Source organism: Stenotrophomonas sp. 116085_Sma (assembly GCF_056479585.1).
Window position 1 is genome coordinate 567,823 of record NZ_CM151057.1, and the last position, 112,408, is coordinate 680,230.

General features: G+C 66.4%; 99 protein-coding genes and 1 riboswitch (2 of these 100 running past the window's edge). Of the genes, 59 read left to right on the forward strand and 40 right to left on the reverse strand.

All coding sequences use genetic code 11. From position 1 onward, the window contains the following. Together ACZK0Z_RS02575 and ACZK0Z_RS02580 are read right to left on the reverse strand one after the other, a co-directional pair. Nucleotides 1–462 carry the 5' portion of an ATP-binding cassette domain-containing protein gene (locus tag ACZK0Z_RS02575; protein ID WP_197633166.1) on the reverse strand. The gene continues 1,146 nt to the left of window position 1, outside the view, so only the first 462 of its 1,608 coding nucleotides appear in the window; it begins with the start codon at nt 460–462; its stop codon lies beyond the left edge, outside the window. Nucleotides 463–725: 263 nt separating this feature from the next. Next, complete coding sequence (locus ACZK0Z_RS02580; RefSeq protein WP_197633165.1) at nt 726–1,625, reverse strand: LysR substrate-binding domain-containing protein; 900 nt, start codon at nt 1,623–1,625, stop codon at nt 726–728. A 228-nt stretch (nt 1,626–1,853) separates the two neighbouring features. Between ACZK0Z_RS02580 and ACZK0Z_RS02585 the strand changes: the two genes are divergently transcribed. Together ACZK0Z_RS02585 and ACZK0Z_RS02590 are read left to right on the forward strand one after the other, a co-directional pair. Continuing rightward, the gene (locus tag ACZK0Z_RS02585) at nt 1,854–3,032 is read left to right on the forward strand and encodes a serine hydrolase (protein ID WP_197633164.1); all 1,179 of its coding nucleotides are present in this window, start codon (nt 1,854–1,856) and stop codon (nt 3,030–3,032) included. Continuing rightward, on the forward strand, nt 3,029–4,213 hold the full coding sequence (locus tag ACZK0Z_RS02590) for an MFS transporter (protein ID WP_197633163.1): 1,185 nt from the start codon (nt 3,029–3,031) through the stop codon (nt 4,211–4,213). Before ACZK0Z_RS02585 ends, ACZK0Z_RS02590 begins: the two co-directional genes overlap by 4 nt. A gap of 332 nt (nt 4,214–4,545) precedes the next feature. Here the strand turns inward: ACZK0Z_RS02590 and ACZK0Z_RS02595 are convergent, their stop codons facing one another. Beyond that, the gene (locus ACZK0Z_RS02595; protein WP_197632995.1) at nt 4,546–6,162 is read right to left on the reverse strand and encodes an EAL domain-containing protein; all 1,617 of its coding nucleotides are present in this window, start codon (nt 6,160–6,162) and stop codon (nt 4,546–4,548) included. Between the two features lie 228 nt (nt 6,163–6,390). Here ACZK0Z_RS02595 and cycA point away from each other — a divergent pair, with 228 nt between their 5' ends. Beyond that, entirely contained in the window at nt 6,391–7,764 is a 1,374-nt protein-coding gene (cycA, locus tag ACZK0Z_RS02600) for a D-serine/D-alanine/glycine transporter (protein ID WP_197632997.1), read from the forward strand. 303 nt (nt 7,765–8,067) lie between these two features. Beyond that, nucleotides 8,068–8,844: a transglycosylase SLT domain-containing protein gene (locus ACZK0Z_RS02605; protein ID WP_197632999.1), complete on the forward strand. Its 777-nt coding sequence runs from the start codon at nt 8,068–8,070 to the stop codon at nt 8,842–8,844. 93 nt (nt 8,845–8,937) lie between these two features. On the opposite strand, the gene ACZK0Z_RS02610 is transcribed toward ACZK0Z_RS02605, so the two are convergent. Beyond that, nucleotides 8,938–10,458, reverse strand: a complete 1,521-nt coding sequence (locus ACZK0Z_RS02610) for a tetratricopeptide repeat protein (RefSeq protein ID WP_197633001.1) — start codon at nt 10,456–10,458, stop codon at nt 8,938–8,940. Nucleotides 10,459–10,622: 164 nt separating this feature from the next. On the opposite strand from ACZK0Z_RS02610, the gene ACZK0Z_RS02615 reads away from it, so the two are divergent. Then, nucleotides 10,623–12,704 carry an NHL repeat-containing protein gene (locus ACZK0Z_RS02615; RefSeq protein ID WP_197633003.1) on the forward strand — a complete coding sequence of 694 codons (2,082 nt, stop codon included), beginning with the start codon at nt 10,623–10,625 and terminating at the stop codon, nt 12,702–12,704. Here the strand turns inward: ACZK0Z_RS02615 and ACZK0Z_RS02620 are convergent. Next, the gene (locus ACZK0Z_RS02620) at nt 12,682–13,089 is read right to left on the reverse strand and encodes a YciI family protein (protein ID WP_004153945.1); all 408 of its coding nucleotides are present in this window, start codon (nt 13,087–13,089) and stop codon (nt 12,682–12,684) included. The two genes, ACZK0Z_RS02615 and ACZK0Z_RS02620, sit on opposite strands and share 23 nt — an antisense overlap. An 807-nt stretch (nt 13,090–13,896) precedes the next feature. Here ACZK0Z_RS02620 and ACZK0Z_RS02625 point away from each other — a divergent pair. From ACZK0Z_RS02625 to ACZK0Z_RS02680, 12 genes are all read left to right on the forward strand, one after another. Next, nucleotides 13,897–14,310, forward strand: coding sequence for a YciI family protein (locus ACZK0Z_RS02625; RefSeq protein ID WP_111111701.1), 414 nt, complete (start codon nt 13,897–13,899; stop codon nt 14,308–14,310). Between the two features lie 67 nt (nt 14,311–14,377). Beyond that, entirely contained in the window at nt 14,378–14,800 is a 423-nt protein-coding gene (locus ACZK0Z_RS02630; RefSeq protein WP_197633005.1) for a VOC family protein, read from the forward strand. Between the two features lie 34 nt (nt 14,801–14,834). After that, complete coding sequence (locus ACZK0Z_RS02635) at nt 14,835–15,245, forward strand: VOC family protein (RefSeq protein ID WP_197633006.1); 411 nt, start codon at nt 14,835–14,837, stop codon at nt 15,243–15,245. A gap of 23 nt (nt 15,246–15,268) precedes the next feature. After that, nucleotides 15,269–15,625 (forward strand): DUF1428 domain-containing protein, encoded by a 357-nt coding sequence (locus ACZK0Z_RS02640; protein WP_110710915.1) that lies wholly within the window; start codon nt 15,269–15,271, stop codon nt 15,623–15,625. Between the two features lie 45 nt (nt 15,626–15,670). After that, nucleotides 15,671–16,933, forward strand: a complete 1,263-nt coding sequence (locus ACZK0Z_RS02645; protein WP_197633007.1) for a sigma-70 family RNA polymerase sigma factor — start codon at nt 15,671–15,673, stop codon at nt 16,931–16,933. A 107-nt stretch (nt 16,934–17,040) separates the two neighbouring features. Continuing rightward, nucleotides 17,041–18,237 carry a hypothetical protein gene (locus ACZK0Z_RS02650; RefSeq protein WP_197633008.1) on the forward strand — a complete coding sequence of 399 codons (1,197 nt, stop codon included), beginning with the start codon at nt 17,041–17,043 and terminating at the stop codon, nt 18,235–18,237. Then, entirely contained in the window at nt 18,228–19,328 is a 1,101-nt protein-coding gene (locus ACZK0Z_RS02655; RefSeq protein ID WP_005407892.1) for a hypothetical protein, read from the forward strand. The genes ACZK0Z_RS02650 and ACZK0Z_RS02655 overlap by 10 nt, the downstream gene beginning before the upstream one ends. A gap of 135 nt (nt 19,329–19,463) precedes the next feature. Continuing rightward, nucleotides 19,464–20,141, forward strand: a complete 678-nt coding sequence (locus ACZK0Z_RS02660; protein ID WP_197633009.1) for a hypothetical protein — start codon at nt 19,464–19,466, stop codon at nt 20,139–20,141. Between the two features lie 16 nt (nt 20,142–20,157). Then, nucleotides 20,158–21,807 (forward strand): CsgG/HfaB family protein, encoded by a 1,650-nt coding sequence (locus ACZK0Z_RS02665; protein WP_197633010.1) that lies wholly within the window; start codon nt 20,158–20,160, stop codon nt 21,805–21,807. 347 nt (nt 21,808–22,154) lie between these two features. Next, complete coding sequence (locus ACZK0Z_RS02670) at nt 22,155–23,804, forward strand: M28 family peptidase (RefSeq protein ID WP_197633011.1); 1,650 nt, start codon at nt 22,155–22,157, stop codon at nt 23,802–23,804. Nucleotides 23,805–23,969: 165 nt separating this feature from the next. Continuing rightward, nucleotides 23,970–25,229 (forward strand): sensor histidine kinase, encoded by a 1,260-nt coding sequence (locus tag ACZK0Z_RS02675; protein ID WP_005407896.1) that lies wholly within the window; start codon nt 23,970–23,972, stop codon nt 25,227–25,229. Further along, entirely contained in the window at nt 25,219–25,989 is a 771-nt protein-coding gene (locus tag ACZK0Z_RS02680; protein ID WP_049432371.1) for a LytR/AlgR family response regulator transcription factor, read from the forward strand. The genes ACZK0Z_RS02675 and ACZK0Z_RS02680 overlap by 11 nt, the downstream gene beginning before the upstream one ends. Nucleotides 25,990–26,068: 79 nt before the next feature. Here the strand turns inward: ACZK0Z_RS02680 and ACZK0Z_RS02685 are convergent, their stop codons facing one another. Then, entirely contained in the window at nt 26,069–26,683 is a 615-nt protein-coding gene (locus ACZK0Z_RS02685) for a hypothetical protein (protein ID WP_049432369.1), read from the reverse strand. A gap of 309 nt (nt 26,684–26,992) precedes the next feature. Between ACZK0Z_RS02685 and ACZK0Z_RS02690 the strand changes: the two genes are divergently transcribed. Further along, a complete protein-coding gene (locus ACZK0Z_RS02690; RefSeq protein WP_197633012.1) occupies nt 26,993–27,913 on the forward strand; it encodes an oxygenase MpaB family protein in 921 nt (306 codons plus the stop codon). A gap of 240 nt (nt 27,914–28,153) precedes the next feature. Here ACZK0Z_RS02690 and ACZK0Z_RS02695 read toward each other — a convergent pair whose 3' ends face one another. Next, nucleotides 28,154–30,265, reverse strand: a complete 2,112-nt coding sequence (locus ACZK0Z_RS02695; protein WP_197620147.1) for a M13 family metallopeptidase — start codon at nt 30,263–30,265, stop codon at nt 28,154–28,156. A gap of 176 nt (nt 30,266–30,441) precedes the next feature. Here ACZK0Z_RS02695 and ACZK0Z_RS02700 point away from each other — a divergent pair, with 176 nt between their 5' ends. Then, a complete protein-coding gene (locus tag ACZK0Z_RS02700) occupies nt 30,442–33,504 on the forward strand; it encodes a bifunctional diguanylate cyclase/phosphodiesterase (RefSeq protein ID WP_459004484.1) in 3,063 nt (1,020 codons plus the stop codon). A 211-nt stretch (nt 33,505–33,715) separates the two neighbouring features. Here the strand turns inward: ACZK0Z_RS02700 and ACZK0Z_RS02705 are convergent, their stop codons facing one another. Further along, nucleotides 33,716–34,597 (reverse strand): LysR family transcriptional regulator, encoded by an 882-nt coding sequence (locus tag ACZK0Z_RS02705; RefSeq protein WP_049432352.1) that lies wholly within the window; start codon nt 34,595–34,597, stop codon nt 33,716–33,718. A gap of 96 nt (nt 34,598–34,693) precedes the next feature. Here ACZK0Z_RS02705 and ACZK0Z_RS02710 point away from each other — a divergent pair, with 96 nt between their 5' ends. The 3 genes from ACZK0Z_RS02710 (at nt 34,694) to ACZK0Z_RS02720 (ending at nt 37,694) form a co-directional block, all read left to right on the forward strand. After that, entirely contained in the window at nt 34,694–35,104 is a 411-nt protein-coding gene (locus ACZK0Z_RS02710; protein WP_049432350.1) for a DoxX family protein, read from the forward strand. Between the two features lie 31 nt (nt 35,105–35,135). Further along, entirely contained in the window at nt 35,136–35,927 is a 792-nt protein-coding gene (locus ACZK0Z_RS02715) for a dioxygenase family protein (protein ID WP_049432347.1), read from the forward strand. Nucleotides 35,928–36,044: 117 nt separating this feature from the next. Beyond that, nucleotides 36,045–37,694, forward strand: a complete 1,650-nt coding sequence (locus ACZK0Z_RS02720) for a Na+/H+ antiporter (RefSeq protein WP_049432345.1) — start codon at nt 36,045–36,047, stop codon at nt 37,692–37,694. A 147-nt stretch (nt 37,695–37,841) separates the two neighbouring features. Here the strand turns inward: ACZK0Z_RS02720 and ACZK0Z_RS02725 are convergent, their stop codons facing one another. Next, a complete protein-coding gene (locus ACZK0Z_RS02725; RefSeq protein ID WP_049432340.1) occupies nt 37,842–38,090 on the reverse strand; it encodes a DUF3297 family protein in 249 nt (82 codons plus the stop codon). A 90-nt stretch (nt 38,091–38,180) separates the two neighbouring features. Here ACZK0Z_RS02725 and ACZK0Z_RS02730 point away from each other — a divergent pair, with 90 nt between their 5' ends. Next, the gene (locus ACZK0Z_RS02730) at nt 38,181–38,723 is read left to right on the forward strand and encodes a DUF6630 family protein (protein WP_012479021.1); all 543 of its coding nucleotides are present in this window, start codon (nt 38,181–38,183) and stop codon (nt 38,721–38,723) included. Nucleotides 38,724–38,869: 146 nt separating this feature from the next. Here ACZK0Z_RS02730 and ACZK0Z_RS02735 read toward each other — a convergent pair whose 3' ends face one another. From ACZK0Z_RS02735 to msrB (ACZK0Z_RS02755), 5 genes are all read right to left on the reverse strand, one after another. Beyond that, nucleotides 38,870–39,145: a DUF4031 domain-containing protein gene (locus ACZK0Z_RS02735; protein WP_049432338.1), complete on the reverse strand. Its 276-nt coding sequence runs from the start codon at nt 39,143–39,145 to the stop codon at nt 38,870–38,872. Nucleotides 39,146–39,158: 13 nt separating this feature from the next. Continuing rightward, nucleotides 39,159–39,659, reverse strand: a complete 501-nt coding sequence (locus ACZK0Z_RS02740; RefSeq protein WP_197633013.1) for a hypothetical protein — start codon at nt 39,657–39,659, stop codon at nt 39,159–39,161. 127 nt (nt 39,660–39,786) lie between these two features. Continuing rightward, entirely contained in the window at nt 39,787–40,725 is a 939-nt protein-coding gene (gene motB, locus ACZK0Z_RS02745) for a flagellar motor protein MotB (protein WP_197633014.1), read from the reverse strand. Nucleotides 40,726–40,728: 3 nt separating this feature from the next. After that, entirely contained in the window at nt 40,729–41,583 is an 855-nt protein-coding gene (gene motA / locus ACZK0Z_RS02750) for a flagellar motor stator protein MotA (protein WP_005407915.1), read from the reverse strand. Between the two features lie 91 nt (nt 41,584–41,674). After that, complete coding sequence (gene msrB / locus ACZK0Z_RS02755) at nt 41,675–42,142, reverse strand: peptide-methionine (R)-S-oxide reductase MsrB (protein WP_049432331.1); 468 nt, start codon at nt 42,140–42,142, stop codon at nt 41,675–41,677. A gap of 141 nt (nt 42,143–42,283) precedes the next feature. Here msrB (ACZK0Z_RS02755) and ACZK0Z_RS02760 point away from each other — a divergent pair, with 141 nt between their 5' ends. Together ACZK0Z_RS02760 and ACZK0Z_RS02765 are read left to right on the forward strand one after the other, a co-directional pair. Beyond that, on the forward strand, nt 42,284–42,655 hold the full coding sequence (locus ACZK0Z_RS02760; RefSeq protein WP_049432324.1) for a hypothetical protein: 372 nt from the start codon (nt 42,284–42,286) through the stop codon (nt 42,653–42,655). A 124-nt stretch (nt 42,656–42,779) separates the two neighbouring features. Continuing rightward, nucleotides 42,780–42,959 carry a lana protein gene (locus ACZK0Z_RS02765; RefSeq protein ID WP_197620151.1) on the forward strand — a complete coding sequence of 60 codons (180 nt, stop codon included), beginning with the start codon at nt 42,780–42,782 and terminating at the stop codon, nt 42,957–42,959. 100 nt (nt 42,960–43,059) lie between these two features. Here the strand turns inward: ACZK0Z_RS02765 and ACZK0Z_RS02770 are convergent, their stop codons facing one another. Continuing rightward, entirely contained in the window at nt 43,060–43,539 is a 480-nt protein-coding gene (locus ACZK0Z_RS02770) for a winged helix-turn-helix transcriptional regulator (protein WP_005407919.1), read from the reverse strand. A gap of 149 nt (nt 43,540–43,688) precedes the next feature. Here ACZK0Z_RS02770 and ACZK0Z_RS02775 point away from each other — a divergent pair, with 149 nt between their 5' ends. Both ACZK0Z_RS02775 and alr read left to right on the forward strand, forming a co-directional pair. Further along, nucleotides 43,689–44,993: a D-amino acid dehydrogenase gene (locus ACZK0Z_RS02775; protein ID WP_197633015.1), complete on the forward strand. Its 1,305-nt coding sequence runs from the start codon at nt 43,689–43,691 to the stop codon at nt 44,991–44,993. Beyond that, nucleotides 44,972–46,039, forward strand: a complete 1,068-nt coding sequence (gene alr, locus ACZK0Z_RS02780) for an alanine racemase (protein ID WP_049432321.1) — start codon at nt 44,972–44,974, stop codon at nt 46,037–46,039. The genes ACZK0Z_RS02775 and alr overlap by 22 nt, the downstream gene beginning before the upstream one ends. Before the next feature lie 111 nt (nt 46,040–46,150). Here the strand turns inward: alr and ACZK0Z_RS02785 are convergent, their stop codons facing one another. Continuing rightward, complete coding sequence (locus ACZK0Z_RS02785) at nt 46,151–46,717, reverse strand: DUF3016 domain-containing protein (RefSeq protein ID WP_049432316.1); 567 nt, start codon at nt 46,715–46,717, stop codon at nt 46,151–46,153. A gap of 243 nt (nt 46,718–46,960) precedes the next feature. Between ACZK0Z_RS02785 and ACZK0Z_RS02790 the strand changes: the two genes are divergently transcribed. After that, complete coding sequence (locus ACZK0Z_RS02790; protein ID WP_197633016.1) at nt 46,961–48,949, forward strand: ATP-binding protein; 1,989 nt, start codon at nt 46,961–46,963, stop codon at nt 48,947–48,949. 43 nt (nt 48,950–48,992) lie between these two features. Continuing rightward, entirely contained in the window at nt 48,993–49,286 is a 294-nt protein-coding gene (locus ACZK0Z_RS02795; protein WP_049432308.1) for a DUF3247 family protein, read from the forward strand. A gap of 72 nt (nt 49,287–49,358) precedes the next feature. Here the strand turns inward: ACZK0Z_RS02795 and ACZK0Z_RS02800 are convergent, their stop codons facing one another. After that, complete coding sequence (locus ACZK0Z_RS02800; RefSeq protein ID WP_005407925.1) at nt 49,359–49,622, reverse strand: hypothetical protein; 264 nt, start codon at nt 49,620–49,622, stop codon at nt 49,359–49,361. 157 nt (nt 49,623–49,779) lie between these two features. Between ACZK0Z_RS02800 and ACZK0Z_RS02805 the strand changes: the two genes are divergently transcribed. Genes ACZK0Z_RS02805 through ACZK0Z_RS02815 form a run of 3 tightly spaced genes read left to right on the forward strand, consistent with a single transcriptional unit; the run spans nt 49,780 to nt 52,222 of the window. After that, complete coding sequence (locus ACZK0Z_RS02805) at nt 49,780–50,844, forward strand: class I SAM-dependent methyltransferase (protein ID WP_049432305.1); 1,065 nt, start codon at nt 49,780–49,782, stop codon at nt 50,842–50,844. Further along, entirely contained in the window at nt 50,841–51,542 is a 702-nt protein-coding gene (locus ACZK0Z_RS02810; protein WP_197633017.1) for a pseudouridine synthase, read from the forward strand. The genes ACZK0Z_RS02805 and ACZK0Z_RS02810 overlap by 4 nt, the downstream gene beginning before the upstream one ends. After that, a complete protein-coding gene (locus ACZK0Z_RS02815) occupies nt 51,539–52,222 on the forward strand; it encodes an HAD family hydrolase (RefSeq protein ID WP_049432300.1) in 684 nt (227 codons plus the stop codon). Before ACZK0Z_RS02810 ends, ACZK0Z_RS02815 begins: the two co-directional genes overlap by 4 nt. A 61-nt stretch (nt 52,223–52,283) precedes the next feature. On the opposite strand, the gene fabB is transcribed toward ACZK0Z_RS02815, so the two are convergent. Continuing rightward, nucleotides 52,284–53,492 (reverse strand): beta-ketoacyl-ACP synthase I, encoded by a 1,209-nt coding sequence (gene fabB / locus ACZK0Z_RS02820; protein WP_049432297.1) that lies wholly within the window; start codon nt 53,490–53,492, stop codon nt 52,284–52,286. Beyond that, complete coding sequence (gene fabA, locus ACZK0Z_RS02825) at nt 53,492–54,007, reverse strand: 3-hydroxyacyl-[acyl-carrier-protein] dehydratase FabA (protein WP_049432293.1); 516 nt, start codon at nt 54,005–54,007, stop codon at nt 53,492–53,494. The genes fabB and fabA overlap by 1 nt, the downstream gene beginning before the upstream one ends. A gap of 190 nt (nt 54,008–54,197) precedes the next feature. Here fabA and dinB point away from each other — a divergent pair, with 190 nt between their 5' ends. Then, nucleotides 54,198–55,286: a DNA polymerase IV gene (dinB, locus tag ACZK0Z_RS02830; RefSeq protein ID WP_111172507.1), complete on the forward strand. Its 1,089-nt coding sequence runs from the start codon at nt 54,198–54,200 to the stop codon at nt 55,284–55,286. A 320-nt stretch (nt 55,287–55,606) separates the two neighbouring features. Here dinB and ACZK0Z_RS02835 read toward each other — a convergent pair whose 3' ends face one another. Together ACZK0Z_RS02835 and ACZK0Z_RS02840 are read right to left on the reverse strand one after the other, a co-directional pair. Then, nucleotides 55,607–56,518: an MBL fold metallo-hydrolase gene (locus tag ACZK0Z_RS02835; protein ID WP_197633788.1), complete on the reverse strand. Its 912-nt coding sequence runs from the start codon at nt 56,516–56,518 to the stop codon at nt 55,607–55,609. Between the two features lie 161 nt (nt 56,519–56,679). Then, on the reverse strand, nt 56,680–57,318 hold the full coding sequence (locus ACZK0Z_RS02840; protein ID WP_197633789.1) for an NAD(P)H-binding protein: 639 nt from the start codon (nt 57,316–57,318) through the stop codon (nt 56,680–56,682). A 107-nt stretch (nt 57,319–57,425) separates the two neighbouring features. Between ACZK0Z_RS02840 and ACZK0Z_RS02845 the strand changes: the two genes are divergently transcribed. The 3 genes from ACZK0Z_RS02845 (at nt 57,426) to gph (ending at nt 59,875) form a co-directional block, all read left to right on the forward strand. Then, nucleotides 57,426–58,355, forward strand: a complete 930-nt coding sequence (locus tag ACZK0Z_RS02845; RefSeq protein ID WP_197633790.1) for a LysR family transcriptional regulator — start codon at nt 57,426–57,428, stop codon at nt 58,353–58,355. After that, on the forward strand, nt 58,352–59,143 hold the full coding sequence (locus ACZK0Z_RS02850) for a class I SAM-dependent methyltransferase (protein WP_197633791.1): 792 nt from the start codon (nt 58,352–58,354) through the stop codon (nt 59,141–59,143). Before ACZK0Z_RS02845 ends, ACZK0Z_RS02850 begins: the two co-directional genes overlap by 4 nt. Before the next feature lie 63 nt (nt 59,144–59,206). Then, nucleotides 59,207–59,875: a phosphoglycolate phosphatase gene (gene gph / locus ACZK0Z_RS02855; RefSeq protein WP_197633792.1), complete on the forward strand. Its 669-nt coding sequence runs from the start codon at nt 59,207–59,209 to the stop codon at nt 59,873–59,875. 90 nt (nt 59,876–59,965) lie between these two features. Here gph and btuB read toward each other — a convergent pair whose 3' ends face one another. Further along, nucleotides 59,966–61,810, reverse strand: coding sequence for a TonB-dependent vitamin B12 receptor (gene btuB, locus ACZK0Z_RS02860; RefSeq protein WP_197632517.1), 1,845 nt, complete (start codon nt 61,808–61,810; stop codon nt 59,966–59,968). Between the two features lie 115 nt (nt 61,811–61,925). Continuing rightward, a riboswitch (cobalamin riboswitch) is annotated at nt 61,926–62,148 on the reverse strand. A gap of 143 nt (nt 62,149–62,291) precedes the next feature. Here btuB and ACZK0Z_RS02865 point away from each other — a divergent pair. Continuing rightward, nucleotides 62,292–62,870, forward strand: a complete 579-nt coding sequence (locus ACZK0Z_RS02865; RefSeq protein ID WP_049432279.1) for a histidine phosphatase family protein — start codon at nt 62,292–62,294, stop codon at nt 62,868–62,870. Between the two features lie 89 nt (nt 62,871–62,959). Here the strand turns inward: ACZK0Z_RS02865 and ACZK0Z_RS02870 are convergent, their stop codons facing one another. Together ACZK0Z_RS02870 and ACZK0Z_RS02875 are read right to left on the reverse strand one after the other, a co-directional pair. Next, nucleotides 62,960–63,322: a TfoX/Sxy family protein gene (locus ACZK0Z_RS02870; RefSeq protein ID WP_049432277.1), complete on the reverse strand. Its 363-nt coding sequence runs from the start codon at nt 63,320–63,322 to the stop codon at nt 62,960–62,962. After that, on the reverse strand, nt 63,319–63,801 hold the full coding sequence (locus ACZK0Z_RS02875) for a GAF domain-containing protein (RefSeq protein WP_099552586.1): 483 nt from the start codon (nt 63,799–63,801) through the stop codon (nt 63,319–63,321). Before ACZK0Z_RS02875 ends, ACZK0Z_RS02870 begins: the two co-directional genes overlap by 4 nt. Before the next feature lie 68 nt (nt 63,802–63,869). Here ACZK0Z_RS02875 and bioD point away from each other — a divergent pair, with 68 nt between their 5' ends. After that, nucleotides 63,870–64,553, forward strand: coding sequence for a dethiobiotin synthase (gene bioD, locus ACZK0Z_RS02880; protein ID WP_197632516.1), 684 nt, complete (start codon nt 63,870–63,872; stop codon nt 64,551–64,553). A 78-nt stretch (nt 64,554–64,631) separates the two neighbouring features. Here bioD and ACZK0Z_RS02885 read toward each other — a convergent pair whose 3' ends face one another. The 4 genes from ACZK0Z_RS02885 to msrB (ACZK0Z_RS02900) all read right to left on the reverse strand — a co-directional run bounded on the left by ACZK0Z_RS02885 (nt 64,632) and on the right by msrB (ACZK0Z_RS02900) (nt 69,420). Beyond that, the gene (locus ACZK0Z_RS02885) at nt 64,632–66,083 is read right to left on the reverse strand and encodes an aminotransferase class I/II-fold pyridoxal phosphate-dependent enzyme (protein WP_197632515.1); all 1,452 of its coding nucleotides are present in this window, start codon (nt 66,081–66,083) and stop codon (nt 64,632–64,634) included. 240 nt (nt 66,084–66,323) lie between these two features. Continuing rightward, entirely contained in the window at nt 66,324–67,061 is a 738-nt protein-coding gene (gene msrA, locus ACZK0Z_RS02890; RefSeq protein ID WP_111202407.1) for a peptide-methionine (S)-S-oxide reductase MsrA, read from the reverse strand. Nucleotides 67,062–67,075: 14 nt separating this feature from the next. Then, the gene (locus ACZK0Z_RS02895; protein WP_197632514.1) at nt 67,076–68,845 is read right to left on the reverse strand and encodes a redoxin family protein; all 1,770 of its coding nucleotides are present in this window, start codon (nt 68,843–68,845) and stop codon (nt 67,076–67,078) included. A 2-nt stretch (nt 68,846–68,847) separates the two neighbouring features. Beyond that, nucleotides 68,848–69,420 carry a peptide-methionine (R)-S-oxide reductase MsrB gene (msrB, locus tag ACZK0Z_RS02900; RefSeq protein WP_049432259.1) on the reverse strand — a complete coding sequence of 191 codons (573 nt, stop codon included), beginning with the start codon at nt 69,418–69,420 and terminating at the stop codon, nt 68,848–68,850. Nucleotides 69,421–69,564: 144 nt separating this feature from the next. On the opposite strand from msrB (ACZK0Z_RS02900), the gene ACZK0Z_RS02905 reads away from it, so the two are divergent. Both ACZK0Z_RS02905 and ACZK0Z_RS02910 read left to right on the forward strand, forming a co-directional pair. Then, nucleotides 69,565–70,284: a response regulator transcription factor gene (locus ACZK0Z_RS02905; protein WP_005407947.1), complete on the forward strand. Its 720-nt coding sequence runs from the start codon at nt 69,565–69,567 to the stop codon at nt 70,282–70,284. After that, complete coding sequence (locus ACZK0Z_RS02910) at nt 70,281–71,750, forward strand: sensor histidine kinase (protein ID WP_049432256.1); 1,470 nt, start codon at nt 70,281–70,283, stop codon at nt 71,748–71,750. Before ACZK0Z_RS02905 ends, ACZK0Z_RS02910 begins: the two co-directional genes overlap by 4 nt. Here ACZK0Z_RS02910 and ACZK0Z_RS02915 read toward each other — a convergent pair. After that, the gene (locus ACZK0Z_RS02915) at nt 71,747–73,093 is read right to left on the reverse strand and encodes an ATP-binding protein (protein WP_197620157.1); all 1,347 of its coding nucleotides are present in this window, start codon (nt 73,091–73,093) and stop codon (nt 71,747–71,749) included. The two genes, ACZK0Z_RS02910 and ACZK0Z_RS02915, sit on opposite strands and share 4 nt — an antisense overlap. Beyond that, on the reverse strand, nt 73,090–73,779 hold the full coding sequence (locus ACZK0Z_RS02920; protein WP_459004477.1) for a winged helix-turn-helix domain-containing protein: 690 nt from the start codon (nt 73,777–73,779) through the stop codon (nt 73,090–73,092). The genes ACZK0Z_RS02915 and ACZK0Z_RS02920 overlap by 4 nt, the downstream gene beginning before the upstream one ends. A gap of 350 nt (nt 73,780–74,129) precedes the next feature. On the opposite strand from ACZK0Z_RS02920, the gene asnB reads away from it, so the two are divergent. Continuing rightward, nucleotides 74,130–76,031, forward strand: a complete 1,902-nt coding sequence (gene asnB / locus ACZK0Z_RS02925) for an asparagine synthase (glutamine-hydrolyzing) (protein WP_197620158.1) — start codon at nt 74,130–74,132, stop codon at nt 76,029–76,031. Between the two features lie 361 nt (nt 76,032–76,392). Here the strand turns inward: asnB and ACZK0Z_RS02930 are convergent, their stop codons facing one another. Together ACZK0Z_RS02930 and queD are read right to left on the reverse strand one after the other, a co-directional pair. Next, nucleotides 76,393–76,740, reverse strand: coding sequence for a phasin family protein (locus tag ACZK0Z_RS02930; protein ID WP_049432249.1), 348 nt, complete (start codon nt 76,738–76,740; stop codon nt 76,393–76,395). A 116-nt stretch (nt 76,741–76,856) separates the two neighbouring features. Then, entirely contained in the window at nt 76,857–77,219 is a 363-nt protein-coding gene (queD, locus tag ACZK0Z_RS02935) for a 6-carboxytetrahydropterin synthase QueD (protein ID WP_049432246.1), read from the reverse strand. 192 nt (nt 77,220–77,411) lie between these two features. On the opposite strand from queD, the gene ACZK0Z_RS02940 reads away from it, so the two are divergent. Both ACZK0Z_RS02940 and ACZK0Z_RS02945 read left to right on the forward strand, forming a co-directional pair. Beyond that, nucleotides 77,412–80,051 carry a TonB-dependent receptor plug domain-containing protein gene (locus ACZK0Z_RS02940; protein WP_459004475.1) on the forward strand — a complete coding sequence of 880 codons (2,640 nt, stop codon included), beginning with the start codon at nt 77,412–77,414 and terminating at the stop codon, nt 80,049–80,051. Between the two features lie 74 nt (nt 80,052–80,125). Next, nucleotides 80,126–82,720 (forward strand): M14 family zinc carboxypeptidase, encoded by a 2,595-nt coding sequence (locus tag ACZK0Z_RS02945; RefSeq protein WP_197632512.1) that lies wholly within the window; start codon nt 80,126–80,128, stop codon nt 82,718–82,720. Nucleotides 82,721–83,265: 545 nt separating this feature from the next. On the opposite strand, the gene ACZK0Z_RS02950 is transcribed toward ACZK0Z_RS02945, so the two are convergent. Next, nucleotides 83,266–84,687: a DEAD/DEAH box helicase gene (locus tag ACZK0Z_RS02950; protein WP_049432238.1), complete on the reverse strand. Its 1,422-nt coding sequence runs from the start codon at nt 84,685–84,687 to the stop codon at nt 83,266–83,268. Nucleotides 84,688–85,577: 890 nt separating this feature from the next. Between ACZK0Z_RS02950 and ACZK0Z_RS02955 the strand changes: the two genes are divergently transcribed. Then, nucleotides 85,578–86,567: a fumarylacetoacetate hydrolase family protein gene (locus ACZK0Z_RS02955; RefSeq protein ID WP_197632511.1), complete on the forward strand. Its 990-nt coding sequence runs from the start codon at nt 85,578–85,580 to the stop codon at nt 86,565–86,567. 14 nt (nt 86,568–86,581) lie between these two features. Further along, nucleotides 86,582–87,265, forward strand: coding sequence for a maleylacetoacetate isomerase (gene maiA, locus ACZK0Z_RS02960; RefSeq protein WP_197632510.1), 684 nt, complete (start codon nt 86,582–86,584; stop codon nt 87,263–87,265). Nucleotides 87,266–87,298: 33 nt separating this feature from the next. On the opposite strand, the gene ACZK0Z_RS02965 is transcribed toward maiA, so the two are convergent. From ACZK0Z_RS02965 to ACZK0Z_RS02975, 3 genes are all read right to left on the reverse strand, one after another. Continuing rightward, a complete protein-coding gene (locus tag ACZK0Z_RS02965) occupies nt 87,299–88,795 on the reverse strand; it encodes a UdgX family uracil-DNA binding protein (protein ID WP_049427971.1) in 1,497 nt (498 codons plus the stop codon). Then, nucleotides 88,776–90,059, reverse strand: a complete 1,284-nt coding sequence (locus tag ACZK0Z_RS02970) for a putative DNA modification/repair radical SAM protein (RefSeq protein ID WP_049427967.1) — start codon at nt 90,057–90,059, stop codon at nt 88,776–88,778. Before ACZK0Z_RS02970 ends, ACZK0Z_RS02965 begins: the two co-directional genes overlap by 20 nt. A 108-nt stretch (nt 90,060–90,167) precedes the next feature. Next, a complete protein-coding gene (locus ACZK0Z_RS02975) occupies nt 90,168–91,295 on the reverse strand; it encodes a PilT/PilU family type 4a pilus ATPase (RefSeq protein ID WP_004141526.1) in 1,128 nt (375 codons plus the stop codon). A 121-nt stretch (nt 91,296–91,416) separates the two neighbouring features. On the opposite strand from ACZK0Z_RS02975, the gene ACZK0Z_RS02980 reads away from it, so the two are divergent. The 14 genes from ACZK0Z_RS02980 to ACZK0Z_RS03045 all read left to right on the forward strand — a co-directional run bounded on the left by ACZK0Z_RS02980 (nt 91,417) and on the right by ACZK0Z_RS03045 (nt 108,023). Beyond that, entirely contained in the window at nt 91,417–91,782 is a 366-nt protein-coding gene (locus ACZK0Z_RS02980) for a DUF4398 domain-containing protein (protein ID WP_005407961.1), read from the forward strand. Beyond that, nucleotides 91,779–92,663: an OmpA family protein gene (locus ACZK0Z_RS02985; protein ID WP_005407962.1), complete on the forward strand. Its 885-nt coding sequence runs from the start codon at nt 91,779–91,781 to the stop codon at nt 92,661–92,663. The genes ACZK0Z_RS02980 and ACZK0Z_RS02985 overlap by 4 nt, the downstream gene beginning before the upstream one ends. A gap of 324 nt (nt 92,664–92,987) precedes the next feature. After that, complete coding sequence (locus tag ACZK0Z_RS02990) at nt 92,988–93,224, forward strand: HP1242/YdcH family protein (RefSeq protein WP_005407964.1); 237 nt, start codon at nt 92,988–92,990, stop codon at nt 93,222–93,224. Nucleotides 93,225–93,524: 300 nt separating this feature from the next. Beyond that, nucleotides 93,525–94,895: a pyridoxal-phosphate dependent enzyme gene (locus ACZK0Z_RS02995; protein WP_197632509.1), complete on the forward strand. Its 1,371-nt coding sequence runs from the start codon at nt 93,525–93,527 to the stop codon at nt 94,893–94,895. Nucleotides 94,896–95,018: 123 nt separating this feature from the next. Continuing rightward, entirely contained in the window at nt 95,019–96,203 is a 1,185-nt protein-coding gene (locus ACZK0Z_RS03000) for a cystathionine gamma-synthase (RefSeq protein WP_197632508.1), read from the forward strand. Further along, nucleotides 96,200–96,982, forward strand: a complete 783-nt coding sequence (locus ACZK0Z_RS03005) for an ABC transporter permease (RefSeq protein ID WP_080354981.1) — start codon at nt 96,200–96,202, stop codon at nt 96,980–96,982. The genes ACZK0Z_RS03000 and ACZK0Z_RS03005 overlap by 4 nt, the downstream gene beginning before the upstream one ends. Further along, nucleotides 96,972–98,408, forward strand: a complete 1,437-nt coding sequence (locus ACZK0Z_RS03010) for an ABC transporter ATP-binding protein (RefSeq protein ID WP_049427961.1) — start codon at nt 96,972–96,974, stop codon at nt 98,406–98,408. The genes ACZK0Z_RS03005 and ACZK0Z_RS03010 overlap by 11 nt, the downstream gene beginning before the upstream one ends. Next, complete coding sequence (locus ACZK0Z_RS03015) at nt 98,408–100,207, forward strand: methyltransferase domain-containing protein (RefSeq protein WP_197620092.1); 1,800 nt, start codon at nt 98,408–98,410, stop codon at nt 100,205–100,207. The genes ACZK0Z_RS03010 and ACZK0Z_RS03015 overlap by 1 nt, the downstream gene beginning before the upstream one ends. Nucleotides 100,208–100,236: 29 nt before the next feature. After that, nucleotides 100,237–102,789: a coiled-coil domain-containing protein gene (locus ACZK0Z_RS03020; protein WP_197632507.1), complete on the forward strand. Its 2,553-nt coding sequence runs from the start codon at nt 100,237–100,239 to the stop codon at nt 102,787–102,789. Further along, nucleotides 102,786–103,517, forward strand: a complete 732-nt coding sequence (locus ACZK0Z_RS03025; protein WP_049427958.1) for a glycosyltransferase family 2 protein — start codon at nt 102,786–102,788, stop codon at nt 103,515–103,517. The genes ACZK0Z_RS03020 and ACZK0Z_RS03025 overlap by 4 nt, the downstream gene beginning before the upstream one ends. Further along, nucleotides 103,517–104,959: a glycosyltransferase gene (locus ACZK0Z_RS03030; protein WP_197632506.1), complete on the forward strand. Its 1,443-nt coding sequence runs from the start codon at nt 103,517–103,519 to the stop codon at nt 104,957–104,959. The genes ACZK0Z_RS03025 and ACZK0Z_RS03030 overlap by 1 nt, the downstream gene beginning before the upstream one ends. Then, a complete protein-coding gene (locus ACZK0Z_RS03035; RefSeq protein WP_049427955.1) occupies nt 104,956–105,663 on the forward strand; it encodes an NAD-dependent epimerase/dehydratase family protein in 708 nt (235 codons plus the stop codon). Before ACZK0Z_RS03030 ends, ACZK0Z_RS03035 begins: the two co-directional genes overlap by 4 nt. Nucleotides 105,664–105,805: 142 nt before the next feature. Beyond that, complete coding sequence (locus ACZK0Z_RS03040) at nt 105,806–106,561, forward strand: glycosyltransferase family 2 protein (protein ID WP_197620095.1); 756 nt, start codon at nt 105,806–105,808, stop codon at nt 106,559–106,561. After that, on the forward strand, nt 106,554–108,023 hold the full coding sequence (locus ACZK0Z_RS03045; protein ID WP_152906553.1) for a glycosyltransferase: 1,470 nt from the start codon (nt 106,554–106,556) through the stop codon (nt 108,021–108,023). The genes ACZK0Z_RS03040 and ACZK0Z_RS03045 overlap by 8 nt, the downstream gene beginning before the upstream one ends. Nucleotides 108,024–108,845: 822 nt before the next feature. On the opposite strand, the gene ACZK0Z_RS03050 is transcribed toward ACZK0Z_RS03045, so the two are convergent. The 4 genes in view from ACZK0Z_RS03050 to ACZK0Z_RS03065 are tightly spaced (at most 7 nt apart) and all read right to left on the reverse strand, a layout consistent with a single transcriptional unit that may run on beyond the window. Next, entirely contained in the window at nt 108,846–110,495 is a 1,650-nt protein-coding gene (locus ACZK0Z_RS03050) for a hypothetical protein (RefSeq protein WP_100451143.1), read from the reverse strand. A 7-nt stretch (nt 110,496–110,502) separates the two neighbouring features. Further along, a complete protein-coding gene (locus ACZK0Z_RS03055; protein ID WP_049427949.1) occupies nt 110,503–111,225 on the reverse strand; it encodes a glycosyltransferase family 2 protein in 723 nt (240 codons plus the stop codon). 3 nt (nt 111,226–111,228) lie between these two features. After that, nucleotides 111,229–111,642: an HAD family hydrolase gene (locus ACZK0Z_RS03060; protein ID WP_049427947.1), complete on the reverse strand. Its 414-nt coding sequence runs from the start codon at nt 111,640–111,642 to the stop codon at nt 111,229–111,231. Further along, a protein-coding gene (locus ACZK0Z_RS03065) for a hypothetical protein (RefSeq protein WP_049427946.1) crosses the window boundary here: on the reverse strand, nt 111,596–112,408 show its 3' portion. It continues 648 nt past the right edge of the window; 813 of the gene's 1,461 nt are visible here — the last part of the coding sequence; the start codon falls outside the window, past its right edge; it ends in the stop codon at nt 111,596–111,598. Before ACZK0Z_RS03065 ends, ACZK0Z_RS03060 begins: the two co-directional genes overlap by 47 nt.

The window sequence follows — 112,408 nt, forward strand, 5'->3', positions numbered from 1 at the left end:
GGACAGCGCCACCTGCATCGCCTGGCCACCGCTGAGGCGTGCGGCGGGCTGGGCGGGATCGAGATCGTCCGGCAGCCGCAATGCCTGCCATTGCTGCTGCAGGCGTTCGCGCAGATCCCAGCGGTCGCCGACGCGGGCGAAGTCGGCTTCGTCCACGCTGCCCGCTTCGATGCGCGCCAGTGCAGCCAGTTCCTCGCCGACGCCGGCGAGCTCCCCCACGGTGCCGGACGGTGGATAGCCGGGCGTGGGCAACAGGAATACGCGGCCGCTGCCGCGTACCTGGCCTCTGTCGGGCAACAGCCGGCCGGCCAGCAGGCGTGCCAGCACGCTCTTGCCGGCACCATTGGCACCGACCAGGCCGGTGGCAACCGGATCGAAGGAAAACGACAGATCGGAAAACAGCGGGCGGCCGTCGGCCAGCCGATACGACACGCGATCGAGCGTGAGGGAATGCGGGGTCATGCGACCTCCATGGATGCCGGGTTCTCCCCTGCGCGCAGGGGCGGGAAGAGTCAGGCCGTCTGTTGGGAAGACGGCGGCATCAATGGCGCATTGGTCGCGAGCCTCTGGGAGGAATGAGCGGCCAGTATAGCGGCAGTGGCTGAATGGTCAGGTGCGCGGCCGCCGGGCATGGCCCGGCGCTACCGACGGTCGGGTGGTTCTGTAGAGCCGAGCCGATGCTCGGCTGCCTTTCGCCGCGAGACGCATCCACGCATGGCGTGGATCTACGGCACGGTTTCCAGGCGTTCGCTGACGAAATCGATGAACACCCGCAGCTTCGGCAGCACGTGGCGGCCGGAGGGCCACAACAGGTGGAAGATGCCGCAGGAATGCACATGCTCGTCCAGCACGGTGACCAGGCGACCGTCGGCCAGCGCATCGCGCACCGAGTGCACCGGCACGAAGGCCAGGCCGATATCGCGCAGCGCCAGTGCCACCCGCGCTTCGATGGTGTTGGCCACCATGTGCACCGGCAGTTCCTGTGGCGTCTGATCATCGGGCCATTGGATCGGCCACGGTTCCAGCTTGCCGGTGCTGGGGAAGCGGTAATGCAGCAGTGTGTGCTGCATCAGTTCCGCGGGCGTGCGCGGAATGCCGCGGCGCTGCAGGTAGGCGGGCGAGGCGACGATGCGGCGCGGGAACACGCCCAGCCGCCGTGCGTTCATGCGCGAGTCGCTGGGCTCACCGACGCGCAGCACGGCATCGAAACCTTCCTCGATGACATCGACCAGCCGATCGCTGAAATCCAGGTCGAGGCGGATGTCCGGATAGGCCGCCATGAATTCGGCCATCAACGGCAGGGTGAGGTCGCCGACCAGGGGCAGGCTGATGCGCAGCGTGCCCTTGGGTGAGGCGTGTGGCTGCGCCAGTTCGGTGCGGGCAGCGTCGCGCTCGTCGAGAATGCGCCGGCAGCGCGCCAGGAACAGCTGGCCCTCGGCGGTGAGGGTGATGCTGCGCGTGCTGCGATGGAACAGGCGCACGCCCAGGGCGTGCTCCAGCCGTGCCACGCACTTGCCCGCTGCCGAGGCGGATATGCCCTGCAGGCGCCCGGTCTCGACGAAGCTGCGGGTGTCGGCGGCGTGCACGAAGGTCTGCAGGTTGGCGAGGTTGTCCAGGACTGACATGGGCGTGCGGGCGGTGAAAACAGCAGGGTAGGTGGGCGGGACCGCGGCGGGCGGTCCCGGCTTTGCAACACTGTGATGCGGGCAGGCGCGCGAACCGTTGTGGCCCTGCAGTTCCGGCCATCATGCCGATTGCGGACTGCGCGGTCCATGATGCCCGGAGCGGCAACCGGCTTTTTGCGCGGACGCCCGCTGCCTAACGTGGCGGCCTCTCCTCCACGGATCACCGCGATGAATGCCGCTCCTTCCTTCGAACCTGTGCCGACACTGCCTTCGGTGCAGCGGCTGTTGCAGCAGGTCCACCCGCAGCGCCTGGTCGGTGCGGTGGTGCTGGTGCGCGAGCACGGCGTGCTGCGCCATGCCAGCGCCACGGGCCTGGCGGATCGCGAGTCGGCTATACCGATGCAGCGCGATCAGCTGTTCCGGCTGGCCTCGGTGAGCAAGCCGCTGTTGACCACGGTAATCCTGCGCCTGGTGGCGGAGGGCGTGCTCGACCTGGATGCACCGGTGCAGCGCTGGCTGCCGGACTTCCGCCCGGCGCTGGCCGATGGCAGCACGCCGCCCATCAGCCTGCGCCAGCTGCTCAGCCACAGCAGTGGGCTGGGCTACCGCTTCCTCGAAGCCGATGCGGATGGCCCCTATGCGCGCGCGGGTGTCAGCGACGGCATGGATGCCAACCCGTTGACCCTGGCCGAGAACGTGCGCCGCATCGCGCAGGCGCCGCTGCTGTTCGCACCGGGCAGCCAGTGGCTGTATTCGCTGGGCGTGGACGTGGCCGGTGCGGTGGCCGAGGCGGCGACCGGCGAGACCTTGCAGGCCTTGTTCGCCCGCTTGCTGGCTGCGCCCTTGGGCCTGCGCGATACCGCCTTCGCCACCCACGATGCGGCACGGCTGGCCACGCCCTATGTCACCGACACACCGCAGCCGCACCGCCTGCGCGAAGGCGAGGTGGTCGCCCCGTTCGAGGGCACGGTGGGCATCGAGTACAGCCTCGCCCGCGCGACCGATGCCAGCCGGTTCCCTTGGGCCGGCGCGGGCCTGGTGGGTACCGCCGATGAGGTGATGCGGGTACTGGAGGCATTGCGCGACGGGCAGCGTTCCGGCCTGCTGCCGCCCCGGCTGGTGGCGGAGATGGCGACCCCGCAGGTGGGCGAGCAGGGGCCGCCGGAACCGCACGGCTGGGGCTTTGGTCTTGGCTTTGCGGTGCTGCGCGATGCGGCCGCCAGCGGTATGCCGCAGAACGCAGGTACATGGCGGTGGGGCGGTGCCTACGGCCACAGCTGGTTCGTCGACCCTGCGCGCGGCCTGAGCGTGGCAGCGCTGACCAACACGCTGTACGAAGGCATGGACGGCGCCTTTGTCGATGAACTGCGTGATGCGGTGTATGCCGACCTGGGGACTGCACGATGAGCGGCCATGCCATCGATGCGGCCAGCCCGGCCGGTGAAGCCACGCGTCTGCCATGGGCCGGCCTGCTGGCACTGGCCGGCGGCGGCTTCATCACCCTGCTGACCGAGACGTTGCCGGCCGGTGTATTGCGGCCGATGGGCGACAGCCTGGGCGTGAGTGATGCGGCGGTGGGGCAGCTGGTGAGCGTGTATGCGCTGGGCTCGGTGATGGCCGCATTGCCGATGACCGCGCTGACCCAGCGCCTGCCACGACGCCCGCTGTTGCTGGCGGCGATTGCCGGCTTCGTGGTGGTCAATACGCTGACCGCGCTGAGCAGCAGCTATCCCCTGATCCTGGCCGCGCGTTTCCTGGCGGGCGTGAGTGGCGGGCTGCTGTGGTCACTGGTGGCTGGCTACGCCGCACGCATGGTGGTGCCCTCGCTGCAGGGCCGGGCGATTGCGGTGGCAATGGTCGGATCGCCGTTGGCGCTGTCGCTCGGCGTTCCGGCGGGCACGTTGCTGGGCCAGCAGATCGGCTGGCGCTGGGCGTTCGCATTGATGAGCGTGCTGGGCGTGGGGCTGCTGGCCTACGCGCGCTGGGCGCTGCCAGCCTTGCCCGTCGCCGGTGCCGGCCAGCGCACATCGCTGGGCGCAGTCTGGCGCATGCCCGGCGTGCGCAGTGCACTGTTGGTGATGGTGCTGTACGTGCTCGCGCACAACGTGCTCTACACCTACATCGAACCGCTGGCAGTGGAGGCCGGAGCGGGCCCGTGGCTGGACCGCCTGCTGCTGGCCTTCGGCCTGGCGGCGATTGCCGGTATCGGTATTGCCGGCTGGGGCGTGGACCGCCACCTGCGCACGCTGGTGTGGGCGGCGGTGATCGGTTTCATCCTGCCGGTGCTGGCGCTGCTGCTGTGGCCGGGCGACGCGACCGCGCTGCTGCTGGCAACGATCCTGTGGGGCATGGCCTTCGGCGCGGTGCCGACCCTGTTCCAGACCGCACTCGCCCGCCGCGCCGGTGCCGCAGCGGATCTGGCGCAGTCGATGCTGGTGACCGGCTGGAACCTGGCCATCGCTGCGGGAGGTGTGGCGGGTGGTGTGCTGCTGCAGGCCGGTGGGCCCACCCGGTTGGGATGGTTGCCGTTGCTGCTGCTGGCGGTGACCGCTGCATGGTTGCTGGCGCGGCCGAAGGCCTGGGTGTAGGCCGCGATCATCGGTGATGTGGTGCCGGCCAACGGCCGGCACTACCGTGGTTCACGCCATCCACGCATGGCGTGGATCCACCGAGCGCAGCGACCCGCGTTTGCCTTTGCTTTTGCTTTTGCTTTTGCCTTCTTCCGTTGATTCCGGGGTGGGACGCTGCAGGAACCTGTCAGAGGCCGGGGCGGTCGGGTTCGCGGGGGTGTCCGCGGCATGGATGCCGCGGCCAAGCCCCCATGGACGGGTTTACGGCGTCCCCCGCGAACCCGACCGTCCCGGCCAACCCTGGGATAGCAGTACGCGACCCCCCACGAGGGGCTCCGCCGTTCGCCGTCCTACTCCACTCCCTCACGCTCGATCGGCACGCTGCGCGGATTCTGCATGTCCTCCCGCGCCGCGCCGTAGCGCTGCTGCCGCTTGTGGTGGAACGCCACGAACTCATCCCGGGGCAGCGGTCGCGAGAACAGCCAGCCCTGTCCGAATTCCACCTTGCGGCTGTGCAGGTAGGCCAGCTGTGCTTCGGTCTCCACGCCCTCGGCCACCACCCACAGCCCCAGTTCCTTGGCCATGTCGATGATGTGCGGGGTCACCGGGCTGGTCGCGCTCTCGGTGCCGATCGCATCGATGAACGACTTGTCGATCTTCAGCGCATCCAGCGGCAGCTGCTCCAGGTACTGCAGGCTGGAGAAGCCCACGCCGAAATCATCGATGGCCACGCTGTGGCCAGCGCGCCGCGCCTGCGCCAGCATCGTGCGGGCGCGGTCCAGGTCGAGGAAGCCGCGCTCGGTGGCCTCCATCCAGATCTGTTGCGGCAGGATGCCGCTGCCGGCCATGTGCTTGGAGATCATCTTCAACGCACGACCGCTGCTGATGTCCTCGGCGGCGAGATTGATCGCGATGTGCGCGCTGCGATCGGCAACCAGCAACTCGCGCATGTCGCGCACCACGTTCTCGATTACCAGGTCGGTGACGTCGGCGATCATGCCGGCCTCTTCGGCCAGCGGAATGAACAGATCCGGACGCACCTGGGTGCCATCCGGGCGCTGCCAGCGGATCAATGCCTCAGCGCCGACGCAGATGCCGGTATCCAGCTCGATGATCGGCTGGTAGTGCAGGTACAGTTCGCGGCGGCGGATGGCGGTGGCCAGTTCACCGCGCAGCGACAGGCGGCGCCGCGACAGCCAGATCACCAGGCCGGCACCGGCGGCAGCCAGCAGGACGCCCAGCGGCACGAACAACCACGCCTGCTGCCGGAACGTGGCAGCCAGCGCGGTACGTGGCGTGGTTGCGATCGCCAGCCATTCCTCGTTGCGTGCGGTCGCGTACAGCGTGTTCTGGTCCAGGCCCTCGCCAGGATTGCGCAGCATGGCTTCCAGCAACGCCGTGTCCATGCCTTTCTGCTTGGCCAACAGGCGCCCATCCGGGCTGGCCAGGGCCAGGCGCACGTGCGGATCGACGATGACGTCGACGAAGCGGCGCGGATCCATCAGCACGTCGTAGCTGCCATACAGGATCGCCAGCATCTGCCGCCGGCCGCTGGCCTCCGGGCGCACGTCCACCGCGATTCCCGCGCCATCACTGGTGACGTGGTCGGGTTTGGGCTGGTTCACGTCCGAATGGAAAGTCCCCCACGAGGTGCAGCGCAGCTTGCCGTCTTCGAAATAGCCCATCTGGTCGGCCGCCGGCGTGGTCATCACCAGCGTCTGCATACGCCGGATATGCTCGGGCGTGCACGGTTGTGCCACGCTGGCCTGCGCCGACCGCAGGGCGTGCAGTGCCTCGTGGTAGGACAGGTCCGATCGCCGAAGGGTGCGCACGGCGATGTCGCGCAGGCGTTCCTGTTCCACGCTGACGGCACGGTCCCAGGTGGCGTAGGCCATGACGGCGATCGGTACCGCGGCGGCCAGCAGGGCCAGCGCGGTACCGCCGATGATGACGCGCAGGCGGCTCATGGCCGGGGCTCCAGCAGTGCAGGCAGGGCAGGGCGCATGGTCGGGCCGGTCCGTGGGCAGGTGCGGCTATCTGAGCATGGCGCCGGGCCGGGCGGAATGGGCATGACCCGGCAATTCGTCACATTGTGATGAAAGCGGCCAGGTTTGACGGAATCAGCCCATCCGGCGCTGGCGCTTCGGCGCACGGAGGACTACCGTCGAACGCTTCACCCGCCCCTTCCCGCGCCCATGACCGAGCCCGCCACGCCCCCCGAGCACCTGCGCCGCAGCCTGTCCAACCGCCACCTGCAACTGATCGCCATCGGCGGTGCCATCGGCACCGGGCTGTTCATGGGCTCGGGCAAGACCATCAGCCTGGCGGGCCCGTCCATCGTCTTCGTCTACCTGATCATCGGCGCGATGCTGTTCTTCGTGATGCGCGCGATGGGCGAGCTGCTGCTGTCCAACCTGAACTACAAGTCCTTCATCGATTTCTCCACCGATCTGCTCGGCCCATGGGCCGGATTCTTCTGTGGATGGACGTACTGGTTCTGCTGGATCGTCACCGCCATCGCCGACGTGATCGCGATTGCCGCCTACGCGCAGTTCTGGTTCCCCGGGCTTGAAGCCTGGAAGCCGGCGCTGGCGTGCGTGATGCTGCTGCTGTCGTTGAACCTGGTGACGGTGAAGCTGTTCGGTGAAATGGAATTCTGGTTTGCGCTGATCAAGATCGTGGCGATCTGCGCGCTGATCATCACCGGTGCCGGATTGGTGGCGTGGGGCTTCACCTCGCCCAGCGGTCACACCGCGGCGCTGTCCAACCTGTGGAATGACGGCGGCATGTTCCCGATGGGGCTGGTTGGCTTCTTCGCCGGCTTCCAGATTGCGGTGTTCGCCTTCGTCGGCATCGAGCTGGTGGGTACCACCGCTGCCGAAACCGCCGACCCCGAGCGCAACCTGCCCAAAGCGATCAATTCGATTCCGGTGCGCATCATCATCTTCTACGTGCTGGCGCTGATCGCGATCATGGCGGTCACGCCGTGGCGCCAGGTGGTGCCGGACAAAAGCCCGTTCGTGCAGCTGTTCGTGCTGGCCGGTATTCCGGCCGCGGCCAGCCTGATCAACTTCGTGGTACTGACCTCGGCCACGTCGTCGGCCAACAGCGGCATCTTCTCCACCAGCCGCATGCTGTACGGCCTGGCCGAAGAGGGCCACGCACCGCGGGGGCTGTCGCGGTTGTCACGCGCGGCGGTGCCGGCCCGCGGCCTGCTGTTCTCCTGCCTGTGCCTGCTGGGCGGCACGTTGCTGATCTACCTGATCCCGAACCTGGTGACGGCGTTCACCCTGGTGACCACACTGGCCACCGTGCTCTTCATCTTCGTCTGGTCGCTGATCCTGGTGGCCTACATGGCTTATCGCCGTCGCTACCCGGAGCGCCACGCTGCTTCGATCTTCAAGATGCCCGGCGGCGTCGCCATGTGCTGGGCCTGCCTGGTGTTCTTCGCCGGCGTACTGGTGCTGCTGAGCCTGCAGGGTGACACCCGCCAGGCGCTGGTGGCCAGCCCGGTGTGGTTCGTGCTGCTGGGTGTGGGGTACTGGGTGCGATGCAGAACGGCGAAATGACCGGGGATGCGGAGGGGGCGGCAATGCCGGAAATCGCGAACGTTGGAGATCGGAACGTCGGAAACCGGAACGTCGGAAACCGGAACGTCGGAACGTCGGAAATCGGTAGAGTCGACTGTTGGTCGACTGCTCTCCCATGGGCCACCGCAAATCCCCGCGCTGCGCGCGATAGTCGACTAACAGTCGACTCTACCGGTGCAGCTACCGGTGCCGGTTCCAGTTCCAGTTCCGTTGCGGGTCCCGGTACCCGCCCCATCCCCATTCACCCAACATTAGCGGGCGTGGCCGGATCATCCGGCCGCCATGTCCCGTCGCCCCTTCCTGCTTGCGCTGTTGTTGCTGCCCAGCCTGTGGCCCGGGCTGGCCGCCGCACGCACCGTCTACCGCTGCGTGCAGGGCAACACCGTCAGCCTGGCCACCGCCCCGGAACCCGGCTCGCGCTGTACCCCCAGGGAAATCGACGACAACGCCATCCAGACACCGAACCTGTGGGGCAACATGGGTGTGTTCAGCGGTGTGCTGTACGAGCGCGAGCAGGATGGCGTGCTGGTCTATTCCACCCGCAACCTGCCTGGTTCGCGGGTGTTCCTGAAGTTCACCGTGGCCACGCCGCCGGGTGAGCCCGCCCACGAGGGCCTTGGCAAGGTCGGCAAGCCGCAGCTGGCGCAGCATGCCAAGCAGTTCAAGGCCGCCGCCAAGGCTACCGGCGTGGATGACGCCTGGTTGCGCGCGATTGCCCATGCCGAAAGCAACTTCGATGCGCTGGCGGTCTCGAGCAAAGGTGCGCAGGGCGTGATGCAGCTGATGCCCGAGACCGCGCAGGAATTCGGCGTGCGCGATCCGTTCTCGCCGCAGCAGTCGATCGATGGTGGCGCGCGCTACATGCGCGCGCTGCTGCGCCGCTACAACGGTGACCGGCCGCTGGCGGCGGCGGCCTACAACGCCGGTATCGGTGCGGTCACCCGCTACAAGGGCGTGCCGCCGTATGCCGAAACCCTGGCCTATGTGGACAAGGTGATGGCGCTGTACGCACGCTACCGCGAAGCGATGGGCATCCGCACCGAGGTGCCCGCGCGCTAGGCCAGTGGCGCTGTACGCGTGGTGTAGAGCCGAGCCCATGCTCGGCTGCAATTGGCGCAGCCGAGCATGGGCTCGGCTCTACACAAAAGCCGCTCAGCGCGAGGTCGAGGTACTGACCAGTTCGTAGCGCTCGATCCGGCCGACGCGTGCAACTTCGGCCTGCACGTCGGCGCGTTGCTTGAGCGCACGCCAGGCCGCATCGATCTTCACGTCGCCCGGCAATGACGGATAGGTGCGCATGTCCTGCAGGCTGGCCAGCGTCTCGCCACGGTCGGTGGGGGAGCGCAGCTGTTCGATCAGCACCGCGGCTGCGCCGTCCAGGTTGTCTTCGTCCAGCAGCATCTCGCGATGGAACAGGCGCGCGTCGTCGCGCTGGGCGAGGATCACCGAGCGTGCGGCTTCCACCGCCTGGGCATCGCCGCGCTCGCGGGCGGCAGCGAACTGCACCAGGGCTTGTGCGGCTTTGCCGTAGGCGCCGAGACCGGGGAGGTCCTTCACGGCCTGCGCGGCATCCTGCATACGTCCCAGCGAAGTGAACACGAAGCCGACATTCAGCCGGTGCTCGATGTCGTCCGGGCCGAGTGCGCCGATGCGGGCCGCCTGTTGCGCCACCGCCAGGGCATCGTCGGTGCGGCCCAGCCGGCGCAACGCGGTGAACCGGCTGTTGAGCAGCCACGCCACCCACTCGGCTTCCTCCGCCGACGGCGATTCACCTTCGGCGGCCGCACGGGCCATGCCGTCGGTCAGTGCCAGCACTTCTTCATTGCGGTCCAGCATCAGCAGTGTGACGCTGAACTGGGCCATGCGCGCGTCCAGCTTGCGATCAAGCAGGCCGGACACCCGCAGGTCGTCCAGGTGCTTCTGCGCGACCTGTACCGGGTCGAAGCGCGGATCGGCACGGTCGACATAGCGGTCGAAGCGCTTGTCGCTGCGCAGCTGGATGATCTCGGCCGGGCTGTCGATGCGGGCCAGCGTGGCCGGGATCGCATCGCCGCGGCCGTTCTCGGCCTGCAGCGTGGCCAGCGCCAGCCACAGTCCGGCCGGCTCCAAGCCACCGCTCTTCCAGCCGTTGTCGAACAGCGCCTGCAGCAGGTCCATGCGCTGTCGTGGCTGATCGTGCAGGCGATACTGCAGGTAGCCGATCGTCTGGTGATCGAGTGGCACGGGCCCGTCGGCATGTTTCAGCGCCTGCACCAGATAGCGGGTGGCCGCCGCAGGCTGGTTCTCGGACAGCTCCACCGACATCACGGTGAGCAGGATCTGCGTATCGTCGGGCAACGCTTCCATCGCCCGCTGCAGATAACGGCGGGCCTGGGCCGGCTTCTTCTGCACCAGTGCGGTCCAGCCGGCCACCTGCGAGGCGCGGCCCCGTCGCTCGGCGTCGAAGTCGTCCAGCAGCGGATCCTCCATCAGCTGTTCCATGGCAATCAGCGCGCCCAGCGTGTTGCCGCCGCGCGACTGCTGGATCGCCTCATCCCATCGCGTGGCATACGCCATGTGTACTGCGTCGCTGGTGACTGACGGCTTCTGTGGTGCCACCGTGATCGAGGCGGACACGGGCGTGCTGGCCAGCGTGGCGATCAGCAGGGCGGCGAGGGGGAGCGTGCGGGGCATGGAGGATCTCCATCCGTGGGAACCGCATTGAACCTGCTGTGGCCGGCGAGAACAAGCGCGATGGATGGAACTCTGGCGTTTGACCGCACGATTGGCCATGGCGATTCGTGCGTTCAGCGTCTATTGTCGGTGCCTCTTCAGACAGCAGCAGGCAGCGCAGCACGATGGCACGGTGGCAATGGATGGCGGCAGGCGTAGCGTTGGCGACGGTAGTGGCATTGGCCGCAACCTGGTGGGAGACACCGCTGCATACGCTGGCTGAACCGGCGAGTCCGGTTCCAACGCCGTTGGCGTGGACCGCGCAGATCGAACCGCTGGCCGGCGATGGCCACCCGGGCGACCGCGATGGCGCGTCCGCGCAGGCACGCTTTGCCGATCCGTACGCGTTGCTGCGCAGTGCCGATGGCAGCATCTACTTCACCGATGCCGGTGACAACAACCGGATCCGCCGTCGCCTGCCCGATGGCCGCGTCGAAACCGTAGCGGGGCAGGGCGAGGGACGCGTTGATGGCCCGGCGTTGCAGGCCAGCTTCAATACGCCTTCGGGCATCGCGACCGATGCGCAGGGCAACCTGTACGTGGCCGACACCGGCAACCATGCGATCCGCCGCATCGGCACCGATGGCCAGGTCAGCACGCTGGCCGGTGGTGAACAGGGCTATGCGGATGGAGCGGCCGCGCAGGCGCGCTTCGATGCACCGATGGGCATCGCGGTGGACGCGCAGGGCCAGGTCTACGTGGCCGATACCTACAACGACCGTATCCGGGTGATCGGTACCGACGGCACGGTGCGCACCCTGGCCGGTGGCGAGCGCCCGGGAATGGCCGATGGCACCGGCGCCGCTGCGCGCTTCGATACGCCGGTGGCGTTGGCCTTCGATGCGCAGGGCGCGCTGCTGGTGGCCGACCTGTTCAACAACGCGGTGCGCCGCGTAGGCGCCGACGGCACGGTCAGCACCGTGGTCGCCGCCGGTGGCGTGATCAATGGGCCGCTGTCGCTGGCCACCACGCACGACGGTGTGCTGTACGTGGGCGATCTTGATGGCCGCATCGTGCAGGTGACGCCGCAGGGCCACCAGATCGCGCTGGTTGGCAATGGTCGCCTGCCGCGCCTGGCCCGCCCCAGCGGGCTGGCGATGGATGCCGATGGCAGCGTGCTGGTGGCCGACGCCGCCAGTTACCGTCTGCATCGCCTGCGCCCGCTGCCGGTGGGCGAACTACCGGCACCGGCACTGGTCGGCCCGGCTGCCGATGCGGCGTTGCCGGAGACGGGCGGCCGCTGGCCGCTGGCACCGCAGGACGGTTGGCATGAAGTGGTCGGTACGTTGGGTGAGGTGCGCGGCAACTTCACCGGCGAGAGCCGCCACCACCTGCATGGCGGTTTCGACGTGCGCGGTGATGTGGGCCAGACCGTACTGGCGATTGCCGAGGGCAAGATCAGCAGCCCGGTGGCCGCCTGGAACCTGGGCGAGCAGGCAGAGGGCCTGGCGGTGGACCGCCTCAAGTACATCCACATGCGGGTGGGCCGCACCCCGCGCGATGAACCCTACGATGCGCGCTGGCAGGCGTTGTATGACGAGCAGGGCAAGCTGGAGCGGATGCGCGTGCGTCGTGGCATGCGCATCCACGTGGGTGACCGCCTGGGCAGCATCAACAACCAGGCGCACGTGCACCTGGCGGTGGGTACCGGCGGCTTCGAGACCAATGCGGTGGCGCTGGGCTTCCACAACTACGCCGACCACTTCGCACCACGCATCACCGATGTGGCGCTGCTGGACGACAACGACCAGCCAATGGCCGCAGGCAGCGATGGCGTGGTGATGGTGGCGCGCCAGGGCCGCGGCGTGCAGATCGTGATCGAGGCCTGGGACCAGGTCGACAACAATCTGCCACGACGCCGCCTGGGCATGTACCAGGTGGGCTACCAGATCCTGGATGCCAGTGGCCGGGCGCTGCAGGGCTACGAACAGCCACGCTGGAACATCGTGTTCAACCGCATGCCGCCGCAGAAGGAAGCGGTGCGGGTGGCCTATGCCCCCGACAGCGGCATCACCGTGCACGGCAGTGCGGTGACCCGTTTCCGTTACCTGGCCACCAACACCGTGCGTGACGGCCTGATGGAAACCGGGCGCTGGCAGCCGGCGGCGCTGCCGCCGGGCGAGTACATCGTGCGCGCCAGCGTGCGCGACTACAGCGGCAACGAAGGCGTAGGCCCGCGCGAGATCAGGGTACGGCTGCTGCCATAGCGGCAGCCGGGGCGCCGCAGCGTTCGCGCTCGGCGTCCATGTCTTCCAGCGGCCGCACTTCGATGCTGCCGAAGCGTGCCCACGGGAAATCGCGGGCGATGCGCATGGCTTCGTCGCGGTCGCGGGCGACGATCAGGTTGAAGCCTGCCAGCAGCTCGCGGGTTTCGGCGAAGGGGCCATCCAGTACGCGGCTGTGGCCATCGCGCACGCGCAGGGTCTGTGCGGTGTCGACCGGCTGCAGCTTCTGCGCGGCCAGAAGCGTGCCCTCGGCCTGCAGTTTGTCGGCGTGCGCCAGGCAGTCGCGCATCAGCGCATTGAATTCTTCGGTGGGCAGGGCCTGCAGCAGGGCAGGCTCGATATAGATCAGAAGCAGGTACTGCTGCATGGCACGGTCCTGGCGGGGGCGGGTGCCCATGATGGCGCAGGTCTGCGCGTGGGCATGTTGCAGCGCGGGAGGCGGCGCCTTCGGCGGGGATCGGCGAACGGCGGAGCCCCTCCGTGGTGGGTTGGGTTGGTCGCTGAAAGCTGGGTTTCTGGCGATTGGCCGGGTGGGTAGGCGGGTCGGGGGACGCCGTAAACCCGTCCTTGGGGGCTTGGCGGCGGCTTGCTCGTGTGCGCTGTCCTGCGCACACGGCAAGACCGGGGTTGGGCATCGTGCCCAACCCGCCCGAGGCATGCCTCGGGCCCATGCCGGGGACACCCCCGCCCCGCCTACCCACCCGGCCTTGGACAGATCTCTGCGGCTGACCCACCACGGGAAATCACAAGCAAGAGCAAAAAGCGGGTCGCTTCGCTCACAAAGCCGAGGCCGCCAGCCATCCGCCGTTGCTGTTGCTTTTGCCTCTGCCTTTTTTCTTGATCTTCCCGTGGTGCGTGCCGGAGGCAGGAAACTGTCCAAGGTCGGGTGGGGAGGCAGGGCAGGGGCGTGAGCCGCATGGATGCGGCGACCGAGCTTACATGGACGTACTTGCAGCGCCCCCTGCCCTGCCTCCCCACCCGGCCAAACCCATGAACCCGGGCTTTCAGCGACCAACCCACCCCCACCACGGAGGGGCTCCGCCGTTCGCCGACCTCCGCCGAAGGCGCGCTTTCCACGGAAGAAATAATTTTTAGAGGACGTGTCGATTTCCAGCCCCCTGGTTCGTTGTACCCAGTGAAGGGCACGCACCACGCGTCCCCACGGGAGACTGCAATGAAAGTAATGGTGATCGTGAAGGCCAACGCCGACTCCGAAGCCGGCCGCATGCCCAGCGAACAGGAACTGTCCGAAATGGGCGCCTTCAACGAACAACTCGTGGCCGCCGGCATCATGCTGGCCGGGGAAGGCCTGCACGCCACCCAGCGCGGTCGCCGCATTCATTTCGGCAACGGCGCACCCAGGGTCGAGGCTGGCCCGTTCGGCCCCGCCAGCGAGCAGATCGCCGGATTCTGGCTGTGGGACGTGCGCTCGCTGGAGGAGGCCGTCGAGTGGGCCAGCCGCGCGCCGTTCGGTAGCGGGGGCACGCTGGAACTGCGCCCCCTGATCACCGCCGAAGACTTCGGTGAAGCCTTCACCCCCGACTTACAGCAGCAGGAACAGCGTCTGCGTGCACAGCTGGAAGGTTGATCCGATCCATTTCCCCGCCGGGCATGGCCCGCCGATGCCGCCCTGAAACCCTCAACGGAGTAGTGCCATGAAACTGATTCCCTTCCTCGGCTTCAGCGGCCAGGCCCACGATGCGATGGCGTTCTACGCCAAGGCACTCGGTGGCCAGGTCACGTCGGAAATGAAGTACCGCGACATGCCGCCCTCCGATGGCTCGCCGGGCTGCAACGAGATGCCGCCGGAAACCCTCGACCACGTCGCGCACAGCCAGCTGGAGATCGGCAACGCCATCCTGATGGCCGCCGATGGCCCCGGCGGTGGCGAGGGGGGCTCGACCACCATCAATGTCGATGTCGACAGCATCGAGGAAGCCGAGCGCGTGTTCGCCGCGCTGGCCGAAGGCGGCCAGGTGCAGATGCCGATCGCCGAAACGTTCTGGGCGAACCGCTGGGGCATGTTGATCGATCGCTACGGCAAGCCGTGGATGGTCAACTGCATGAAACAGCCCTGATCCCTCTTTTCTTCATCCACAAGGAGCTTCACCGATGAGTACACCGCAACCGCAGATGATCTTCGTCAACCTGCCAGTGCAGGACCTGGAGAAGTCGAAGGCGTTCTTCACCGCGTTGGGATACAGCTTCAATCCCATCTACACCAATGACGATGCGGCTGGCATGGTCATCAGCGAGAGCATCTACGTGATGCTGCTGACCCAGCCTTTTTTCCAGCAGTTCACCAACAAGCCGATTGCCGATGCGCAAACCCACACGGAAGTGATCAATGCGCTCTCGGCACCCAGTCGCAGGGCCGTTGACGAGTTGGTGGACAAGGCACTGGCCGCCGGTGCCAGCGAACCGCAGCCGGCGCGTGACTATGGCTTCATGTACCAGCGCGGCTTCCAGGATCTGGACGGCCATCTCTGGGAAATCGCACACATGGACGGCGAGCCGGGCTGACGGTCGCCGCAGGGAGAACCCTCATGGCTTACGTGGATGCTTACGTGCTGCCGTGCCCGCAGGACAAGGTGGCGGCTTACCGCCGCCTTGCCCGCAAGGCTGGCGCGGTGTGGAAGGACCATGGCGCGCTGCAGTACATGGAATGCGTGGCTGACGATGTGGAACCGGGCAAGAGCACCTCGTTCCCGCGCGCGGTCAAGGCAAAGCCCGGTGAAACAGTGATCGTCGCCTTCGTGGTGTTCCGCTCGCGTGCGGCACGCGATCGCATCAACGCGAAGGTGATGGCCGACCCACGGTTGGCGTCGCTGGGCCCGAAGGACATGCCGTTCGATACCAGGCGCATGTTCTGGGGTGGCTTCAGGCCGATTGTGGAAGCGTGAGTTGCGGCGCTTGTGCGGGCCGGGCGTGCGTGCTGTGATCGGCGCATGCCCGATCCCGCACTGACGCAGCGTCTGGAAACCCTCTGGCGGATGGAGTCGCCGGTGTTGATCGCGCGCCTGGCGCGGCTGCTCGGGGGCGATGTCGGCCGTGCCGAGGAGCTGGCCCAGGACACCTGGCTGGCCGCGCTGGAGCGCTGGCCGGAGCAGGGCATCCCGGACAATCCCGGAGCCTGGCTGATGACCACTGCGCGCAACCGTGCCATCGATGTGCTGCGCCAGCACCGGCGCGTGGCGCAGCAGCATGCGCAATGGGGTGAGGAGCTGCATCCGGCCCCCTTGCCGGCGCCGGATGACAGCCAGGCGCTGGAAGATGACCTGGGGGACGACCTGCTGCGCCTGATGTTCGTGGCCTGCCACCCGGTGCTGCCTGCCGATGCGCGGGTGGCACTGACCCTGCGCCTGCTCGGTGGCCTGACCACGACCGAGATCGCCCGCGCCTTCCTGCAGCCCGAGCCGACCATCGCCCAACGTATCGTGCGCGCCAAACGCACCCTGTCGCAGAAGCAGGTGCCCTATGAAGTGCCGCGCGCGGAAGCGATGCCCGAGCGGCTGGCTTCAGTGCTGGAGGCGATCTACCTGGTCTTCAATGAAGGCTATGCGGCCAGCGCCGGCGATGACTGGATGCGACCGGCGTTGTGCGAGGAAGCGCTGCGGCTGGCGCGCATCCTGGCCCATCGGCTGCCGGTACCGCCGGTTCTGGGCCTGCTGGCGCTGATGGAACTGCAGGCATCGCGCGCTGCGGCACGGACCGACGCGCAGGGCGCGCCGGTGCTGCTGGACCAGCAGAACCGAGCCCGTTGGGACTGGTTGCAGATCGAGCGCGGGCAGCAGGTGCTGGCGCGCGCGCTGGCGGCCGGTGGCGACGACGATCCCTACGTGCTGCAAGCGCGCATTGCCGCCTGCCATGCGGCTGCGCGTCGGGCTGACGCCACCGACTGGCCACGTATCGCTTCGCTCTATACCCAGTTGCTGCAGGTGATGCCTTCGCCGGTTGTCGCCTTGAACCGGGTCGTGGCGGTGCTGCGCAGCGAGGGCGCGTTCGCTGCGTGGGCACAACTGCAGCCGTTGCTGGTTGATGCACGCCTGCGCGACTACGCCCCTTTGCAGGTAGTCCGCGGGGAGGTACTACAGGCGCTGGGGCGTGACCTCGACGCACGTCACGCTTTTGCCGAGGCCGCCAGGCTCAGCCAGAACCAGGCGGAGCGGAGCCTGCTGCGGCAACGGGCCGGACTGCCGCCCCAGGAGTGACTGCGACGAACGCAGCACTTGTCGGCAGACGCGTGAGCGGCTATGTTTCGCGCCCAGTGGGCGCATGAGCGTCCACGTTCCGTGCGTATTGACCGAGGAGCGGTTGGATGTATTCAAGGACGAAGAGCGCATCGCGCGCTTTTGCGCGCCTGCTTGCCTGTGCCCTGTGCCTGGCCGTATGGCCGATCGCCGCGCAGGCTGCAGACAAATCGCAGCAGGCCTACTGGGCCGGTTTTGCCTATACCGCTGATGCCGCTGCCGTGCAGGCGACCACGCCGCATGCGCATGCTGTGCTGGAAAAGCGCGGCCTGATTCCGCTGAACCAGACCCTGGCGCAGGCGCTCAAGCGCCGGCCGCCGGCGAACCTGGAACTGATCGACCAGCCGGTGGCGATGCTCGACGGCACCACCAGCGCGACTGTGCTGGCCGCCGCGCTGGACCGCGAGCTGGTTTCGGTCGAGCCGATCGGCAACCAGTACAAGGTCCTGGTGGAAGTGGCCCTGCAGGCGCTGTTCTTCGATTTCCGCGAGCGCCAGGTGATCGCGTCCTATCCGCTGACCCTGCAGCGCATCGACGTGCAGGATTACCGTCCGGACAACGACGATATCGACGCGATCGTCGCCGATCTGCTGTACGGCAATGCTGGCACCAGCCTGTCCCAGGTCCTGGCCACCAGCCTCACCCAGGCCCGCCTGCCCGACGCGGCGGTGCGCCGCCTGCAGGTAGGCGGCGTGACGCTGTCCGATGCGGCACGCGGCAAGCTGCCGGACCCGGAGTGGGAAGGCCCGCTGCGTGCAACGCTGGCCCATGAACTGTCCAAGACGCTGTCGTCCAATACCGGCGTCGGCCTGCTGCCGCCGGCCTCGGGCCAGGCGATCGGTGGTGCGATGGCCGCGCGCTTTGCCGACGGCAAGGTCTACCAGCTGAAGATTCCCGAGCCGGACTACGTCATCAGCGTGCAGGTCGATGCGCTGAAGAACGGCGTGATTGAAGAAACCCCGGCGATGAAGACGATGCTGTTCGGCGCCTTCTTCACCGCGAAGGTGACCGAGCCGTTCTCCGGCAAGGTCTACTTCGAACAGCCGCTGCGCAAGGGGGCCACCAAGGTGGTACCGGTCACGCAGTGGCAGGTCGACCAGTGGTCGGCCAGCTACGAAACCCTGCTGGCCGGCTTCGACGCCTTCGCCGGCGCCGCCGCCAAGCGCGCAGATTCGCGTGCATGGCTGGACGAACAGAAGCCGGGCGGCCGCCCGTTGCAGCAGCAGACCCAAGCCCTCCAGGAGTTGATCAAGTCATGTCGTTGATGCGTACCATCCTGCTCATCCTCATCGCCCTGGTGGTGGCCTCGCCGGTCGCCGCACAGACCGCCAGTTCGCGTGGTACCGGTTCGGCCAGCTATGGCCTGCGCCTGAGCGCCGATACCCGCGCCCAGGCCCTGAACAAGGCCAAGGTCAATGCACTGGAGGCGTACATCGCTGAAACCGGTGCAGCCAAGCTGCGCCTGTTCGAAGCCCGCCGCGCCGAGTTCATCGGTGAGATCGACCGCTATGTGCTCAGCGCCGTGCCGCTGTCGGACACCGAAGACAAGAAGGCCAAGACCTACACCGTCACCGTCCGCGCCGAGATCAACACCACGCTGCTGCAGACCAAGCTGGATGCCGGTTCGGCCGTGGCCGGTGCCACCGCCGCGCAGCGCTCGTTGCTGACCTTCCTGTTCATGGCACGCTCGCAGGACACCGTGCAGTCGTTCCAGGACAAGGAATACCGCCGCGTCGATGCCAGCAGCAGCTACAGCGAGAACACCCGTGAAGGCGACAGCTTCCGCGGCAACTCGGTCAGCACCAACGGCAGCATCAACCAGAACGGCTCGGTGTCGGTCACCAGCGGCGGCAGCACCACCCAGCGCAGCGACAACATCAGCTGGAAGGTGGCCAACGCGGCCGAGGTCAACACTGCGATGACCGGTGCCTTCAGCGCCGCCGGCTACGAAGTGGTTGAAGCCGAGTACGTGGAAGGCGAATCGCGCGGCCTGCTGAGCATCGAGCGCATCCGCAAGGATTTCAGCACCGGCAACGACCTGTCTGCCGCCACCCTGCGTGACACCGCCAACGGCATCCGTGCGGCCAACATCCCGTACATCGCCGTCGGTACCCTCGACGTCGGCATGCGCGACCGCGATCCGGCCAGCGGCAATACCCGCGTGTTCGTCACCGTCACCGGCAAGGTGCTGGACGTGACCGGTCGCTTCCCGCGCACCGTGTCGTCGGTGGGCCCGGTGCAGTTCTCCGGCACCGGCCCGAATGAAACCGTCGCCCGCACCAACGCCCTGCAGCTGGCCGCCGAGAAGGCCGCCCAGCAGATGATCAACGAACTGAACGTCAAGGCAGTCCGCTGACGTTACCGCTGCGCTCGCCGGGCATGGCCCGGCGCTACCGGCTCTGGTGGGTGCCGAGCTTGCTCGGCACTGACTCGCTGCCATCCCCGATCTCGCGTGCCGCGCTGCGGCCGTCTTTCTCATAAAGGAAATCCCATGATCCGCAATACCGCTCTTGTCGTGGCCATCGCTGCCGCCACTCTGTCGATGCCGGCCCACGCTGGCCTGGGCAAGCTGAAGGACCTGGCCGGTGCCGCCACCGGTACCTCCAGCAGCAGCGCCTCCAGCGCCGCCGCTCCGGACGAAGCCGCGCAGGAAGCGCTGGTGCGCCGTTTCGTCAGCTCGCAGTCGCACTCGCTGCAGGCCCAGACCTCGTTCGCCCGCGCCTTCGGCCTGGCCGAGCAGGTGCAGCTGCTGGAAGCCGAGCGCCAGGCGCTGTCGTCGGGTTCGGTCAGCGTCGATGCGATGAAGAAGTCGGTGTCGGTCAGCGAAGCTGCGCAGGCCGCGATCAACGAGCGCCAGGCCGCACAGCCGGAACTGAACGCTGAATCCAAGCAGCACTACGCCGAAGGCCTGGTCTCGCTGCTGGCGTCGGCTGCCGAAGCGCAGAAGCTGGGTGGCGAAGCCAGCAACTTCACCGCCGGCATGAAGAACCTGGGCGCGACCCAGATGGCCACCGTCGGCCGCAAGCTGGCCGCCGGTGCATGGGTGGCCAAGGAATCGCCGGGCTTCATCCAGGGCCTGTACGGTTCGACCAAGTCGGCCGTGACCTTTGCAAAGAAGAGCAAGGTGAAGGTGCCGTCCAACGCCGATTCGATGCTCGATTCGATCTGATCCGAGGCTAATCTCCATGCGTACGACAACCCGTTTGATCGGCCTGGGCCTGGCCGCCGCGCTGCTTGCAGCCTGCGGCAAGCAGGACACCCCGGCCGCCGCGCCTGCACCCGCCAAGGACAAGGCAACCAGTGCGCTGGCCAGCAATGCGCCAGTGGAAGCAGCGCCCCTGCGTGGCACGCCGGATTTCGGCGGCACCACCCAGGTCGCGCGTGAAGCCGACGGCATCGGCAGCACCCCGGAACTGGCGGTGCTGGCAGCGCTGCAGTCGGCCGTGGCGCAGGTCAACGGCGTACGCGTGGCCAGCCAGATGCAGAGCCTGCGTGCAGGCCTGCATGTGGATGTGGATGGCGAACACGTCGGCGATATCCGCGCCGACGCGTTCACCCAGCAGATGATCGCCGGCTCGCAGGGCGCGGTGCTGGGCTATGAAATCCTGTCGCAGGATGAAGTGCGGCAGCTGGACGAGGAAACCATCGCCCGCGTGCGCGCCAGCGATGAAGGCTGGAGCTTCAAGGGCTCGGCGTCGGCCAATGCGTCCGGCGAAGCCTCGGCCAAGAGCGGTTCGGCCTCAGCCAGCGTCAGGGAAAGCTACGACGAGAAGGTCAACGTCGATGCCAAGCGTGGCGCCAGTTCGTTCGATTCCGACGTGACCCATCGCAGCATGCGCAGCTACTGGAAGGTGCGCGTGCGCGCGCAGATCGCCCAGTACCGCGCACCGGACGAGCAGGGCAAGCCGAAGATCGTGGTCGCCCTGCCGCGCACGAAGGCCGGCAGCTACGCCGTGGGCGATGGCCGCGTGGATGCCGATGAAGTGGCCGACGCGATCCGTGCGCGCCTGTCCGACACGCTGACCCAGACCCAGCGCTTCATCGTGCTGGACCGCGAGTTCGGCGACGAACTGCAGGCCGAGATCGACCACATCAACAGCGGCAACGTGCGTCTGCAGGACACCGCGCGCGTGGGCCAGCAGCTGGCGACCGACCTGATCCTGATCCCGACCATCGAACGCTTCGAGTACCCGCGCAGCGTGCGCAACCTGCGCATGTCCGACCGCCAGGTGACCTCGTATTCCGGTGGCGGCCGCATCACCCTGCGCCTGATCAACGCCACCACCGGCCAGGTGGTGATGTCCGACAGCTTCGACCACCAGCTGGCCTCGACCGGTCCGAGCACCCTGCCGCGCGTGGTCAACGGTCGCAACATGGCGGCGGCGATGATGGAGTCGCTGTCCGGCCAGATCGGCACCACCATCGTCACCACGCTGTTCCCGGTGTCGGTGGTCTCGGTGGACGGCGACCAGGTGGTGCTGAGCCAGGGCGGCGAAACGCTGCAGGCGGGCCAGCGCTGGCAGGCCGTTCGCCTGGGCGAAGAACTGAAGGACCCGCAGACCGGTCGCTCGCTGGGCCGCAGCGAACACCCGTGCTGCACCATCCGCATCGACCGCGTGGCCGCACAGACGTCCTACGGTACCATCGAAGACGGCGTAGACGCGATGCGCGGCGGCTTCCGCCCGGGCCAGATCGAACTGCGCCAGAAGCTGGGCAGCAAGCCGGCAACGGCCGCCGCAGGCGCGACCGCCTCGGCTGCTCCCGCCGCCGCACGCCCGGCTGCCAAGCCGAAGCCCAAGCCTGCTGCAGCCCCGGCCGAAGACCCGAACTGGTAACAGGCTCAAACAACACACAGATGGGGTCAGAGCCCTTTCCCGCCGGGAAAAGGATCTGACCCCTTCGTGTTTCCGTCCGTGTCGACCAAGGTCGACACCCACCAACAGCAGCAGAAATCTGTCGAAGGCGGGGTGGGTCCGGTTGCGGGGGTGTCTGCGGCATGGATGCCGCGGCCAAGCCCCCATGGATGGGTTTACGGCGTCCCCCGCAATCGGACCCACCCCGCCATCCCACGGGATGCCGCTGTTGCTTTGGCTTTGGCTGCTGCCCTGGCATCGGCGGGTGCAGGGCGCAGCCCTGCCGAATCCCATTACACTCCAGAGGGATTTCCCTGCTGGAGAGAGCAATGAAACGAGTAGCACTGGGCCTGCTGGCCCTGTCAGTGTCGAGCGCACTGATGGCGGCCACCCCGAAATTCGACGGCGCGCGAATCTCCGCCGACGTCAAGGAACTGGCCTCCGACGCCTACGAAGGCCGCTCCCCGGCCACCGCCGGCGAAGAAAAGACCATCGCCTTCCTCAGCAAGCAGTTCGCCGATGCCGGCCTGCAGCCGGGCGGTGACCTCAAGGACGGCAAGCGCCTGTGGATCCAGGCCGTGCCGCTGCGCAAGGGCGACATCGTCGGCGCACCGCAGCTGGCGCTGCACCAGGGCGGCAAGACCGTCCCGCTGGAGCAGGGCAAGCAGATCGCCGTGCGCGCCGCCATGAACGGCGCCAGCAACGTCGACATCAGCAAGGCGCCACTGGTGTTCCTCGGCTACGGCGTGAAGGCGCCGGAGCGCAACTGGGACGACTTCAAAGGCGTGGACCTGAAGGGCAAGATCGCCGTGGTGCTGATCAACGACCCGGACTTCGAAACCGGCCAGGGTGATTTCGACGGCAAGGGCATGACCTACTACGGCCGCTGGACCTACAAGTACGAGGAAGGTGCCCGCCAGGGTGCGCTGGGCGTGCTGATCGTGCACGAGACCGCACCGGCGTCGTATGGCTGGGCCACCGTGGCCGGCTCCAACACCAACACCATGTTCGATGTGGTGCGCGACAACCCGGCGGAAAGCCACCCGCTGCTGGAAGGCTGGATCCAGCGCGACCTGGCGGTGGAGCTGTTCCGCTCGGCCGGGCAGGATTTCGAGGCGCTGAAGAAGAAGGCGCAGCAGCGCGACTTCACCCCGGTGCCGCTGACCGGCGCCAGCCTGGACGCGAAGTATGCGGTGAAGACCGAAGTGATCACCTCGCACAACGTGGCCGCGCGCCTGGAAGGCACCCGCCATCCGGACGAGACCATCATCTACAGCGCGCACTGGGACCACATCGGCGTGGGTGAGCCGGATGCGCGTGGCGACCGCATCTTCAACGGCGCACTGGACAATGCCAGCGGTACCGCTTCGCTGATCGAGCTTGCCCGTGGTTTCGCCAAGGCCAAGCGCCCCGAGCGCTCGGTCCTGTTCCTCGCGGTCACCGCCGAGGAGAAGGGCCTGCTCGGTTCGGAGTATTACGCCACGCACCCGCTGTATCCGCTGGAAAAGACCGTGGCGGTGATCAACATGGACGGCATGGCGCCGTTCGGCCCGTCGCGTGACTTCGGCATCTACGGTGCGGCGCGCTTCGAGCTGCTGGACCAGCTGAAGGACGTGGCCAAGGGCTGGGACATCCGCTACACCCCGGACCCGAAGCCGGAAGCGGGCCTGTTCTTCCGCTCCGATCACTTCCCGTTCGCCAAGCGTGGCGTGCCGGCACTGTCGTGGTCGGCCGGCCAGGACTGGGTGGACGGTGGCGTGGCCGCAGGCAAGAAGGCCTCCGAGGACTACACCGCCAAGCGTTACCACCAGCAGGGCGACGAATGGCAGCCGGACTGGGTGTTCGCCGGTGCCGCCCGCGACCTGGAAGTGCTGTACACGCTGGGCAACCAGCTGGCCAACTCGCGCAGCTGGCCGAACTGGAGCAAGGACGAATCGTTCCGCGCCGTGCGTGACGCCAGCGCCGACCAGCGCAGATAAGGGAAAGCGGGGCGCGCTGCCCCGCCATCCCCGGTAGCGCCGGGCCATGCCCGGCGTTGCACGGAAGGCTTCCATCCCCGCTTTCCGGCCCTTCGTCGCAGCCCGCTTGTTTGCCCGGCGGGCCGCCCTATGCTCGGCTCACCCCCCTTCCTCCAAGGCGCCGCCGTGTTCGCCAGCCTCTCTCTCCTGATCCGCCACCTGCTGGCCTGGGCCGCCGCGCTGGTTGTCGCCGGCATGGTCTGGAGCGGCATCTTCAGCGGCATGAACGATGGCCCGGGCTGGGTGTTCGGCCTGCTGGCGATGTTCCTGATGATTTCTGCGCTGGGCAGCGCGATCACCCATGTGCGGCGTGTCTGGCTGGTGGCCGGCCGGCTGGATTCGACCACGCTCTCGGGCCGCCAGCGCCGCCAGGTGGAACTGCCGATGGATGCCGGCCAGGCCTACGCCGTGGTGGAAGCGGCGATTGCCGAACTTCCGCGCGTGGAGGATGTGGAAAGCTCGGCCGGCAGCCTGCAGGTACGCGCCTACGTGCGCCGGGTCGATCTCTGGAATGGCCGCCAGCCCTCGCGCTGGAACCTGCCGGCGCGGCTGGCGATCAAGCGCAACAGCGTGCTGGCCACGGTCACGCCGGGGCAGGGCACCAGCACTGTCACGCTGTTGTTCGAACCGGACGCTGGCTGGTGGGCCGATCTGCTCGCGCTGGACGAGGGCAGCAACTTCGAGAACGCCGAAGCGGTCACCCGCGCGATCAGCCGCCGCGTGGCCGACCAGCGCCGCGATGAGCAGGCCGCTGCCGAACAGACCCAGGTGGAAAAGGAACTGTCGGTCGCGCGCTTGAACCTGCTGCATGCGCAGGTGGAACCGCATTTCCTCTACAACACGCTGGCCAACGCGCAGGTGCTGACCCGCACCGATCCGGCGCGCGCCGAACAGATGCTTGGCCACCTGATCCAGTACCTGCGCAGCTCGCTGCCGCAGGTGGATGAGTCGGTGTCGACGCTGGGCGTGGAGCTGGAGCGTACGCGCGCCTACCTGGAGATCCTGCGCATCCGCATGGGCGCGCGGCTGGCGGTGGAAGTGCAGGTGCCGAATGAGCTGCATGGCGTGCACCTGCCGGCGATGGCGCTGCAGACGCTGGTGGAGAACGCGATCAAGCACGGCCTGGAACCCAAGCCCGGCGGCGGCACGATCTGGATCCTGGCGCGTGGCTTCGATGACCACGTAACGGTGACCGTGGCCGACGATGGCCTCGGCTTCGGCCAGGGCACCAGTGGCACCGGCATCGGCCTGAAGAACCTGCGCGAGCGCCTGCGACTGACCTGCGGCGAGCAGGCCGGCGTGGCGATCGTTGCCAACTTCCCCAGCGGCGTGGCCGCAACCATGACCCTGCCGCAGACACACAAGGAGCGCAGCCATGCCGCTTGAAGCCCTCATTGCCGAAGACGAGGAACTGCTGCGGCAGTCACTGGTGGAACAGCTGCGCCGGTTGTGGCCGGAGCTGAAGCTGGTGGCCGAGTGCGAGGACGGTGCCAGTGCGCTGGAGCAGCTGGCCGAGAAGCAGCCGGATATTGCCTTCCTCGATATCCGCATGCCCGGCATCAGTGGCATCGAAGTTGCGCGTTCGCTGTTCGAGCTGAGCCCGCGCACCCAGGTGGTGTTTGTCACCGCCTACGACCAGTACGCCATCGACGCGTTCGAGCAGGGCGCGATGGATTACCTGCTGAAGCCGGTCAGTGACGAACGCCTGCTGGCCACGCGTGAGCGCATCCTGTCGCGGCTGCCATCGACGCGCCAGGATGACGCCGTGCTTGAACGCCTGCTGCAGCGGCTGGGTCCATCCCAGGGTGCTGCCGAACGCCCGCCGCTGGCCTGGATCACCGCCAGCAACGGCCGCGAGACGCAGTTGATCATGCTGGAGGACGTGGCCTACTTCCGCGCCGACAACAAGTACACCACCGTGGTGACGGCCGCAGGTGAGAGCCTGTTGCGCACACCGTTGCGCGAGCTGCTGGAAGTGCTCGACCCGCAGCACTTCCGCCAGATCCATCGTTCGACCATCGTCAACATGAAGGCGGTGGCGGCGGTCAGCCGCGACGATACCGGGCGTGGCGTGCTGCGGCTGCGAGGCCGCACGGAAACATTGGTGGTCAGCCAACCGTTCATGAGCCTGTTCCGCGGGATGTGATCCACGCAGGCTGCTGAAAGAACAATGCCACCGTGATCGCGCACGGTGGCATTGTGGGTCCCCCCGCTTTCCCCAAGGGTCAGTAGGCAGGCTGCAGTGTCAGGTCGTGGTGGTGCTCGTTCTCGCCCACGTGGTTGAGGCGGCCGACCAGCTCGGAGTGCTGCTTCATGCGCCCGATCTCGGTCATGATGCGGATGTCCTCGTGGCGCAGTTCGCGCTTGGCGGTGACCGCCTGCTTGTAGTCGAGCACTTCCGGGTAATGCTCGGCCAGGTCCAGTGCCTCGGCCACGTGCTCGACACTGTCGGCCTTGGAGCTGATGCGGGCGCGGCTGTTGAACGCCTTCATCCAGCGTTCGAAACCGGCAGTGCGGTCGAACATGTTGGCCATGAACCAGATCACGAACAGGATCGAGATCCATGAACCGAATACCACGACCACCCGGGTGAAGGTGATGTGGTAGTCATCGCGCCACAGGTAGTTGGTGATCAGGCCGAGGATCAGCAGCGAGGCCGCCTGCCAGCCGACGATCGAGGCGATCAGCCACTGGCACTTGGCCTGGGCCAGCACAGCCACTTCATCGCGGATCTGCTGCTCGCTGAGGCTGCGCCAGTGCGCGACCTGTTTTTCGAACGGGCTGCTGTAGAGCTCGTTGTCGCGAAGCAGTAGTCCCAAACCCTTGAACAAAGCAATCATGGCTGGCTCCTTGTGGAACGTGCGTCGATCAGCATTGGACGGTGTGGCGGGTTCAGTTCTAGCACTTCCAGCGAGCCGTGCAATGGGCGCAATGCCTAGCGGCGTAAGGGTTCTGTCTGAATGGGTGAATGTTGCTGCGCTGCAGCATCGCGGCCGCAGCCTGCGACAGGATGTCGCAGGGTGAAATGTGCTGCGGCCGCACATGAAACCGTGGCTGAGCGCGGAGACTCGCCGCCGGCGTCGTGATCGCCCAGAATCGGGGCCGACCGCGCAACGCGCGGCCGTACTCCCGCCTTTCCTGGACCTGTGATGCCGGCTCTGCTGCAGCGACTTTCCCGCCCCGTCACCGCGCCGATCCGGCGCTGGGTGCTGGAGGCTTTCCCGCGCGGCCAGAGCGGCATCGATTACGACCATCCGCTGGGCGACCCGGGCTGGTTCGGCCCGGACAGCGTCACTTGGCGGTTGCATGCCGAATTCCCCTCGATGCTGGCCGGCGGCTTGTGTGCGCTGATGTTGCAGACCTTGCACCCGCGCGCGCTGGCCGGGGTCTACGACTACTCCAATTTCCGCCAGGACCTGGTGGGTCGCCTGCGGCGCACCACAGCGTTCGTTGCAGGCACCAGCTACGCGCCCAGCGGTGAGGTGGAAGCGCTGGTGGCCAAGGTGCGTCGCATCCATGCGCGGATCCGCGGCCAGACCGCGCAGGGCGAGCCCTATGCCGCCGATGATCCGCAGCTGCTGACCTGGGTGCATGTGACCGAGGCGTTTGGTTTCCTGCAGGGCTTCCGCCGCTACGGGCGCGAGGTGCCGGCGCACATCGCCGATCGCTACTACGACGAGTACCGCCGGGTGGCCGAGGCGCTGGGCGCGGTGGATGTGCCGCGCAGTGAAGCCGAGGTGGCGGCGTACTTCTGTGCACGGCAACCGGAGTTGCGTGTGGACGAGCGCTCGCGCGAAGTGCTGGGGGTGTTGTCCGGCGTGCGCCTGCCGGTTCCGGTGCCAGGGTTGTCGCGTGAAGTATTCCTTGGCGCCGGTGCGGCGCTGCTGCCGGACTGGGCCGAGGGCATGCTGAAACGCAATGGTCGCCAGCGTGCTCAGGCACTGGCGTCTGCGAAGCTGATGCAGGGCATGGCACCGCTGTTCCGCCGCGCGCTGCCCGATGGCCTGGCCAGCCGCGCCTGCGCGCGCATGGGCGTGCCGGTGGACGTCCTGCGCGAGTGGCCCGGGTAGGTGCCGACCTGGGGCGGCACGCATTTCGCGCGGTGCCGACACCCTGGTTTTGGTAGATGCCAACCTTGGTTGGCACGCGTTTAACGCGGTGCCGCAGAAGCGCCAACCAAGGTTGGCATCTACCAGAGCGGATTCCGCGGTAGATGCGCCCCATGGGTGGATGGCGTGGATAGATGCCAACCAAGGTCGGCACCCACCAGAAAATGAAACGGGCGCCTTGCGGCGCCCGTTCCCGTTACATCACCACACCTTGACCCGCTTGTCCGGGGCCAGGTACAGCTTCTGGCCTTCCTTCACTTCGAACGCCGGGTACCAGGCGTCGATATTGCGCACGGTCAGTGCGCGGAACTGGCCTGGTGCATGCACATCGGTCAGCAGCGAATTGCGCAGCGCCTGCTCGCGGCTCTTGCTGCGCCAGGCCTGGGCGAAGCCGAGGAAGAAGCGCTGGTCCGGGGTGAAGCCTTCCAGGGTCTGCCCCGGCTTGCCCTGCAGCGACAGCTGGTAGGCGTCGTAGGCGGTGCCCAGGCCGGCCACGTCGGCGATGTTCTCGCCCAGGGTCAGCTTGCCGTTCACATGCACGCCCGGGAACGGCGCGTAGCTGCTGAACTGCGCGGCCAGCGCATCGCCAGCAGCGTTGAACTGCTTCAGGTCCTCGGCGGTCCACCAGTTGTGCAGCTTGCCGGTTTCATCGAACAGCGCACCGGCGTTGTCGAAGCCGTGGCTGATCTCATGGCCGATCACCGCGCCGATCGCACCGTAATTCACCGCGTCGTCGGCGGCACCGTCGAAGAACGGCGGCTGCAGGATCGCCGCCGGGAACACCAGGCGGTTTTCCAGCGGCACGTTCATCGCATTGATGGTCTGCGGCAGCATCGCCCACTCGCTGTGGTCGACCGGCTTGCCCAGCTTGGCGATGTTGCGCTGGTACTCGAACAGCTCGGCGCGCTGCGCATTGCCCAGCGCGTCATCGCGGCGGATCTCCAGGCCGGTGTAGTCGCGCCACTTCTCCGGGTAGCCCATGCCCACGGTCAGGCCGGCCACCTTGGCCTTGGCATGCGCCTTGGTCTGCGGCGACATCCACGACAGTGCATCGATGCGCTTGGCGAAGGCGGCGATGATGTTCTTCGCCATCTCGTCCGCGCGCTCCTTGGTCTTCGCGTCGAAGTGCTTCTCGACGTAGCGCTTGCCGATGGCTTCGCCGACGGCATGGTTGGCATCGTCCACCGCGCGCTTCCAGCGGTCGCTCTGCTGCGGCGTGCCGCTCAGCGCGGTGCCGTGGAAGGCGAAGCGGGCATCGGCGAACTTCTTCGGCAGGTAGGCGGCGGCACGGTCCAGTGCGTGGAAGGCCAGGTAGTCCTTCCAGACGTCCAGCGGCTCTGTGGCGACCAGCTTGGACAGGCCGGCCACGGCCTTGGGCTGCCACACGATGAAGTCCTGCTGGTCGCCCAGCGCGGCCGCATCAAGGAAGGCGTTCCAGTCCATGCCCGGTGCCTTGGCGTTGAAATCGGCCTGGGTCCACGGGTTGGCACCCTTGGTCACGTCGTTGGTTTCTTCCTGGGTGACGTGCGCCTGCGCGATCTTCGTTTCCAGCGCGAGGATGCGCTGCGCCTTGCCGGCCGGGTCGGCGACGCCGGCCAGCTGCAGCATCTGCGCGATGTAGGCCTGGTACTGCTTGCGCAGCTCGGCCATGCGGCCGTCACCGAGGTAGAAGTCGCGGTCGGGCATGCCAAGGCCACCCTGCACCAGGTAGGGAGCGTTGCGGTCCGGCTGCAGCATGTCCACCGACACCCACAGGCCGAACAGGCGGTCGGTGTAGAAGTTGGTGGCGTTGAGCAGGTCGACGTCGGCGCGCATGTCGCCGCCGAGGGTGCGGGCCAGGCCGGCCTTGTCGGCGATCGCATCGATGGCCTTCAGCTGCGGCTGCACCGGGGCGATGCCATGTTGCTCGATGCCGGCTTCATCCATGTAGGCGGCGTAGTAGTCGCCGATCAGCTTGTCGTCACCGCTGGCCTGTGCATTGCCGGCGGCGCCTTCGAGGATGGCGCGGGTGTCGGCAAGGGTCTTCTCGGCAATGACGTTGAAGCTGCCGAAGCGCGAACGGTCGGCCGGAATCTCGGTGTTCTTCACCCAGGTGCCGTTGGCGAAGCCGAAGAAGTCATCGCCGGCCGCGATGCTGCGGTCCATGCCGCTGGCATCGAAGCCGAAGCTGCCCAGCATCGGCTTGGCCGCAGCGGGGGCAGCCTCGGCGGGCTTGGCGGTGCCACCGGCCGGATCGGCCGGACGGTCGCAGGCAGCCAGGGACAGGCTGGCAACGATGGCCAGTGCCAGGGTGGGACGGCGCAGCTTGGACATGGACTTCTCTTGCAGCGGAAAACCCCAAGTCTAATCCGCTGCGGCCCGGCTGGCCCTCCCTGTGGCTGGCCGGTCCTGTGCAGGATCTGGCTGAACGCGCCGAAGCGATCTTCACGCCGTCACCGGGGTGGTGCATGCTGGGCCCTGGAGCCCTGCGCGGACACGGGGAGGTGGCCATGCAGGACGGGGTCAGGCGTCAAGAATGGCGTTCGCCGGCCGTTGAGGTCGGGGATGTGGAGGATTCGTTCGCGCATGAAGCCAGCCGACTGCACAAGGAAGCTCGACCGATGCCCGCGCTGAAGCGGGCGTTGGCCCGTCCGTTGCGCGCCATCACCTGGGGCGGCGTGCTGCTGGGCCTGTTGCTGGTGGCCGGATTGGCCACCATGCTGGCCAACGACCATCACCGTCGCCTGGAGGCCGCGCAGCGGCAGAGCCGGGCGCTGGCGGTGGGCAGCGAGCGCCTGCTGGCGCTGGAGCTGCGCAACCTGGAGCGGGCGATGTCCGGCATCGCCGCCGATGCCGCTGAACTGTTCCGCACCGTGCCGTCACAGGCGCCGGCACTGCTGGATGCTGCCATCGGTGGCGTGCTGCGCCGCCACGCTGAACTGCAAAGCATCGTGGTGCTGGACAGCCACGGGCGCGCGCTGACCGCCGGCCGCGGCGACCTGCAGCTGCCGCTGTGGACTGACCCGCTGCGCCGCGGGCAGGGCAGCGCGATGTACATCGGGCCGCCGCAGCGGGCCAGCGATGGCGGCTGGGTGGTGCCGCTGGCACTGCCGATGGCCGGTGAACGCTGGCTGTTGGCGCGGCTGCGCTGTGGTGAACTGCAGCGCATCGCCGGCGGCCTGGATGTGGGGCCCAACGGGCTGGTCTCGATCAGCGATGCCGAGGGTTACATGCTGGCGCGCGTGCCCGATCCGCATGGCACCGTCGGTCGCCGCTACGACCTGCCGCGGCGTGACCTGCTCGGCAAGCAGGCGGTCGTCGAGCTCGGCAGCCTGCCCGGCGTGGTCGACGGTGTGCCGCGCATCACCACCATCAGCACGCTCGACCGCAGTCCGCTGGCGGTGCAGATCGGCTTGGCCGATGAAGACGTGCTGGCGCCATGGTGGCCCTACCTGCAGGCGTCGGTGGTGATTGTGCTGGCCTACATCGCGGTGCTGCTGGTGCTGCTGTATGCGGTGCGCCGTACGACCCGCCGCCAGCAATCGATGGCCGAGGAACTGAAGGCGGGCCATGCCGAGCTGCGCCTGGCCCATCAGGTCGGCCGTGTCTGTACCTGGTACGTGGACGAGGATGCCGCGCTGCTGCGCTGGTCACCGCTGGCGCGCGAGATCTTCGGCGTGCAGACCGATGCGCTGCCGGTAGCCGACTTCTTCGCCCGCGTGCATCGTGATGATGCCGCGCGCCTGCAGCAGGCCTTTGACCAGGCCTTCGCCGGTGGTGCAGTGCTCGACCAGGTGTTTCGCCTGGTGCTGCCCGGTGGTGAAGTGCGCTGGGTGGGTGCGCGCGGGCAACGGGTGGAGGTGGCCGACAGCGAGCGCCGCGTGATCGGCGCGCTGACCGACCTGAGCGAGCGCTACCAGGCGCGCGAGCAGATGAGCGAAGTGGAACGCCGTTTCCGCCTGCTGTTCGATCGCAACCCGGCGCCATTCTGGGTGTTCGACCCGGACACGCTGCGCTTCATCGAGGTCAACGATGCCGCGGTGCGCCAGTACGGCTACAGCCGCGAGGAATTCCTGGCGATGAGCATCCTCGACATCCGCCCGCGCGAGGGCTGGGACGAGGTGAAAGGAGCGATCGCCAAGGCCCGCGTTGGTGAACTGCAGGATGCGGCGGTGCGCCTGCACCGGCGCAAGGACGGCAGCGTGTTCGAAGTGCGCGCACACTTGTCCAAACTCGATTTCGACGGACAGCCCGCGTGCCTGGTGCTGGCCGAGGATGTCAGCGAACGGTTGGCCTACGAACGCGACCTGGCCTACCAGGCACGGCACAACCCGGCCACCGGCCTGCTCAACGTACGTGCATTGACCGACCAGCTGGATGAGCAGGACGAGGGCTACACCATCGCCTTCGTGCAGCTGCGCGGCCTGCAGCTGGTGGCCGATACGCTGGGCCGCGAGATCGGCGATGCCGTGCTGCAATCGATGGCGACCCGGCTCGGTGGGTTGGGCGCGCGCTGCGGCACGCTGGCGTTCCAGCCGGCCGAGGACTTCGTGTTCGCTATCGGTGCCGAACACGATACCCAGCGCGTGCTGGACGACCTGCTGCAGATCGTGTCAGCGCCGATGCGCGGCAAGGATTCACTGCACCAGTTCGAGCCGCGCATTGGCGTGGCAGTGCACGTCGCCGGTGACGGCCACAGCGCCGAGCAGGTGATCGGCATGGCGGCGCAGGCCGCGCATGCAGCGCGTGCCGAGGGCAACGTCGTGGTCTGGTTCGACGCAGCGGTGACAACGCGGCTGGCCGACCGGCTGCGCCTGGCCGGGCGCATCCATGCGGCCATCGACAACGAGTTCCAGCTGTATTTCCAGCCGATCCGGCATGCCAGCGATGGCAGCCCTGCGGCGTTGGAGGCGCTGCTGCGCTGGCCGCAGGCTGATGGCAGCTTCATCCCGCCCAATGAGTTCATCCAGCTGTGCGAGGAGACCGGGTTGATCCTGGCACTGGGGCGCTGGGTGATCCGCGCGGCAGCGAAGGCACAGCGGCGGTTGGTCGAGGCCGGTTGGGGCGAGCTGCCGATTGCCGTCAACGTCTCGGCCGTGCAGTTCTTCAACAGCGATCTGGTGGCCGAGTTCACCCGCGCCCAGCAGGAGTTCGGGCTGGCGCGGGGTGCGCTGCATGTGGAGCTGACCGAGAGCAGCCTGATGCGCAAGCCGGCACAAGCGATGCAGACCATGCAGCGCCTGCACGAGCAGGGCATCAGCGTGTCGCTGGATGATTTCGGCACCGGCTATTCCAGCATGTCCTACCTGCAGCACCTGCCGCTGGACATCCTGAAGATCGATCGCAGCTTCGTGGCGGACGTGGAAACCAATCCGCGCAATGCCTCGATCTGCCGCGCGCTGCTGTCGCTGGGCCACAGCATGGGCCTGACCATCATCGCCGAAGGCGTGGAGACGCCGGGGCAACTGGACTGGCTGGCCGCGCACGGCTGTGACCAGGTGCAGGGCTACCTGCTGGGGCGACCGGCGCCGCTGGAACAGATCATCGATGCGCTGGACGAGGTGGCGGCCTAGGTCGCGCGCCGGACAAGGAGCCGGCGACGTGTAGTGTAGAGTCGACTGTTAGTCGACTGCTCTTGTTAGTCGACTGCTCTTGGCGTTTGGCAGAAAGACGCGCGCTACGCGCGGGAGTCGACTGACAGTCGACTCTACCGGGCCATATCCGCCGGAAACATCGGCGGATCCATGCGCCGGTAGCGCCGGGCCATACCTGGCGGACGCCCCCTTACACCCCGGCTTCCACCAGGTGATCGATGAAACTGCGCACCTTCGGTGCCAGGTGGCTGCGGCTGGTGTAGACGGCGAAGATGCCGATCGGCGCCGCCTCCCAGTCCGGCAGGATGCGCACCAGGCGGCCCTCGGCCAGTGCATCCTGCAGCAGGAAGTCCGGCTGCAGGATCACCCCCATGCCGGCGATCGCCGCTTCGCGCAGCACATCACCGTTGTTGGCGTGCAGCAGGCTGCTCACCGCCACCTTCACTTCGCCACCAGGCCCCTGCAGCGGCCAGTGGTCACCGGCGGCCCAGTAGCTGTAGCTCAGGCAGGCGTGCGCCTGCAGCTCCTGCGGTGTCTGTGGCGTGCCATGCGCGGCCAGGTACGACGGTGCGGCGCACAGGCTCACCCGCGATTCGCCCAGGCGGCGCGCGATCAGCGCCGGGCTCGGTTCGCGGGTGATGCGGATGGCGACGTCGTAGCCTTCCTCCACCATGTCCACCAGCCGATCAGACAGCGCCAGATCCAGTTCCACCTGCGGAAAGCGCTGGCGGTAGCTGGCCAGCAGTGGCCCCATCCGGGCGATGCCCCAGCTGACCGGTGCGTTGATGCGCAGGGTGCCGGAGGGCTCAAGCGCCTGCGCGCCGATGCTGGCCTCCAGCGCGTCGAACTCGGCCAGCAGGCGCACGCACTGGGCGTAGTAGGCGGCGCCGGCACTGGTTGGGCTGACCCGGCGCGTGGTGCGGTGGAGCAGGCGGGTGGACAGGCGTTTTTCCAGCGCGGCGACCTGGCGGGTGACCCCGGCGGTGGACATGTCCAGGGCCTGGGCGGCGGCGCTGAAGCCGTTGCGCTCGACCACCGCCACGAATACGCGCATCGCCTCAAGGGTGTCCATTGTTGCGCCTTTTGAAATAAATACGGTCAAACGATCGTATTTATCGGTCTGTGAAGGCGCAATAACCTGTGTCCATTCCTTCCGAGGTGCCTCCCCATGCACACCACGATCGCTCCTGTTTCTTCGCTGGCCCCGTATGGCGCCACCCTGCTGCGCCTGGCCCTGGGCGTGCTGTTCCTGGTCCACGCGCTGACCAAGCTGCTGGTGTTCACCCCGGCCGGAACCGCCGCGTTCTTCGAGTCGATCGGCCTGCCCGGCGTGTTCGGCTACGTAACCATTGCGGTCGAGCTGGCGATCACCGCCGCGCTGCTGCTGGGCATCTACGCGCGCTGGGTCGGCCTGGTCGGCGTGCCCCTGTTGCTGGGCACCATCGTCACCGTGCACGGCGCCAATGGCTTCAGCTTCGCCAACGTCGGCGGTGGCTGGGAATACCCGGCCTTCTGGGCGCTGGCGCTGGTGGTGCTGTTCCTGATCGGCGATGGCAAGTGGACCCTGCGTTCGCGCTGATCGCCGCCTGATCCTGCAACTGGAGAATTCCATGTCCCGCCTGCCTTCGTTGTACATCTCGCATGGTTCGCCGATGACCGCCCTGCATCCGGGCCAGGTCGGTGTGCGCCTTGCCGAGCTGGCGCAGGATCTGCCAACCCCGCGCGCCATCGTGATGGCCTCGGCGCACTGGCTGGGCCGGCAGCCGCTGGTCGGCGCGCATCCGCAGCCGCCGACCATCCACGACTTCGGTGGCTTCCCGCGCGCGCTGTTCGAACTGCAGTACCCGGCGCCGGGTGATCCGGCACTGGCCGAAGAAGTGGCCGGCCGCATCGCCGCCGCCGGCCTGCCGGTGGCCATCGACCCGCAGCGTGGCCTCGACCACGGCGCGTGGGTGCCGCTGCGCTTGCTGCGCCCGCAGGCCGATGTCCCGGTGGTGCCGCTGTCGATCCAGCCGCTGCTTGGCCCCGAGCATCAGTTCGCGCTGGGCCGTGCATTGGCGCCGCTGCGCGAGCAGGGCGTGCTGTTGGTCGGCTCGGGCAGCATCACCCACAACCTGCACGACTGGGGCGACTACCAGGACGGCAAGGAAGCGCCTTACGTGCGCCCCTTCATCGAGTGGGTGGAGCAGCGGCTGGCCGCCGACGACCGCCAGGCGCTGCTCGACTATCGCCGCCAGGCGCCGTTTGCCGAGCGTGCGCACCCGACCGACGAGCACCTGCTGCCGCTGTTCTTCGCGATGGGCGCGGCGGGCGAGGGCGGCTTCGGTGCACGTCGCATCGATGCCGGCATCGACGCCGGTTTCCTGGCCATGGACCTGTACCGCTTCGATGGAGCGGCATGAGCCGGGGCTGACGCCGGGCCATCCCCGTCGTCGCGCCTGCAGCCGCATGTGGTAGTTTTTTCCGGGTTTCCGGCGCTGGCTCCCGAGCCGCCCCCCGCGCCGCTTCCTGGAAGAAGCATGCATACCATTGAAGTCGTCCTGGCGATGCTGGTAGCCGTTGTCGCCAGCGGCTACCTGGTTCGCGTCCTGCCGTTCTCGTTGCCGCTGCCGCTGGTGCAGATCGGCCTGGGCGCGGTCATCGCCGGGGTGTTCAACCGCGGCCACGCGCTGGAGCCGGAAGTGTTCTTCCTGCTGTTCCTGCCGCCGCTGCTGTTCCTGGATGGCTGGCGCATTCCCAAGCAGGGCCTGTTCCGCGACAAGGGCGCGATCCTCGAACTGGCATTCGGCCTGGTGGTATTCACCGTGATCGGCGCCGGCTTCCTGATCCACTGGCTGATTCCGGTGATGCCGCTGGCGGTGTGCTTCGCACTGGCGGCGATCGTGTCGCCCACCGATCCGGTGGCAGTCGGTGCGATCGCCTCCAAGGCACCGATTCCGAAGCGGCTGATGCACATCCTGGAAGGCGAGTCGCTGCTCAACGATGCGTCCGGCCTGGTCTGCTTCCGCTTCGCAGTGGCGGCGGTGATGACCGGCACCTTCTCGCTGGCCACGGCGTCGCTGACCTTCGTATGGGTGGCGGTGGCCGGCCTGGCGGTGGGCGTGGCGGTCACTTTGGGTGTGTCCACGTTCCAGCGCTGGCTGTGGCGCCGTTTCGGTGAAGAGCCCGGCGCGGCGATGCTGGTCAACCTGCTCATCCCGTTCGCGGCCTACCTGTTGGCCGAAGAAATCCATGCCTCGGGCATTCTCGCCGCGGTCGCCGCCGGCATCGCGATGAGCTACGTGGAGCTGACCGGCCGCGTCTCCGGCAGCATGCGCGTGCAGCGCGCCGGGGTCTGGAACATGCTGCAGTTCAGCTTCAACGGCATCATGTTCGTGCTGCTGGGCGAGCAGCTGCCGGGCATCGTCGAACGTGCCACCACCACCATGAACGAAAGCGGCCACCAGAGCGCGTGGTGGCTGCTGGTGTACGTGGTGGTGATCAACCTGGCACTGATCACGCTGCGCCTGCTGTGGGTGTGGCTGTCGCTGCGCTGGAACCTGCTGCGTGCGCGGCGCCGCGGCCTGGAGCGCGGCGAGGCGCCGAACTGGCGCATCGTGGTGGCGACCTCGGTGGCCGGCGTGCGCGGTGCGATCACCCTGGCCGGTGTGTTGACCCTGCCGCTGTTCCTGCCCGATGGCAGCGCGTTCCCGGCGCGTGACCTGGTGATCTTCCTGGCCGCGTCGGTGATCCTGTTCTCGCTGCTGGGCGCCAGCATCGCGCTGCCGCAGCTGCTGAAGGGCCTGCAGCTGCCGGCCGATTCGGGCGAGCGCAAGGAAGAGGACCTGGCGCGCCGGCTGTCGTCGAAGGCCGCGCTGGCCGGGGTCGAGCGCATGCGCCAGCAGCTGGTGATGAACCAGAATACCGAGAACGTGCAGCTGTACAACGACGCTGCGTCGCGGGTGAGCCTGCTGTACCAGCGCCACCTGGAGCGCGACAGTGATGGGCCCGACGTGGACCCGGAGAAGGTGCGGCGCATGGAGATGGGCTACCGCCAGCTGCGCAGCGCCGGCCTCAATGCCGAGCGCGAGGAACTGTTCCGGCTGACCCGGCGCGGGGTGATCTCCGATGAGATCTCGCGGCGCCTGATCCGCAACCTGGACCTGCTGGAATCGCGCAAGCGCGAGTGATGCCCGGGCCGGGCCGTGCTGGCGCCGATGCGGATCCGGCCTTGGAATGTAGAGCCGAGCCTATGCTCGGCTGCTGTTGCTTCAGGCGTCATGAACCCGGAACGAAAAGCAGCCGAGCATGGGCTCGGCTCTACATGCCGGTGCTGCTTACTCCGGCTTCTGGTCCAGGAAATACGCCTCGACCTTGCCCTTGACCTTGATGGTCATCGGGTTGCCGCGGCGGTCGCGGGCCTTGCCGGCCTGCACGCGGATCCAGCCTTCGCTGATCGAGTATTCCTCGACGTTGTCGCGCTCGACGTCGTTGAAACGCACGCCGACGCCACGCTCCAGCGCCTGCGCATCATGGAAGGGGCTGGCCGGGTTGATCGCCAGGTGGTCGGGAGGGGTATCGCTCATCGCTTCATTCACAGTGACGGCCACCAAGGCCGGCTTCAGCGGCACAGGATAAACCGTAGAATGCCGGCCTGCCCCAGAGGAAGTTCCGCCATGCCCGACAACAGCGACTATTTCGATTTCGAGGAAGACATCCACGACTTCGACGAAGATGGCTTCGAGGCGCGGGTCTGGAACCTGCTGGTACTGATCAACCCGGGCGACGAGGAACTGGCCCTGCAGCAGTTCAACCGCTGGCGCGAGCATCTGGCCGAGGACGGGCAGCCGCTGGAAGCGGACAGCGACTGGCTGCCGGCCCTGTTCACGGCCATTGCCTGGCAGTCCGGTTTCGAGGTGGAACGTGATGACCTGGAATCGCTGCAGTCGGCGGTGAACGAGCTGTCGGCGCGCTTCAACCTGCAGCTGGACTGGGGCGGCGACCTGGACGACGAGGACTTCGCCGAAGGCCTGGACGGCGTGCAGCTGATGTCCACCGCCTTCGACCGCCTGCGCGAGCACAACTACACGCTGTGGAGCGTGGATGCCGGCAGCGACGGCTTCACCGGGGTGATGGCATTGACCCGCGACGACGACGCGATGCTGGCGCTGTGCTCGCTGCTGAACGTGGAAATCCGGCTGGGCAGCGACCCGTTCTGAGCAGGACGGCAGCGCTGCGCATGTAGAGCCGAGCCCGCGCCCGGCTGCAGTCCGTTCTCTTGTAGAGCCGAGCCCATGCTCGGCTGCAGTCCGCGTAGAGCAGCCGAGCGTGGGCTCGGCTCTACAGGAGGCAAACGGCAGCCTGCCTACGGCCGGTACTGCGCCCTGGCGTTTGCAATCACGGCTTTGACAAGGTCACGGTCGGCGTGCCGGGAAATGGCCCGCGCACCGAGCGCGATTGCCTGCGCGCGCAGCTCGGCGGTGACATCGTAGTGGGCACCGCTGGCCTTGTTCTGGAAGGCCCGCAGGGGAATGCCGAGCTGCGCCGCCATGGCGTGCAGCTCGGGCAGGGTGTCGGCCATCAGGTGCGCCCAGCGCTGTCCGCGCCAGGGATGCACCGCGTCATCGACGTAGACCGTCACGGCCGCGGCCGGTTCAGGCCTGCGGCTTGCTGTCGCTGTCAGCGGCCGGGGTGGCCTTGGCATCGGCAGCAGCTTCAACCACGTCACCTTCGGCGGCCTCGGCGGCTTCGCCTTCCTCGCCTTCAGCAGCGTCGACGCCTTCGAACTCGGCAACCAGCTTGTCCAGGTACTCGTCAGCGGTCTGGCCGGACTCTTCGGCCAGGGTGTCCAGCAGCTTCTGCAGCAGTTCGGAATATTCCAGGTTGACCTTGCGGCCTTCCTTCTCCTGCACGTTGGACAGGTGCTTGAGCATGGCCAGCATCGGCACCGGGTTCTCGGCGTTGCCCATGGTCTGGCCGCCGATGGCCAGCAGCCACTCACGGCCCTGCAGGCCGATGGCGGCGACCACCTGGCCGTCTTCGCTGGTCAGCACGGCATGGTTCTGCACCTGCTGCTGGGCGTTCAGGCGCAGGAACGGGCGCTTGGCCTGCTGCTTCTTGCGCTTGTCGCGCTTGGCCTTGGAGTTCTGGGACATGGGGTGGAATCACCTGGAAACGGAAAGACCGCCATTGTAGCGGGTGCGCCGGGTGATGCCCCTGGTGGGTGCGGACCTTGGTCCGCACGCTTTCCCGGATGTGCGGACCAAGGTCCGCACCCACCGTCTACTTTGCCTCACCCTGCGCGGCCTGCACATCCGGGTCGACGGTCGGCGCCGACAGCCCCACCTGCGGGCCGGCACCGGCCAGGGCGGCCTCCTCGGCGGCCTTGGTCATCACTACGATGCTGATGCGGCGGTTGATCGGGTTCTGCGGGTCGGCCTTGTCGAACAGTACGGACGAGGACAGGCCGACCACGCGGGTGATCTTGCTGTCATCCAGGCCGCCGTCCACCAGTGCGCGCCGTGCGGCGTTGGCACGATCGGCGCTCAGTTCCCAGTTGCCATAGCCGCGTGTGGCCGAATAGGCGGTGATGTCGGTGTGGCCGGTCAGGCTGATCCGGTTCGGCACATGGTTCAGGTACTCGGCCAGCTCGTGCAGGATCTGCTGCGTGTACGGCTTCAGCGTGGCACTGCCAAGGTCGAACATGGGCCGGTTCTGCTTGTCCACGATCTGGATGCGCAGGCCCTCCGGGGTCAGGTCCAGCAGCAGCTGGTCCTTGAACGGTTCCAGCGCCTGGCTCTTGCTGATCGCTTCCTGCAGCTCCTTCATCAGCTGTTCCAGCTGCTGCTTGTCGCGCTGCTGCTGGTCCACCGGCTGCGGCACGGCCTCCTTCTGGTTCTGGAAGGGATCGTTGCTGCTGCCGCGCGAGATGTCGGTGGCACCGCCCAGCTTGATCATCGAAGTACTGGCGCCGCCCGGTCCGGCCATGCCGGGTGCAGGCGTGGCGTTCTGGCCACTCAGCGGGCTGGGGTTGCGGAAGTACTCGGAAATGGCCGCACGGTCGTTCTTGTTGGTGGTGGCCATCAGCCACAGCACCAGGAAGAACGCCATCATCGCGGTCACGAAGTCAGCGTAGGCCACCTTCCACGAGCCGCCGTGATGGGCGGCGTGGCCGGCCTTCTTGACCCGGCGGACGATGACAGTGGGCTTGTTCTCGGCCATGGCTCACTTGACCGTCTTCAGGTGCTGCTCGAAATCGGAGAAGGCCGGGCGCACGTTCGACGGCAGCGTCTTGCGGGCAAACTCCAGCGCGATCTTCGGGTTGTAGCCGCGCAGGCAGGCCAGCAGGGCGGTCTTGACCGATTCGTAGATGCGGCTGTCCTGTTCGGCGCGGGCTTCCATGGCCGCCGCCATCGGGCCGACGAAGCCATAGCCCAGCAGGATGCCGAGGAAGGTGCCGACCAGCGCACCGGCGACGTGGCCGCCCACTTCGACGATGTCGCCGCCGATCGAGCCCATGGTGATGACGATGCCCAGCACCGCCGCCACGATGCCGAAACCGGGCAATCCGTCGGCGACCTTGGTCAGCACCTGCGACGGCGCCATGGCTTCTGCATGGTGCTTTTCCAGCTCCAGTTCCAGCAGCGGTTCCAGCTCGTGCGGCTCGATGTTGCTGCCGATCATCAGGCGCAGGCAGTCGGTGATGAAGTCGATCAGGTGATGGTCGGCCTGCACCTTGGGATAGTTCCCGAACAGCGCGCTCTCGGCTGGACGCTCGACATGGTCTTCCAGTGCCATGAAGCCTTCGCGGCGCGCCTTGTTCAGCAGCTCATAGAGCAGGCTGAGGACGTCGATGTAGTCCTGCTGCTTGTAGCGGGGGCCCTTGAACACGCCCACCATGGCCTGCAGGGTCTGCTTGACCGTCTTGGCGGGGGTGCCGACCAGGAAGGCGCCGAGTGCGGCGCCGCCGATGATGACCAGTTCGTAGGGTTGCCAGAGGGCACCCAGGCGGCCGTGGGCACCGAGGTAGCCCCCGATCACGCTGATGATGACGACCAGGAATCCAACGATGATGAGCATGGGGCGACGCAAGGAGAGGGGATATCTCCTTGTCGGCCCGTCGCCTGGTTTTCTGAAGAGGGAATTCTGTGAAATCGGTCAGCGGGATGTTTCAGCCCGCCACGCCGGCTTCAGCGCCGCCGCGCTGCAGCGGATCGGGCCAGGGCTCGCCATTGCCGGTGAACGAAAGTGAGACGGAGTTCAGGCAGTGGCGCTCGTAGGTCGGCGGCGGGCCGTCCGGGAACACGTGGCCCAGGTGGCTGCCGCAGCGCGCGCAGGTGATCTCGGTGCGGACCATGCCGTGGCTGGTATCGCGGATCTCGCGCACATGCGCCGGGTCGAACGGCGCGAAGAAGCTGGGCCAGCCAGTGCCGGAATCGAACTTGGTACTGGAGCGGAACAGCGGCAGCGCGCACAGCCGGCAGCAGTAGACGCCCTCGCGCTTGTTGTCCAGGAACACGCCGCAGAACGGAGCCTCGGTGCCGTGCTGCAGCAGCACGCGGCGCTCTTCGCTGCTGAGGCCGGCGACCAGCGCCTCGGTCTGGGTGGCAGTGGGGGGCGTCAGGTCGAAGGCGGTCATGGGGGCGCTCCGTGGGGGGTGATGGCCTGGGGATGCGGGAAAACGTGGGGGTGATGGCGCGACCTTGCAAGTGTGATGGCCGTTCATGGCGGGCACACGGGGGCAGGCGCATGGTGAAGACGATCCACGCCGGAGCGTGCCATGAAATCGCCCCTTCCCTTGTTGTTGCTGGCCCTGCTGCCTGCGTTGGCGCTGGCCCAGGTGCCGACCGCCGATCCCACCGCCACCCGCAGCACCACCACCGTGGCGCCCGCCCCGGTGCCACCGCCGCCACAGGCCGCGCGCCCGCAGCCGCAGGTATTGCCCTCGCCGCAGCCGGCGCAGCCGATCAAGTCCACCGGGCCGGCCCAGGTCGCGCCGACGCCGGTACCGAAGCCGGCCGACAAGGTCTACGACCGCAACGGTCGCATCATTCCCGGCGTGCGCCCGGCCGGTCCCAACCGCGTGTTCGATTCGCGCACCGGGCGTTATCTCGACAGCGTGCCGCAGGGCGACGGCCAGCAGATCCGGTAAGGCCGCGCTACGCCCGGCGGCGCAGCTGAACCCCCGAAAACAACATCCTGCCGATCACTGCTTTTTCGCCTGCGATTAACCGATCCGGGACCACCGTGGCCCTGCGTCGGCATTCCGCCGCCGCATGTCCTTCGTCCACTGGATCGCGATCATGAAAAACCAGCAGAACCGTCATCCCGGCAAGGAACCGCAGGGCCGCAACCCGCAACAGCAGCAACAGCAGCAACAGATGGAGCCGCAGCAGCCGCACAAGGGCGGCAGGCAGCAGGAGCAGCGTTCGCAGAAGCACCCGCAGCAGCGCTGACGGAATCGGGGTCAGAGCCCGCGTTGCGGGATCTGACCCCTCGCATCCCCCGGCCGGGGTCGGATCCCGCGCAGCGGGCTCTGACCCCACCCCGGCCGGCTCAATCGGGAATCGGCAGGCTCAGCGTCTCCTTCACCTCTTCCATCACGATGTAGCTCTTCGACTCACGTACATGCGGCAGCGTCAGCAGCGTGCTGCCCAGCAGCTTGCGGTAGGAGGCCATCTCGCTGATCCGTGCCTTCAGCAGGTAATCGAAGTCGCCCGAGACCAGGTGGCACTCCAGCACGTTGGGCAGCTTCAGGGCGGCGCGGCGGAATTCCTCGAAGATGTCGCCGGACTTGTAGGCCAAGCTGATCTCCACGAACACCAGCAGGCTGGCCTTCACCGCGGCCGGGTCCAGATGAGCGTGATAGCCGGTGATCACCCCTTCGCGCTCCAGCCGGCGCACGCGCTCGGTGCAGGGGGTAGTGGACAGGCCGACCCGCTCACCCAGTTCGGTGAAGGAGATGCGGCCTTCGGCCTGCAGGATGCGCAGGATCTTGCGGTCGATCTTGTCCAGTTCGCGGGTACGGGTGGCCATGGCCGTCAACCTTGCGGAATGAATTGCAGGAGAACATCCTGCCGGTCTATTGCAAATCAGGCAAATCTACTGGTATCGGCTGTCTATACTTCCCCAATTATGGTCCCGGCACGCTCCAGTGCAGGGAATGATCGGGTTGGAGAAGTCCCATGCGAGTCCTAGTTCTCGGCAGCGGCGTGATCGGCACCACCAGTGCCTGGTACCTGCGACAGGCCGGGTTTGAAGTCACGGTCATCGACCGCCAGCCCGGCCCGGCGCTGGAGACCAGCTTCGCCAACGCCGGCCAGCTGTCGTTCGGCTACACCTCGCCGTGGGCGGCCCCGGGCGTGCCGAAGAAGGCGATCGGCTGGTTGTTCGAGAAACATGCACCGCTGGCGATCCGCCCGGGCATGGACCTGGCCCAGTACCGCTGGCTGTGGCAGATGCTGCGCAACTGTACCCACGAGCGCTATGCGATCAACAAGGCGCGCATGGTGCGCATGTCCGAGTACAGCCGTGACTGCTTGAACGAGCTGCGCGCGCAGGTCGGCATCGAATTCGAAGGCCGCGACCTGGGCACCACCCAGCTGTTCCGCACCCAGCAGCAGCTGGACGCCTCGGCGCAGGACATCGAGATCCTGGCCCAGTACGGCGTGCCATACGAGGTGCTGGACCGTGCCGGCATCATCCAGGCCGAACCGGCCCTGGCCCACGTCGATGGCCTGGTCGGCGCGCTGCGCCTGCCGCGCGACCAGACCGGCGACTGCCAGCTGTTCACCCGCCGCCTGGCGCAGATGTGCGTCGATGCCGGCGTCGAGTTCCGCTTCGACCAGGACATCACCGGGCTGGAGTTCGACGGCGACCGCATCACCGGCGTGCGCATCGACGGCAAGCTGGAAACCGCCGACCGCTTCGTGGTTGCACTGGGCAGCTACTCGCCGGCGCTGGTCGCGCCGCTGGGCATGCGCCTGCCGGTGTACCCGCTGAAGGGCTACTCGCTGACCCTGCCGATCACCGACCCGGCGATGGCGCCCACGTCGACCATCCTCGACGAGAGCTACAAGGTGGCAGTGACCCGTTTCGACGACCGCATCCGCGTCGGTGGCATGGCCGAAGTGGCCGGCTTCGACCTGTCGTTGTCGCAGCGCCGCCGCGAGACGCTGGAGCTGGTGGTCAGCGACCTGTACCCGAAGGGTGGCGACCTGTCGCGCGCGCAGTTCTGGACCGGCCTGCGCCCGGCCACGCCGGATGGCACGCCGGTAATCGGCGCCACGCCGTTCCGCAACCTGTACCTCAACACCGGCCACGGCACGCTGGGCTGGACCATGGCCTGCGGTTCGGGTCGCTACCTGGCCGACCTGATGAGCGCGCGCCAGCCGCAGATCAGCACCGAAGGCCTGGATATTTTCCGCTACGGCCAGTACGGTCACGCGCCGCAACACGAGAACCGCACATGCGTCCTGCCCGCGCGCTGATCGATCTGGGCGCTCTGCGCAGCAACTACCGGCTCGCCCGTGAACTGGGCGGTGGCAAGGCCCTGGCGATCATCAAGGCCGATGCCTATGGGCATGGCGCGGTGCGCTGTGCCCAGGCGCTGGAGGATGAGGCCGATGGCTTCGGCGTGGCCACCATCGAAGAAGCGCTGGAACTGCGCCAGGCCGGCATCCGTGCGCCGATCCTGCTGCTGGAGGGCATTTTCGAACCCAGCGACATGGCGTTGGTGGCCGAGCATGATTTCTGGTTCGCCGTCGGTTCGCCGTGGCAGCTGGAGGCCGTGGCCGCCTTCGACAGCCCCCGCCCGTTGACGGTGTGGCTGAAGCTGGACAGCGGCATGCATCGCCTAGGCCTGGACGTGGACAGCTTCCGCGCGGCGCACGCGCGCCTGTCGGCGCTGCCGCAGGTCGAGCGCATCGTGCTGATGACCCACCTGGCGCGCGCCGACGAGCTGGACAGCGAACGCACCCACGAACAGGCGGCGACGTTCGCGCGCGCCATCGACGGCCTGCACGGCGAGACCAGCGTCTGCAACTCGCCGGCGCTGCTGGGCTGGCCGGACGTGCGCAGTGACTGGGTGCGCCCGGGCCTGATGCTGTATGGCGCAAATCCGCTGCCGGACGACACCACGCTGACCGAGCGCCTGCGCCCGGTGATGACGATGCAGTCGAAGGTGATCGCCGAACGCTGGATCGAAGCGGGTGAGCCGGTGGGTTATGGCGCGCGCTTCGTGGCCAAGGCGCGCACCCGCGTGGGTGTGGTTGCACTCGGCTATGCCGACGGTTATCCGCAGTTTGCCCCGAACGGCACGCCGGTGCTGATCGACGGCCAGCCCGGCACGCTGATCGGCCGCGTGTCGATGGACATGCTGACGGTGGACCTGACCGCGCATCCGCAGGCCGCGGTGGGCAGCGTGGTGGAACTGTGGGGCAGTGCGCCGACGTTGGCGGAACTGGCGCCGCGATGCGGCGTGAGCGCGTACCAGCTGCCGTGCGCGGTCAAGCGCGTGGCGAAGGTGTACGTGTAGAGCCGAGCCTACGCTCGGCTCCGGGAACGTGTGTCGACCAAGGTCGACACCTACCGGTGGGTCGCGTTGCCGGGCATTGCTGCGCAGCCCGGTGGGGCGCGTCGCCCGGCATTACCGCGCAGCGGTGGCCTGGCTGGCCAGCTGGCGCTTCACCCAGTCATCAATCAGGCGCTTCTCGTAGCGCAGCGGATCGCTGTTGGTCAGCAACCCACTGCCCTGCAGGTAGCCGGAGTCGCTCAGGCGGGCGTCGCCTTCGCTCACAATACGGCCGTCGGCGTCCTTCAACGTGTACTGCAGGGTGATGCGGGGCGGGTAGATATCGCGCATCACGCGGATGTCGCGCGCACGCGGGCCGTGCCACGGCTCGTAGTCACCGGCACGCTTGATGTCGACCAGGGTCACATCGAGTGTCTGTCCGGGCTGCAGCGGTTTGGCGGCGGTGGTCTGCAGGTAGCGGGCCAGCTGCTGTACCCAGTCACCGCGTTCGGCCTCGAAGCGGTTGGTGCTCTGGCGGATCTCGGTGAACTTGGCCGGATCCTCCCATTTCACGCTGACCGGGCCATTGGCCTGCAACGCACGCGGGGCTTCCGGATCGGTCACCGCGCGTGGCGCAGCATGGGCGCCGCCTGCCACAAGGGCACTGGCCAGCAGAAGGGCGGCAGCAAGTGAGCGGTTCATGACGGTCTCCTGCATCCCCTGAGGGGGACGATATTGATTACGGATCGAGTGTGATCCCGCTCCCGGGCAACGGCAATGGCCGAATGCGTCATACACAAGAGTGGTTGCCGCCAATTCATCGTCGTCAACCCTGACTGACGGCGCTTGACGCTGTGAATACGCTCTCTGGAACATGCTGTGTTTCCAATCCGGCCCGTCCAGACGCCCTTGTCCACACTGCCGCCCCTAGTGGAGCGCCCACCGATGATGGTGCCGGCGCCCGAACCCGACCTGCATCATGGCGTGCTTGAGCGCATCAACGCCGGTTTCTGCGTGATCCAGGTGCTGTTCGAAGGTGACCGCGCGGTGGACTACCGTTTCATCGAGGTCAACGACGCCTTCGAGCGCCATACCGGATTGAAGGACGCACGCGGTCAGCGCATGACGGCGCTGGAGCCGCACCACGAGCAGGACTGGTTCCGCATCTACGGCGAGGTCGCACGCAGCGGCCGGCCGGCGCAGTTCGAGATGGAGGCACGAGCGCTGGGCCGCTCCTTCGCGGTCGACGCGGTGCGGGTGGGGCGACCGGGAGAAGACAAGGTCGGCATCCTGTTCTTCGACATCACCGCGCGCAAGCAGATGGAAGTGGAGCTGGGTGAAAGCGAAGCCCGCTTCAGCGCACTGGCCGATGGCCTGCCGATGCCGGTATGGGTACTCGACGAGCGCGGCCACGCCCGCTTCGTCAACAGCGCCTTCAGCGAATTCTTCGGTGGCGATGAAACGCGCGTTCCGGAAGATGTATGGCGCGGCCTGGTGCACCCGGATGATGCGTCCGTATTCGAGTACGAGCTGCAGGAAGCACTGAAGGCGCAGCGTTCGATGCATGCGCTGGTACGCGCGCGCCGCGCCGACGGCCAATGGCGCTGGCTGGAGATGAACGCGCGCCCGCGCTTCTCGCGCATGGGCCGCTTCATCGGCCTGGCCGGCAGCAGTCCGGACGTGACCGAACGCCGCGAGATCGAACTGGCACGCGAGGAGCTGCTGCAGTCCGAGCGCGCCGCGCGCAGTGCCGCCGAGAACATGGCGCGGTTGAAGGACGAATTCCTGGCCACGCTGTCGCACGAGCTGCGCACGCCGCTGACCACCATCCTCGGTTGGAGCGAACTGCTGCTGCAGCGGGTGGACAACACCAGCCCGCTGTACAAGGGCTTGAACGTGATCGCCAACAGCGCCGGCGCGCAGAAGCGGCTGATCTCGGACATGCTCGACCTCAGCAGCATGCTGCTGGGCAAGGTACAGCTGGAAGTGGAAATGCTGGATCTGCGCACGCTGCTGGGCGAGGCCATCGGCGCGCAGGAACTGGTGGCCGAGGGCAAGGCGCTGGACGTGCACCTGCAGCTGCCCGAGCAGCCAAGCCCCGTGCTCGGCGATGCCACTCGCCTGCAGCAGGTGTTCTGGAACCTGCTGTCGAACGCGATCAAGTTCACCCCGGCCGAAGGCCGCATCGACGTGCAGTTGCAGGCCGACGGCAACCACTGGGTGATTACGGTGAGCGATACCGGTGATGGCATCGCACCGGAGTTCCTCAACCACCTGTTCAGCCGCGTCCGCCAGGCCGATGGCACCACCACGCGCCGCCATGGCGGCCTCGGCCTGGGCCTGGCGATCGTGCAGCAGCTGGTTGAACTGCACGGCGGCACCGTTGCCGCCGCCAGCGAGGGCCATGGCCACGGCGCCACGTTCACCGTGCGCCTGCCGCAGCACCTGCCGGATGCCGAGCGCCGGCCGCTGCGCGAAGTCATCAGCGGGCCGATCCTGGAGCCGGTGATCGTCGAGCCGTATCCGCTGCGGGGCATGCACGTGTTGGCGGTGGAAGACCAGCCGGAGGTGCTGGAGTACCTGCGGCGCATGCTGGAAGAGCAGGGCGCCAGCGTGTCGGCGGCCAGTTCGGCCGGCGAGGCACTGGCACTGCTGGCCGACACCGGCCATCTGCAGTACCACGTGATGCTGACCGACATCGGCATGCCGGGCATGGATGGCTACGGGCTGGTACGCACGCTGCGCGAGGACATGGGCGTGGATGCCGCAACACTGCCCGCGGTGGCGGTGACCGCACTGGCGCGTGCCGATGATCGGCGCCGCGCGCTGGCCTCGGGCTTCCAGGAGCACGTCGCCAAGCCGTACTCGGTGGCGCAGCTGGTGGCTGCCGTACGCAAGGTGCAGGTGCCGCGCGCGGACAGCGCGCTGCACTGAACATTCACGGCCGATTGGCGAACCTGCAATCAGGAGGTCGCCGATGTCCCGTATTGCTCCCCGCATCCATACCGATCCGGCGCAGATCGCGCGCCTCGAAGCCCTGCTGCCGCAGCTGGAGGGCGAAACGCAGGTGGAACTGACCCTGCACGACGGCCGGCGCCTGCTCGGCACGGTGGCGGTGAAGCCGACCGTGCAGCAGTACCGCAATGACGCCGGCGATGAAGGCAGCAACGGCCAGTTGCGCCTGGATGACTACGACACGCCGGTGCAGCAGCACCATGTGTGGCTGGACGAGATCGCCAGCGTCAACCGTCTGCCACCCAGGGCGCCTTGATCGGATGTAGAGCCGAGCCCACGCTCGGCTGCGCCGTCACCCGAGCGTGGGCTCGGGCGCTACACCGGTGCATCAATGCTCGAACAACGTCGGCGTCGCCTCGAACCGCCGCGCATAGGCGCGTTCCTCCGCGACCCGGGCCACCTCGTCGTCGGCCAGGTCCGGCGCACCATACACTGCATAGGCCACGCTGCCATCGGCGCCATGGCCGACCTGGTGCAGCCGGTAGCGTGAGTGGCCGCCGCCGGTGTCCTCGGGGTAGTGCACGGGCGGATGGCTGCCTTCCAGGTCCATTTCACTGTTGTCGACCACGCCACCGACGAACAAGGCTCGCATGCAGGTTCTCCTGGGTTTCCGGGGGAGCCTCTACCCTGAACGTTCCAATGTTGCTGGCGGATCAAGGCCCCGTTCGGGTTTCGCAAAGCGGCCTGGCGGGGCCGGCCCGGCCAAGCCGGTACAATGGACGGCCCTCACGCTTGAAGTACCCGCGCCGATGGCCTCCAGCGACGACGCCCCCCTGCAGACCCTGTTCCTGCCGTTCTCCCAAGGTGCCCTGCGCTGGCCGGAGGGCCCGGTGGCCTTCCTGCGTGCCCGCGATGGCTGGCCGCTGCGAGAAGTGGCCGGCAACCGCGAGCTGCACTGCGAGCAGAGTTTTGCCCCGTTCGCGCAGCCGCTGCAGCAGGCCGCCGGCTGGACCGTCAGCGGCCAGCTGGACGATGCCGCAGGCAAGGGCCGCTACCCGCTGGTGCTGGTGCTGCCGCCGCGCCAGCGCGAAGAAGCCCGCGCGCTGTTCGCCCGCGCGCTGGCGCTGGTCGCCGACGGCGGCCGCATCGTCGCCTGCCAATCCAACAACGAAGGCGCGCGCTCGGGCGAGGGCGACCTCAAGCAGCTGGCCGGCCTCGGCGGCAGCCTGACCAAGAACCATTGCCGCGTGTACTGGACCGCCCCGCTGCAGGTCCAGCACGACGCCGACCTGGCCAAGCGCTGGTCGGCGCTGGACGCGGTGCGCCCGATCGTGGGTGGCCGCTTCCTCAGCCGCCCGGGCGTGTTCGCCTGGGACCGCATCGATCCCGCGTCGGCGCTGCTGGCCGAGCACCTGCCGGCCGACCTGGCCGGGCGTGCCGCCGACCTCGGCGCGGGCTACGGCTACCTGTCGCGCGAACTGCTGGAGCGTTGCCCGAAGATCACCGCGCTGGACCTGTACGAGGCCGAGCAACGTGCGTTGGCGCTGGCCGAGCTGAACCTGGCGCCGCCGCCGCGCCCGCTGCCGCTGCGCTTCCTGTGGCAGGACGTCACCGCCGGCATCGAGCCGGGCTACGACGTCATCATCAGCAATCCGCCGTTCCACACGCCGTCGCGCGCCGACCGCCCGGACATCGGCCAGCGCTTCATCGCCGTGGCCGCCCAGGCGTTGCGCCCGGGCGGGCGCCTGTACGTGGTGGCAAATCGCCACCTGCCGTACGAGCACACCCTCAACGACAGCTTCGGTGCCGTGCGCGTGATTGCCGAGCGCGATGGCTTCAAGCTGGTCGAAGCGGTGAAGGGGAAGGGCCGGTGAAGCTGGTCAAGCACATCGCCAACCTGGGCTACGGCAGCCGCAAGCAGGTGCAGTGGATGTTCCGCGAGGGACGCGTCACCGACGCCGACGGCGAGGTGCTGTACGCCGACGACCAGGTGCCACACGAGGCCATCCGTGTCGATGGCGAGCCGCTGGACCCGCCGGCCGGGTTGTCGATCGCGCTGCACAAGCCGGCCGGCTATACCTGCTCGACCAAGGACACCGGCCGCCTGATCTACGACCTGCTGCCACCGCGCTTCCGCGACCGCGATCCGGTGCTGTCCACGGTCGGCCGCCTCGACCGCGAGACCAGTGGCCTGCTGCTGCTGACCGACGACGGTGGCCTGCTGCATCGGATCATCTCGCCGAAGTCGAAGCTGCCCAAGGTCTACGAAGTGGAGCTGAGCGACGACCTGCGCGGCGACGAAGTGGCGCTGTTCGCCAGCGGCACGCTGATGCTGGAGTCCGAGAAGACGCCCCTGCTGCCGGCTGAACTGGAAGTGCTGGATGTGCGCCGCGCGCGCCTTGTGCTGCACGAAGGCCGCTACCATCAGGTACGCCGCATGTTCGCCGCCACCGGCAACCACGTGCAGGCCCTGCATCGCAGCCGCGTCGGCGGGCTGGACCTGCAGGGGCTGGACGAGGGGCAATGGCGGCAGCTCACTTCCACCGACCTGGATACGCTGTTCGCTCCATGACCAACATTGCTGCGCTGCCGTTCCTCCCCGACGCCGTCATCTTTGACATGGACGGCTTGATGATCGACAGCGAGCGGGTCTCGCTGGCCTGCTGGAGCCAGGCCGCCGACGAGTTCGGACTGGGCCTGGATGAAACGGTGTTCCTGCGCATGGTCGGCCTCGGTGATCGCGACACGCACGCGCTGCTGCGTGCGCAGGGCATCGAGGACAGCGTGATCGAGGCGGTGGCCGCGCGCTGCCACGAGCTGTATGAAGCACGCACGCAGACCGGCCTGCCCTTGCGGCCGGGCATCCTGGAGCTGCTGGAATTGCTGAAGGCGCATGCGGTTCCGCGCGCGGTGGCGACCACTACGCGGCAGCCACGGGCCAACCGCAAGCTGGCGGCGGCCGGACTGCTGCCGTACTTCGATGCGGTGATCACCAGTGGCGACGTGGCGCGGCCGAAGCCGGCGCCGGACATCTATCTGCTGGCCGCGCAGCGGCTGGGGCAGGCGCCGGAGCGGTGCCTGGCGCTGGAGGATTCGCCGGCGGGTACGCGTGCGGCACTGGCGGCCGGCATGACGGTGATCCAGGTGCCGGACCTGGTGCATCCGGATGAAGAGTTGCGTGCCCTGGGCCACCGCATCGTTGGATCGCTGGTGGACGCGCACGCATTGCTGGTGCCGTTGTTGCCGAAGTAACGGTGGGTGCCAACCGCCTCTGAGGGTGGGTGCCGACCGTTGGTCGGCACACCTGTTCCCATCACACCCGCCCGAACACCAGCGCGGCGTTGGTGCCACCGAAGCCGAAGCTGTTGGACATCACCGTATCCAGCTTCTGCTCGCGGCTTTCGCGCAGGATCGGGAAGCTCTCCACCTTCGGGTCCAGCTCGCCGATGTTGGCCGAACCGGCGACGAAGCCGTCGCGCATCATCAGCAGGCAGTAGATCGCCTCATGCACGCTCGCTGCACCCAGCGAGTGGCCGGACAACGCCTTGGTCGACGACAGCGGCGGTACCGCGTCGCCGAACACTTCGCGGATGGCGTTGAGCTCGGTGACATCCCCCAGCGGCGTCGAGGTGCCGTGGGTGTTGAGGTAGTCCAGCGGACGATCGACGCCCTGCAGCGCCATCTTCATGCAGCGCACCGCGCCTTCACCGGACGGAGCCACCATGTCGGCACCATCGGAGGTGACGCCATAGCCGATCAGCTCGGCATGGATGTGCGCGCCGCGGGCTACGGCGTGGTCGTAGTCTTCCAGCACCAGCATGCCGCCACCACCGGCGATGACGAAGCCGTCGCGGTCCTTGTCGTACGGACGCGAAGCGCTGGCCGGGGTCTCGTTGAAGCTGGTCGACAGTGCGCCCATCGCGTCGAACATCACGCTCATCGACCAGTGCAGGTCTTCACCGCCACCGGCGAACATGATGTCCTGCGCGCCATGGCGGATCATGTCCGCGGCGGCGCCGATGCAGTGTGCCGACGTCGCGCAGGCGGCCGACAGCGAGTAGCTGACGCCCTTGATCTGGTAGGCCGTGGCCAGGCAGGCCGAGACGGTCGAGCACATCGTGCGCGGCACCATGTACGGGCCGACCTTGCGCACGCCACGCTCGCGCAGCAGATCGACCGCGCCGATCTGCCATTCGCTGGAGCCGCCACCGGAACCGGCGATCAGGCCGGTGCGCAGACTGCTGACCTGCTCGGCGCTGAGCCCTGCATCGGCGATGGCGTCGCGCATGGCCAGATAGGCGAAGGCCGCCGCATCGCTCATGAAGCGCTTCTGCTTGCGGTCGATCAGCGCGTCCAGATCGAGATCGACGCGGCCGCCGATCTGGCTGCGCAGGCCGGCCTCGGCATGGTCGGCCAGTGCAGTGATGCCGGAGCGCCCTTCGCGCAGCGCGGCCGAAACAGTATCCAGATCATTGCCGAGGCAGGACGTGATGCCCATGCCGGTGATGACGACGCGACGCATCAGAAGCTCCCGGTTTCAGTGAACAGGCCGACGCGCAGGTCGCGCGCGCTGTAGATTTCGCGGTCATCCACGTACATGCGGGCATCGGACTGGGCCATCACCAGCTTGCGGTTGATGACGCGGCTGATGTCGATCTCGTAGCGCACCAGCTTGGCGTCCGGCAGCACCTGGCCGGTGAACTTCACCTCCCCACAGCCCAGCGCGCGGCCCTTGCCGGGGGCGCCCAGCCAGGTCAGGAAGAAGCCGGTCAGCTGCCACATGGCATCCAGGCCCAGGCAGCCGGGCATCACCGGGTCGCCGATGAAATGGCAGCCGAAGAACCACAGGTCCGGGCGGATATCCAGTTCGGCGCGTACCATGCCTTTGCCATGCGGTCCGCCGTCCTCGCGGATTTCGGTGATGCGGTCGAACATCAGCATCGGGTCGTTGGGCAGACGGCCGGCAGCGGTGCCGAACAGTTCACCGCGTGCGCTGGCCAGCAGCTGTTCGCGGTTGAACGCGTGGAGACGGGTCATGAAGCACAATCCTGGAAGCGAAGAACAGGGAAACAAGCGCCCGAGAATGCCCGTGGAAACTGCGCCGATCAAACATTTCAACCGTACGCAACCGTAGTGTTTTCAAGGGAATACGCGCATCCTGTTGATGTGCAACGACCATACTTCGGCGTGTGGCCCGCCCGGCCCGCCCCCGCCCTTTCCACCTGACATGACCCGACTGCGCAAGATCATCCACGTTGACATGGACGCGTTCTACGCGTCGGTGGAGCAGCGCGACGATCCGTCACTGCGCGGCAAGCCGGTGGTTGTGGCATGGCGCGGCGCACGTTCGGTGGTGTGCGCGGCCTCGTATGAGGCGCGCGTGTTCGGTGTGCGTTCGGCGATGCCCGCCGTGCGTGCCGAGCGCCTGTGCCCGGATGCGATCTTCGTGCCGCCGGACTTCGCACGTTACAAGGCGGTATCACAGCAGGTGCGCGCGATCTTCCTGCGGCATACCGACCTTGTCGAGCCGTTGTCGCTGGACGAGGCCTACCTGGACGTGACCGAGCCGAAGAGTGGCATTGAGCTGGCCACCGACATCGCCCGCACCATCCGCGCGCAGATCCGCGAGGAAACGAACCTGACTGCTTCAGCCGGTATCGCGCCGAACAAGTTCCTGGCCAAGATCGCCTCGGACTGGCGCAAGCCCGACGGCCAGTTCGTGATCCCGCCACAGCGCGTGGATGCGTTCCTGGCACCGCTGCCGGTGAACCGGGTGCCCGGCGTCGGCAAGGTCATGGAAGGCAAGCTGGCCGCGCGCGGCATCGTCACCTGCGGCGATCTGCGGCAGTGGGCGCTGATCGACCTGGAAGAGGCATTCGGCAGCTTCGGGCGCAGCCTGTACAACCGCGCACGTGGCATCGACGAGCGGCCGGTGGAACCGGACCAGCAGGTGCAGTCGATTTCCTCGGAGGACACCTTCGCCGAAGACCTGCTGCTGGAAGACCTGACCGAGGCGATCGTGCAGCTGGCCGGGAAGACCTGGAACGCCACGCGCAAGACCGAGCGCATCGGCCACACCGTGGTACTGAAACTGAAGACCGCGCAGTTCCGCATCCTCACCCGCAGCTTCACCCCGGAGCGCCCGCCGGAATCGATGGAAGAACTGCGTGACATCGCCTTGGCCCTGCGCGCCCGCGTCGACCTGCCGGCGGAGACCCGTTACCGCCTGGTCGGCGTAGGGCTCGGCGGCTTCCGCGAGAAGGAGCCGGTGGTGCAGGGGGAATTGTTCGAGCACACCCAGACCGATCGTTCCTGATCTGTCATCCACGCACGCCGTGGAACTACGTGTCGACCAAGGTCGACACCCACCAGGAGCAGGTCATTCCATCCAGACAGGTTGCGGAGACATGCCATCCAGACAGATCGCAGAGAACCGTCGAAGGCGGGGTGGGTCCGGTTGCGGGGGTGTCCGCGGCATGGATGCCGCGGCCAAGCCCCCAGGGATGGGTTTACGGCGTCCCCCGCAACCGGACCCACCTCGCCATCCCACGGATAGCCAGCTGTTGCTGTTGCTTCGGCTGTTGCCGTTGCATTGAGCAGGTGCAGGGCAGCAGCCCTGCAAAAGACCCCCCTACCTCATGGCCACTGCATCTCGCCCTTGGCCACCTTCGCACTCAACTCCAGCGACTCCACGCCCGCCAGCGTCGGGTAACGCGCCTGCATCGCCTTTGCCAGCGCCGCACTGTCCCTGGCCTTGGCCACCTCGGCATCGAACGCGCGGATGTAGTCCGCCGTGAACGCCAGCGCGCTCGCATCCAGCGCCGCACCCGGTGCGTAATGCCCCGGCACCACCACCTTCGGCTTCAGTGCCTGCAGGCGTTGCAGCGTCTGCAGCCAGTCGGTGTGCGACTTCGGCGTCTGCGTATCGGCCATCCACACGTGTTCGCCGGCCACCACTGGAATGCCACCGACGATCGCGCGCAGCGACGGCACCCACAGCACCGTGCGGTCCGGGGTCGGGCCATCCAGCCCGATCAGCGGCAGGCGCTGGCCTTCCAGCTGCAGGGCATCACCATCCAGCACCTGCGGCACCACGATGCGTGCCGGCACGTCGGCACCCATCTTCGGGCCCCAGTAGGCCAGCTTGCCGGCCTGGGTCTGCTGGATGTGGGCAACAGTCTGCGCGGTGGCGACGATGCGCGCCTTCGGGAACGCATCCTGCAGCGTGGCCAGGCCGAAGTAGTAGTCCGGATCGCCGTGGCTGATGTAGATCGTGGTCAGCTGCTTGCCGCTGGCGCGGATCAGCTCGACCAGCTTGCGCGCGCCGCTGGCGCCGAACTGCGCATCGACCAGGATCGCGTCGTGGCGGCCTTCGATCAGTACCGAGGACACCGAGAACAGCGCCTGCGGGCCGGGATGGAAGGTCTGCAGGTGCAGCTGGGATTTGGTTGCCGTGGCCGGTGCCGGGGTGGCCGATGCGGCCATCAGCGGAGCACTGGTGAAACTGGCGGCCAACGCGAGGGGAAGCAGCAGGGCAGCGGTGCGCATGGGAAATTCCTTGTGTCGGATGCGGAGTCGAGCGTGGGCTATGCCGGGCGTCCTTGCCCGGCCCCCTACGGGCCGTCGCAAGCGACGTTGGCAACGGCTCCTGCCGTTGCCTTCGGCTCCACAGGTAGGTAGCGCCGGGCCATGCCCGGCGGACGGCATGATCAATACGCTGCCGTGATGATCTGCTTCGGGTACTGGTGCGCTTCCAGCTCGGCCACGAACGCCGCGCCGTAGTCGGCGTAGCTGATGCGGCTGTGGCCGCTGGCGTCGGCCAGGAAGGCCTTGGGCTGCACGCGGTACTGGCCGCGCTCTTCGCCCGGGCCGATTTCGGCGGCCGGCGAGAAGAAGGTCCAGTCCAGGTCGTCCACCGCCTGCAGGCGATTGAAGGCTTCACGATGGGCCAGCGCGTACGGCTTGTAGGCCTCCGGGAAGTTGGGGGTATCGACCAGCTGCACGCCCGGCGCGACTTCCAGGCTGCCAGCGCCACCCACCACCACCAGGCGCGGTACACCGGCCTTGCGCGCGGCGGCGGACAGCTGCGCGGCCACTTCGCCGACGCGGCCGATGTCATCGCCCGGACGCGGGCCGTAGGCACTGGCCAGCACGTCGTGGCCGGCGATGGCGGCGACCAGCGCGTCCGGGTCGTCCAGCGAGGCGATCACCGGATGGGCACCGGCCAGTTCGACCGGAAGGTCCTGCGCGCTGCGCACGATGACGGTGAGTTCGTGGCCGTTGGCCAGCGCGTGGCGGGCGATCTGGCGGCCGATGTTGCCGGTGGAACCAACGAGGGCGATCTTCATGGCAGGACTCCGTGGGGCGGTGTGGGGGGGAATGGGGCCACTCTAGGCCGCTGCAGTCGCTCGAAAAACAGCGTATAACGCGCTTGTTTGTTGCATGGATCGAGCATATGGACCGATTAACCGCCATGACCGTGTTCGTCGAGGTGGCCGAGCGCGGCAGCCTCACCGCCGCCGCCGAGGTGCTGGACATGTCGCGGGCGATGGTCACCCGCTACCTGGCAGAGGTCGAGGGCTGGCTGGGCGCGCGCCTGCTGCACCGGACCACGCGTCGGGTCAGCCTGACCGGCCCCGGCGAGGCGGCGCTGGCGCGCTTCCGGCAGATGCTGGCCATCGGCGAGGCGCTGCAGGGCGAACTGGCCAGCGACGATCCCGAGCCGCACGGCACGCTGCGGGTGACCGCCAGCGTGTCGTTCGGGCAGGCCCACCTGGCGCGGGCGGTGGCAGGTTTCGTCGCACGCCACCCGGCGGCGCGCATCGAACTGCTGCTGGTCGACCGCATGGTGAACCTGGTGGAAGAGCGCGTGGACCTGGCCGTGCGCATCGCCCGCCAGATCGACCCCAGCCTGATTGCGCGACGAATGGCCACCTGTCGCTCGGTGCTGTGCGCGACGCCGTCCTACCTGCAGGCACGCGGTACGCCCACCGCACCGGAACACCTGGCCGCGCACAACTGCCTGACCCATCACTACGTGGGCAAGAGCCTGTGGCAGCTGCACCGCGATGGCCGTTCACTGTCGGTGGTGGTGGGCGGCAACATCAGCGCCAACGAGGCCTCGCTGTTGCTGGAAGCAGTGCGTGCCGGTGCCGGCATCGCCATGCTGCCGACCTACCAGGTGGCGCCGCTGCTGCGCAGTGGCGAGCTGATCGAGTTGTTGCCCGAGTTCAGCCTGGACGAACTCGGCATTCATGCCGTGTACGCGTCGCGGCGCCAGCAGCCCGCTATCATGCGGCGATTCCTGGACTACCTGGCCGAGTGTTTCGCCAGCCCGGCCTTCCAGGATCTGGATTGGCGCCCACCGGGCAAGGAGAACACATGAACCATGGACAGGCCTTGATCGACCACAACCGTGCTGCCTGGGACCGCCAGGCCAGCGAAGTGCGCGAATGGTCGCGCCCGGTGGAAAGCTCAACGATTGCCGCCGCGCGCGATGGCCGCTGGCAGGTGCACCTGACCCCGCGCGCGCTGCCGCTGGACTGGCTGGGTGATGTGCGCGGCCGCCGCATCCTCTGCCTGGCCTCGGGCGGTGGCCAGCAGGCCCCGGTGCTGGCGGCGGCCGGTGCGGAGGTGACCGTGTTCGACCTGTCCGATGGCCAGCTCGAGCAGGACCGCAGGGTCGCGGCGCGTGATGGGCTGCAGCTGCGCACGGTGCAGGGTGACATGCGCGATCTGCACGCCTTCGCCAACGACAGCTTCGACGTGGTGTTCCACCCGATCTCCAACCTGTACGTACCCGACGTGCGCCCGGTGTGGACCGAATGCCGCCGCGTGCTGGCGCGCGATGGCATGTTGATGGCCAGCTTCTACAACCCGGTGCTGTTCGTCGGTGCACGTGATCCGCAGCTGGATGCACAGGGTTTGATCCGGCCGCAGTACGCCATTCCCTATTCGGACCTGGAAGACCTGCCCGCCGCAGAGCGTGAGGCGAAACTCGCCCGCGGGGATGCCCTGACCTTTGGCCACAGCCTGACCGAACTGATCGGCGGGCAGCTGGATGCAGGCTTCGTGATTGATCGGTTCATGGAAGACTGGCAGCCGACGCCGCGCTTCCTGATCGACCGTTACCTGCCCACCTTTCTGGCCACCCGCGCACGCAGGATCGGCTGAGGCGGATCCCGGGGAAAAGCGCGGCGTACAATGGACGGCCCCACGTTGTACAGGCGTCGTCCCTTGTCGTATCCCTATCCGCTGGTCGTATTCGATCTCGATGGCACGCTGGTCGACAGCGCAGCTGACATCGCCGAAGCGCTGAACCGCACGCTGGAAGCCATCGGCATGGCACGCGTGCCGGAAGCCACCGTGCTGGGCTGGATCGGCGACGGTGTGCGCCGCCTGGTCGAACAGGCGGTGCAGGCCGCTGGCCGCGAGGTGGACCTGGCCGAGGTGATGCCGGTGTTCATGGTGCACTACCGTGAGTGCCTGCTGCGCAGCCCGCGCCTGTTCGATGGCGTGGGCGAAGCGCTGGCGCAACTGCGTGCGCGCAACGTGCCGCTGGCGATCTGCACCAACAAGCCCGAAGCACTGGTGCCGCCGCTGCTGCGGCACCTGGGTATCGGTGATGTATTCGCGCTGGTACTGGGGGGGGATTCGCTGCCGCAGCGCAAGCCCAGCGGTGAGCCACTGCGGCACATCGCCGCGCACTTCGGGCTGCCGGTGGAGTCCTGCCTGATGGTGGGCGATTCGTTGACCGATTACCGCGCCGCCGAAGACGCCGGCATGCCGATCGCACTGGTGCGCTACGGCTATCCGCGCGGCCTGGACCTGGCCACCGCGCATGCGGTGGCGGTGATCGATGACCTGCGTGAACTGCCGGGATTGGCCGCCGGCGTCCCGGTGTAGAGCCGAGCCCATGCTCGGCTGCTTTGCTGCCTGAGCCGAGCATGGGCTCGGCTCTACAGAGAAGCGCAGGGCAATGCCCGGCGCCTCCTTTCACTTCGGCTGGTAACGCACGCTCAACTGGTACTCACGGCCCGGCTGGTTGAACCACGCCACCGTCTCATACCTGCGGTCGAACACGTTGGCGGCACGCGCCAGCAGCGACCACGACGGCGTCAGCGCGTACTCGGCACGCAGATCCAGGGTGCCGTAGCCGCCGACCTTCACCGAGTTGCTGGCGTTGTCATAGCGCTTGCCGGCACCTTGCACGGTCAGGCCGGCGCGGAGGTTGCCGAAGCGGCGGTCGATGTCCAGGCGCGCGGTCTGCTGCGCGCGGCGAGGCAGCCAGTTGTCGAACTGGGTGCTGCCGCCGGTGCGGTTGCGCGGGTCGGTGTAGCTCAGCTGTGCGTTGATATCGAAGCCGGCCAGCAGCACGCCACCGGTCAGTTCGGCACCGCGGATGCGGGCCTTCTCCACCTGCTGCATCTTCATCGTGAGCGCATCGTAGGTGATCAGATCATCGATGCGGGTTTCATACACGTCCAGGCCCCAATGCCAGCCCTGGCCCTGCTGCGAAACACCCAGGTTGGCACTCTTGGACTTCTCCGGTTTCAACGTCGGCACGCCGCTCCACGGGTCGTACAGATCGCTGAAGGTCGGTGCCTTGAACGCGGTGCCGTAGCTGGCATTGACGCGCAGGCCATGGCCCAGTTCCATCGCCCAGCCAACGCTGCCGGTGGCGTGGTTGCCGAACTGCTGGTTGTCGTCGTTGCGCGCGCTGGCCTGCAGCTGGTGGCGGCCGAAGCGGCCCTGGTACTGCACGAATACGCCGGTGTTGCGGCGGCTGTCGACGAGGTAACCCGCGCTGCTGCCATCCAGGTTGTCTTCGCTCCAGTCCACGCCTGCGCTCAGCAGCTGGCCCTCGGCCACGCCGAAGTCGCCCTGCAGCGAGGCGCTGTCGCGGTGGGTCTGCGCGTTGCCACGCGCGCCGGAATCACCGAGGTTGTCCGACTCGTTGTCGCTGCGGCCGACGTTGGCGGTGAATGCCAGGCGCTCGGACGGGGTGTAGCGCACCTTGCCGGCCAGCACCTGCTGGCGGGTTTCCGAATAGTTGTAGTAACCGTCGTAATGGTTCTTGCCGTCGGCGCGCAGTGCGCTGCCTTCCACGTTCCACTGGTCGTTGAAGCTGTAGCCGCCGCGCAGGCTCTTGGACAGGTTGCGGTAGCCGTCGCGGTCGTGTTCGTCGGCAAAGCAGCCGGCAGTGAACACCGAGGAAGAACCGCGGCAGGCATCGATGCCATCGGAGTGCTGGTAGGCGATATCGGCGCCGAACCAGCCGCGTTCGGTGCCGCCACCGATGCCACCGCTGGCTTCACGCAGGCCGTTGCTGCCGCCGCCAAGCTGGAAATGCGGGGCGAAGTCGCCCTGGTTGCGGCGGGTGAAGATCTGGATCACGCCACCAATGGCGTCAGCGCCGTACAGGCTCGACTGCGGGCCACGCACGATTTCCACGCGCTCGATCTGCGCCAGCGGCAGGTCCTGGTACATGGCCAGGCCGAGGTCGGCGCTGTTGATGCGCACGCCATCGACCAGCACCACGGTGTGGCCCGAGTTGGTGCCGCGCAGGAACAGAGAGCTCTGCTTGCCGAGCCCGCCGGCATTGGTGAGGTTGATGCCGGCGCGGCCGCGCAGCAGTTCCTGCAGCGAGGTGGCCTGGCTGGATTCGATCTGCGCGCGATCGATCACCTGTGCCGGCGCGATGCTGTCCTGCAGGGCAATCGGGGTACGGGTGGCGGTGACCAGGATCTGGTCGAGCGCAGTGGTGTCATCGGCGGCCTGGGCCAGCGCGGGCAGGGCGGCCAGCACGGCCAGGGACAGCATTCGGGACTGCAGCTTCATGGGGGACTCCAGGTGCCACGCACGCCCGCGTGGCGAAGGGGAGGAGCCGCGAAGGCAGGCATGCGCCGACGCCGCAGCGCACGCTGCGGTCATCCAGCGCCATGCCCACCGCATCGCGACCTGAGGCTTCCGGGCCGGTCTCCGGGCTTGCCGCCGGGTGGCGCGAGGCCACCGTCCAGGCGCCTTCCCATGCCCGTGGCACAGTGGCGTTGTTGCCTGGAACTGACGTGCTTACCGTTGCGGGGGCAGCGCCGGCCTGGCGTGGAATCACGCGTCACCGGCTTCCCGTTTCAACCTGCCGGCCATGGCCGCAGGTCACCTGGAAGTGGGCGCAGTCTACGGCATCGCAGGCACTCCCGTTGCGTTACGCCTGCTCGACTGCCTCGGCCGTGCCTTTAGAATGGTTGCTCGATCCCGTGGTGCCGTTGCCGATGTCCGCCCGTTTTCCGCTGTACCTGTGTCGCCCGTCCGGGACGCACGCATGATCCTCGACCTGGTCCGCCATGCCGGCAATGGCCGTGATGAATACCTTGATGGCCGCAGCGACCCACCGCAGCTGGCCGGCCTGCCGCAGGAACTGATCGAGGCCTATGCCGCGCAGCCCTGGGAGCGGGTGATCAGCTCGCCGCGGTTGCGCGCGCTGCACACCGCCATGGCGCTGGCCACGCCGCGCGGGCTGGATGTGGAAGCGGATGAGGAATGGGAAGAGCTGGATTTCGGCGATTGGGACGGGCAGTCGCTGTTCGATCTGCCGGAGGACGCACTGGCGGCCTTCCACGCCGATCCGCATGCGTTCCCGCCGCCGAACGGCGAGAGCTGGGGACATTTCGAGCGGCGCATCGCGCGCGCGCTGGATCGCCTGCTTGATGACGATGACCCGGTGCCGACGCTGGTGGTCAGCCATGGTGGCCCGTTGCGCATGGTGCTGTCGCAGGTCTGCGGCCTGCCGATGTCGCTGTGCTGGGCCTTGCGAATCGACCACGGCACCCGCCTGCGGGTGTGGCTGGAGCGTGGCGAGGTCGGACTGGTGGGCGAGCTGCTGGAGCTGCAGCAGCCCTGATCTGCTCTTGTAGAGCCGAGCCATGCTCGGCTGCACTTCGATCAGAAAGGCCAGCCGAGCGGGGGCCCGGCTCTACAGAAGGGCGCGGCTCAATCCTCGTCCGCGCCTTGGGTCAGGCTGTCCTCAGCGTCATCATCGGCATCGAAGCGCTGCTCATGCACCGGGCCCGAGGCCGGGCCGGCTGCCTTCAGCGGATGCGCAGCGATGCGCGCTTCGTAATCCTGCACCAGTGCCTCGCGCTGTGGCTCGCTCAGCTCCTGCCAATGGCAGTCCAGCAACGCGCCTTCCAGCGAGTAAAGCAGGTTCAGGCTGGGCTTGAAGCCAGCGCGCTTGACCTTGACGAAGGCGCCGACGGCTCCGATCGCGACCAGGTCGTCGCGGCTGCGCAGGCCGACCTGGCGCAGCCACGCCGCACTTTTCGGGCCGATGTTGCGCAGCTTCGGTGCGCTCATCCCAACGCCTCGACGAACACGCGGGCGATGGCTTCCAGCCCGGCCTGATCCTCGGCGTCGAAGCGGCCGACCTTCGGGCTGTCGATGTCGAACACGCCGATCAGTTCATCACCACGCAGCAGCGGCACCACCAGTTCCGAGCGCGAGGCCGAATCGCAGGCGATATGGCCGGGGAAGGCATCGACGTCCTCCACGCGCTGGGTCACGCGCTGGCTGGCGGCGGCACCGCACACGCCCTTGTCCAGCGGGATGCGTACGCAGGCCGGCAGGCCCTGGAACGGGCCGACCACCAGTTCCTTGCCGTCGTACAGGTAGAAGCCCACCCAGTTCAGGTCGGGCAGGGCGTGGTAGACCAGTGCAGAGAGGTTGGCCGCGTTGGCGATGCGGTCGGACTCGCCGTAGACCAGGCCTCGGGCCTGTTCCAGCAGCTGGGCGTATTGTTCCGGCTTGCTGCCGGTGAGCGAGGCATTGGCGAACATGGTTGCAGTCTAGCAAGCGCGCCGGGCCGGCGATAATGCACACACTGTTGCCCTGTTGGAGCCCTTCGATGCCGTTGCCCGCCACGCTGCCGCCCGCCCTGTTCGTCACCGGCACCGATACCGGGATCGGCAAGACCGCCACCAGTACCGCCCTGCTGCATGCGTTGCGCCGGCGCGGCCTGCGCGCGGTCGGGATGAAGCCGGTGGCCAGCGGCAGTGAGGACCTGGGGCAGGGCCTGCGCAACGAGGACGCGCTGGCGCTGCAGGCGGCCAGCTGGCCGGTGCCGGACTACGCGGACCTGAACCCCTATGCGCTGCGGCAGCCGTTGGCACCGGAGCTGGCCGCTGCCGAGGATGGCGTGCAGGTGGAGTTGGCGCCGATCGTGGCTGCGTTCGAACGACTGCGTGCGCAGGCCGATGTCGTGGTGGTGGAGGGTGTTGGTGGTTGGCTGGCGCCGGTATCGGCCACGCTGGATCAGCTCGATCTGGTGCGCGCGCTGAAGTTGCCGGTGCTGCTGGTGGTGGGCATGCGGCTGGGCTGCGTGAACCACGCGCGGTTGACTGCGCAATCGCTGCAGGCCAGCGGCGTGGACTGCCTGGGCTGGATTGGCAGCCACATCGACCCGGCGATGCAACGCCAGGATGAGAACATCGCCACGCTGCGGCAGCGCCTGCCGATGCCGTCCTGGGCGCGCTTGCCGTACCTGCCGGGGGCGGATGGTCAGATCCTGAGTACGCACCTGCTCGACTGAGCTGCTTCCTGTAGAGCCGAGCCCATGCTCGGCTCAGCGGGGACCGTCAGCGAAGGGCAGCCGAGCGTAGGCTCGGCTCTACAGGAGCTGGCGCACTGCCAGTTCCCGCGCGATCGCACCCAGCCGCTCCACCGCGCCGATGAAGCGCGCATCCAGCGTCTGGCAGCACGACAACCGCAGGCAATGGCGATACCGCGCGCCACGCGAATACACCTGGCCGGGCATGAACACGATGTCCTCGTTCAATGCACGCTCGAACAGCTCGCGCGTATCCACGCCCGGCAGTTCCAGCCACAGCAGGAAACCGCCCTGCGGTTCAGTGGCGCGGGTGCCGGCCGGGAAGTGCTCGGCCACCAGTTGGCGTAGTCGTCCAACCTGTTCACGGTACAGGCGACGCATGCGATGCAGGTGGTGTTCGTAGCTGCCCGCTTCCAGATAGGCCGCCACCGCATCACCCAGCAGCTGTGGCTCGCCACCGGTGGACTGGAACTTCAGCAGCGCGATGCGTTCGGCGAAGCGACCGCCATCCAGCCAGCCGATGCGGTAATCCGGCGCCAGCGTCTTGGAGAAGCCGCCGACGACCATCACCCAGCCGTCGCGATCAAACGCCTTCAGCAGTGGCGCCGGCGGCTCGCAGAACTGCAGCTCGGCGTACACCGCATCTTCGATCAACGGCAGCTGGCGCGCGTTGACCAGCTCGGCCAGGCGCTGTTTGTCTGCGGTCTGCATGGTGCAGCCCAGCGGGTTGTGCACCGTGGGCATCACCACCAGCGCGGCCAGCGGCGTGTGCTCCAGCATCGCATCCAGCGCGTCGACGTCCAGGCCGTGCTGCGGGTGGGTGGGTAGTTCGATGGCCTGCAGGCCGAGGTTGGCCAGCAACGGGTACAGATTGAAGTAGGACGGTGCTTCGATGCCGACCGCGTCGCCGGGCTGGGTCACTGCACGCAACGCCAGCTGCAGCGCTTCCATTGCACCGTGGGTCAGCAGCAGGCGCTCGGCGTGGGTGTGCAGGCCCATGCGCGGACCACGGCGCACGATCTGCGCCAGCAGCCGCGGTGAACCATTCGGGCGCGCGTAGGTCTCCACCGTCTGTTGGCCATGGCGCAGTACCTGCGCGGTGTGCTTGGCCAGCTGCGCGCCGGGGTAGAACTGGCGACCGCGCGGGCCGGCGAAGGCCAGATCGATCACGCCCGGGCGGCGCTGCGCCTCAAGCACGCGCGCCATCAGCACCTGCTGCAGCGGTGCGGTGGGCGCCGAGGGCACATCGCGCAACGACCGTTCCGGCACCGACAGCCGTGGCGCGACCTCGAAGCCAGCCTTGGGCCGGGGAATCACCAGGCCGGCGTCTTCCAGCTGGCGGTAGGCGGCGATCACCGTGTTCAGGCTGAGCCGGCGCTGCAACGCCATCTGCCGCAGCGAGGGCAGGCGGCTGCCTACTGGAAGCCGGCCGCCGTGGATGGCCTCGGCCAGTTCATCGGACAGCCGCTGGTAGCGGGGGGGAATCATCGAGGCCTGGTCATCTGTATCCATCGAATATCCCGTCATCTGGTGCTGTACCCATGAAGATGACGAGCCTAGCATGTCGTTGTCGGCCGGGCCTGATCGGGGCACGGCCGGTACTTTCCAAGCGCACGGCTGGATGGCCGTGCGCCTTTTTTTGTGTAGAGCCGAGCCCATGCTCGGCTGCTTTTCCGCCAACAGCAGCCGAGCGTGGGCTCGGCTCTACAGAAGAGCAGCGCCAAGCACCGATCAGCCCCAGGGGAAATGCCGTCAGCGCATCGGCACCAGCACCGCATCGCGCCGGTACAGCCCCGGGAACTGCTTGCCCAGGGCGGCCAGCTTCGGCGCGTCGTAGTAGCGGATGTAGGCCGCCTGCGGGTAGTTGGTCATGTAGTTCTGGTGGTAGCTCTCGGCCGGATAGAAACGCTGGCCGCTGACCAGCTGGGTGACGATCGGTGCGCGGTAGCTGCCGGCCTGGCCGAGCTGGGCGATGTAGGCGCGGCTGGCTGCCTGCTGGCGGGCATCGTCAGTGAAGATCGCCGAACGGTACTGGCTGCCGTGGTCGGGCCCCTGGCGGTTGAGCTGGGTCGGATCGTGTACCACCGAGAAGAACACCTGCATCAGCTGCCCGTAGCTGACCTGGCGCGGGTCGTAGTCGATCTTCACCGCCTCGGCATGGCCGGTCTGGCCGCTGCTGACCCGTTCGTAGCCTGCGTTGGCAGCGCTGCCACCGATGTAGCCGGAGACCGCATTGCTCACACCCTTGACGTGCTGGAACACACCCTGCACACCCCAGAAGCAGCCACCGGCAAACACCACGCTGGCGTGGGTGGCGTCATCGCGGAAGGCGGCATCGCCGCTGGGGGCAGGCAGCGCCTTGGCCTGCGCGCTGGCGTCGACCGGTGCCGCGATGGCGCCGTGGTCAACCAGCAACACACCGGCGATGAGTGCCGCGGCCACCAATCCGGCAACGCCAGCAGCAACGCCCTGTTCAAAGGAGAGTTTCATCGTGTGCTCCCGGTTCAACCGAAGGTGAAGGCATAGGCCTGCACGCCCGCATCGAGGAATTCGATCTCGAAGCGGTGCGGGCCGACCGTGCCGCGTTGGCGCACCAGCTGGTACAAACGGTGCTCGTTGACCACGCCGCTGCCATCGGCGCCGACATCACTGCCGGCATCGGCAGCGGGCAGCGGCTTGCCATCCAGCAGGACGCGGAAGCGCACTGGCTTTCCTTCCTGGCCCGGCGCCAGCACCAGGTGCAGGTCGCGCGCATGGAACTGGAAGGCGATGCGGCCACCGGCCTGCTGTAGTTGCGCAGCCTCGTCGGTAACGGTCCAGCGTCCGGACAGGCCCCACTGGTTCAACGCCAGGGTGGCCGGCAATGTGTAGTCGAACGCGGTGTCGCCGCGTTGCCCACCGGGTGAAGCGAACTGCTCGGCACGGGCGTGGCCGAGGTAGGTTTCCGGCGAGCGCAGATTGCCCATGTCGGCCTGCACGGCCACGCCCTGCAGGTCCGCGGCGGCGGGATCGACTGGCGGCGGCAGATTGGTCTGGCCGGCCTCTGTCAGCAGGCGGCGGATCACCTGTTCCGAGCGTGCGTAGTTGCCTTCGCCGAACTGGTGGCCGCGGATGTTGCCCTGCGCATCAACGAAGTACTGCGCCGGCCAGTAGCGGTTGTTGAACGCGCGCCAGATCGTGTACTGGTTGTCGAGCGCCACCGGGTACTCGACCTTCAGCTGCTGCACCGCCTTCATGACGTTGCGCGGGTCACGCTCGAAGGCGAACTCGGGCGTATGCACGCCGATCACCACCAGCCCGTGGTCGCGGTAGCGGCGTTCCCATTCGTGCACGAACGGCATCGCGCGCAGGCAGTTGATGCAGGAGTACGTCCAGAAATCGACCAGCACCACCTTGCCGCGCAGTTGCTGGGCCGTCAGCGGCGGACTGTTGAGCCAGCCTGTGGCACCGTCCAGCGCGGGCAGGGTGCCTTCGACCGGTAGCGGTGCATCGGCACCCGCATCGGGACCCGCCATCATCATCATCGGCGATGCTGCCGGCTGCGCACCAGGAACGGCATCCAGCAGGCCCTGTTCGATGCGCGCGGTGCTGACCGTGGACAGGCGGGTCAGCAGGCCGGTATCCCAGCCAAGCCCGATCGCCACCACCGCCAGCAGCGCGGCCACGCCCAGCACCTTGCGCAGTACGTCGCCGAGGCCAAGCCGCGCCTGCAGCGCGCGGAACACGCGGCCACCCACCCATACCGCCAGCGCCAGCGCGGTGATGGCGCCCAGCGCGTAGGCCAGCAGCAGCGTGCTGGTGCCGACGCTGGCGCCGTGCAGCGCGGCACCGGTCAGCACCAGGCCGAGGATGGGCCCGGCGCAGGGTGCCCACAGCAGGCCAGTGGCGATGCCGATCAGCAGCGAGGTCCATGCGCCGCCATGACCTGCGGCATCGGCGGCATCTGCACGCGCGCTCAGCCGCGCACCCACGCGCTGGAACGGCGCCAGCAGATGGTCGGCCAGCCGCGGCCACAGCAATGCCAGCGCGAACAGCGCCATCAGCAGCAAGGCGATCCAGCGTCCGATCTGGTTGGCCTGTGCCACCCATTGGCTGCCCACCGCGGCCAGGCTGGCGACCACGGTGAAGGTGATTGCCATGCCCAGCAGCAGCGGCAGCGTGCTACGCAGGAAGGGGCGGTCGGCACGTGCGAACACGAACGGTAGTACCGGCAGGATGCACGGGCTGAGCAGGGTCAGCGCGCCCCCCAGATAGGCAAGCAGCAACAGCAGCATGGTCAGGCTCCGGAAGTGGTGGAAGAACCGACCGGCACGCGCCAGCCGTCAGCGGTGCCCTCTCCGGCACCGGGAACGAACACCATGGCCGCACCGTTCATGCAGTAGCGCAGCCCGGTCGGGCGCGGGCCGTCGTTGAACACGTGGCCGAGATGGCCGCCGCAGCGGCGGCAGTGCACTTCCACCCGCAGCATGCCGAAGGTGACGTCGCGGTCTTCGCCGATGGCGTTGTGCAGCGGCGCCCAGAAGCTGGGCCAGCCGGTGCCGCTCTCGAACTTGGTGGAGGAGGAGAACAGGGGCAGCGCACAGCCGGCGCAGGCAAACGTGCCCTGCCGGTGCTCCTTGTTGAGCGGGCTGCTGTACGGGCGCTCGGTGGCCTGCTGGCGCAGCACCGCGTACTGCGCCGGGGTCAGGCGCTGGCGCCAGTCGGCATCGCTGTGCATGACCTCGAACTGTCGTGCCGGACGTGCTTCAGCGGCGGCTGGGGCGGCACGGCTGCAGGCCCCCAGGCCGAGCAGGCCGGCGGCGGTGGCAACACCGCCCAAGCCCAGCAGGTGGCGGCGGGTGAGGGACATGGCGGACTCCGGGATGGGGCGACGGGGCCATGCTGCGCCCGCCCGGGTCAACGAATCCTCACGCAGGATTCAATTTTTCGTGAGGTATCGACGGCCGTCCCGCGCCACAATGCGGGCAGCCTCCCCACTGGCCCCGAGCTGCCGATGTCCACCAAACGCGTGCTGATCGTTGAAGACGACGCCCACATCGCCGACCTGCTGCGCATGCACCTGGGCGATGAGGGCTACGACGTCGCCCATGCCGCCAGCGGCGACGCCGGCCTGCGCCTGCTTGAGCAGGAAGGGCCATGGGATGCGCTGGTGCTGGACGTGATGCTGCCCGGCGTGGACGGCCTGCAGGTCTGTCAGCGTGCACGCGCGATGGCGCGCTATGTGCCGATCATCATCATCAGCGCGCGTGGCAGCGAAACGCAGCGCATCGTTGGCCTGGAACTGGGTGCGGATGACTACCTGGCAAAGCCCTTCTCGATGCCGGAACTGGTGGCCCGCGTACGTGCGCTGCTGCGCCGGGCCGAGGCGATGGCGCAGAGCGCGCGCATCGATGCCGGTGCGATCGAGCTGGGCGGGCTGCAGCTGGACCCGGTCGCGCGCACCGCTTCGGTGGATGGCAACGCGCTGGAGCTGACCCCGCGTGAGTTCGACCTGCTGTTGTTCTTTGCCCGTCATCCGGACCAGGTGTTCGCGCGCATGGAGCTGCTCAACCAGGTGTGGGGCTACCAGCACGACGGTTACGAGCACACGGTCAACACCCACATCAATCGGCTGCGCAGCAAGATCGAGCCGGACCCGGCCAACCCGCGGCGGCTGCTGACGGTGTGGGGGCGCGGCTACAAGCTGGTCGATCCGGCCGGGGCGGCGGCATGATCAAGCCGAACCTGTGGCAGAAGCTGGCGGCGGTGATCGCCGCGCTGATGCTGATGTGCTGCATGGCGTTGCTGGCGCTGCAGATGCGCGCCAATACACGCCACGAGCAGGAAGTGGTGCAGCGGTTGTCGCTGGGCCTTGCCGAGCACATCGCCCAGCGCAGCGAACTGATGGACACCAGCGGCATGCGCGATGCCGCGGTGCGCGCGTTGTTCGGCCAGCTGATGGCGGTCAATCCCAGCGTCGAGGTCTACCTGCTGGACGACCAGGGGCGCATCCTCGGCCACGATGCGCCCACAGGCCATCTGGTGCGCAACCGGGTGGACGTGGCACCGCTGCGCCGGCTGCTGGCCGGTGCACCGTTGCCGATCCTCGGCGATGACCCGCGCAGCGCGGATGGCCGCAAGGTGTTCAGTGCCGCGCCGCTGATCGTGCAGGGTCGCCAGGCCGGTTATGTGTACGTGGTGCTGGTCGGCGAACACCGTCAGATGTTGTCCGACGACCTTGCCGCCGGCAGCCAGTGGAACACCACGCTGTGGTCGGTGATGCTGGTCGGCAGCCTGGGCCTGCTGGCCGGGCTGGTAGCGTTCTATTGGGTGACCCGCCCGTTGCGGCGGCTGACCCGGCGCATCCAGGCCTTCGATATCGATGCGCCGACGCCGCTGCCGCCGCCCGAGCCGCTGCGCCCCGGTGAGCGCGACGAACTGGTGATCCTGGAACACGCGCACGCGCAGATGGCGCAGCGGCTGGGTGAGCAATGGCAGCAGCTGCGCCAGCAGGACCTGCAGCGGCGCGAGCTGGTCGCCAACATCTCGCACGACCTGCGCACGCCGCTGTCGTCGCTGCACGGCTACCTGGAAACGCTGGCATTGAAGGATGCCACGCTGTCACCGGACGAGCGCCGCCGCTATCTCGGTATCGCTCTGGCCCAGAGTGCCAAGGTCGGTCGGCTGGCACGCGCGCTGTTCGAGCTGGCACGGCTGGAGCACGGCGAAGTGCGGCTGGAGTGGGAGGTGTTCGCGCTGCCGGAACTGCTGCAGGACGTGCTGCAGAAATTCGAACTGGCTGCGCAGGCGCGCAACCAGCGCCTGCACGCGGATTTCCCGCCAGGCCTGCCGCCGGTGCGCGCCGATCTGGGCCTGGTCGAGCGGGTGCTGACCAACCTGCTCGACAACGCGCTGCGGCATGCGCCCGAGGGGGGCCGGATCGAGGTGCGCCTGTGCGCGACGCCGGACAGCGTGGAGGTTAGCGTGGCCGATGATGGTCCAGGTGTTGCCCCTGCACTGCGCACGCAGCTGTTCCAGGCACCGGCCGCGCTCGGCGCGCGACGTGGCGAGAACGGCGGGTTGGGCCTGCTGATCGTGCAGCGCATCGTGCAGCTGCACGGCCGTCGCATCGAACTGCATGACAGCGAGCGCGGCGCGCTGTTCGTGTTTGCGTTGCCGCGCGCGGAACCGGCGGCCTAGCAGGTCGCCTCGCACTCCACCACGCCGCCGCTTTCCAGCGGCAGGTGCAGGCGGATGCAGGCACCGCCCAGCTCCGAATCGGTCACCTCCACGTGGCCGCCGTGCTTGTCGGCCACCACCTGCACCAGGGCCAGGCCGAGGCCGAAACCGGGGCTGCCCGGGTCAAGGCGCACATAGGGTTGCAGTACCTGGCCGCGCAGCTCGGGCGCGATGCCGGGGCCATCGTCCTCCACCTGCAGGCACAGCCAGCCGTCGTTGACGGTGCTGGCGATGCGGATCTGGCGTCGTGCGTAGCGCAGGGCATTGCCGAGCAGGTTGCGCAATGCCAGTTCCAGCATGTGCCGGTTGACGTTGACCAGGCCGACCGGCGACAGCGCCTGCTGCACGGGCATCGGCAACGGCGCGAACTGGGCGACCACACCGCGTACCAGTGCCGCCAGCTGCAGGCGCTGCCGGGTCAGCTGATGGCAGCGGCCGAGTGCGGCGTACTCGACGCCGGCATCGGTGAGGTGCTGCAGCCGATCGACATCGGTGCGCAGGCCGCCCAGGGCATCACGCTGGATCTCGTCCAGCGCGGTGTCTTCCAGGTCGGCCAGGCCGAAGCGCATCCGTGCCAGTGGGGTGCGCACTTCATGTGCCACCGCCTGCGCCAATACGCGCTGGCTTTCCAGCAGCTGCTGCAGCTGCTCGGCCATATGGTTGAAGGCATTGGCCAGCGGCCGCACCAGCGCGGTGCCGGCGCGTGGCGCACGCGTGTCCAGCTGTCCGTCGCGCATCTGCCGTGCCGCCTGCGCCAACTGCGAGACGTCGCGCCACAGGCGGTAGACCATCACGTACATCGGCAGTGCCACGGCCACCATCAGGATCAGCAGCAGGATGGCCACGCCGGACACTTCGCTGTCCTGCCAGCCCTCGTCGGGCAGCGCTTCGTCCAACGGCCCCAGCATCACTGCATAGTCGCTGTCGCCGATCCGCTGAAGGCTGCGCATGTGCTCCAGGTCGATCTGCACGCGGCCGTTGTTGAAGGGGGGGCGCTGGCTGGCCGGCAGCTCCTTCATCGCCTCGGCCAACGGCACCATGCGCAGGGCATAGGCGAAGTCGGCGTCCAGTTCGCGCGCCAGCGTCGGCCACTGCTCGCGCGGGGTTTCGGCGAAGCGGTGCTGCAGCAGGGCATGGGTGCCACGCATTTCGGCCTGCAGGCCGGCTTCGGTGCGGTCTTCCAGCAGCGCGTCCCAGGCCCACAGGCCGAGCACGATCAGCAGCAGATGGGCGACCAGGAAGCCGATGCCGTAGCGCAGGAAGTGGAAGGCGTGGCCGCGCATCGCCGAGGGCGTACGCTTCATCCCCATGCCGATCGGCTGAACAGGTAGCCGCGACCGCGCACGGTCTTGATCCGTTCCGGCTGCTCCGGGTTGTCGCCCAGCTTGCGGCGCAGGCGCGAGATGCGGGCATCGATCGAGCGGTCCAGGCCGTCGAAAGCGATCCCGCGCAGGCCGCGCAGCAGCGCGTCGCGGTCGAGGATCTGCCCCGCGTTGCTGGCCAGCAGGAACAGCAGGTCGAACTCGGCGGTGGTCAGTTCCAGCAGGGCGCCCTGCAGGTGCACGTTGCGGGTGGACGGGTCGATGTTCAGCTCGCCGAAGCGCAGGCTGCCGTCGCGCGGCTCGACCCGGCGGTGGCGGCGCAGGTGGGCGCGCAGGCGGGCCAGCAGCACCCGTGGTTCGATCGGCTTGCCGATGTAATCGCCGGCGCCCAGTTCCAGTCCCAGTACCTGGTCGATGTTGTCGGTGCGGGCGGTCAGCACGCAGATGATGCCGTCATAGTGGGGCCGGATCTGCCGACACACTTCGAAACCATCCTGGTCGGGCAGGCCGACATCGAGCAGGACCAGAGCCGGCTTCTCGGCCAGGATCCGGGTCACCGCACGCTCACCGCTGCGCTCGTGGGCCACCTGGTAGCCATGCCGCTGCAGATAGTCGCTGACCATCGTACCCAGGCGGGCATCGTCTTCGACCAGTACGATATCCAGCATTTTCAAGGCCTCCGTGGACGCAAACGTACCGCCACGGCACGAGCGCGGCGATGCTATCCCAGCCTTCGGGCCGCCCGGGTCCCGGGGGCGGGCGCCATTCAGCCGGGGTTGCTGGCGCACGGGCCGAGCCTCAGGCCCGGCAACAACTTGGCGTCCAGCATAGCCTGTTGCCGTTACAAAACGTTACCTTCGTGATACATGCGGTGACCATCGCTGACAGCAAAGCGACTGACGCGGGGCCGGGGGCGGGCCGAGCATGGAGTCTCCTCCGCTCCGCGTGCCGTTCCCATGTCGCCCGCCGCCGCCTGCCTGCTGAACCCTTCCCGCCGCTGCCGCTGCGGAGGTGCCCGATGAGCGGCGTGGTCGGGGCCTGGCTGCCGCCCGCCGAGGACGAACACCTGCTGCAGCAGCTGGCGCCGATGCTGCGCGCCCTGCAGCAGCGCGGCCGTGGCCGCATCGGCTACTGGACCGACGCCGAGGCCGGCCTGGCGCTGGGCCATTGCCGGGCGCCCACCGATACGCCGTTGCAGCCCCTGAGTTCGGACTGTGGTCGTTACGTGCTGTGCCTGGATGGCCGGTTGTACAACCGGGCCGACCTGCAGTCGCAGCTGCGCGATCTGCCGCGCAGCTGCAGCGATGCCCGGCTGCTGCTGCAGGCGATCGTCGAATGGGGCGTGGAGCGGGCGCTCTCCCGCATCGAGGGCGCATTCGGTTTCAGCGTATGGGACCGCGAGTCGCGCGAACTGTGGCTGGTCCGCGACCCGGTCGGCGAGCGACCGCTGTATTACGGCTGGTACCAGGGCCAGTTCCTGTTCGCCTCCGAGCTGAAGGCGCTGCAGGCCTTCGCCGGTTTCGCGCCGAGCATCGACCAGGATGCGCTGAGCCTGCTGCTGCGCCATGACTATGTGCCGGCACCACACACCATCTACCGCGGCATCCACAAGCTGGTGGCAGGCGCGATGCTGCGCATCGATCTGAATGACCATGCGGCTGGCGGTTCCAGCCAGGCCGCACAGGGCGGCTCACGCTACTGGTGCGCACGCGAAGCGATGCAGAGCGCACTGCAGGAACCACTGCAGCCGGAACCCAGCCTGGAGCAGGCCACCGACCAGCTGGAAGCGGTACTGCAGAAGGCCATTGCCGCACGCATGCACTCGCCGCTGGCCTGCGGCGCGTTCCTGTCCGGTGGCACCGATTCTTCATTGGTAACTGCAATGATGCAGGCGCAGTCGACCCTGCCGATCGAAGCCTGGACGGTCGGTTTCGACGATCCCGGCCATGATGAGAGCGACTGGGCCTCGCAGGTCGCGCGCCACCTGGGCGTGCAGCATCACCTGCACCGCATGGACGCGCGCCAGGGCCTGGACCTGCTGCAGCGCCTGCCGCAGGTCTGGTGCGAGCCGTTCGCCGATGCCTCGCAGCTGCCGACCCTGCTCGCCAGCGAACTGCTGGGCGCTCGCAAGCCGGTTGCACTGACCGGTGATGGTGGCGATGAACTGTTCTTCGGTCACCCCAGCTACGGCCGCGCGCTGCGCAATGCACGCCTGTGCGGTGGCCTGCCGGACTGGGTGCGTGACCTGGCACGGCGCAGCGGCAACCGCATGAACGTGGAGCGTGGCCGCCTCGGCGGCTGGCGTGCGCTGGTGGCCGAGGTCGCTGCCAACGACGTGGAAGGCCACTACCTGCAGCGCGTGACGCGCTGGCGGCAGCCGGCGCAGGTGGTGCTGGGCGCACGCGAGCCGATGACGATCTTCCAGCAGCAGGACACCGCGCTGCCGGCCGAGGCGCGCATCCAGCTGCTGGATTTCCGCATGGACCTGGCCGAAGGCATTCTCGCCAAGGTCGATCGTGCCGGCATGGCGGCGGGTGTGGAAACGCGTGCACCGCTGCTGGACATGGAGGTGGTGCGGTTGGCCTGGCGCCTGCCGCAGCACCTGAAGTACCACGATGGCGAGCACAAGCTGATCCTCAAGCACCTGCTGGCGCGCTACCTGCCCGAACCGCTGGTGTATCGCCCCAAGCGCGGCTTCGGGCCGCCGATGGCGCGCTGGTTGGCCGGCCCGCTGCGCGATTGGGCGGAGGCGCTGCTGGACCCGCAGCTGCTGCGCAACCAGGGCTGCTTCGATGCGGCGCGGGTGCGCGGTATCTGGGAGGCGTTCCTGCGCGGTGAGCGCAAGTGGCACACGCACCTGTGGAACGTGCTGATGTTCCAGGCGTGGCACAAGCATTGGCACGGTAATCGCGGGCGCTGAGGTTCCCTCGCGGTGTGTTGTGCGTAGCGCAGGGCGGAGGCCCTTGCGTACGAATGTCCTCCGGCGCCTCCTTGAAAGGCTGCCGCGAGCACTGCGCTCTACCCACCGCACGCCGAGCCTCGTCGGGGCGGGCAGGGGTTTGGGCAAAGTAAAGGAGGAGGTGACGGCCAACGGCCGGCGCCGGGGGACATTTGCCCAGGCCCCTGCCCGCCCCGGCGGGGCCAATCAGTTCGCAGAGAAGTGAGACGAAGAAGTGCTCTGCAATCCGGACGCCAGGCAAAAAAAGACCCGGCAGAGGGAGGGATCTGCCGGGTCCGGATTGCATGGGGGGAGGGACCCATGCAATGAGCGTTGCGTCGCGTCAGTGACTGTTCGCGTCCGCGGTTGATGCGTTGTAACCCTGCGCCAGTTCGGACCAGGCCTTGCTGGCCTGCAGGCCGAGACCGACCATGTCCTGCTGGGCCTGGCCCAGTCGTTGCAGGTTGTCCTGCCACAGTTGCGCGCCCTTGGAGAGCGTCCCGGCCGCATCTTCGCCGCGGGCCAGTTCACCCAGCCAGCCGCCGGTCGCGGTCAGGTTGCGCTCCATCACCTTCAGCTGCACGCCGAACATGCTTTCCGCGTTCTCCAACGCCAACCGGTTCGCGCGCGTTGCCGCGGCTGCGAGCTGGCGGGTGGCATCACTGAAGCGATCGCTGAAGGCGGCGGCCATGGGGGATCAGGAAGTGGCTTGATGCATTGCAGCATACGCCCTTGATGCCGCATTGCAACAAAAATAACAAAGGCGCCCAGGGCGCCTTTGAAAAACCTTTCAGATCAATGGCTTGATCAGACGGTAGGGCCGCGGTAGCGGCAGCCCGAGGTGCAGGTTTCGTGCACGGTGATCTCGCTCAGCGCCGGCAGGCTGGGCTTGAGTTCATTCCAGATCCACACTGCCAGGTTCTCGCTGGTGGGGTTCTCCAGGCCGGGAATGTCATTGAGGTAGTGGTGGTCCAGGCGGTCGTAGATCGGCTGGAAGGCCGCCTTCACGTCGCCGAAGTCCATGATCCAGCCGGTCTGCGCACCGGGCTTGCCCTCGACCTTCAGTTCCACCCGGAACGAGTGGCCGTGCAGGCGCGCGCACTTGTGCCCCGGCGGCACGTTGGGGAGGCGGTGCGCCGCCTCGAGCATGAAGACTTTGAAGATTTCCATGGCGCGATTGTACGCCGCGGGCAGCCGCGCAGCCTGAGTGGATGTTGGTCTTTCGTGAAGAAAGTCTTTTCATCCGGATGAAGAGATGATAGTTTCTCTTATATCCGTATGAAGAGATGTTATTGGCCGGACCCCGGCCAGGCATGGACTACTGCGGAACTTCATCGCCCTTACCACCTCCCCCACATCGTCATGCCCAAGCACACCCTGCTCGTGGCGGCCCTGGCCGTCGCTCTGGCCGCGCCTTTGTCCGCCGCCGCCGAAAACTCCGCCGATGCCAGTGGCGAAGCCAGCACCCTGGCCGCTGTGCGCGTCACCGGTTCCAACATCAAGCGCACCGATACCGAGGCCTCCAACCCGGTACAGGTGATCGGCCGCCAGCAGCTGGAACAGACCGGCAAGGCCACCGTGGCTGACGTGCTGCGTTCGATCTCGGCCAACACCGGCAACGCCAGCAACGAAACCACCAACAATGGTTGGGCGTCCGGCTCGGCCGGCATCGGCCTGCGCGGCCTGTCGCAGAAGAACACGCTGGTGCTGCTCAACGGCCGCCGCCTGGCCAACTATGGTTTCCCGGCCGGTGGCCTGTCCGACACCTTCGTCGATCTCAACGCGCTGCCGCTGGTCGCGGTCGAGCGCATCGAAGTGCTCAAGGACGGCGCCTCGGCGGTGTACGGCTCCGACGCCGTGGCCGGCGTGGTCAACATCATCACCCGGCAGAACTTCGAAGGCGCCGAGATCGGCGGCAGCTTCGGCGGCGCCGACCAGGGCGGCCTGCACGAGCAGAACCTGAAGTTCGTCGGTGGCCTCGGCGACCTCGACACCGATGGCTACAACATCCTCTTCAGCCTGCAGGGTTACAACCGCGAGCGCCTCGATCAGGACGAGCGCAACCTGACCAGCAGCGGCATCTACACCGACAAGCCCGGTGGCCGCTGGAACGGCTGGTCGGCCAAGGGCGCGCGCTACCTGGTCAACGGCGTGTCGGTACCGATGCTCGATGCCAGCGGCAACTGCCCGGCCGGTACCACCCGCGTCGCCAGCGCACCGATCGACGGCCTGGCCGGTGACACCTGCGGCTTCAACCAGGCACCGTTCACCACGCTGATCCCCTCGACCAAGCGCTACCAGGCCTATGCCAACGGCACCTTCCGCCTGAACGACAACGTCGAAGCCTTCGGCGAAGTGCTGTACAGCCAGATCAAGAGTGCCGCGTGGTTCGGCAGCAGCCCGTTCTTCACCCTGGAGAGTGGCCGCTTCGCACTGAACGCGAACAGCGGCCTGGCGGAGCCGGTGTCGTCGCTGCTGCCGGCCAACAATCCTTACAACCCGTACGGCCGTGCGATCCCGATCGAGTACACCTTCTTCGACCTCGGCGGCACGATCAAGACCAACCGCTCCACCGCCTACCGCGGCGTGTTCGGCCTGCGTGGCACCACCGCGTCGTGGGACTGGGAAGTGGCTGCGTTCGGTGCACGCAGCAGCGAGCGCGAGAGCGTCTCTGGTGGCTTCGCCAACCGCTGGGCGCTGGCCGATGCACTGGCCTCGGGCAGCTACAACCTGCTGAACCCGGCGGCGACGCCGCAGTCGGTACGCGACTCGATCAACATCGCCACGCTGCGCCCGGCCGAATCCAAGCTGCAGGGCATCGACGCGAAGATCTCCGGCAGCCTGGGCCACACCTGGGCCGGCGAGATCGGCTTCGCTGCGGGTGCCGAGTGGCGCCGCGAGAAGCTCGATTCCAACAACCCGTGGCAGATCGATGCCGGCCTGCAGGTGCGCCCGGCCATTGCCGAAGTGCACGGCAAGCGCCAGGTCAGTGCGGCCTACGCCGAAGTGAACGTGCCGCTGGCCTCGACGCTGGAGCTGTCCGCCGCCGCGCGCGCCGACCATTACGACGATTTCGGCGATGCCTTCTCGCCGAAGATCGGCCTGCGCTGGCAGCCGCTGGACTTCCTGCTGGTGCGTGCGTCGGCCTCGAAGGGCTTCCGTGCACCGTCGCTGTCGGAGAACTCCAACAGCACCAGCATCGCCTACGGCAGCGTGGTCGACCCGCGTGACCCGGACGTGCCGGGCTCGCGCCAGAACCCGACCTTCTTCACCGTCGGCAACAACGAACTGAAGCCCGAACGCACCAAAAGCGTGAACTTCGGCGTGGTGCTGTCGCCGTGGGCCAACACCAACCTGAGCGTGGACTACTACCGTATCCAGCTGGACAACCTGGTCGGCACCAACAACACCCAGACCCTGGTCAACGACAATGTGGCTGGCGCGGTGCAGCGCGACGAGCGCGGCAAGCTGCAGGCGGTCTACAACCGCTACCAGAACCTGGGCGAGCTGAAGACTTCGGGCATCGACGTCGAACTGCGCCAGCGCATCCCGACCGCTGCGCTGGGTGACTTCACCGTGTCCTCGGCCTACACCCACGTGCGCGACTACCGTCGCCCGACCGTGGTCGGTGGCCCGCTGGTGGACTACGCCGGCAGCAACCTCGGCGCGACCCTGCCCAAGGACAAGGCCACCACCACGCTGGACTGGAAGTACGGCGATTTCAACGCAGCCGTAACCTGGTACTACACCAGCGGCTACCGCCAGGAAGCGAGCACCGCGGCCAAGGCCGTGCAGACGCGCGTCGGCAGCTACAGCCAGTACGACCTCTACCTGGCCTACACCGGCGTGGACAAGCTGACCGTGTACACCAAGGTGCAGAACCTGGCCGACAAGACGCCGCCGTACGACGCCTCGTTCCCGGGCATCCGCGCGCCGTACGACTTCAGCCAGTACGACCTGCGCGGCCGCTACTTCACGCTCGGTTTCGATTACCGCTTCTGATCCATCCGTTGCGGCCGGTCACCTCCGGGGGGCGGCCGCGCGACTGTCTGCCGTTGGGTTCCTGGGGAGTCACCGTGTCCTTGCATCGTCGTGCCGTTCTTCCGTTGCTGATCGCCGCCGCCACCGCGCTGTCCTCGCCGCAGCCGGCGCAGGCACAGAGTGCGTATTTCTTCCCGCAGTCCACCGAAGTGGCCACGTTCGATACGTCCATTCCCACGCCGGAACAGTTCCTTGGCTATCCGATCGGCAGTCGTTACACCCGGCACGACCAGTTGGTGGCGTACTTCCAGGAACTCGCGAAGCGCTCGGACAGGATCAGCGTGCGTGAGATCGGGCGCAGCTACGAAGGCCGCCCGCTGTTGATTGCAACGGTCACCGCCGCCGGCAATCATGCGCGGCTGGAGCAGCTCCGCCAGCAGCACGCGACCCTGGTCGATCCGGCGCAGCCACGCAGTGCGGCCGGCGACAGCCCGGTGGTGGTGTGGCTGGGCTACAGCGTGCACGGCAACGAAACCTCCAGCGCCGAAGCGGCGATGCTGACCGCTTACTACCTGGTGGCCAACCGCAGCGCAGAAACCCAGCAATGGCTGCAGCAGGCGGTGGTGCTGTTCGATCCGGCGCAGAACCCTGACGGCCGCGACCGCGCCGCCAACTGGCACAACGCCTGGGCGTCCGATCCAGCCTCGGCCGACCCCGCCGACAAGGAACACGTCGAGCCATTCCCGCAGGGCCGCACCAACCACTACTTCACCGATCTCAACCGCGACTGGCTTGCGCTGACCCAGCAGGACTCACGGCCGAAGGTGGAGGTGTTCCATCAGTGGTATCCGAACGTACAGATCGATTTCCACGAAATGGGCAAGGACAGCACGTACTACTTCGAGCCTTCGCCGAAGAGCATGCACAGCCCGTTGATCCCGGCGGCATCGTATGAATTCAACAAGACCCTGGCCAAGTACCACGCACAGGCGCTGGATGCGCTGGGTTCGCTGTACTACACCGGCGAGAACTTCGACAACTTCTCGCCGGTGTACGGCTCCACCTATCCGGACTTCCACGGCGCGGTCGGCGTGACCGTCGAGCAGGCCAGTTCGCGTGGCCGCGTGCAGGAATCGGTGAATGGCCTGCTGACCTTCCCGTTCACCATCCGCAACCAGGTCGCCACCGGGCTGGGCACCGTGCGTGGCGCGGTGGCCGAGCGCACTGGGCTGTTCGACCTGCAGAAGCAGTTCTTCCAGAGCGCGTTGAAGCAGGCCGCGCAGCAGCCGGTGAAGAGCTTCGTGTTTGGAGATGCGCATGATCCGGCGTTGACCCGCCGCCTGCTGGAACTGTTGCTGCTGCATCGCATCGAGGTGCGCTCGCTGGATCGTGCGGTGACCATCGATGGGCAGCGCTTCGAGGTGGGCAGTGCCTATGTGGTGCCGGTGCAGCAGGCACAGTTCCGCCTGGTGCATTCGATCTTCGCAGAGACGCCGCCGATCAAGGGCGACGTGTTCTACGGCAGCACCAGTTACGCGATCGCGCCGGCGTATGGTGTGGCGTTCGCCGGCAGCCGCAGCCGCATCGACGGTGGCGCCCGCGTGGCAGCGCTGCCAGCGGAGCAGGGCGCAGTGCTGGGTGGACAGGCTGGCTTCGCCTATGTCATCGACTGGCGCGACTACAACGCCGGGCGTGCACTGGCCGTGCTGCAGGCCAAGGGCCTGAGCACACGCGCAACGTTCCAGCCGTTCACCGCTTCCACCGCACAGGGCGAGGCCGGCTTCGCCGCCGGCAGCATCGTCATTCCGGTGGCTGGACAACCACTGCAGGGCACGGCGTTGCTGGATGCAGTGAGTGCTGCCGCACGCGATGCCGGCGTGCAGGTGCATGCGTTGTCCAGCGGCCGCAGCCGCGAGGGCATCGACCTCGGCAGCGATGGCGTGAAGGCACTGCGCAAGCCGTCCGTCGCACTGGTGATGGGCGAGGGCGTGGCGGCCACCGAGATCGGCTCGGCCTGGTTCCTGCTTGACCAGCAGTTGCGCCTGCCAGCCAGCAAGCTGGATCCGCAGCAGTTGGGCAAGGTGTCGCTGGACCGTTACACCACGATCGTACTGTCTGGCGGCAGCTATGCCGCCGTCGACGCATCGGCGGTGACGGCCTTGAAGCGCTGGGTACAGGCCGGTGGCTCGCTGGTGACCTACGGCAGTGCATCGAAGTGGGCGATCGAACAGAAGCTTGCCGACGGCGAAAAGCTTGGCAAGGAAGAAGAGGCTGCTGACGAGAGCCGCCGTGCGTTCGGCGACCAGCGCGACATTGCTGCGATCGAGCGGGTCAGCGGCAACATCCTCAGTGCCGATGTCGATACCAGCCATCCGTTGGCGTTCGGCGTGCCGCGCCGGCAGCTGGCGATCAACAAGGAGAACACGGTGACGCTGCAGCCGAGCGCGAATCCGTTCTCGACGGTGGTGCGCATCGATACGCCGCCGCGGGTGAACGGCTACCTGTCCGAGCGTAACCGCACGCGGGTGGCGGGCAGCGCATGGCTGCTGGTGTCGGCGCAGGGGCAGGGCAACGTGGTGCTGTTTGCCGATGATCCGGCGCACCGCAAGTACTGGCACGGGACGGATCGGCTGCTGATCAACGCGATCTTCTTCGGGAATCTGGTGAATCCGAGTAAAGCGCGGGGTTGAGGCGTTTGGCGCCGAGTTGTTGTTGTGCTTGGGAGGCAGGGGGCCTCAGCCAGGACACGCCGTGAACCCATCCATGGGGGCTCGATGGCGCCATCCTTGGCGCCAACGGTCCTGGCTGAGGCCCCCTGCCTCCCATGACAGTTTCCTGCGGGCGCGGACGCATCAGACCCCAAGGCGGGAGCAAGGGCAAAAGCAAAAGCAAAGGCAAAGCCAGGAATTGCGGCTTCGGCTTCTGACTTTGAATTTGAATTTGAATTTGATCTTTCTTCTCCCGGCTACCCGGCGGGAGAAGAAGGCGCAGGCAATGCTTGAAGCGGATGGGCATGGGGGCAGCGCAGAACCGTTGGCGCCATGGATGGCGCCATCGAGCTTACATGGACGTATTTACGGCGTGTTCTGCGCTGCCCCCATGCCCATTCGCCCTCGGTACTGCCACCGCGTGCTTTATCACCCGGTAGCCCGCAACAAAAAAAAGGACGGCGCGTCAGCGCCGTCCCTCGATAAGCCCCCCGCGCAGCGGGAAGCACCAACCATGTCAGCTGGGATCAGCCGGCGCGACCGCCGCCGTTGCCACCCTGGCCGCGGCCACGGCCGCCACCATTGCCGCCGCCACCACGACGCTGGCCCTGGCCGGCACCGGCGCCTGCACGCTGCTGGCCGTTGCCACCGCCCTCGCGACGGCCGCCACCGGCCTTTTTCGGGCCCGCATGCGCATGGCGCGGTGCATCACCGTGCGGACGGCGTGCATGGCTCTTGCGCGGTGCGCGCTCGCCGGTATCGTGCTCGGCCTTGCCCGGTGCACTGTTGCCCCAGCGGATCGGCACCTGCAGCTCGAAGCCCGGCACATCGCGGATGTCCATGTCGCGGCCCAGCAGGCGCACGATCGCACGCAGCAGCTTCACTTCATCCTGCGCCACCAGCGAAATCGCCTGGCCGGTCGCGCCGTTGCGGCCGGTACGACCGATGCGGTGCACGTAGTCCTCGGCCACCATCGGCAGGTCGAAGTTGATCACCTTCGGCAGCTCGTTGATGTCGATGCCGCGCGCGGCGATGTCGGTGGCCACCAGCACGGTCACGCGGCCGGCCTTGAAGTCGCCCAGCGCACGCAGGCGCTGGCCCTGGCTCTTGTTGCCGTGGATCGCCGCGGTCTTGATACCGGACTTTTCCAGGAACGTGGCCAGCTTGTCGCTGCCGTGCTTGGTGCGGGCGAACACCAGCGTCTGCTCGCGGCTGTCCTGCGCCAGCAGGTGCAGCAGCAGGTCACGCTTGCGGCCGGCATCGACCGGGTGCACGCGATGGGTGATGGTTTCGGCCACGGTGTTCTTCGGCGTCACCTGGATCTGTTCCGGGTTGCGCATGAACTCCAGCGCCAGCTGGCGGATGTTGTCCTCGAAGGTGGCCGAGAACAGCAGGGTCTGGCGGTTCTGCTTCGGCAGCTTGGCCAGGATGCGCTTGATCGACGGCAGGAAGCCCATGTCGAGCATGCGGTCGGCTTCGTCCAGCACCAGCAGTTCAATGCCGGACAGGTCGATGCTGCGACGCTCCAGGTGGTCGATCAGGCGGCCCGGGCAGGCCACCAGCAGGTCCACGCCACGGCGCAGGATGTCCAGCTGGTTGCCCATGCCGACGCCGCCGTAGATGCATGCGCTGGGGATGCGCAGGTACTTGCTGTAGCCGCGCAGGCTGTCGTGCACCTGGGTGGCCAGTTCGCGGGTCGGGGCCAGGATCAGCGCACGCGGCTTGCGCGGGCCGCTGCGCACTTCCTGCGAGGCGGTGCCCAGGTGCTGCAGCAGTGGCAGGCCGAAGGCAGCGGTCTTGCCGGTACCGGTCTGTGCACCGGCCAGCAGGTCGCGACCGGCCAGCGCCAGCGGGATCGCCTGCTGCTGGATCGGGGTCGGGTTTTCGTAGCCCTGCTCGGCAAGCGCACGCAGCAGGAAGGGCGCCAGGCCCAGCGATTCAAAAGACATTGAGTTTGCTCCAAGTACAAGAAACGCCTGTCCGAACGGACAGACGGGGGCAGATCAAACTGATCGGCTGACTCGGAGCGTTCCCGTGAACCGCGCTGCGAGAAGTTGGGTGCAGCCGGCGCGGAGCGCAGGCTGGAATGCGTGACGAACGGTGTCGGAGTGGGGGCGGGCGACGGGGCGGACCCCGGACGCCGGCGATCCCGAAGGGAAACGGACGGCCGCTGCAGACCCGCCTAGTCTAACCGATGGCTGAGACCTCGCGCAAAAAGCCCCGTTCAGATAGGGGGCTCTCTGCAGGGCTGAGCCCTGCACCCGCAGAGGCCGAAGCCACGTCAACGTCAACGTCAAAGGCGGGTTTCCTGAGGGATGGCGGGGGGGGGCGGTGGCGGGAGACGCCGTAAACCCATCCATGGGGGCTTGGCCGCGGCATCCATGCCGCGGACACTCCCGCCACCGGACCCATCCCGCCTTCGACAGTTTCCCGCGATCTGCGGTAGATCCACGCCGTGCGTGGATGCTCTTCGTTCAATTGTCGAAATATTCGATTTCAATGGAGATTCATCCACGCATGGCGTGGATCTACTGGCCACCGGCCTACTGTCGAAGGCGGGGCACTGTGGGTTTGCGGGGTGTGAGCGGCATGGATGCCGCGACCAAGCCCCCAGGGACGGGTTTACGGCGTCCCCGCAAACCCACAGTGTCCCGCCATCCCACGGAATGCCCGTTGTTGCTGTTGCTTCGGCCGTTGCCTTGGCTTGAAGCAGGTGCAGGGTGCAACCCTGCCGAACCCCCCATTACGGTAGGGTGGGCCGATGCCGCGCTGCAGCTTGGCGTCGCCGCAGATTTGATTACACTTGAAACTTGTTTGCCCACGACTCCGGACACCCACCATGAAGCTTGGTTCTTTGAAGGAAGGCGGCCGCGACGGCACCCTGATCGTCGTCTCGCGTGACCTGCGCCACGGCGTGCGCGCCACCGGCATTGCCGCCACCCTGCAGCAGGCCCTGGAGGACTGGAGCCACATCGCGCCGCGCCTGAACGCGCTGTCCGAATCGCTCAATGCCGGCGGCGCCGACGGCGTGTTCGATCTGGATGTGCAGGCACTTGCCGCGCCGATGCCGCGCGCCTATGAATTCGTCGACGGCAGCGCCTACCTGCCGCACGTCGAGCGCGTGCGCCGTGCGCGTGGTGCCGAGGTGCCGGAGAGCTTCTACACCGACCCGCTGATGTACCAGGCCACCAGCGCAGGTTTCTACGGCCCGCGTGATGCGGTCAAGGTGGTCAGCGAGGACTATGGCATCGACCTGGAAGCGGAGATCGTGGTGATCACCGACGACGTGCCGATGGCCGCCACCCCGGAGCAGGCCGCAGGCCACATCCAGCTGGTCGGCCTGGTCAATGATGTTTCGCTCCGCAACCTGATCCCGGGTGAGCTGGCCAAGGGTTTCGGTTTCCTGCAGTCCAAGCCGCGCTCGGCGTTGTCACCGGTGTTCGTCACCCCCGACGAGCTGGGTGATGCCTGGCAGGACAGCAAGGTGCACCTGCCGCTGCTGACCCACATCAACGGCCAGTGGTTCGGTGCGCCGGAAGCGGGCGTGGACATGCAGTTCAACTTCGCCCAGCTGGTCGCGCATGCGGCCAAGACCCGCCCGCTGGGTGCTGGCACCATCGTCGGCTCCGGCACCATCGCCAACGAAGACACCAGCAAGGGTGCGTCGTGCTTCGCCGAGCAGCGCGTGGTGGAAACCCTGCGCGATGGCAAGCCGAGCACGCCGTTCATGTCGTTCGGCGATGTGGTCCGCATCGAGATGCTCGACGCCGCCGGCAACAGCATCTTCGGTGCGATCGAACAGCGCATCGAACAGGCGGCCAAGCCCTGAGCATGGAGGCGGCGATGGACATCCTGGTTGACGACGGCCCGGTCGACGACGGCATCGTGCTGTACACGTACTGGCGATCCAGCGCCGCCTACCGCGTGCGCATCGGCCTGGAGCTGAAGGGCCTGGCCTGGGAGGCCCGGCCGGTGCACCTGGTCCGCGACGGTGGCGAGCAGCACCTTGACGCCTATCGCGCGCTCAATCCGCAGCAGCTGGTGCCGACCCTGCTGCACGATGGGCACACGCTGACCCAGTCACTGGCGATCGTCGAGTACCTGGAAGAGCGCTTCCCGCAGGTGCCGCTGCTGCCGGCCGACGCCGCCGGCCGCGCGCGGGTGCGGGCGCTGGCCCAGCTGGTGGCCTGCGATATCCATCCGATCAACAACCTGCGGGTGATGCAGTACCTGGAACGCGACCTGCAACTGCCGGCCGACGCCCGCACGCAATGGACCCTGCACTGGATCGCCGAAGGCTTTGCCGCGATGGAAGCGATGCTGGCCAACAGCCGCGACACCGGCACCTTCTGCCACGGCGACCGCCCCGGCCTGGCCGATCTTTGCCTGCTGCCGCAGCTCTACAACGCCCACCGCTTCGGCCTCGACCTGGCGCCGTACCCGACCCTGCGCCGCATCGAGGCCGCCTGCCAGGCACTGGAGGCCTTCGAGCGCGCGCGCCCGGAGAACCAGCTCGACGCCGCCTGACGGGCCGCTTCGCTCGCCGGGCGCGGCCAGGCGCTACCGGTCCCCGGCCCGTGGAAGCGCCGGGCCATGCCCGGCGGATTCCCCATCCCCTCGCAGCATCTGCCGAAGGTCCTCCCGGAACAGCCGATAGCCGGCCTCGCGGCGGGCATCATCGCCCTGCCGGAGCACCCACGCCGGATGAACGGTGGCATAGCCGCGGGTGCCGTCCTGCAGCGTATGCCAGCGTCCACGGTCGTGCGACAGATTGAAATCCCGGCCAAAGACCGAGGCTGCCGCGGTTGCGCCCAGGCAGACGATGATCTGCGGCCGCACCCGCGCGATCTCGCCCATCAGCCACGGCCGGCAGGCCTGGATGTGGCGGCTTTCCGGACGCTTGTGCAGCCGGATCCTGCCGCGGCGCTCATGGTGGAAGTGCTTTACCGCATTGGTCAGGTACAGCGCGGCGCGATCGATTCCCAGCTCAGCCAGGGCACGGTCCAGCAGCTGGCCAGCCGGGCCGGCGAACGGCTGGCCGCGCAGATCCTCGGTATCACCCGGCTGCTCGCCGATCACCATCACCCGCGCATTGGCCGGCCCTTGGCCGAACACCGCCTGCGTGGCGGTCTCCCACAGCGGGCACTGGCGGCAGGCGCTGGCCTGCTGTCGCAGCGTCTGAAGGCTGCCGGTATCGGGGGGCGCCGACGCAGCATCCCCACGCATGGGAATCCTGCGCTGCGGTGCCTGCGCTGGCCGGTCATGCATTTCCTGCACGCGATCGCCCGCATCGCGCACCAGACGCGGCAGCAGCTGCGCCTCGGGCAGGTGGCGCCAGTACTTGACCGGCATCTCCTGCATCATCATCCGGGTGTTGAGCCGCGCGGGATTGAAGATGCTGGCGTAATAGGTCTGCCACAGGGCCTCGCGCGCATCCTCGGCCGGGGCGTCCTCGCGTCGTGCGCCGGGGCCGAACGCCAGTGCCTGCCCATCCCATGCCACGCTGCGTGACGGTGTCAGGATAGCCCAGCGCATGCCGGTGAAGCGGCGCGCGAAGAACGGCGCCACCCGATCGACGATGTGATGCTGTGGTTCGAACCACGCGATGAACGCCTCGGGCTGGCCGGGGACTTCGCGGAAGCGCACGAACGCCTTCATCTTGTGGGTATCGCGGCGAACGGCCTGGGCGAGCGCGGTTGCGCGCAGCACGTCGGCATCGGCGGGATTGGACAGCACCGAGCGCTCGCCATGGGTGATGCGCCACAGCAGCCGGTACAACAGGGCCATGCGCTGCATATCGCGGTGGCACAGGCAGGTGGCCGCCAGTTCAAGGAAGTCGCGCGGTACGTTCGGCACGCCGGCATCGGCCAGCACGGGCGCGGAGCTGACCGCCGGCGCATCCAGCAGTGATGCGTCGCTGCCCTCCAGCCAGTCCAGCTGTTCCGGTGCGATGCCGCGCAACAGGGCATCGCGCGCGCCGTTGCGCCAGGCCTCCAGCGACCACGGCGGGTCCACCCGCAGCGACCAGCGCTGCGTGTCAGGCTGACGGTAGGGCATCGAACAGCGATCCCTGACGGGGCGGTGGGGCCAATTGGGCGCGCAGCGCAGCCGGATCGTCCAGCGCCCTGCGCGGGTGGTGGTCGGCCAGCAGCACGAACGGTAGCAGTTTGCTCATCGGCGCCTTCAGGCGGGCGATGTCCGCCACGCGCAGGCGCCCGTGCCGGCGCGCCATCAGCACGCGCTCTGCATTGCGCACGCCCAGCCCGGGTACGCGCAGCAGCATTTCCTTCGGCGCGCGGTTGAGATCCACGGGGAAGCGTTCTGGGTGGCGGATCGCCCAGGCCATCTTGGGGTCGATATCCAGGTCGAGCATGCCGTCCTGGGTGGTGTCGGTAATCTCATCCACGCCGTAGCCGTAGAAGCGCAGCAGCCAGTCAGCCTGGTAAAGGCGATGTTCGCGCTGCAGCGGTGGCGGCTGCAGTGGCAGCTGCCGGCTGGCGTCCGGAATCGGGCTGAACGCGGAGTAGTAGACCCGGCGCATGCGGTAGTTGCCGTACAGACTCTCGGCGCTTGCCAGGATCTGCTGGTCGTTCGCCCCGTCCGCGCCGACGATCATCTGCGTGCTCTGCCCGGCCGGGGCGAAACGGGGAGGGCGCGGGCGTGCGACGCGGCTTGCAGTCGGCGCCACCGCGGCGGGGGCCTTGCGTGCCTCCTTGGCTTCCTCGATGCGCCAGCGCAGCTCGCCCATCGCACCGCGGATCGACTGTACGGTTTTCTCCGGTGCCAGCGCGCTCAGCCCGGCTTCGGTGGGCAGCTCCACGTTGATCGACAGCCGGTCGGCGTAGCGCCCGGCGCTGGCCAGCAGTTCCGGCGACGCTTCGGGAATGGTCTTGAGGTGGATGTAGCCGGCAAAGCGGTGTTCCTCGCGCAGGCGCCGGGCGACCTCCACCATCTGCTCCATCGTGTAGTCCGCATTGCGGATGATGCCGCTGGAGAGGAACAGGCCTTCGATGTAGTTGCGTTTGTAGAAATCCAGGGTCAGCGCGACCACCTCGTCCACGCTGAAACGCGCGCGGGCCACATTGCTGGACACGCGATTGACGCAATAGGCGCAGTCGTAGACGCAGAAGTTGGTCAGCAGGATCTTCAGCAGCGATACGCAGCGGCCATCCGGCGTGTAGCTGTGGCAGATGCCCATGCCTTCGGTGCTGCCGATGCCGCCGCTGGCGCGTGAGTCGCGCTTGCCCGAGCCGCTGGAGGCGCAGGAGGCATCGTACTTGGCGGCGTCAGCCAGGATGGCAAGCTTGCGGATGGTTTCCATTGCGGAAACCTACGGATGAGCGGTCTCAATGGATGAGATCGGCCCTGAATCCTTCAGGCTTGCGCCGGGCATGGCCCGGCGCTACCGGTGTCGAAAGAGCTGCGCGGATCAGAACCCGTGGGTGATGCTTGGCGCGCCCGCAGAGAAATCCGCGTAGGGATCGTGCTCGCCGCTGCTGCCTTCGGACAGGCGGAACTTCAGCGCCAGGCCGTCGCGCGAGTCGGCGGCGCGCAGCGCTTCCTCCTGCTCGATGGTGCCGGCCTTGGCCAGCCGGAACAGGCACTGGTCGAAACTCTCCATGCCCTCTTCCAGGGATGCTTCCATCGCCGCCTTGATCTCGTGCACCTGGCCGCGACGCAGCAGGTCGCGGATCATCGGCGTGTTGAGCAGCACTTCGGTGGCCGGCAGGCGACGGCCTTCCTTGTTCTTCACCAGGCGCTGGCTGATCACCGCGCGCAGGTTCAGCGCCAGGTTCATCAGCACGTTCTTGTGCGCGCTTTCCGGGAAGAAGTTGAGGATGCGCTCGATGGTCTGGTCGGCGTTGTTGGAGTGCAGGGTGGCCAGGCACAGGTGGCCGGTCTCGGCGAAGGCGATCGCCGCCTCCATTGTTTCCGCGTCCAGGATCTCGCCGATCAGGATCACGTCCGGCGCTTCACGCATCGCGTTCTTCAGCGCGTTGTGGAAGGCATGGGTGTCCAGCCCGACCTCGCGCTGGTTGACGATCGACATCTTGTGCTTGTGCAGGTACTCGATCGGGTCCTCGATGGTGAGGATGTGACCGGTGGTGGTGCTGTTGCGGTGGTCGATCATCGATGCCAGCGAGGTGGACTTGCCCGAGCCGGTGGACCCCACCACCAGCACCAGCCCACGCGGGGTCATGATGACGTCCTTCAGCACCTGCGGCAGGTTCAGCTCTTCGATGCTCGGAATCCGGCTGCGGATGGCGCGGATGACCATGCCGACTTCACCGCGCTGCTTGAACACATTGACGCGGAAACGACCGGCATCGGGCAGGGCGATGGCCATGTTGAGTTCCAGCTCGCGCTCGAACTGCGGTACCTGGCCTTCGTCCATCAGCGAGTAGGCGATCTTCTTGACCATGCCCGGCGGCAGGCCGGTGTTGCCCAGCGGATAGAGCTTCCCCTCGATCTTGATGTAGACCGGTGCCCCGGTGGTCAGAAACATGTCCGAAGCGTTCTTTTCGGTCATCAGCTTCAGGAAGTAGCCGATATCCATTGCGAATTTTCCCCAACGAAACGGCCGACGCCCGTTGCCAGCACGGTGTCGGCTTGACGACAATGGCCGTGAACCGACAACCGGTACGGCCTCCCCAATGAAACGACTTAGCTTCGCACGAATGCGCCACAGCCTGTATGTGATGGCGTTTGCATTCGCACTGTCTGCCCCCGCCTGGGCGCAGGATGGCGCGATGGAACTGGCCCAGGCCCGGCAGGCGGTCGACAAGGCCACCCAGGCCGATGCCGACCAGTACGCCCCGGACCTGATCGGGCTGGCCCGGCAGGGGCTGGAGCAGGCCCAGCGCGCCGCCGGCGACCGCCGCGAGCGCAAGAACGCCCCGGCAATGGCCCTGCGTGCCGCCGCCGATGCCGACCTGGCCCGCGTGCGCAGCGAGGAAGCCACCGTGACCGCCCAGCTGCAGCTGCGCCGCAACGAGGTCAACCAGCTGCAACGCCAGCTGTCGACCGGGGAGGATCGCCGGTGAAGCCGATGACTGCCGCAACCCTGGCCGCGCTGCTGGCGCTGCCTACGCTGGCCGTGGCCGCTGACAACCCGATGGTGGCGCAGCTGAGCCAGCGCCTGATGGCCATCCAGGCCAACCCGGATACCGCTGAGCTGGGCGCCTTCGAGCGCATGCAGGCCCAGCAGGCCATCGCCACCCTGGACAAGGCCAAGCGCCGCGACCAGGAACTGGCCACCTACCTGGCCGAGCGCCGGGTGGAGATCGCCGAGACGGCCGTGCGTACCGCGCTGGCCGCCCGCGAGGTCGACCGCCTGGAGCGGACCCGCAGCGACCTGCTGATCGAGGCCAGCCGCCGCGACGCCGCGCGCGCCCGCCAGGAGGCCGAACAGCTGCGCATGCAGGCACAGATGCAGGCCGAGGAGGCTGAACGCCTGCGCCAGGCCGCCGAGGCCGAAACCCTGGCCCGCCAGGACGCCGAGAACGCCCTGACCAGCGTGGCTGGCAAGCAGCAGCAGCGCCTCAGCGCTGCCCAGCAGAACGCCGCCAAGCTGGCCCGCGAGGAAGCCGAGCTGGTGTCCGGTCAGAAGCTGCCGGGCTCGAAGTTCGATGGCCGCGGCGAGGTCTTCACCTTCCGTGGCGATGCGTTTGCCGCCGGCGCCTCCAGCCTGTCCGGCGGCGCCCGCAACCAGGCCAAGGCGTTGGCCGAATACCTGAACATCGGCAAGAAGGGCCGCCTGCGCATCGAGGCCTACGACAGTGCCAACGGCGTAGGCCAGAAGCGTGCCGAAGCGCTGCGCGATGCCCTGGTCGCGGCCGGTGTCGCGAGCAACCGGATCCAGCTCGCCGGCAAGAAGGCGGCCTCCACCCAGGCACGTTCGGCCGAGGTCATCATCGCCCCGTAATTGCTTGATATCGTTTGTTTTTCGTTGCGATGAGCATTCAGCCTGAACCCCGCCCCGGCGGGGTTCGGTCTTTTTGACGCAGGGGTCTTGTACCCCGCCTTGAGCAGGCGTAGGGTCAATCGTCCGGGACGCAATGCCGCGGACCGGACGATGGGAGGGCCGGGCCGATGCAAGCAGGGCGCGAACCGCAGCAGATCGACGTGCGCAGGCCAGTGCCGCAGGTCGTTGCAGGCGTCCAGGTGGCCATCGACCGGCGCTCCTCCATGAACAACGCCCCGTGCCTTGTGGCCGGGGCGTTCGTGTATCTGTCGAAGGAGGTCCATCATGTTTGAAGATCAGCCCCAGAGCGAGATCGACGCACGTCGCGCGCGTGATCCGGAGTTCAGGGCACTCCATGACCAGCACCGCAAGTTGAACAAGAAGTGCATGGACGCGGAGTTGGGTGTACTCCCGATCGATGATGTCACCCTGGGTCGCATGAAGCGCGAGAAGCTGCTGGCCAAGCAACGACTTCTGCGAATGTACGAAACACCGCTCCCAACGACGTCCCCCACGCTTTGACGCACCCCGTCACGCTCGGAACGGCGTGACCCGGCCATCGATGGCCCCGCCGGGCGCTCCTGCCCCGGCATCGCGGCACCGCCGATGAGGCGGCCGCGCCAAGGCACCACAGGCGGTGGTGCCTTGGCCTGCAGGCACCACTCACCGATGCGGGCGGTACCGGTCTCCTCGTCGATCCGGGGCCGTCCGCATCTCTTTTTGCGGGCTTGTGGCCCGTCTCCGCGCCGACCTGACATTCATCGCCATCCGACGGATAATCACCGGTCCGGCCCTCCGCGGCGCGAACCGAAAGTCCTCCGAATGCCCATTCATTCTTCCGTCCTCGAACTCATCGGCCAGACCCCGATCGTCAAGGCCCAGCGCCTGGACAGCGGCGTCTGCGAGCTCTACCTGAAGCTCGAAAGCGCCAACCCGGGCGGATCGATCAAGGATCGCATCGGCCTGTCGATGATCGAGGCGGCGGAGCAGCGTGGCGACCTGAAGCCGGGTGCGACCCTGGTGGAAGGTACCGCCGGCAACACCGGCCTGGGTCTGGCTCTGGTCGCGCAGCAGAAGGGCTACAAGCTGATCCTGGTCGTTCCCGACAAGATGAGCCGCGAGAAGATCTTCAACCTGAAGGCGATGGGCGCCGAAGTCCGCCTGACCCGCTCGGACGTGGCCAAGGGCCATCCGGAGTACTACCAGGACCTGGCCAAGACCATCGCCGAGCAGACCCCGGGCGCCTACTTCATCAACCAGTTCGGCAACCCGGACAACCCGGCTGCCCACGAATTCGGCACCGGCCCGGAAATCCTGGAGCAGATGGGCGGCGACCTCGACGCCATCGTGTTCGGCTGCGGCAGCTCCGGCACCATGACCGGCCTGTCGCGCGCCTTCGCCAAGCTGTCGCCGAAGACCGAGCTGGTGCTGGCCGATCCGGTCGGCTCGATCCTGGCCGAGTACATCAACGACGGCAATCTGAACGACAAGTCGGGCAGCTGGCTGGTGGAGGGCATCGGCGAGGACTTCCTGCCGTCGATCTCCGACTTCAGCCGCGTCAAGAAGGCCTATGCCATCAGCGACGCCGAGAGCTTCCACACCGCGCGCGAACTGCTGGGCAAGGAAGGCATCCTCGGTGGCTCGTCCACCGGCACCCTGCTGGCCGCCGGCCTGAAGTACTGCAAGGAGCAGACCACGCCGAAGAAGGTGCTGGTGCTGGTGCCGGATACCGGCAACAAGTACCTGTCGAAGATGTACAACGACTACTGGATGCTGGACAACGGTTTCCTGCAGCGCCCGCAGCATGGCGACCTGCGCGACCTGATCCTGCGCCCGTACGGCCAGCGCGACACTGTCGTGATCGGACCGAACGACCTGCTGACCACCGCCTACCAGCGCATGAAGCTGTACGACGTGTCGCAGCTGCCGGTGATGGACGGTGACCAGCTGGTCGGCATCGTCGACGAAAGCGACGTGCTGCTGCACGTCTATGGTGACGAAGCACGCTTCCGCGACACCGTTGCCACGGCGATGGTCAGCAAGCTGGACCGGCTGGACGTGAAGTCGCCGATCGAGGCGCTGCTGCCGGTGTTTGACCGCGGCCAGGTGGCGATCGTGATGGACGGCAATGCCTTCCTGGGCCTGATCACCCGTATCGACCTGCTGAACTATCTGCGCCGTCGCGTGCAGTAAGCCGCTGATCGCAGACGTTCGCTGCTGAATCCCGGTTTATCCGCGTCAAAGGTCGTTAAGGCCGCGCTGGTAGACTTCCGCACCTTCGACGGCGCCGAGCTTCGGCGCCCCTCAGGAAAGAACATGTCCAACGCTACTTCCCAGGATCGCGCCCTGGCCCTGGCCACGCTGGCCATCCACGGCGGCCAGTCGCCCGACCCCAGCACCGGCGCGGTGATGCCGCCGATCTACGCCACCTCGACCTATGCGCAGTCCAGCCCGGGCGAGCACCAGGGCTTCGAGTACTCGCGTACCCACAACCCGACCCGCTTCGCCTACGAGCGCTGCGTGGCGTCGCTGGAAGGTGGCACCCGCGGCTTCGCCTTTGCCTCGGGCATGGCGGCCAGCTCGACCGTGATCGAGCTGCTGGACGCTGGCAGCCACGTGGTGGCGATGGATGACATCTACGGCGGCAGCTTCCGCCTGTTCGAGCGCGTGCGCCGCCGCACCGCCGGGCTGGATTTCAGTTTCGTCGACCTGACCGACCTGGCTGCGTTTGAAGCGTCCATCACGTCGAAGACGAAGATGGTGTGGATCGAGACCCCGACCAACCCGATGCTGAAGATCGTGGACATCGCCGCGGTCGCCGCCATCGCCAAGCGCCATGGCCTGATCGTGGTGGTCGACAACACCTTCGCCTCGCCGATGCTGCAGCGTCCGCTGGAACTGGGCGCGGACCTGGTGCTGCATTCGGCCACCAAGTACCTCAACGGCCACTCGGACATGGTCGGTGGCATGGTGGTGGTTGGCGACAACGCCGAACTGGCCGAGCAGATGGCCTTCCTGCAGAACTCGGTGGGTGGCGTGCAGGGCCCGTTCGACAGCTTCCTGGCCCTGCGCGGCCTGAAGACCCTGCCGCTGCGCATGAAGGCCCACTGCGCCAACGCGCTGGCCCTGGCCCAGTGGCTGGAAAAGCACCCGGCGGTGGAGAAGGTGATCTACCCGGGCCTGCCGTCGCACCCGCAGCATGAACTGGCCGGCAAGCAGATGGCTGGGTACGGCGGCATCGTCTCGATCGTGCTCAAGGGCGGTTTCGAGGCGGCCAAGCGTTTCTGCGAGAAGACCGAGCTGTTCACCCTGGCCGAATCGCTGGGCGGCGTTGAAAGCCTGGTCAACCACCCGGCGGTGATGACGCATGCGTCGATCCCGGTCGCGCGCCGCGAGCAGCTGGGCATCAGCGATGCACTGGTGCGGCTGAGCGTGGGTGTTGAGGATCTGGGGGATCTGCAGGTGGATCTGGAGCGGGCGCTGAGGGTTGCCTCTGTATGATGGGACGCCGCATCGAACTGATGTTGAGCCTGGCCGGCCGCGACATCAAGACGAAGTACAAGCATTCGCTGCTGGGCGCGCTATGGGGCGTGCTTGTGCCGTTGATCATGCTTGGCATCTATACAGTGATCTTCGCCACCATCTTCAGTGCCAAGTGGAAAGGCATTGAAGTGCACAGCAAGGTCGACTACGCCGTGTTGCTGTTCATTGGCTTGATCGTCTACAACTTCTTTGCAGAATCATTGACGCGAGCACCTACGGCGGTTCTCAGCAATCCCAACCTGGTCAAGAAGGTAGTCTTCCCGTTGGAGGTACTGCCGCCCGTGGTGGTGTTGTCATCGCTGTACAACGCTGGTGTGGCCACGGTCGCGCTCGCGGTGTTCCTGGCCTTCAGCAGCTTTGGCCTCCATTGGCAGATGATCCTCCTGCCGGTCCTGATTCTGCCGTTGCTCATGCTTACGATGGGCGTGGCCTATCTGTTCGCGTCTCTCGGGGTGTTCTTCCGCGATGTAGATCAGATTGCCGGATTGCTGGCGCGGGTGCTCCAGTACCTGACACCTGTGCTTTATCCATCGATCATTTTTCCCGATGTGATCGGCAAGTGGATGCGGCTGAGTCCGCTGGCTGTCTATGTCGAGCAGACCCGCGCGCTGATCGTGAGTGGCACATTGCCGGATTGGCCTTCCTATGGCTGGGCCGTCGCTTGGTCATTGGCCATTTTCTTCATTGGTTTCTGGTGGTTCCAGCGGACCCGGAGGGCGTTTGCCGATGTCGTCTGAAGATCTCGTGATCGATATCGAGAACGTCAGCAAGGTGTTCAACATTTTTGAGAAGCCTTCTGATCGACTGCTGCAGATGCTGTTGCCACGGCTGGGGCGTGTTCTGCCTGTTGGTAGCTCGTGGACTTCGCGTCAACGTGGGCGTGAGTTCTGGGCGCTGCGTGATGTCAGTTTGAAAGTGAAACGGGGCGACGCGGTCGGCATCATCGGTCGCAACGGTTCAGGAAAATCGACGCTGCTGCAGATCATCGCCGGCACACTTGCACCGACAAGGGGCAAGGCCAAGGTCAATGGACGGATCGCTGCGCTGCTTGAGCTGGGAAGCGGGTTCAATCCGGATTTCACCGGGCGCGAGAATGTCGTGCTCAATGGCATGATTCTTGGCCTGACGGAGCGTGAGGTGATGCAACGCTTCGATGCTATTGCCGCCTTCGCCGACATCGGCAGCTTCATCGATCAGCCCGTGCGCACTTACTCCAGCGGCATGATGCTGCGGCTGGCATTTGCAGTGCAGACCCAGGTCGAGCCGGACATCCTCATCGTGGATGAGGCCCTGGCTGTGGGCGACGCGCTCTTCCAGAAGCGCTGTTTCCAGCAGATGGAGGCGCTGCGGGCCAACGGTTGCACCCTGCTCCTCGTCTCCCATGACCAGGAGTCGATCAGGACGTTGACCGATCATTCGATCCTCCTGAGGGACGGCACCGTGCGGGTTGCGGGGCCGTCATCGGACGTGGTCCTCGAATACAGGAAGCAGCTGCATGAGGATGAGCGCGACTATTACGCTTCGGTCAGTGCGCAGCACCTGCAGTTTGCCCAGAAAATTGTTGACGCGCAGGTGGCTGGCGAAGGGGCCGCGGATGTGGAGGGCCATGAAGGTTCTGCGATCTTGGGTGCCCGCAGCGACAAGTTGTCCTTCGGCGACTATGACTGCGTGATCGAGCGGGTGCGCGTGCTCGACCAGCGCGACGAGGAGTGCGCCTACTTCCTGCCGCAGGACAAGGTGGTCATTGAAGTGACCGGGCGCCCGAAGCGTGACATGGACCGGCTCAACATCAATGTCCGGCTTCGCAACAAGGAAGGGGTGAAGCTCTACTCGTGGGGTACTTTGAACCAGGATGTTAATGCGTGGGCCGAGCGCGGACGGGATGATTCAGGGGTGTGGAACATGATGTTCCCGGCGGACGTTCCTTTCGTGGTGCGGTTTACCTTCGATTGCGCCCTTGGCATGAACTTCTATGAAGTCCAGGTTTCTGTTTCAGAAGAAATCGAGCAGTTTGGCGGAGCACAGCGCATGCTGCATTGGCGTGACGAGGCGGCCTTCTTCCAAGTGGGCATGAGGCAGAAGGAATACACATTCGGTGGTGTCTGCGATCTCCGCATGCACGCGGAAGTGGCCGGAATTCAGCGAAATACGGAGAAACTGTGATGCAAACAAGCACGAATGTTCCCCGTTCCGCGTTGTCCCCCGCGGCGTTGCGCGTTGGAGTTCGAAGACTGTATGACTGGTTGGCTGCGGGTCCGGTTGCGCTGCTCGGAAATTCCGAGCCGGCATTGGCGCGCGGCCTGCGGCAGTGCGGATATGAGGTGCTTGATGGAGTGGAAGGCGCAGCGTCTGCGGTCCTCGTTGTTGATCATGCAGATGTTGGCTCCGCCGATGAGTGCCTGCAGTCATTGCTGGCGGATATCCGTATACCCGTATGCCTTCTGGTCGGGGGGGGGGCGGCAACCAACGTAGCGCGTGCCCAGTGGGAGGCAGCGGCCATCCGCCAAGAGTGGCGCAAACATCCGCAGAACGAGCGCGTAGCGCCATACGGTGAGTTGGATCGTGTCAATGGGTTGCTGTTGATGGCGTTCGAACGCGTGCCCGACGCAGCCATTGCTGCCTATCCTCTGAGCGCGCTTGTGGAAGAGCGCGATCTGCATACGGACATGACTCGCGAGGCTGGGCGACGATCCGATGCGCACATGGCCCGCTATGCACAGGCTGCGCAGTTCATTCGACCTGGGGATCGCGTCATCGACGTCGCATGCGGCTTGGGGTACGGCTCCTACCAGCTTGCCCACAATAGCCAGGCGGCCTCGTTCATTGGACTTGATGCCAGTGACTATGCGGTGGACTACGCCAATACCTGTTTTGCCCCTGATGCCCCGGTAGAGATGAGCTTCGTTGTCGGCGATGCGCAGGATCTGTCGGGAATGGCTGATGGTTCCGCGGACTTCGCGGTATCTGTGGAGACGCTGGAACATCTTCCTGAGCCTGATCGACTGCTGGCGGAGCTGCATCGGGTGCTCTCGCCGGAAGGGCGCTTGTATGCAAGCGTGCCTAATGACTGGTCGGACGAAACTGGCGAGGACCCGAATCCATTTCATTTCCATGTATACGACTGGCCGCGACTCATCAACCAGTTCCATCGGAATGGTTTCGTTATCGAGAGGGCGTGGTTGCAGGATGCCGGAGGTGGCCAGAAGCGGCATCTGTCGGTGCGCTCCATGCTTGAGATCGATCCGCACGCAGGTCCAAGCTGCGATGGTGAATGGCTGCTGGTGCTCGCCCGCAAGACCGATGCGGCAATGGAAACGGGGGACGATCCGCTGCGGCCGTTCCGCGAAATGCTCGCCAACGGACAAACTGACGCCGCATTGCATCAACTTGAGGCCCATTTCGAAACGGGAGAACCGCTGCTCCAGGCCCGCTCGCGTGCGGCGGCGGCTGTGCTTGCGACAACCACTGGGACGCTGGAGTCCGCTGCTGCGCATTGGGAGCATTGCCGGACAGCGGCCCGTGAAGCATTGGTCGAGCCATCCATCGAGGCCGAGGCGGCCGCGCTTCTGCATCTTGCCGCGGCCCAGCTGGCATTGCCAACGCATCTACGCTTTGCTCGATTGAAACTTCTGATTCGGATCCGAGCCCCGATCATCTGCGATCTGCTCGGCCCGGAGCCCGCATTGCTGGGCGACAACGATGATCGCGCCGTGTCCGCGGGCATCGGGGATGGCAATGGGCAGTCGAGCCTGAGTGCTGGCGATGTACAGCAGCTTGTGGATGCCAAGCGATGGCTTGATGGCAAGTACCACGAGCAGCAGAAGCATATTGCCGAACTGGAGCAGTACAACGTCGAACTCGAGGCTGCTCGCAGATGGCTGGACGCGCAGTACCACTCACTGACGGCAGAGGTACAGCGCCTCGGACAAGCGTCTGCTGCTGCGTCCGGCGATAGCAGGTAGCAATCGCCATGAGCGCGCCAGATTCATCAATGTCCTCCGCGCAGCCGGCGACTACTCTGTTACCCGACGGATTGGCGGAATTCTGTCTGCGGATCTGCGGGCCGGGCCGGGTAGTCCTGTTCGGCGCCGAGATGACGATGCTGACCGCGCCGTTGCGCAGGGCAGGCTGCGAAGTTTCCACGACTCAGATTGAGGCGGATGGCGAGCGCCCGGAATGGATGGTCGCTTGGGCGCAGACCGATGCATTGCGGTCCGAGGCGCTCGGATCTGACGTTTCCACGTTGGTGCTGGTGGGCGGTGCAGGCGCAGACGTGCCCGCCTGGCGGGAGCAAGCCTGTGAGCGTGGATGGGATCTTCACCCCGCGATCTTCACCATGCCTGGCGTTCTTGGCAGCGCTGCCTTGTTGGTGCTTGCTCGGAGCGGGGTCAGATCGACCTCCGCCGATACGATTCCGAATGCCAGCTTTCACGGTTTAGCGGCCGCCCTCGTACGTCCTGGTGATGCAGTCATGGCGACCGAAGCCGCTGGGGACGGCGTATGGCGGATCGTGCAGCAGCAATCACGCTGCCGCTGGTTGGGCGTGCTGGCATCGCGACCACCCGCCCCGTCGCAGCCCGGCCTCGAATGGACCAACCCTGCGCGCTGGCCGGAGTTCTCCGATTTGCTGGATGTGGTGATCACGCAGATGGCCGTCGATGCCGCGGACTGGCACGGGCTGCTGCGGAATGCACATGCTCCACTGCGGCGAAGCGGGCGGCTTGTCCTGCGCGTGCCGTTGGCGCATGGACTCGATCCGCTGTCACATTTGGTGACTTGCTTGGAAGAGTTGGAGCTGGTGGTGGATCGCGCGTGGTATCAGCGTACTGCCGGCCGGACTGGTCTTGAGCAGTTCCACGAAATTGACCGCGAAACTCCGCTCGCCACTGCGCGCGGGGAGAGCGCCGACGCAATTGTGCTGCTCGCGGTGAAAACTGGCGGGCGAGGGGTCACGCAGGACCCTTCCGCGCAGGTTCCCAACATCATCGCATTCCATCGCGACTATCAGGACGCAAGCGTTGTCCGCTTGATCGTTTCCATGGGGGAGCGGATCGAATCACCGGTGCTACGCCGGCAGCTTGCCCGCAGCGTACTCGACTCGTCGTCACCGACTTCCGCCGATCACGGTGCTGCCCTGTGCGTACTGCTCTATGACGCGGAAGCAGCCGCCGGAGACAAGCGTGAGGTGTTGCTCGGTGCCGTCTGGCACTACATCACCGAGCCGGCTGCCAATCCTACGGTGCTGCGCTGGCAGGTTTCCCTCGCCTTTGCCGCCGCTCAGCTCTACCAGGCCGATGGCAGGCTGGAAGAGGCGGCTGAGCTCTATCAGCGTGTCCTGGCATTCGATGTGCTGGCCTTCAGCCCGCTGCTGGGTACCAAGACCACTGCCGCCGCCGCAAGGTTGGGCTGGATCAGGTTCGGCCAAGGCAACGTCGATGCTGCACGCATGGCATGGTCCCGCGGTCTGGACGAGGCGCGGCGGCTGTCCGCTCAGGCGGACTGGTCCGAAGTCGTGGCTGATCCTGCGGCGCCGGAGACATTCTCGATGCCGGAATTGGCCGCGGTCATGGATGAAGCCGGTGGCCTGGCGACTGCGTTGCGGGTTACTGCTGAGTCTCCACTGCGGCCGGGGATTGCTTGGCAAGGGGGAAACCATACCTGGAAAGCACAATTGCAGGAGGCGCGCACGGAACTGCGGCTTCAACAGGAGTGGATCGGCAAATTGCAGGTTGCCAAGGACTGGCTCGACGGTCAGTACCGCCACCTCAACGCCGAGTTGGAGCGGCGGGAGGAGGTGGAGCGCGTACTCGAGTCACAGTTGCTTGTGCTCGCTGAAGATATGGACGAACTGCGTTCGGATCTTCAGAGGCATCGAATCGAAAGTGAAACGCTGCAGGAAGGAAAGGCATGGCTGGACGGGCACACTGCACGTCTCGCCACCGAGCTAAGGCGACTGATGGCGCAGCACGAGGAGCTCTCGTCTGCGAAAAACTGGCTGGATGCCCAGTACCAGAGTCTGAGTCTTGAGCTCGACCAGCGCCTGACGTGGCAGCGCCAGCTGCAAGAAGGCAAAGACTGGTTGGAGCAGCAGTACTACCGGCTGCATGAGGAGTTGGCACTGCGTACCGAAGAGCTTCAGGCATCGCAGTCCGAGAATGAAGCCAGGGCGGCAGAGATCGTGGGCCTCCGGGCCGCATTCCGCTTTGCGCATCTGCATGCGGAAGCTGAATGGGCGGGGCTGCAGGATGAGCTCCAGCGGAGGCGGGAGGAGCTGGCGCAGGTGCACAACGCGTATCAGCGCCAATCAGCTGCACTGGACGACAAGATCGCAGCACACCGGAAGCTGGAGGAGGCAGCGCGTGATCTCGCCGCAGCAACCGGGCTGATCATCGGCAACTCACCTCAGCTGCGATTCCCGGCCGAGGCCATCGCAGAAGAGATGACCTCGCTCGCGTCAGCACTTCAACGCATGCCGCTGAAGTCCGTGGTACGCACGGCATTGCGTTTGCTTACCAAGCTGCTCGATTGGAGACATCCGCGATGATGGCTGAACTTACCGTCGTAGTGACTTTCCATCGCGAGGGATTGTTTGCATATGCTGCGCTGCGAAGCTACATGCGGTCGCGCCAGCATGCGTCTGCCGCCGGATCGCAGGTGAAGTTCGTGCTGGTATTGGACAATGCAGATGAGAAAACCAGCGCAATTGTGCGCGGGCATCCTGACCTGGAGGGAGATGAGCTGATCCTCGTCACTTCAGCAGGAGATCCGGCGCTGGCGCGCAACCTGGGTATCGAGCAGGCCAGAAGCACCTTTGTCTGCATCCTCGATGGCGATGACCTGATCAGCCGGGATTACTTTCAGCGACACTTGGCCTTTGCTGCGGCAGCTCCAGTTCGGTCCGTTCTTCACGCCGAGGTGGTTGCCAGCTTCGGCAGGGAAAATGGAATCAGTCTGCAGCTTGATCAGCGCAGCATGCCATTTTCGCCGGACGTGCTGCTCCACGCGAATCCTTGGATAAGTGCCGTGTTCGCGCGCCGTGAAGTCTTCAGTCAGATCCCCTACGTCGCCTGCCGGCCAGAAAAGACCGGATATGGCTATGAAGATTGGCATTGGAGTTGCCAGACCGTGGCGGCGGGCTACGAGCATCTGATCGTGCCACGCACGGCCTATTTCTACAGGCTCAAGCACACAGGCTCGGTCAATGCGAGCAGCGCCGCCATGCGCGCCGTCTTGCCACCGAGTGATCTGTTCGGTCGATGGGAGCATTGTTGATGCGGCGTCTGTTCGCTTTGGCGAGTCGTGTCGATGTTCGCCAGCTGCTGCGTAATCCACGAATGGAACTGGGCCGCATCATGGTCTGGCTGGGTCGACGCATTGAACGCGTGGGTCGGAATACCGGCAGCGGGCACAGACCAATGCCGGACTGGCTGCATGAGGAAATGGTGGCGCTGGCGGCGATCGAGCCGGAGCTGTTGAGGGAGGGTGACGAGCCCAGGCGCTTTGGCCACGCTTCGATCCCGCTCACCAACCGCCCGGGCGAGATCTATCGGGAACTGGTGGAGTCTGTCGGCACTCAGTCAGCCAGCCACGTTCTCATCTTGCCATGGTTGGTGCGGGGAGGGGCTGATCGGGGGGCGCTGCATCACCTTCGGGTCTGGGCAGAGGCGCTGCCCGCAGGCAAAGCATTGCTTGTTCTTACCGAGGACGTTGCCTCTCCTTGGCTTGAGCGAGTCCCAGCGGCGGTCAGGGTGCTCCCATTTGGCCGGATTGTGGGCGGCATGGCATTGCCCGGTCGCGTGCAACTTCTGACCCGGCTGTTGCTGCAGATGCAACCGGCGGTGATTCACAACATCAATTCAAGGGTCGCCTGGCAGGCGTTCGCGCAGCACGGACTGGCGCTGCGCCAGAATTCAGTGCTGTTTGCTTCCCTGTTCTGCGATGACCGCGATGAGGAGGGGGTTCCAACCGGATTTGCCCGAAGTCACCTGCGCGACAGCTATGCAAACCTGGTAACGGTTTTTTGCGACAATAGCGTCTATCCGAACATCTGGTCCAGGGAGCTTGGTGTTCCTCGACAGCTGTTCAGCGTGCTGCGCTTCCCTTATGACCAGAAGGTTGTCCGGAAGGAGGGGCCGTATCTGATCGAAGGTCCTGCTCGAGTACTCTGGGCAGGGCGTTTTGATCGCCAGAAGCGGCTTGACATTCTCCTCCAGGTCGCAAAGTCAATGCCATCAGTAGGATTCGACGTGCATGGGGTATCCGAACTGGGCCGTCCGGATCCTGCAGTCAAGGAGATCAGAGGATTGCCCAACGTAGTCCTGAACGGTTCATTCGAACGGTTCGACGACATCGTGCGTCCCACGCATGCGGCGCTGCTTTTCACCACATCATGGGAAGGATTGCCGACACTGCTGCTTGATGCTGCGGCCGCGGGTCTGCCGATCGTGGCGCCAGCAGTCGGGGGGATCGGCGATCTCCTCGATGCTGCTTGGTTGGTTGATGATCCCGATGACGTTGCTGGATTCGTGGCGAGGTTGAAGGACTTGGGACATGATCAGGCGCTGCGTGAACAGCGTCGGATCGAACAGTACGCCTCGCTATCAGATGGTCGGGACTGGAGCACCTTCGTCAAGACACTGCAAGACATACCGTTCTACCTGCCGGAACTGCCGGCAGCGCCTGACATATCTATCGAGCAAGGAAGAATTCAGTGATTATTGGACGAGGCCTGGTTGCCAAGGCCTTCGCCGGCAAGTGGCCGCAGGACGGGGCGACTGTGATCGTTGCTGCAGGGGTGTCCAACTCCGACGAGCGGGAGCAGGCTGCATTTGATCGTGAGAAGCGTCTGCTGGATGAGGTGTTCACTTATCCGCAAGCGCGCCGGGTTGTCTATTTCGGAAGCTGCGCAGTTGGCAATCCGGACGAGCCGAGGACTCCCTACCTGCGGCACAAGACTTGGATGGAGTCTCGGGTGCTGGCCGATGAGCGTGGCAGGGTGTTCCGGCTTCCACAGGTGGTTGGCGAAGGAGGCAACCCACATACGCTCACCAATTTTCTCAGCCAACGCATTCAGTCTGGTGAGCACTTCGAGGTGTGGGTACGCTCTGAGCGCAATCTGATCGATGTCGAAGATGTGGTGACCCTGGTGACCCATGTGCTCTGTCACCCCGAGCAGTTCCCGCGGATGATGCCGCTCGCAGATGCCCAGTCGACCCGTATGCCTGACATTGTTCATTGCATGGAACGTGCGCTCGCGAAGCGCGGGAACTACAGCATTCTTGAGCGCGGTGCCGCGTTTCCGATTGATACCACGGACTGCCTTAGGGCCGCCAGGGCTTGCGGTATTCACTTTGGCCCAGGATACCTGGAGCAGCTCGTGGAGAAGTACTATGGCGTCGCCAAGAGGGTTCGGATCTAGGAGGAATGGCCATTCGCGTCAGGACAGGTCCCCTAGTATCATGAAGATCGTTAAGTACGCTTAGAATTCAGTAGATTGGGGCGCAAATGAATGCGAAGAGGACGCGGCGAGCTGTAGTGCCGTCGAGCCGCAGGAGCGGCAAATGACCAGGCCAGCGCTGAGCGCCATCGTCACTTTCCATGGAGAAGGAATCCTTGCGCACACCTCGCTGCGCTCGTACGCGCTGTCCCGCAAAGTGGCGCGGGAGCATGGGGTCGAGGTTGAACTGGTCCTGGTGCTGGACAACGCGGACCACCAGACCCGCATGTTCGTGACCGAGCACCCCGATCTGGATGGGACTGAAATTCTTGTCGAGACCCGGCTCGGGGATGCGGCACTTGCACGCAATGCGGGTGTGGCAGCGTGCCGGGCAGACTATGTGTGCACTCTGGACGGTGATGATCTTGTCTCCACCGGCTACTTCCTGGTGCACATGAAGGAGGCCGCTCGCCAGCAAGGGCGCTTCGTTCTGCATCCTGAGATGGTCCTGAGCTTCGGCATGTACAGTGCGTTCAACTGGCAGGTGGATCAGGAGGGAGGTTACTACGATGAGAACGCATTGCTCACTGTGAACCCCTGGATCAGTGCAGCGTTCTCCACCCGCGAGCTGTTCGAGAGCATTCCCTACGTGGCCTGCTACCCGAAGCGAACTGGCTTCGGGTACGAAGACTGGTACTGGAATGCGGAGACGATTGCCCGCGGAGTGGTCCACCGGCTCGCCTGGGGATCGGCTTACTTCTACCGGCGCAAATGGCATGGTTCTCTCAACGAAGCCAGCCACGCATTGAAAACCGTCATTCCCTGCACCTCGCTGTTTGCCCTTGGGCGCAAGCGCGGCAAAGGACAAGGCCATGTTTGATCAACTCACTCATAATCGCTGGGTCCGCAATCGGTACACGCGCCGGGTGGCACACTGGGTCCGCCGTGTGCTTGCCATGCTGTCCGCAAAGTCGACAGATTCGAATGCGTCAACGTATGGCATCGCATCGGCACCTACGATGCCGGTCTGGCTGCAGGATGAGATGCGTGCACTTGCTTCGATAGAACCAGAGTTGCTGCCGCCAGGATCCGGCGTGGAGCGCTACGCCTTCTATTCGGTTCCGATGGATACCCGGCAGGGGGAGGTGTATGCCGCACTATCCGATGCCATTGGTGGAGAGCCGTATACGCATGCATTGCTTGTGCCATGGCTGAAGCCAGGTGGGGCGGATCGGGGAATCCTTTATCACGCAAGCGCCATCGCGCAGAGCGATCCGTTGGCACGGATTCTTGTTCTTACGACTGAGCCCGCTTCGTCGCCATGGGCCTCCAGGCTGCCGGCGCAGGCCCAATGCGTCGATTTCGGGAACATTGCGGCTTCCCTGGATTTCAACCAGCAAGTCAATGTAATGGTGCGTGTACTGCTGCAGTTGCGCGCGCCGACGGTTCATCTTGTGAACTCCCGTGTTGGTTGGGATGCAATCCTGCGCCACGGGCTGGCGCTGACCCAGCACTCGCGATTGTTTGCTTCGCTGTTCTGCGATGACTACGACCAGCGGATGAATCCGGTCGGTTACGCGCGTGACTATCTGCGCTACTGCTACCCGCACCTTTCCACGGTAATCTGCGACAACTCGCGTTATCCGCAGATATGGTCGCGTGAGCTGGGCATTCCTCGTGGTTCCTTCACCTTCATCCCGTTCCCATATGACGGTCGGGTGGCCGAATCGTGCGGACAGGCGATCTCTGCGGACGGTGCCAGGCGCGTGTTGTGGGCCGGCCGTCTCGACCGGCAGAAGCGCCCGGACATCCTGGCAGCGATCGCTACGCGGATGCCTGACGTGCACTTCGATGTGTACGGTGCACAAGTGATGTCTGGCGCAGCGGTGCAGGATCTCTCCCAGCTACGGTCTCTGCACAACGTTACTCTCCACGGCGAATTCCAGAGGCTTGAGGACGTGGCAACCCCTGATCACTTTGCCTATCTGCACACGACGGCGTGGGAAGGGACGCCGACCATCCTGTTCGATGTAGCCGCGGCGAGACTGCCGATCCTCGCACCGCAGGTGGGGGGGATCGTGGACTTCCTCGCAGAGGAGGATATGGTCGAGCGTTATGACGACGTGGATGCATTCGTTTCGCAGCTAAGACTACTGCAGTCCTCTGCTCAACTTCGCAGCGAGCGCGTCCAGCGACAGCTTGAATCGCTTCGCCGGAATCGCCGCTGGGAGGACTTCACCGCATCGCTCGAAGCCCTCGATGGTTACCTGACTGCCCGGAAGAGAAATGCGTCGGCAGGAACGGAAAGAGAGATCAACGCGGTGCACGTGGCGCGTGGTTGAGATCGTGACGTGAAGAGAGCGCTTGGCCGCGCTCTCGGCGCGATTTCACGGGTGTTTCCGCAATGCAGTTGGAGCCCCGCCCGGTCGCAGTCCGGACGCCGGGCTGGTTCGAGGCTGATCGCCACGTCCGCTAGATCTTTCAACAGAGTTTTCGTTGAGTCGGCCACGCAGTAGCCGCTGCTGATCCTTCAGATCGGGCCTCTTGCCCAAGAGTTCAAGCGCCAGGCGAAGAGGCTGTGCTCTGGCGAGACCGGCTTCGTCACCCTGGCCACAGCTACAAAAACCAATGGACTCTTGGCTGAAGCAGTTTCGGGATCGGCGCCAGCACCACGATAGGCAATGCCTGCAATGAACGTGGTGCTTCCGTAACAGGCTGCTTGACTGATCGCGTTCTGCGTCGTCTGTTGCGAGGGCGGGGCTGATTGCTCGAGGCCTCGCCCGCCGAAGAGCTGGAGAGCAGCTTTCAGAGCAGCCTCAGTTGCCTTCCCCAAGATTGAGATTGGTGAGAGTGCGTAGTCCGGTGCTGGAATATCCTGGCCCAGGGGCCGCGGTGATAGAGCTCCGTTGATTGACGACGGTGGTATCGGGTGCTCGTCATTCTCGCGTCGCATCGATACCCATACGGCGGGTTGCTCCCAACGCCGTCTCGGCGCAGATTCAAGGAGACGCCGAGTCCGCAGGAGCACGCTTCGTGCGCCTGTCACTAGGAGGGCGGACTTGGAGTATCAGTCCGCACGCAGAGTCCCGTAGCGCCGGACCGGCGCTGGCTTCCATCAATTCCCACAACCGGTATTTGGTCCTAGGCGAGTCCCACGAAATGATTCAAGTGTTTCGGGCCGTCCCGGCCGACCAGTTGCTGCGAACTCTCTGAGCTCCGGTTAGCAGTCGAGTTGACCAGCTGGTTCCCTGCAGATGCAGGCGAGCTTCCAGAAAAGCTGTAATCAGGAGTACTGAACCGGCTATTTCGACCGTGAAGTAGTACTTGAAATGCGATCCTGGAGCGAAAAGTACCATTGCTGGAATCCTGGAAAGAATCAGCACAGCCGCCAGGCTGCTTGCGGGTGCCCATCGGTAGGCCAGTACCACCAAAAGAAGCAGTACCAGTTCCGGAATGAAATTCCACCACAGGAACGACCCCTTGAGGTGCATACCCTGGTATTGCGTGGTCGAACTTAGGGCCGCCATAACAGATTCGCGGGAAGGCCCAAGAGTCCCGAACAGACTGCGCACATGCGACATCGGTCGGCCGTCGGAATAGTAGGGATTGGAGGCGTTCAAGGTTGACCAGTTCCCTGCGATGTCACCCTCGACAAATGTGAGCGTCCTTGGGCCGAGGCCAGAGGCATACCCTGCTGTCATCAGCTTTGCAGAGACGAACTTCGCCGGGTTTTCGACAATCAAAGTAGTCACCGCAGCCAGGAAGCCCTGCTTCTGTTCTTCTGTCGCATTGGGATTCATCGCCTGGTCCCAGTACAGCGGGATCTCCTGTGGAATTGATCGTTCGACGACACGGTCATATGGAATGATGGGGTCAACGGCAGTACGAGCGGCGCCAGGCGTGCTTTCGTAATAGGGGCCCTGTACTAGCTGGCCGAGCGGGTTAAGAGCCAATGTCAGTTGATATCCCCAGCGGTTCTGCCATTCACCCAGAACCGATGGCAGCAGAAGACTGCAGACCAGCAATGGAGCAGCGAATGCAGAAAACAGCAGCGCTGTGGAGCGCGGACTGTGGAGTACCTTGATCAGAACGATGGCCATGGCAATGAATGCCGGGAGCAATCCATCGGTCCGGACCACTAGGCCCAGGGCGGACAGCAGGCTCAGCGCGACTATGTAGCGCGTAGATGTCCAGTGCCGATCAAGCAGGTAGTTGAGCAGCACCAATGCCAGTGCGACCTGGATCATCGCGAAAGGCACGTCTCGACTCAGCAGCAGGCTCGTGGATACGAATGCAACCGATGCAGCCAATGGAAGATGCAGGACGATCCTGGCGATAAGTCCGCCACCCAAGCGCCGGACAGTCCAGTCGGCATAGGCTAGCAACATCGCGGCCATGAGAACTTGAACCAAGCTGATCGCCCAGTATTTCGGAATCACTTGCAGGACAAATTGATAGCCGACCGGGGTCATGAACCCAAGCCAGCTATCGATGGGGAAGTTGAGTCCATACAAGTAAGCCGAATAGGTATCCGACATCAAGATTCCTGGCCAGACCAGTGCCAGTGCGGCACCGAGCCACATGGCCCAGGCCAGGAAGACCAGTCGCGACGCGGTATCGGCGAGTAGGAAAAGTCGGAAAGACAGCAGCAGCGCAATGGACGCCGTTCCAGCGCCAGCTAGGCGAAGAAAAAGCACTTCCGTGCCGCGCCCATTCATTCCAAACCAGTCCGCTGACCACGCTACGGCCAGGTAGAGGGCGAAAGAAACTGCAGCTGCACCGAGCTGGCGTGCTGACGGCTGTGAGATCGACATGGCTCTTCTACTGCTGCAGGGAAAGGAATGCGTCCAGTTCGGCGGGAGTTCCGAGTGGGACGACATCGCAGAATTCCAGGACCGAAACGCTGACCCGAGCGTTCTGCTTGATCATCGTGTTGTACATGGGGGCGATGTAAGCTTCTCCGCGCTCAAGCCCCGAACCGCTTGCGCCGAAGTGTTGCTCGTAGGTGCGGCGATACAGTTCCGGAGAGCGGAACCAATAGAGTCCAACTGTCGCCAGCTCCGAAATGCGATGTTTCTCGCGAACCTCCAACGCGAGTCCGTCCTCGCCCAGGCGAACGAAGCTCCAGTGTGTGCCGGGAGCCAAGAAGCAGGGAATATGACCGTCGACATTCCCGCCTGGGGGCTGCATGCTGCCGGGCGAGATGTGTGTGTCTATATTGAAGATCGCAATCGGTGCATTAGCCTGGCAGTGATCAATGGCAAGCAGGGCCGTTGTTGCTTGTCCATTGGTCAAGCCGTCGATCTCGACGATCTCAACATCATCGATGCCCAATGCTTTGCATTGGTTGATGATGAAGTCGCGTGCATGGTCTTCCCGCCGAACGACGAAGACGCAACGAGCGGGCATGTAGCCTTTCAAGCTAATCATTGACCAAGCGAAAAGGGTGGAGCCTTTTGCTTCTATCATGTACTTCGGCACGGTGTATCCGGCCGCAGCGAAGCGCGAACCCAGCCCAGCCATGGTTATCAGCAGAGTCGTCATGGATTAATCCGTGTCCCTGTCGCCATTCAGCAAGTTCCGGATCTGATCAAAGGACAAGTCGCGGAACTCATCGGGCCTGACCGTGCGGTCGTCGACGTAGAACCCGTCCTTTCCTGGCCACGGTTTGGCAAAGTAGAGCTCGTCGTAAGGGATATCCCAGCGCTGCAACCACTCCACCATCTGTGGCGCAGTGACTGCATTGATGCGCCCGAGGTTGCCATCGAACGTCCGCATGTTGCGGGAAGTGCTGAGCGCGATCCGGAAGCCCAGCTCACGATATTCGCGCATTCGGGAAATTATCTCCGGATAAGGCACGAGATCCGAGTAGCTCTCGCCGTCCTTCTTGATCGGACAGAGCGTGCCATCGACATCAATGACCAGTGTTGAATCGTTGCTGATAGTTTTGCTCGATGTCATGAAGGATATCCGTTGCGTTGATCAGGAATGCGAGAACTTTGTGCTTTCTGTCAATGTGCAATGGCAGCATTGACAGGAACAAAGACAATTCGTGGAGGCGGACAAGCAGGGGGTCGTAACCGTTATCGGTGAGCCACTCAAGGAATCTATTCTTTGCGTCATCAATGCCCGCGTGTGCATTGACGATCAAGCTCAGCCGCCCATCTTGGTCAACTTCAAGTCGATATAGATCCTGGTTGATGAAGTCATAGTCGCCGAGGATCGAATGCGAGAGTTTGGCGACGTCGTAACTGGGGTCGGTCCACAGTTCGGCTTCTGTGATGGCGCCCTTGGGGTCAATTAGTTTAAGAAGCCTGCCGTGACGCTCATACAGCATGTTTGAGAAGCATAGGTCTCCGTGCCCGATGCACTCTCGAGACGTGGCTACTGGGACGCTTTGGGTGACCTTGTTGTACAGGTCGGTGTAGCGGGCTGTCAGTTCATCGAACGACGTGTATGGCGTGCCGATGGCAAGCCAGTTCTCCAGCTCGCGGCCCTCCGGCAGTGCGCGCAATTCCTCCATCCGGCGCATGAGCTTGTTCAGATAGAGCTCACGCTGTGTGGCGCTGCAGACCTCGACATCTACCTGACGGCTTGGACGTTCTTGAAGGAACGCGCGCAGCAGGGAAAGCACTTGCTGTAGTTCGGGGCCGGATATGGCGCCATGAACCCATTGCAGGGCTACGTCAGCAACCTGCAGTCTTTCCATCCGATATTCTGCGCCGCT

What these genes read in the sequence shown, in the direction of transcription:
- ACZK0Z_RS02580 (WP_197633165.1), bottom strand. Translation starts at nt 1,625, where the DNA reads ATGTCAGTCCTGGACAACCTCGCCAACCTGCAGACCTTCGTGCACGCC.
- ACZK0Z_RS02585 (WP_197633164.1), top strand. Translation starts at nt 1,854, where the DNA reads ATGAATGCCGCTCCTTCCTTCGAACCTGTGCCGACACTGCCTTCGGTG.
- ACZK0Z_RS02590 (WP_197633163.1), top strand. Translation starts at nt 3,029, where the DNA reads ATGAGCGGCCATGCCATCGATGCGGCCAGCCCGGCCGGTGAAGCCACG.
- ACZK0Z_RS02595 (WP_197632995.1), bottom strand. Translation starts at nt 6,162, where the DNA reads ATGAGCCGCCTGCGCGTCATCATCGGCGGTACCGCGCTGGCCCTGCTG.
- cycA (WP_197632997.1), top strand. Translation starts at nt 6,391, where the DNA reads ATGACCGAGCCCGCCACGCCCCCCGAGCACCTGCGCCGCAGCCTGTCC.
- ACZK0Z_RS02605 (WP_197632999.1), top strand. Translation starts at nt 8,068, where the DNA reads ATGTCCCGTCGCCCCTTCCTGCTTGCGCTGTTGTTGCTGCCCAGCCTG.
- ACZK0Z_RS02610 (WP_197633001.1), bottom strand. Translation starts at nt 10,458, where the DNA reads ATGCCCCGCACGCTCCCCCTCGCCGCCCTGCTGATCGCCACGCTGGCC.
- ACZK0Z_RS02615 (WP_197633003.1), top strand. Translation starts at nt 10,623, where the DNA reads ATGGCACGGTGGCAATGGATGGCGGCAGGCGTAGCGTTGGCGACGGTA.
- ACZK0Z_RS02620 (WP_004153945.1), bottom strand. Translation starts at nt 13,089, where the DNA reads ATGCAGCAGTACCTGCTTCTGATCTATATCGAGCCTGCCCTGCTGCAG.
- ACZK0Z_RS02625 (WP_111111701.1), top strand. Translation starts at nt 13,897, where the DNA reads ATGAAAGTAATGGTGATCGTGAAGGCCAACGCCGACTCCGAAGCCGGC.
- ACZK0Z_RS02630 (WP_197633005.1), top strand. Translation starts at nt 14,378, where the DNA reads ATGAAACTGATTCCCTTCCTCGGCTTCAGCGGCCAGGCCCACGATGCG.
- ACZK0Z_RS02635 (WP_197633006.1), top strand. Translation starts at nt 14,835, where the DNA reads ATGAGTACACCGCAACCGCAGATGATCTTCGTCAACCTGCCAGTGCAG.
- ACZK0Z_RS02640 (WP_110710915.1), top strand. Translation starts at nt 15,269, where the DNA reads ATGGCTTACGTGGATGCTTACGTGCTGCCGTGCCCGCAGGACAAGGTG.
- ACZK0Z_RS02645 (WP_197633007.1), top strand. Translation starts at nt 15,671, where the DNA reads ATGCCCGATCCCGCACTGACGCAGCGTCTGGAAACCCTCTGGCGGATG.
- ACZK0Z_RS02650 (WP_197633008.1), top strand. Translation starts at nt 17,041, where the DNA reads ATGTATTCAAGGACGAAGAGCGCATCGCGCGCTTTTGCGCGCCTGCTT.
- ACZK0Z_RS02655 (WP_005407892.1), top strand. Translation starts at nt 18,228, where the DNA reads ATGTCGTTGATGCGTACCATCCTGCTCATCCTCATCGCCCTGGTGGTG.
- ACZK0Z_RS02660 (WP_197633009.1), top strand. Translation starts at nt 19,464, where the DNA reads ATGATCCGCAATACCGCTCTTGTCGTGGCCATCGCTGCCGCCACTCTG.
- ACZK0Z_RS02665 (WP_197633010.1), top strand. Translation starts at nt 20,158, where the DNA reads ATGCGTACGACAACCCGTTTGATCGGCCTGGGCCTGGCCGCCGCGCTG.
- ACZK0Z_RS02670 (WP_197633011.1), top strand. Translation starts at nt 22,155, where the DNA reads ATGAAACGAGTAGCACTGGGCCTGCTGGCCCTGTCAGTGTCGAGCGCA.
- ACZK0Z_RS02680 (WP_049432371.1), top strand. Translation starts at nt 25,219, where the DNA reads ATGCCGCTTGAAGCCCTCATTGCCGAAGACGAGGAACTGCTGCGGCAG.
- ACZK0Z_RS02685 (WP_049432369.1), bottom strand. Translation starts at nt 26,683, where the DNA reads ATGATTGCTTTGTTCAAGGGTTTGGGACTACTGCTTCGCGACAACGAG.
- ACZK0Z_RS02690 (WP_197633012.1), top strand. Translation starts at nt 26,993, where the DNA reads ATGCCGGCTCTGCTGCAGCGACTTTCCCGCCCCGTCACCGCGCCGATC.
- ACZK0Z_RS02695 (WP_197620147.1), bottom strand. Translation starts at nt 30,265, where the DNA reads ATGTCCAAGCTGCGCCGTCCCACCCTGGCACTGGCCATCGTTGCCAGC.
- ACZK0Z_RS02700 (WP_459004484.1), top strand. Translation starts at nt 30,442, where the DNA reads ATGCAGGACGGGGTCAGGCGTCAAGAATGGCGTTCGCCGGCCGTTGAG.
- ACZK0Z_RS02705 (WP_049432352.1), bottom strand. Translation starts at nt 34,597, where the DNA reads ATGGACACCCTTGAGGCGATGCGCGTATTCGTGGCGGTGGTCGAGCGC.
- ACZK0Z_RS02710 (WP_049432350.1), top strand. Translation starts at nt 34,694, where the DNA reads ATGCACACCACGATCGCTCCTGTTTCTTCGCTGGCCCCGTATGGCGCC.
- ACZK0Z_RS02715 (WP_049432347.1), top strand. Translation starts at nt 35,136, where the DNA reads ATGTCCCGCCTGCCTTCGTTGTACATCTCGCATGGTTCGCCGATGACC.
- ACZK0Z_RS02720 (WP_049432345.1), top strand. Translation starts at nt 36,045, where the DNA reads ATGCATACCATTGAAGTCGTCCTGGCGATGCTGGTAGCCGTTGTCGCC.
- ACZK0Z_RS02725 (WP_049432340.1), bottom strand. Translation starts at nt 38,090, where the DNA reads ATGAGCGATACCCCTCCCGACCACCTGGCGATCAACCCGGCCAGCCCC.
- ACZK0Z_RS02730 (WP_012479021.1), top strand. Translation starts at nt 38,181, where the DNA reads ATGCCCGACAACAGCGACTATTTCGATTTCGAGGAAGACATCCACGAC.
- ACZK0Z_RS02740 (WP_197633013.1), bottom strand. Translation starts at nt 39,659, where the DNA reads ATGTCCCAGAACTCCAAGGCCAAGCGCGACAAGCGCAAGAAGCAGCAG.
- motB (WP_197633014.1), bottom strand. Translation starts at nt 40,725, where the DNA reads ATGGCCGAGAACAAGCCCACTGTCATCGTCCGCCGGGTCAAGAAGGCC.
- motA (WP_005407915.1), bottom strand. Translation starts at nt 41,583, where the DNA reads ATGCTCATCATCGTTGGATTCCTGGTCGTCATCATCAGCGTGATCGGG.
- msrB (WP_049432331.1), bottom strand. Translation starts at nt 42,142, where the DNA reads ATGACCGCCTTCGACCTGACGCCCCCCACTGCCACCCAGACCGAGGCG.
- ACZK0Z_RS02760 (WP_049432324.1), top strand. Translation starts at nt 42,284, where the DNA reads ATGAAATCGCCCCTTCCCTTGTTGTTGCTGGCCCTGCTGCCTGCGTTG.
- ACZK0Z_RS02765 (WP_197620151.1), top strand. Translation starts at nt 42,780, where the DNA reads ATGTCCTTCGTCCACTGGATCGCGATCATGAAAAACCAGCAGAACCGT.
- ACZK0Z_RS02770 (WP_005407919.1), bottom strand. Translation starts at nt 43,539, where the DNA reads ATGGCCACCCGTACCCGCGAACTGGACAAGATCGACCGCAAGATCCTG.
- ACZK0Z_RS02775 (WP_197633015.1), top strand. Translation starts at nt 43,689, where the DNA reads ATGCGAGTCCTAGTTCTCGGCAGCGGCGTGATCGGCACCACCAGTGCC.
- alr (WP_049432321.1), top strand. Translation starts at nt 44,972, where the DNA reads ATGCGTCCTGCCCGCGCGCTGATCGATCTGGGCGCTCTGCGCAGCAAC.
- ACZK0Z_RS02785 (WP_049432316.1), bottom strand. Translation starts at nt 46,717, where the DNA reads ATGAACCGCTCACTTGCTGCCGCCCTTCTGCTGGCCAGTGCCCTTGTG.
- ACZK0Z_RS02790 (WP_197633016.1), top strand. Translation starts at nt 46,961, where the DNA reads ATGATGGTGCCGGCGCCCGAACCCGACCTGCATCATGGCGTGCTTGAG.
- ACZK0Z_RS02795 (WP_049432308.1), top strand. Translation starts at nt 48,993, where the DNA reads ATGTCCCGTATTGCTCCCCGCATCCATACCGATCCGGCGCAGATCGCG.
- ACZK0Z_RS02800 (WP_005407925.1), bottom strand. Translation starts at nt 49,622, where the DNA reads ATGCGAGCCTTGTTCGTCGGTGGCGTGGTCGACAACAGTGAAATGGAC.
- ACZK0Z_RS02805 (WP_049432305.1), top strand. Translation starts at nt 49,780, where the DNA reads ATGGCCTCCAGCGACGACGCCCCCCTGCAGACCCTGTTCCTGCCGTTC.
- ACZK0Z_RS02815 (WP_049432300.1), top strand. Translation starts at nt 51,539, where the DNA reads ATGACCAACATTGCTGCGCTGCCGTTCCTCCCCGACGCCGTCATCTTT.
- fabB (WP_049432297.1), bottom strand. Translation starts at nt 53,492, where the DNA reads ATGCGTCGCGTCGTCATCACCGGCATGGGCATCACGTCCTGCCTCGGC.
- fabA (WP_049432293.1), bottom strand. Translation starts at nt 54,007, where the DNA reads ATGACCCGTCTCCACGCGTTCAACCGCGAACAGCTGCTGGCCAGCGCA.
- dinB (WP_111172507.1), top strand. Translation starts at nt 54,198, where the DNA reads ATGACCCGACTGCGCAAGATCATCCACGTTGACATGGACGCGTTCTAC.
- ACZK0Z_RS02835 (WP_197633788.1), bottom strand. Translation starts at nt 56,518, where the DNA reads ATGCGCACCGCTGCCCTGCTGCTTCCCCTCGCGTTGGCCGCCAGTTTC.
- ACZK0Z_RS02840 (WP_197633789.1), bottom strand. Translation starts at nt 57,318, where the DNA reads ATGAAGATCGCCCTCGTTGGTTCCACCGGCAACATCGGCCGCCAGATC.
- ACZK0Z_RS02845 (WP_197633790.1), top strand. Translation starts at nt 57,426, where the DNA reads ATGGACCGATTAACCGCCATGACCGTGTTCGTCGAGGTGGCCGAGCGC.
- ACZK0Z_RS02850 (WP_197633791.1), top strand. Translation starts at nt 58,352, where the DNA reads ATGAACCATGGACAGGCCTTGATCGACCACAACCGTGCTGCCTGGGAC.
- btuB (WP_197632517.1), bottom strand. Translation starts at nt 61,810, where the DNA reads ATGAAGCTGCAGTCCCGAATGCTGTCCCTGGCCGTGCTGGCCGCCCTG.
- ACZK0Z_RS02865 (WP_049432279.1), top strand. Translation starts at nt 62,292, where the DNA reads ATGATCCTCGACCTGGTCCGCCATGCCGGCAATGGCCGTGATGAATAC.
- ACZK0Z_RS02870 (WP_049432277.1), bottom strand. Translation starts at nt 63,322, where the DNA reads ATGAGCGCACCGAAGCTGCGCAACATCGGCCCGAAAAGTGCGGCGTGG.
- ACZK0Z_RS02875 (WP_099552586.1), bottom strand. Translation starts at nt 63,801, where the DNA reads ATGTTCGCCAATGCCTCGCTCACCGGCAGCAAGCCGGAACAATACGCC.
- bioD (WP_197632516.1), top strand. Translation starts at nt 63,870, where the DNA reads ATGCCGTTGCCCGCCACGCTGCCGCCCGCCCTGTTCGTCACCGGCACC.
- ACZK0Z_RS02885 (WP_197632515.1), bottom strand. Translation starts at nt 66,083, where the DNA reads ATGGATACAGATGACCAGGCCTCGATGATTCCCCCCCGCTACCAGCGG.
- msrA (WP_111202407.1), bottom strand. Translation starts at nt 67,061, where the DNA reads ATGAAACTCTCCTTTGAACAGGGCGTTGCTGCTGGCGTTGCCGGATTG.
- ACZK0Z_RS02895 (WP_197632514.1), bottom strand. Translation starts at nt 68,845, where the DNA reads ATGCTGCTGTTGCTGCTTGCCTATCTGGGGGGCGCGCTGACCCTGCTC.
- msrB (WP_049432259.1), bottom strand. Translation starts at nt 69,420, where the DNA reads ATGTCCCTCACCCGCCGCCACCTGCTGGGCTTGGGCGGTGTTGCCACC.
- ACZK0Z_RS02905 (WP_005407947.1), top strand. Translation starts at nt 69,565, where the DNA reads ATGTCCACCAAACGCGTGCTGATCGTTGAAGACGACGCCCACATCGCC.
- ACZK0Z_RS02910 (WP_049432256.1), top strand. Translation starts at nt 70,281, where the DNA reads ATGATCAAGCCGAACCTGTGGCAGAAGCTGGCGGCGGTGATCGCCGCG.
- ACZK0Z_RS02915 (WP_197620157.1), bottom strand. Translation starts at nt 73,093, where the DNA reads ATGAAGCGTACGCCCTCGGCGATGCGCGGCCACGCCTTCCACTTCCTG.
- ACZK0Z_RS02920 (WP_459004477.1), bottom strand. Translation starts at nt 73,779, where the DNA reads ATGCTGGATATCGTACTGGTCGAAGACGATGCCCGCCTGGGTACGATG.
- asnB (WP_197620158.1), top strand. Translation starts at nt 74,130, where the DNA reads ATGAGCGGCGTGGTCGGGGCCTGGCTGCCGCCCGCCGAGGACGAACAC.
- ACZK0Z_RS02930 (WP_049432249.1), bottom strand. Translation starts at nt 76,740, where the DNA reads ATGGCCGCCGCCTTCAGCGATCGCTTCAGTGATGCCACCCGCCAGCTC.
- queD (WP_049432246.1), bottom strand. Translation starts at nt 77,219, where the DNA reads ATGGAAATCTTCAAAGTCTTCATGCTCGAGGCGGCGCACCGCCTCCCC.
- ACZK0Z_RS02940 (WP_459004475.1), top strand. Translation starts at nt 77,412, where the DNA reads ATGCCCAAGCACACCCTGCTCGTGGCGGCCCTGGCCGTCGCTCTGGCC.
- ACZK0Z_RS02950 (WP_049432238.1), bottom strand. Translation starts at nt 84,687, where the DNA reads ATGTCTTTTGAATCGCTGGGCCTGGCGCCCTTCCTGCTGCGTGCGCTT.
- ACZK0Z_RS02955 (WP_197632511.1), top strand. Translation starts at nt 85,578, where the DNA reads ATGAAGCTTGGTTCTTTGAAGGAAGGCGGCCGCGACGGCACCCTGATC.
- maiA (WP_197632510.1), top strand. Translation starts at nt 86,582, where the DNA reads ATGGACATCCTGGTTGACGACGGCCCGGTCGACGACGGCATCGTGCTG.
- ACZK0Z_RS02965 (WP_049427971.1), bottom strand. Translation starts at nt 88,795, where the DNA reads ATGCCCTACCGTCAGCCTGACACGCAGCGCTGGTCGCTGCGGGTGGAC.
- ACZK0Z_RS02970 (WP_049427967.1), bottom strand. Translation starts at nt 90,059, where the DNA reads ATGGAAACCATCCGCAAGCTTGCCATCCTGGCTGACGCCGCCAAGTAC.
- ACZK0Z_RS02975 (WP_004141526.1), bottom strand. Translation starts at nt 91,295, where the DNA reads ATGGATATCGGCTACTTCCTGAAGCTGATGACCGAAAAGAACGCTTCG.
- ACZK0Z_RS02980 (WP_005407961.1), top strand. Translation starts at nt 91,417, where the DNA reads ATGCGCCACAGCCTGTATGTGATGGCGTTTGCATTCGCACTGTCTGCC.
- ACZK0Z_RS02990 (WP_005407964.1), top strand. Translation starts at nt 92,988, where the DNA reads ATGTTTGAAGATCAGCCCCAGAGCGAGATCGACGCACGTCGCGCGCGT.
- ACZK0Z_RS02995 (WP_197632509.1), top strand. Translation starts at nt 93,525, where the DNA reads ATGCCCATTCATTCTTCCGTCCTCGAACTCATCGGCCAGACCCCGATC.
- ACZK0Z_RS03000 (WP_197632508.1), top strand. Translation starts at nt 95,019, where the DNA reads ATGTCCAACGCTACTTCCCAGGATCGCGCCCTGGCCCTGGCCACGCTG.
- ACZK0Z_RS03005 (WP_080354981.1), top strand. Translation starts at nt 96,200, where the DNA reads ATGATGGGACGCCGCATCGAACTGATGTTGAGCCTGGCCGGCCGCGAC.
- ACZK0Z_RS03010 (WP_049427961.1), top strand. Translation starts at nt 96,972, where the DNA reads ATGTCGTCTGAAGATCTCGTGATCGATATCGAGAACGTCAGCAAGGTG.
- ACZK0Z_RS03015 (WP_197620092.1), top strand. Translation starts at nt 98,408, where the DNA reads ATGCAAACAAGCACGAATGTTCCCCGTTCCGCGTTGTCCCCCGCGGCG.
- ACZK0Z_RS03020 (WP_197632507.1), top strand. Translation starts at nt 100,237, where the DNA reads ATGTCCTCCGCGCAGCCGGCGACTACTCTGTTACCCGACGGATTGGCG.
- ACZK0Z_RS03025 (WP_049427958.1), top strand. Translation starts at nt 102,786, where the DNA reads ATGATGGCTGAACTTACCGTCGTAGTGACTTTCCATCGCGAGGGATTG.
- ACZK0Z_RS03030 (WP_197632506.1), top strand. Translation starts at nt 103,517, where the DNA reads ATGCGGCGTCTGTTCGCTTTGGCGAGTCGTGTCGATGTTCGCCAGCTG.
- ACZK0Z_RS03040 (WP_197620095.1), top strand. Translation starts at nt 105,806, where the DNA reads ATGACCAGGCCAGCGCTGAGCGCCATCGTCACTTTCCATGGAGAAGGA.
- ACZK0Z_RS03045 (WP_152906553.1), top strand. Translation starts at nt 106,554, where the DNA reads ATGTTTGATCAACTCACTCATAATCGCTGGGTCCGCAATCGGTACACG.
- ACZK0Z_RS03050 (WP_100451143.1), bottom strand. Translation starts at nt 110,495, where the DNA reads ATGTCGATCTCACAGCCGTCAGCACGCCAGCTCGGTGCAGCTGCAGTT.
- ACZK0Z_RS03055 (WP_049427949.1), bottom strand. Translation starts at nt 111,225, where the DNA reads ATGACGACTCTGCTGATAACCATGGCTGGGCTGGGTTCGCGCTTCGCT.
- ACZK0Z_RS03060 (WP_049427947.1), bottom strand. Translation starts at nt 111,642, where the DNA reads ATGACATCGAGCAAAACTATCAGCAACGATTCAACACTGGTCATTGAT.